The sequence below is a fragment of the Flavobacterium sp. LHD-80 genome (genome assembly GCF_030929605.1).
In the GTDB taxonomy this organism is placed as follows: domain Bacteria; phylum Bacteroidota; class Bacteroidia; order Flavobacteriales; family Flavobacteriaceae; genus Flavobacterium.
This window is the reverse complement of record NZ_JAVFVS010000004.1, coordinates 403,700-519,042: the sequence shown is the minus strand read 5'-3', so window position 1 is coordinate 519,042 and position 115,343 is coordinate 403,700. Positions and strand designations below refer to the sequence as shown.

The window sequence follows — 115,343 nt, the reverse complement described above, 5'->3', positions numbered from 1 at the left end:
GCGGAAACCATCAATTTTATATTCTTGAATCCATTGCTTCACAACTCTTTCAACATAATATTGCGTTTTTGCTGACTGATGATTAAAATCTTCACCTACACTATAAGTATGTTTAGCAACTGTATTAAAATATGGATTCTCTGAAGTTGGTGATCCAAAACCGTCTCCGTCAGGATCGTTCATCCACATTCTAATCATTGGATTTCTTCCAAAAGCATGATTTAGAGCCACGTCCAAAATAACTGCGATTCCGTTTTGATGACACAAATCGATAAATTCTTTTAATTTATCTGATGTACCATAAAATTTATCTAAAGCCATGTGAAATGAAGTATTATAACCCCAGCTTTCATTGCCTTCAAATTCCATTACCGGCATTAATTCGATAGCATTTATTTTAAGTGTTTTAAAATAATCTATCTTATCAATTAAAGTTTGATAATTTTTTTTAGCGTCAAAATCACGAACTAAAAGCTCACAAACAACTAGTTTATCTTTTTCTGGCTTCGTAAAATTTGTCACTTGCCAATTGTATGGCGTTTGTCCCGTTTTTAAAACTGTTACTTCAAAATTTTGTCCGACTGGATAAGCTGGCAAATTTGGATAAGAAGCTGCAGGAATTCCTGAATCATCATAAGGAGACAAAACCAAAGTTGAATAAGGGTCTGCCACTTTTACTAATGCAGGAGAATTTGCCAATGGCGTGCTCTCTCCTACCCAATATTGATAGGTATTATTTGCTCCCGAAACCAATCCAGTCAACTCCAACCAAAATTTATCAGAAGATGGATCTTTCTTCATGGCATAAGCCGTTGTTGGTTGCCAATTATTGAAACTTCCGGCAACGTAAACAAAATCTTTTAAAGGCGCATCTAAAACCAATGTTGCTTTTGTGGCATCAGTAGCATTATAATTTATTCCATCAACTAACCCAGCAGGAATAGCTGCTAAAACTGTATTTGGATTTACAACAACCGAAAACTTTTTAGAAATTGTAACAGTTCCTTGAACCACCACTAATTCATAACTTTGATTGTCTGTAACATTATTTGCAGTATAAGAATAACTTGCAGTACTTGCATTTGTATTAATCGTCGCTCCGTTTGCTTTTAATGTATAACTCGCTACTCCGTTTGTATTAGTTGCAGCAATATTAAAATTAGAACCTGATGCTAATATTGTCGTACTATTTTCTGTTGGAGAAGTCAAAGTCACTTGAAAAGAACCTACTTCAACTAAAATATCTTGTGATTTTTTGTCGCCCGTTCCGTTTTTAGCCTTAATTAAAAAACCAATTTTTCCAATTCCTGTTGTATTATAATAAGTAGTTGGTGTAATTGTTTTGGTATAAGTATCGGTTCCTGCGTTGTAAGTAAATTTACTTTCCTCGCTTGAAGCTTCCCAAGTACCATTGTTTGGTGTTCCTTTTTGAGTTGTATCATTTGTATCAAATGCCCAAGCCCACATATATAAAGCATTGCCAGTAACACCCCATGTACCTTCATTTATACTGCTTCCGTTTATCGTAATGGTAATAGAAGTAGTTTCCTCAAAAGTAGATGGACTAACTGAATAGCTTGCCGTTTGCACTTGTCCAAATGAAATTGCCGACAGCAAAAAGAAAAATAATAGTAAAGTTTTTTTCATAATTAATATGGTTATTAAAAAAAAGGCTATCCGTAGATAGCCTCTTTCTATGTTTCAACTTATTATTGTTTTACCATTGAATAAGTATAATTTCTTGGGTTGCTTAAATCCAAAGTAATTAAGTATTTTCCAGCAGTAGTCCCAATGTTTGTTCCTCCTTCTTCTAGAGAACCGTTAGCACCAGTATCTCCGTAGTTAAGATCCCAGTTTCCATTTGCTCTAAATTTCAAACCATTATCCGGAGCAGCCTGAGTAGTTAAAGTTGCAATAACTGTCCATTTTTTAGTTGCAGGATCATAGGTCATTGGAGTATCAGTATCCCATCCACCTGGAGTAGCATTACCAATAATTCCCCAAGTCGTTTTTAATGTAGAAATTGTTAATTTCTTAGGATCTGTATCTGCTTTGATTCTGTAGTAACCAGCTGCATCAATTTTAAGATTATCACTTCCATTATAAATGATAGTTCCAGCAGTAGCGCCTTTTGTATATTTATTATCAAAATTTGAAGCAGGAGTCAATAAATACTCAGCAGCAGCAGCAAAGTACACATAACCATCAAAAGCCGTTTTTCCGTAACCTTCAGCCATTAATGTAGGAGCAGAAGATGGCGTCCAATCATTTCCATATCCACTTGCTTTTTGATATCCACCAGGAATCCATAATTTTGGAGTTTCAGTAGTGTAAGGCGTTACAACAATTCCGCTAATATTTGAAAACTGAGTTTCAGTACCAACAGTTGATTTAACTCTTACTTCAAAATCTCCAGCAGCAAATGGAGTTGCACCTAAAGATAATACAGCACCATTTAATTTCTCTACAGAAACTGAAACTTGATTTTGAGATTTTACAGTTCCTAATTCTTTAGGAGTTTTGAATGTATTTCCTTTTTTATCAATTTCAACTACATAAGTTACTTCAACACTTCCGCCGAAATCTGCAGAAGCCCAAGTAAAACGTTCTGCCTGACTTGCAGCCGCATCTGGAGATAAAACATATGCTGTACCGCTTTGAGGAGCAGTTAATGCAGGGGCAGTAACTGCCTCGATTACTGGTCTGTCTTGTACATCTTCAACGTTGCATGATACTGCAACTAATGCTAATAAAGCTATTATTGATTTAGTTATATTTTTCATTTGTGGTATTTTTAATTTCGTTATTCAGTTAGTTAGTTACCTAGTATCCAGGATTTTGTTTTAAATTTTGATTAGCACCTAAAGCTCCAGCAGGAATTGGGAATAAATCTCTGAAAGATTGTGTTGAAGTACCTCCAGCCACATTTCCTTTCCATGGCCATAAATATGATCCACCTGTGAATTTTCCGAAACGGATCAAATCTGTTCTTCTGTGTCCTTCCCAGTGAAGTTCTCTTGCTCTTTCGTCTAAGATAAAGTTCAAAGTAAGATCACCTTGGTTAACTGTATTCGCTTTTGCTCTTGTTCTTAACGCATTTACGTAAGTAGTTGCAGTTGCTAAGCTTCCGCCTGCACCTCTAATAGCACACTCAGCATACATTAAGTAAGCATCTGCAAGTCTAAAAATTGGGAAATCAGTATCTGCAAAGTTTCCTGCTTTATCTGAACCCTGAACACCATTTACATCAACATTTTTAAATTTCTGAATAGCATATCCATCTGTAAAATTACCAATGTTAGCAATTTCTTTAGTTTGTCCGTCTGTGTAGAACTGACCACGAGTATCTGTAGTAGCAGCAGGAAATTTGTCCACAAAAGCCGAAGTTGTTCTAACACCTGCCCAACCTCCGTTGATACCAAATTGAGTTTTATCCATGCTTCCACCAACTGGAGCGTGAACTAAGAATGTTGTACCTCCGTAAGTTTGAGTACGAATACCGTCGAAAGCAATTGTGAAGATAAATTCTTTCTGAGCACCATTTTTATCATTATCAGCCAAGAATAATTGGTTGTAATTATTATGGATTGAATAACCTGAATTGATTACTTTGTCAATTAAAGGCAATGCCTCAGTATAATGATCTGTACCAATATAAACTTTAGCGTTCATGTATAATTTAGCATGCAACATCCAAGCAGCAGCCTGATCGATACGATATGCTTCATTCGTTTTTGGCGTTTTCAACAATGGCTCGATAGCAGTAAGTTCTTCATCGATAAATTTATAAATCTCAGCTCTTGAAGAGTATTCTGGGTAGTAGAATGTTGTTGGAGAATCTTCTGTTACTATTGATCCTGCTCCAAAAGTATCTACTAAATGCCAGTATGTCATTGCTCTTAAGAAACGAGCTTCTGCACGATATGCTTTTACATCTGCTAAAACAGCTGCATCTGTTACACCTCTTCCAGCTAATTTTGCATCTGTAGTTTGTCTTAAAAACTCATTACAGTTTACAATCTGAAAAGAAAAACGTGCAAATGTTGCTGCGATAAAAGTATCTGCTGATGACCAAGTTTGTGAATGGAAATCTTTAATTGTTCCGTCATTCCAAGCAATTACTGCTTCATCAGTTGTCAATTCCTGCATCATCCAAAAACCTCTGATGTATTGACTTGTTCCCTCATCAATTCCAGAAATATCAGGGCTTCCTGCAGGTCCTTGTTGACCAGTTGTAGCAAAACCTGCATATAATTTTGCTAAATTTTGTTTGTAAGCAGCCGGATCTTTAAAAAGCTCGTCACTACTTACAGAATCTCCGTTATCAGGTGATTGGTTAAGATCATCTGTACATGATGAAAACAACATCGTCATCATAAACAAAGAAATACCTAATAATTTTATTTGTATCTTTTTCATTTTTCTTGTTATTTGAATTAGAAGTTAGCGTTTAATCCTAACATGAAAGTAATTGGTCTTGGATAAAGATTATTATCAATACCATTTGAAATTTCAGGATTCAAACCTTCATACTTAGTGATTGTTAAAATATTTTGAGCTGATGCCGTTAATTTTAACATTGAAATACCTTTTATTTTTTGATTGAAAGTATATCCAACTGTAACGTTATCTAATTTAACAAAAGATGCATCCTGAATATAGTAATCAGATTTTAACTGAAAATTACTTCCTTGTTTGAAACCAGTTTCTAAAAGGTTCTCAACACCATTTGACAAATCATTTTGTCTGATTAAAACATTATTGTATGTACCATTACCAGAATCTACGTTGTTGTACATATAGTTACCCCAAGAACCTCTCCAGTTCATAGAGAAATCCCAGTTTTTGTAATTAAAAGTTGTATAGAAACCATAGAAAATATCAGCAGCTGGTTTGTGAAAACGATACATATCATCTTCATTTACAATTCCATCTTTATTACGGTCTACAAAAACGCCATCCATTGGTTTTCCTGCAGCATTGTAAGCCTGCTCAAATACATAAAATGAATTAGGTGCATAACCAACTTGGTTATTTTGAATTTTATTTCCTGTTCCACCTGCTATATTATCTCCAGCTTCTAATCCAGGAGTATTGTCCTGAGTTGTTGTTAATGCTGTAATTTTTGAATTTTGGAATGTAATATTTCCACCAATTCTCCATTCCATATTATCTTTTTGAACCGGAACTACTTCTCCAGATAACTCAATACCTTTATTTTTAAGACTACCAACATTGTAATTATCTCTATTAGAGAATCCGAAGAAAGGAGGATTCAACGTGTTTAATAATAAATCGTCTGTAGTTCTTTGGTAAACATCAGCAGTACCTGTTACTCTATTATTGAAAAGAGCAAAATCTAACCCAACGTTAATTGTTGTTGTTTCTTCCCATTTCAAATTACTGTTATACGGCTGTGGTCTGTAAGTAGTATAAAAAGTATTTCCTAATTGATATTGAGCTGCACTGTTTGATGCTAAATATAATGGAATAGAAGGATAAGCACTTCCAATATTTTGCTGTCCAGTAATACCCCATCCTCCTCTTAATTTAATAGAGTTGATGCTTGCAACATCTTTCAAGAAACTTTCTTCGTTTAATTTCCAAGCAACCGAAACTGCAGGGAAATTTGACCAGCGGTAATCTTCTGTAAATCTTGAAGTTCCGTCACGTCTGATAGAAACAGTCGCTAAATATTTATCTGCAACAGTAAAATTAGCTCTTCCAAAGAAAGACTGTAAATTGATATGTGTTGGAGTAAATAACTCTACAGTATTTACATCATTCTCAAAATTATAGTTTGATCTGTTTTTTTCTTCTCTAAAATCTTGATAAGTATAACCACCTGTTACGTCAACCTGTGTGCTGATACTTTCAATCATTTTATTATAGTTCAAATACAAGTCCATTAACTTGTTATTTCTCTTCTCTATATTTACATAAGAGTTATTGTATCCAGAACCTTTAAGACCAAATAAATAATCTGCATCTGTTCCACCAAAACCTCTACCGCTCATTTGATCATAACCTAAATTCACTGTAGCCTTTAATTCTGGCAAAAAGTGCATTTTATAATCCAATTGAATGTTTCCGATACTTCTATTAAAGGTACCTAAATTATCTTGTTGATTAATCATTGCAACTGGGTTTTTTCCAGCCAATTGATTAAATTCCGTTGGAGATGCCATCCATTGGAAATAAGTTCCATCAGCATTTCTAACAGACTGTGTTGGATCAAAACCTACAGCTGCACCAACTGCTCCAGTATTACTGTAGTTACTTTTAATTACAGAAGTATTGTTGTTTACTTGAACTTTTAAATGCTTGTCAAAAAAGTCTCCAGTTAACGAAACTCCTAAAGTTGTTCTTTCAAAATTATCTCTTAATAAAACACCATTTAAATTAGTATACCCTACAGAAGCTCTATAAGTAACATTATCAGCACCACCACTTGCAGAAACGTTTTGATCTGTACCCATTGCAGTTCTGTAAATTTCGTCTTGCCAATTTGTATTAGCCTGACCCATTGCTGCTATTTGAGATGCACTTCCGTTTGCATTTACAAAGTCTCTAAATTGTCCGCTTGATAAAGCATCAACTTTTTGAGTAATTTCTGAAACTTGGAAATTTCCATTGTAGCTAACTTTGATATCACCTGATTTACCTTTTTTAGTAGTAATGATGATTACACCATTCGAAGCTCTTGAACCGTAAATTGCAGTTGCAGAAGCATCTTTTAAAACAGTTTGTGATTCAATATCATTCGGATTGATTGTAGATAAAGGGTTTCTTCCTCCTTCAACTCCTCCATTTGCAACTGGAATACCATCAATTACATATAATGGATCGTTGTTTGCACTAAGAGAAGAGCCGCTACGGATTCTTACAATCGGGTCAGCTCCTGGAGAACCACCTCCGTTAATAATCTGCAAACCAGCTACTCTACCTTGAATCATTTGATCAGCAGATTGTACTGGTCCTTTATTAAAATCTTTTGCACCTAAAACTGTTACAGCTCCTGTTGCATCTTTTTTCTTAACAGTACCGTAACCTACTTGTACAACAACCTCTTTAAGTTGGTTTGTATCTTCTTCAAGTGTAACGCTTACGTTTTTTTGTCCAGAAAAAGTTACTGTACTGCTTACATATCCAATAAATGACACGACAATTTTATCACCATTTTTTAAATTTGGCAATTGAAATTTCCCATCAAAATCTGTAGAAGTACCTGCTTTTGAGCCTTGTACATTTACATTTACCCCCGGAATCGGCTGTCCTGTAGCCTTATCGACAACAGTTCCATTCAATGTGCTTTGAGCTAACACAGTAAACGGCAGCAGTAGGAATAAAAATAACAACTTTTTGTAAATTGTTTTCATACTTTTTGTTTAAATTAGTTTGAGTTTGTGATTGTTAGTTAAGTTTTTAATTTTACTTCGAATTTCAAAATTATGAATTTATTAACACGAACAACCGGTGGCAATTTTTATTGGTTTACGAAAACGTGGTAGTGTTGAAAACTTTCTATTTTTTGTAATCTTTTAAGTCAAAAATTGCCAATACCAAAAATATTATCCATCTTTATTATCAATTAGATTTTTTCCAAAAAACACTATGAAACGCAAAATAACCTTAAAACAGATAGCAAAAGAACTTGACGTATCTATTTCAACTGTCTCAAAATCACTTAGAAACAGTCTGGAAATAGGCGAAGAAACGCGTCTAAAAGTGCAAGCTTTTGCTAAGTTTTACAACTATAAGCCTAACAATATCGCTCTTAGCTTAAAAAACCGAAAAACCAAGAGTATTGGTATTATCATTCCGGAAATTGTACATTATTTTTTCTCTACTGTAATCAACGGAATTGAGCAGGTTGCCAATGAACACGGTTATAGCGTAGTAATCTGTTTGTCAGACGATTCTTTTGACAAAGAGGTTTTAAATATGGAAATGTTAGCCAACGGAAGTATCGATGGTTTTATCATGTCGCTCTCGAAAGAAACTCAGTTTAAAGGCGACTTTCATCACATCACAGAAGTCATCAATCAGGGAATGCCAGTCGTAATGTTTGATCGTGTTACCAATGATATTTTGTGCGATAAAGTAATTATTGATGATAAAGCTGCTGCATACGAAGCGGTTCAGAGTTTAATTGATAATGGCCGAAAAAAGATCGCCTTGGTTACTACTGTTGACTATGTAAGTGTTGGAAAATTAAGAACAGACGGTTACGAAAAAGCACTTTTAGACAACGGAATCCCTTTCAACGAAGATTTAATTATTAAAATTGAAGATGTTGATACTTGCGAAATCACTATTTCGGAACTTTTACACGCGAGAGCTTTTGATGCTGTTTTTGCTGTAAACGAGCTTTTTGCAGTAACAATTATCAAAACCGCATCAAAAATGGGATTAAAAGTTCCTGAAGATTTAGCAGTAATTGCGTTTACTGACGGAATTATATCAAAATACTCTACTCCAAGCATTACGACGGTCAGTCAGAGTGGTGAAAAAATGGGTAATAAAGCCGCCAAAATGCTTATTGAAAGGCTTGAAGCCGAACATGACGAAGATGAAGACGAAAACGAAAACTACACAACTGAGGTTATCGAAACCCATTTAATAAAAAGAGAATCTACTGACTAATTTTCTTAAAATCAACGCATTCTAGAGCCATAAAAAATATTTATGGCTTTTTTATTAGCTTAAATAAAAAAATAATTTATACTTTTACGCCCGTCAAGGCTTTTAGTTTTACTTCGAAAGAAACAAAGTTTTGATAAGCAAAGCGCTTATCGTATAATTTTTTCAAATTACGATAATGGAAAAGCGTAAATTAAGTTTCTGGAAAATTTGGAACATGAGTTTCGGTTTCTTAGGAATACAATTTGGTTTTGCACTGCAAAACGCAAATACTTCAAGAATTTTTGAAACCCTTGGTGCTAAAATAGATGAAATCCCAATTTTGTGGATTGCTGCGCCTGTTTCAGGTTTAATTATTCAGCCCGTTATTGGTTATTTTAGTGACAGAACCTGGACTCGTTTAGGAAGACGTCGCCCCTATTTTTTAATTGGAGCCATTTTGTCTTCAATTGCATTATTTATTATGCCCAACTCTCCTACTTTATGGATTGCTGCGGGAACTTTATGGATAATGGATGCCTCTATAAATGTTTCAATGGAACCGTTTCGCGCTTTTGTTGGCGATAATTTACCCGACGAACAACGCGCATTAGGTTTTGTTATGCAGAGTTTCTTTATTGGTACTGGTGCCGTTGTTGGTTCTGTCCTACCTTATCTTTTTACAAATGTTTTCGATGTAAGCAACGTTGCTCCTAAAGGGATTATTCCAGATGCAGTTAAATGGTCTTTCTACATTGGCGGAATTGTTTTTCTGCTTTCTGTTTTATGGACTGTTTTCAAAACTACCGAATATACTCCAGAAGAACTTCATGCATTCGAAGCTAACAGCAAAAAAGATTTAGAAAAAGAGGGGCAAAATTCAGAAATAGAATCTGGAGTTTCTACAAAAAAACAATTGCTTTTAGGAGTATTGTTTGCTGGTATTGGAGGATTAATTTCATTTTTAATTTTCGAAAATAGCCTTGCTAAAGAACTATATATTCTTTTTGTAGGCTTAATTTTCATGGGCGTTTTATTTGTAATTGCATCACAATTGCGAACTAAAAAAGTTCAGAATGGCTTTACCATAATCATGACCGATTTATTGAACATGCCAAGAACAATGCAAAAATTGGCTTGGGTTCAGTTTTTCTCTTGGTTTGCACTTTTCTCTATGTGGATCTATACCACACAAGCCGTTACACAACACATTTTTGGCACTACAGACACCACTTCAAAAGTATACAATGATGCTGCCGACTGGGTTTCTGTTTTATTCACAGTTTATAACGGAGTCGCTGCAGCTGTAGCTTTCTTATTACCAGTTATTGCAAAAAAAGTAGGCGTTAGAGCAACACATTTATTAGCATTATGCGCTGGAGGTGTTGGTTTAATTTCAATTTATTTTATTGGTGATAAACAGTTGCTGATCCTTCCAATGTTGGGAGTTGGTATCGCTTGGGCAAGTATTTTATCAATGCCTTATGCCATGTTATCTGGAGCTTTGCCTGCAGCTAAAATGGGATATTATATGGGCGTTTTTAATTTTTTCGTCGTAATTCCACAAATTGTAGCCGCTACAATACTAGGATTTGTAATCAAACAATTCTTCCATAATGAACCTATTTACGCTCTAATAATTGGAGGAATATCAATGATTTTCGCAGGATTATTGACTCTTAGGGTAAATAGTAAAACTAAAATTGAAATCCATGAATAATAAAAAAGCATTCATCTTCGATCTTGATGGAGTGATCGTTGATACCGCTAAATACCACTTTTTAGCTTGGCAGAAAATTGCCCAGTCATTAAACATAAATTTTACGCATGAAGATAATGAACTTCTTAAAGGCGTGAGCCGAGTTCGTTCGTTAGATATTATACTTGGATTAGGAAATGTTCAAGCTTCGCAGGAAGACAAAGACAAATGGCTGATTCAAAAAAACGAAGATTATTTATCTTATTTAGTTGACATGGATGAAAGTGAGATTCTTCCAGGAGTTTTAAAAATTCTAAAACTATTAAAAGATAAAAACCAAGGAATTGCATTAGGCTCTGCCAGTAAAAATGCAAGACCAATTCTAGAAAAAACAGGGATTCTATCTTACTTCGATGTTATTGTTGACGGAAATGATGTCAGCAATGCAAAACCAGATCCTGAAGTTTTCTTAAAAGCGGCTCAATTATTAGATATTGATCCAAAAAATTCAATTGTATTTGAAGATTCTGTTGCTGGAATTCAGGCAGCAAACATCGCAGAAATGGTAAGTGTGGGAATTGGTGAGGAAACAATTTTACATGAAGCTGACTATATTTTTAAAGATTTTACCCAAATCGAAACAAGCTTTATTGAGAAACTAATTGGTTAATGTGGCAATGTGTCAATTAGATAATGCAATGAAAAATCAATTATCTAATTTTCTGATTAACCCATTTTCTAATTAAAAAATGAAAACGTAGAACAACCAAGCAATTATAAGGATAAGAGTCGAAAAATAATTATCAAATCGACACATTATCTAATTATTTAATTGCCCAATTATCTAATTTAAAAGATGAACCAAGATTATATAAAACCAGACAATTGGTCTATTATTGAAGAAGGATTTGATGCGGAGAGAGTAAAATCTTCTGAAAGTCTTTTTAGTATCGGGAACGGCGCTATGGGACAACGCGCCAATTTTGAAGAATCTTATTCAGCAGAAACTTTCCAAGGAAGTTACATTGCTGGAATTTATTATCCAGACAAAACAAAAGTGGGCTGGTGGAAAAACGGTTATCCGAAATATTTTGCCAAAGTACTTAACGCTCCAAACTGGATTGGAATTGACATTGAAATCAACGAAGAAAATCTTGATTTAAATATGTGTACTGAAGTTAGAAACTTCCGCAGAGAATTGAATATGAAAGAAGGTTGGTACAATCGTTCTTTTGAAGCAATTCTAAAAAACGGAACAGAAATTTCTGTAAATGTTCGTCGTTTTCTTTCCTTAGATTTAGACGAAGCCGGAATCATTAAATACGATATTACACCTTTAAATAAAGATGCAAAAATCGTTTACAAACCTTATGTTGACGCTGGTGTAACCAATGAAGATGCGAACTGGGAAGAAAAATTCTGGGAACCGCTTGAGGTTAAAAAAGGTACAAATGAAGCTTTTGTAACGGCTCAAACGTTTAAAACGCATTTTAAAGTTACTACTTTCATGCACAATACGATTTTGGCAAACGGAGAAAACATCAATGTTTCGCCATCGACAATCGATTCAACAACAGATAAAGTTCAGTATACGTACGGAACTATTATTGCAAAAGGACAAACCTCATCAATCCAAAAAATTGGTGGATATACGGTTTCTCTAAACCACGAAAATACTTTGGCTGGAGCCGAAAAAGTAATTAAATCGGCTGTTGCTTTAGGATATGACGCACTTCTTCAAAATCAAATTGAAGCTTGGGCAAAAATCTGGGAAATGTCAGATATTACTATTGAAGGCGATGTAAAAGCACAACAAGGAATTCGTTTCAATATCTTCCAATTAAATCAAACGTATTCAGGAAAAGATTCTCGTTTAAATATTGGACCAAAAGGTTTCACCGGAGAAAAATACGGAGGATCTACTTATTGGGACACTGAAGCGTATTGTATTCCGTTTTACATGGCTACAAAAGATCAGCAAGTTGCGAGGAATTTATTGACTTATCGTTTCAATCAATTGGACAAAGCGATTGAAAACGCTAAGGATAATTTAGGTTTCAAAAACGGCGCTGCATTATACCCGATGGTTACCATGAATGGTGAAGAATGCCACAACGAATGGGAAATCACACACGAAGAAATCCACAGAAATGGTGCGATTGCTTTTGCGATTTACAACTATTACCGTTACACGGGAGATTACTCTTATATTCCAGAAAAAGGTTTAGAAGTTTTAATCGGAATTGCGCGTTTCTGGCACCAAAGAGCTTCTTTCTCAAAAGAGAAAAATCAATATGTGATTCTTGGAGTTACTGGTCCAAACGAATACGAAAACAACATCAACAATAATTTCTACACCAATTATATTGCAAAATGGTGTATCGATTTTGCTGCAGAACAAATTGAAAAAGTAGCTTTAGAATATCCTTCAGATCACAAACGCATTTTAGAAAAAGTGAGCCTTTCGGCGAATGAAATTCAGGAATGGAAAAAAGTAGCTGATGATATGTATTTCCCAATTTCAAAGGAACTTGGAATCTATTTACAGCAAGATGGCTTCTTAGACAAAGATTTAGTTCCTGTAAAAGATTTAGATCGTTCACAGCGTCCAATTAACCAAAAATGGTCTTGGGATCGCGTGTTGCGTTCGCCATACATCAAACAAGCTGACGTTTTACAAGGTTTTTATTTCTTCGAAGATCATTTTTCTAAAGAAGAATTAAAACTCAATTTCGAATTCTATGAATCATTTACGGTTCATGAAAGTTCACTTTCGCCTTGCGTGCACTCGATTCAGGCTGCTGTTTTAGATAAAATGGATATGGCATATACTTTTTATTTAAGAACTTCTCGTCTAGATTTAGATGATTATAATAAAGAAGTCGAAGAAGGTTGTCACATCACGTCAATGGCTGGAACTTGGATGAGTATCGTAGAAGGTTTTGGTGGAATGCGTGTGAAAAATGACCAGCTTCATTTCTCTCCAAAAATCCCGAAAGAATGGAAAGGGTATTCGTTTAAAATCAATTTCAGGAATCAAATTTTGAAAGTAGCTGTAAATCATAATGAAACAACATTTACTGTAGGCGGCGATCAAGATTTAACAATTGTGGTTAATGGAAATCCTGTAATTGCAAGTAAATTTGTACAAATAAATTAAATTACAATACAATTAAAAACTAAAAAAACATGAAAAACTTATTTTTCGCAAGTTTAATTTTGTTTGCGTTTAGCACAGTTGCAAAAGCGCAGCAGTTAAAATCACCCGAAGGCAAGTTCGTAATGGAATTTTCTCTTCAAAACGATGGGACTCCAACGTACAATTTAAAATACAAAAACAAAGAAGTTGTAAAAACCAGTAAACTAGGTCTTGAACTTAAAGATGATAAAAAATCTTTATTGAATGACTTTACGGTTGTTGATACTAAAACTTCGACTTTTGATGAAACTTGGAAACCAGTTTGGGGAGAAGTAGATCATATCAGAAATCATTATAATGAATTGGCTGTGACTTTAAATCAAAAAGGAACCGACAGACAAATCATTATCCGTTTCCGTTTATTCGAAGACGGACTTGGATTTAGATATGAATTCCCAGCGCAAAAGAATCTTACTTATTTTGTAATTAAAGAAGAAAGATCTCAATTTGCAATGACTGGAGATCATACTGCTTTCTGGATTCCAGGAGATTATGATACTCAGGAATACGATTATACAAAATCGAAATTATCTGAAATTAGAGGTTTATCTCAAAAAGCATACACTGCAAACGTTTCTCAAAAATCTTTTTCACCAACAGGAGTTCAGACTTCTTTGATGTTAAAAACTGCTGACGGAATCTACATCAACTTGCACGAAGCGGCTTTGATCAACTATTCTTGTATGCACTTGAATTTAGATGATAAAAACTTAGTTTTCGAATCTTGGTTAACGCCAGATGCAAAAGGTGATAAAGGTTACATGCAAGCGCCAAGCCACTCGCCTTGGAGAACGATTATGGTAAGCGACGACGCTAGAGAAATCTTGGCTTCAAAAATGACTTTAAACTTGAATGATCCATCAAAAATTGATGATACTTCTTGGATTAAGCCAGTAAAATATGTTGGTGTTTGGTGGGAAATGATCACAGGAAAAAGCTCTTGGTCATACACAAATGATTTCCCAACAGTTCAATTAGGAGTTTCTGATTTTTCAAAAGCAAAACCAAGCGGAACGCACGGTGCAAACAATGCTAACGTAAAAAAATACATTGATTTTGCTGCTGCAAATGGTTTCGATGCTGTTTTAGTAGAAGGATGGAACGAAGGCTGGGAAGATTGGTTTGGACACTCAAAAGATTATGTTTTTGATTTCTTGACGCCTTACCCGGATTTTGACGTAAAAGGTTTGCACGAATACGCAAAATCTAAAAATGTAAAAATCATCATGCACCATGAAACTTCAGGTTCTGTTCGCAACTACGAACGCCATATGGATGCTGCTTACAAATTCATGAAAGACAACGGATACGATGCTGTAAAAAGCGGTTACGTTGGAGATATTTTACCTCGCGGTGAAAACCATTACGATCAATGGATTGTAAATCATTACCAATACGCTATCGAAAAAGCAGCTGATTATAAAATTATGGTGAATGCTCACGAAGCAGTTCGTCCGACAGGAATCTGCAGAACGTACCCGAACTTAATTGGAAACGAAGCAGCAAGAGGAACAGAATACCAAGCTTTTGGAGGTTCTAAACCAAATCACGTTACGGTTTTACCATTTACACGTTTAATTGGTGGCCCAATGGATTACACGCCGGGAATCTTCGAAATGGATATCAGCAAGATGAATCCTGATAACAAATCGCATGTAAACAGTACAATCTGTAATCAATTAGCATTATACGTAACAATGTACAGTCCGTTGCAAATGGCTGCTGATACCCCAGAAAACTACAACCGTTTTCCAGATGCATTCCAATTCATTAAAGATGTGGCTGTAGATTGGTCAGAAAGTAAATATATTGAAGCTGAACCAGGAGATTTCATCACAGTTGCGCGTAAAGCAAAAGGAACAAACAACTGGTTCGTTGGAAATGTAAACGGAGAAACTTCTCGTACGTCAAACATCGATTTCAGCTTCCTTGAAAAAGGCAAAAAATACACTGCAACAATTTATGCTGATGCAAAAGATGCGCATTACAAAACAAATCCGCAAGCTTATACCATCAAGAAAATTGCTGTAACAAGCAAATCAAAATTATCTCAATTATCTGCTCCTGGCGGAGGTTATGCGATAAGCATTATTGAAACAAAATAATTTAATTAACCATATAAGAAATGTAAGTTCATTTAAAATTAAAATCTCCCCAGTTTTTTTCTTAATTGTTCTTACATTTCTTATATGGTTTAAATTCATCTTTACTATGAATAACCTAAAAATTAACCGCACATTCTACAAATTAGTTTTAATGGTTTTGTTGTTTTCCGCTTCCGCAAAAGCGCAAATCCAAAAAGTAGAACCGCCATTTTGGTACGCCGGAATGAAGAATCCGGAATTACAGATTATGTTCTACGGAAAAAACATTTCACAATATGAAGCTTCGGTTTCAAATAATGTTGTGATCAAAAATGTTGAAAAAACAGAAAACCCAAATTACCTTTTTGTTACAATTGATACGCAAAACATCAAAGCTTCTGAATTGGTTTTCTCTTTCAAAAACAACAATAAAGTAGCTTTTACTCAGAAATATTCGCTTAAAGAAAGAAGAGCAAATTCGGCAGACCGAAAAAGTTACGATGCATCGGATTTGATTTATTTAATCATGCCGGATCGTTTCGCAAATGGGAATCCTAAAAACGACACTGATGCCGTTTTAACTGAAAAAGGAAACCGCGCAGAACCGGGAGGACGCCATGGTGGAGACATAGAAGGAATTATTAAAAACCTAGATTATATTTCTTCTTTGGGCGCTACAACAATCTGGAGTACGCCTTTATGCGAAGACAACGACAAACAGCATTCGTACCACACTTACGGACAATCAGATGTTTACAAAATCGATCCGCGTTACGGAACCAATGACGATTATGCTCGTCTTTCTGCAGAAATGCACAAAAAGAACATGAAACTGGTTATGGATTATGTTACGAATCACTGGGGAATTACGCACTGGATGATGAAAGATATGCCAACAAAAACTTGGTTCAATCAATTTGAAAATTTCACGCAAACCAATCACAGACGTGAGGTAATTCCGGATACGCACGCTTCAAAATCTGATCAGGAAGTTTGTGTTGACGGCTGGTTTGTGCCTTCAATGCCGGATTTGAATTTAAGAAATCCTCTGGTTGCAAAATACTTAACTCAAAACGCTATCTGGTGGATAGAATTTGCGAATCTTGACGGTTTCAGAGTGGATACTTACAACTATTCTGATCCAACTGCAATGGCAAATTGGGCAAAATCAATTACAAATGAATATCCAAACTTTAATATTGTAGGCGAAATCTGGATGCACAATCAGGCAAGTTTGGCCTATTGGCAAAAAGACAGTAAAATTGGAGCCATCAAAAACTACAATTCGAATTTGCCAAGTGTAATGGATTTTACACTTCAAAGTCAAATTACTTCTGCTTTCAACGAAGATACACCAAACTGGGATAGCGGATTGATTAAATTCTACAACAATTTTGCGATGGATTATTTATATCCAAACACCAATAATATTTTAGTTTTTGCAGAAAATCATGACACAGATCGTATGAACGAAAAGTTCAAATATGATTTACCAAAATACAAACTGGCCATGACTTTACTAGCAACCATTCGCGGAATTCCGCAAGTGTATTATGGTACAGAAATTGGAATGGGCGGAGATAAAAGCAAAGGCGATGCCGATATTCGTCAAGATTTCCCTGGCGGATGGGCTGTCGACAAAAATAACGCTTTTACCGCAGCAGGAAGAACGGCTCAGCAAGCGCAATATTTTGATTTCACATCTAAATTATTCAATTGGAGAAAAACGAATGAAGCCGTTCATTTTGGAAAAATGACACATTATATTCCTGAAAACAATACGTATGTTTATTTCAGATATACCGATGCTAAAACCGTAATGGTGGTTTTCAATAACAATGCAAAGGAGCAAGTTGTAAAAACAAATCGTTTCAAAGAAAACATCAAAAACTTTAAATCAGGAAAAGATGTTATCACAGGAAAAACATTCGATTTAGCTACTGAAATTACTTTAGAACCAAAATCAGCTTTGGTTTTAGAATTGGAATAACAGTATTTTTTCTCTCGCAGATTTAGGAGATTGAGCAGATAATTAAAAAAGAAAATCTGCCGAATCTGCGAAATCTGCGAGAAACTATTTTTTCCGCCACGAATTCACGAATTTTTATTTTCAAACATTGTCAAAAAATAATTCGGGAATTCGTGGCTATTTTTTAAACACAATGCATCCTAAAATATTCTAAAATAATGAAAAAATACACTTTCCTTTTTTTATCTTTAGTATACTTAACAATGAGTTGTTCTGGCTCAAAATCAGTTACAATGAATAATACTTCGAAAACACCTTTCGTTTGGGAAGGAGCAAATGTTTATTTTTTACTTACAGATCGTTTTTATAACGGAGACACTTCTAACGATGTCAATTTCAACCGAACCAAAACTCCCGGAAAATTACGCGGATTTGAAGGCGGTGACATCATCGGAATCACTAAAAAAATCGAATCAGGCTATTTTGAAAAACTAGGAATAAATGCCATTTGGCTTACGCCGATTGTCGAACAAATTCACGATGGCGTTGACGAAGGAACCGGTCTTAGTTATGGTTTTCACGGTTATTGGGCAAAAGACTGGACGGCTTTAGATCCAAACTTTGGAACCAAAGAAGATTTAGCAAAACTCGTAAAAAAAGCACATGAAAAAGGCATCCGAATAATTCTTGACGGTGTAATAAATCATACAGGACCAGTAACTCCAGAAGATCCCGTTTGGCCTTCTGATTGGGTTAGAACTGGTGTTGTTTGCGATTATAAATCTTTCGAGAATACAACCATGTGTACTTTGGTTGACAATCTTCCAGACGTTAGAACTGAAAGTAATCAGGAAGTAGCACTCCCTCCTTTTTTAGTTGAAAAATGGAAAAAAGAAGGTCGTTACGAAAAAGAAATTGCTTCGCTTGACGAATTCTTCAAAAGAACAAACTATCCAAGAACACCAAAATATTACATCATAAAATGGCTTACAGATTATATTGTAGAATTTGGAATTGATGGTTACCGCGGAGATACCGTAAAACACACCGACGAAAACGTTTGGGCCGATTTTAAAAAAGAATGTGATTACGCTTTTGAAACTTGGAAAAAACATCATCCGTTGGAAGTTTTAGATCAAAATCCGTTTTATACGATTGCCGAAGTTTACGGCTACGGAATCAGCGGTGGTCAGGATTATGATTTTGGAGACCGAAAAGTAAATTATTTTCAAAATGGCTTCAACAGCATGATCAATTTTGAATTCAAATGGAACGCGGCTCAAAATGATTACGAGGGTTTGTTTTCAAAATATTCCAACCATTTAAATAATGACTTGAAAGGTTTTTCAGTTTTAAACTATATGTCTTCTCACGACGACGGTCAACCTTTTGATGCAAATAGAACAAAAGGTATCGAAGCCGGAACCAAATTGTTGCTTTCTCCCGGAATATCTCAAGTTTATTATGGTGATGAATCTAATCGTTCTTTAGTTGTTGAAGGCACTCAAGGCGATGCAACCTTACGTTCAAATATGAATTGGGATGCTATTCAGAATAATTCTGAAACGCAGAAAGTAGTTTTGCATTGGCAGAAATTAGGACAATTTAGACGTAATCATCCGGCAGTTGGAGCTGGTGTTCACCAATTAATTAATGCTAATCCTTATACTTTTTCTAGAATCTTCACCAAAGGCGCTTTTACAGATAAAGTAGTTATGGGAGTTGATTTACCAAGAGGCAGAAAAGAACTTCCTGTTGGCGACATCTTCCCAAACGGAACTAAATTAAAAGAGGCTTACTCCAATCAAAATATAGAAGTTATTGACGGAAAAGTGATTATCGACAGTGAGTTTGATATTGTTTTACTGGAATTAATTTAACCGCAAAGCACGCAAAGAAATACGCAAGGTTCGCAAAGGTTTATAAAATCTTTGCGAACCTTTTTAATTAAATTAAAAAACTTGTGACCTTTGCGTAAAACTTTGCGACCTTTGCGGTTAAATTCACAACAGATGCTCAAGATTGCCCATCGCGGTGCGAAAGCCTACGAACCTGAAAATACTTTGCAAGCCTTCCAAAAAGCTTTAGATTTAAATTCAGACGGAATTGAACTTGACGTTCACTTGAGTTCTGACGGGCATATAATCGTAATTCACGATGAAACCATCGACAAAATGACCAACGGAAAAGGTCTTGTAAATACCTTTACGTTATCGGAATTAAAATCATTTTTGATTGATGGAAAATATGAAATTCCAACTTTAAATGAGGTTTTTGATTTAGTCGATAAAAAATGTTTTATCAATATCGAATTGAAGTGTAGAGGCCCACAGCAGAGTGTCTATGAATTAATCGAAGAATATGTTTCAGATAAAAACTGGACTTACGATCATTTCATCGTTTCAAGTTTTGACTGGATTGCTTTGCAGGAAATTCACAACCTGAATCCAAAAATTCCAATTGGAGTTTTAACCGAAACTGATCTTAATTTGGCTTTGGCTTTCGCCGAAACTATAAAAGCAAAAGCAATTCATCCTTATTATCATTTATTAAGTGACGAAAATACTAAACAAATGCAGGAAAAAGGATTTCTAGTTTTGCCTTGGACAGTAAACATTGAAGAAGACATTCAAAAAATAAAAAGTTATAAAGTAAACGGAATCATCACTGATTTTCCAGATAAAATATGATCAAAAATTTCGACATTATCATCGTTGGCGGAGGCGCTGCAGGTTTTTTTACTGCGATTAATATTGCAGAGAAAAATCCGAAACTAAAAATTGCCATTTTAGAAAGAGGAAAAGAAGTACTTTCTAAAGTCCGCGTTTCTGGTGGCGGACGATGCAACGTTACGCACGCTTGTTTTGAACCCAACGAATTAGTAAAATTTTATCCGCGTGGTGAAAAAGAACTTCGTGGACCTTTTCATCAATTTTGTTCTGGTGATACAATCGAATGGTTCGAAAAACATGGCGTAGAATTAAAAATAGAAGATGACGGACGAATGTTTCCGGTTTCTAATTCTTCACAAACGATAATCGATTGTTTCTTAAAAGCAACCGAAAAACTTGGCATAAAAGTACTAACCGGACAAAGTGTACAATCCATTTTCAAAGCTGAAAATCATTGGAAAATTGATACACAAACTGATAATTATGCTGCCGGAAAATTAATTCTGGCAACGGGAAGCAATCCAAAAATTTGGGAAATGCTTCAGGAACATGGACACGCAATTGTAAGCCCTGTTCCTTCCCTATTTACTTTCAACATTAAAGATTTGAGAATTAAAGAATTACCCGGTGTTGTAGCACAGGTTACGGTAAATGTAAAAGATACCAAACTAGAATCTACCGGACCTTTGTTAATCACGCATTGGGGAATGAGCGGACCTGCAATCCTTAAACTTTCGGCTTGGGGCGCTCGTATTTTGCACGATAAAAATTATCAGTTTACGATTTTCGTTAATTGGTTAAATGATGTTGATACTGAAGATGCTGAAAAAATCCTAAAAGACTTAAAACAGGAACATGCTAAAAAAGCCGTTTCAAAAAAATCGCCTTTTGATTTTCCAAATCGTTTATGGGAAAGTTTGGTTTTGGCTTCGGAAATTGATTCTGAAACTAAATGGGCCGATTTATCTAAAAATCATTTACAGAATTTAGCCTCTCAGCTTACAAAAGCAAAATTTCAGGTAAACGGAAAAAGTACTTTTAAAGAAGAATTTGTAACCGCTGGCGGCATCGATTTAAAGGAAATCAACTTTAAAACAATGGAAAGCAAAATTCATGAAAACCTTTATTTTGCTGGAGAAATTGTCAATATCGATGCAATTACAGGAGGTTTTAATTTTCAAAATGCCTGGACAAGCGGGTTTATTTTAGCCAATAATATTTAATAAAATGAAATTTAAAGGAATTATTTTTGATTTAGACGGGACGTTAGTAGACTCATTACACGATATTTCAGATGCAATGAACACCATTCTTCAAAGTCTAAATTATCCAACCCATACTTACGAAACGTATCAATATTTTATTGGGAGCGGTTTACGAAATTTAGTCAGCAAAGCTTTGCCTTCTTCCAATAATAATGAAGAACAAATTGAAATCTGTTTCAATTTGATGGTCAATGAATATCGAAAAATCTGTACTTTAAAAACAAAACCATACACCGGAATTGTCGAATTATTAGACAGTTTGACTTCACAAAATATCAAATTAGCGGTTTTTTCCAACAAAGCTGATGAGTTGACTAAAAAAATAGCATCGGAAATATTTCCTGATTATTTTGACACTGCAGTTGGTTTAAGCACAGAAGCATTAAAAAAGCCAAATCCGTTTGAAGCCATTGAAATAAGTAAAAACTGGAATTTGAAACCTGAGGAAATTCTTTTTGTAGGCGATTCTGATATTGATATGCAAACAGCTGTAAATGCCAATATGTTTCCCGTAGGCGTTTCTTGGGGCTATAGAACCGAAGAAGAGTTGAAAAACAGCGGTGCAAAAGTCGTTGTCAATAAAGCTTCGGAATTAATCGAAATCTTGTAAAAGTTTTCAGTCGCAGTTTTTAGTCACAGTCCTGCAAACTGAAAACTGCGACCGAGACTACAAAACAAATTAACAAGAATTTACAGATTCCGTAAGTTTTCATTAAGACTATTCTAATAATTTTACTCTCAACTAATTAATCCTGTATGAGAGTAAAATTACTTACCACAATTTCTATTTTCACTTATCAACTTGGCATTTCCCAAACCGAAAAGTTATTGAATGGAAAAGTCCTTTCTCAAAACATTTCTATACCAAATGTTGAAGTAATTAATAAAACTGCAAAAACCAGTACCAGAACAAATGAATTGGGAGAATTTTCTATTCTAGTTCGTCCAAAAGACAGTTTGATTTTTTTCTCCAAAGATTATTTCTTCAAAAGATTAAGAGTTTCTCTGGAAATTATAAATCAAAACAATATTATTGTAAGTATGACTTTGAAACCAGAAGAACTGGATGAAGTTGTCATTAAAAACATAAAATTTCCTCATGTTGGTCCTGCTGACGAAAACTCGATCATCGTACCAAGACCTCCATTGTCTACTGGCGTCTACGACGGAACTATTGCAAATGGCGCCGATTTAATGGCTATTTTTAGTTTATTTAGAAAAAAAGACAAAAAAGCTAGATATAAATTCCAAGAATTAGACTTTAAAAAATTAGCAGAAGCAACTGTTCCGTTGGATTTTTTTACAAATGACTTAAAATTAAATCCTGACGAAAAAGAACTATTTCTACAATTCTGCGATGCCGATCCTAAGGCTAAAATTCTCGTAGAACAGAAAAACCTACTTTATACTATGGACTTTTTACACACTAAAAGCAAAGAATTTAAGATGTTAAACTCCGGAATAAAAAACTAAAAGTTCATTAAATGAAAGTAAAATTACTCACCACAATTTCCTTTTTCACTTACCAACTCTCTATTTCTCAAACCGAAAAAACACTTCACGGGAAAGTAGTTTCAAACAGCTTAATTCTCAAAGGTATTGAAGTCATTAACAAAACTGCTCAAACAAGTACAACAACAAATACTTTGGGCGAATTTTCGATTTCTGTGAAATTACAGGATAGCTTGTTGTTTTTCTCCAAAGATTATTTATTCACACGATTAAAAATTACAGCAAAAGAAATTGAAAACAACAATCTTATTGTAAACATGATCCCGAAGGCGGAAGAATTAAATGAAGTCGTGATTTTAGACAGGAAAACTACCTCAATTTCACTCAGTAAAGAAGATATAAAACAAATAAAACTAAACGATCATAAATCAAGACCAGGGTTAAAAATTGAAGGTTTTAATGAGGTAAAGGGAAGCCCCTTAGACATCGATTTCATTTATTTGGGCAAGCAAGTTTACAACTTATTCAAAAAAGACGAAGAGCCTAAAAAAGAAACTCCAAAAATTGATTTCAGAAAATTAATTACCACAACTTGTTCTGAAGATTTTTTTGTCAAAGATTTAAAATTGAATTCTGAGGAAAAAGAGCTCTTTATTCAATTTTGTGATGCCGATCCAAAATCTATTATACTTTTAGGAAATCCAAATATTCTGGCAACAATGGAATTTTTATATGCCAAAAATGATGAGTTTAGAAAGCTGAAAACCGAAATTAAAAACTAAAGTTTGATGAAAGTAAAACTACTTACCACAATTTCCTTCTTTACTTATCAGCTTGGTATTTCTCAAACGGAAAAAGTTTTAAACGGAAAAGTTCTTTCAGAGAATATACCACTTAACAAAGTGGAAGTAATTAATAAGACCACTAAAATCAGCACTACAACAAATGAATTGGGACAATTTTCAATTTTGGTAAAAGCGCAAGACAGTCTTATTTTTTTTTATAAGGATTCTTTTTTCTCAAGGTTGAAAATTTCACAGGAAAATATTAATCAGAATAATATAATCGTGAATACAATTCTGAAACCCGAAGAATTGAAGGAAGTTGTCATAACTAAAGTCAAATTTGATAAAGTTAAGTTCGATGCTGATGCTGTTGCAGATGTATTGATTAGTAAAAATGCCAAAGATTTATCCTGGAATACAGGAGTTAGTGATAATACTATTAGAGAAGCTCTTCGAGTTTCATTCCCCTTAAAAGGCAAACAAAACAAAAAAATTGAACTTGACGACGATCGTTTTAAGAAACTAATACTGGCTTATTGTCCACCCGATTTTTTTATCAAAAATCTAAAACTAAAACCCGAAGAAAAAGAACTCTTTATTGATTTTTGCGACTCAGATCCCAAATCGAAAATGCTTTTGGAAAATCCAAATGTTTTGGCTATTATGGATTTTCTTTATGCTAAAAATGAAGAATTTAAGAAGCTAAAATAGATTAAAAATTGAAAAAACTTATTTATTCAACCACCAAATACTAGCATTCAAAATAGCAGCAAATGCAACCCAAGCTAAATATGGAATCAATAAATAACCTGCCGTTTTATTGATTTTGACAAACTTTACATAAGTTTCATAAATAAACAACCATAAAAGTGCAATTTCTATCAAAGCCAACATCGGATTTTTTAATCCGAAGAATAAATATGACCAAATCGCATTTAACGTCAATTGAATTATAAAAAAGCCCAAAGCCTTTTTTACTTCTTCATTTTGCTCTTTGATTTTATCCCAAACTAATCCTGCAGCAACAGCCATAAAAATGTAAAGTAAGGTCCAAACTGGCATAAAAATCCAATTTGGCGGATTAAAAACGGGTTTTTCAAGTGTTACATACCATGTTTCAATACTTGGTTTTGTAACCATTCCTGCCGAATAGCCAACTGATAAACATACGATTAAAGCAATAACTATTTTTACGATCTTGTTCATTTTATCAAATTTTGTAGTCAAAAATAGTCAAAAGAAAAGTTTAAACCATATAAGTTATATAAGTTCATTTTAGTAAAGCCTGCTTATAATTTCTTATATAACTTATATGGTGAAAAAATTTAAAAACTATCTTTGCCAAAATTTTATAATTCATGTTTACAGCAGCTGATTTTATTCCAAATACATATACTTCAACAGTCGAAAACGGAAATTTTGAATGGAGCGCTCCCAGCAATATCGCATTAGTTAAATATTGGGGGAAAAAAGACAATCAAATTCCGGCAAATCCTTCGGTTAGTTTTACTTTGAATAATTGCAAAACGATTACTAAATTGGGTTTTGATAAAAGAGTCATTTCGACTTCGCTCAATGTGACAAATGGTTTTTCTTTTGATTTGCTTTTTGAAGGAAAACCAAAAGAAGATTTCAAACCAAAAATTCAGAAGTTTTTAGAAAGAGTTGAAGTTTATCTTCCATTTTTGAAAGACTATCATTTTACGATTGATACCCAAAATACTTTTCCGCACAGTTCTGGAATTGCTTCTTCGGCATCTGGAATGGCAGCTTTGGCAATGAATTTTATGAGTTTGGAGAAATTGCTAAATCCAGAAATGACGGAGGATTATTTTTACCAAAAAGCATCTTTTCTGGCTCGTTTAGGCTCAGGAAGTGCTTGCAGAAGTGTAAAAGGAAATGTTGTTGTTTGGGGAAGCCAAGCCAATATTAAAGGAAGTACCGATTTATTTGGAGTTGAATTTCCGTACACGATTCATGAAAATTTCAAGAATTATCAGGATACTATTTTATTAGTTGATAAAGGCGAAAAACAAGTTTCAAGCACAGTTGGACATGATTTAATGCACAATCATCCGTATGCCGAAAGACGTTTTGCTCAAGCACACGAAAACTTAGATAAATTAATTTCCATTTTTGAAAACGGAGATTTAGATGAATTCATTAAAGTTGTCGAAAGCGAAGCCTTGACTTTGCACGCGATGATGATGACTTCAATGCCATATTTTATTTTAATGAAACCTAATACATTGCAAATCATCAATGCGATCTGGAGATTTAGAGCAGAAACTAATATTCCCGTATGTTTTACGCTTGATGCCGGAGCAAATGTGCATGTGCTTTATCCCGAAAACGTTAGCGAAAAAGTATTACAATTTATTCAGGACGAATTAGTTGTATTTTGTCAGAATCGTCAGTACATTTGCGACAAAATTGGAGAAGGCGCAATTGCATTGTAATTTTGCGTATCTTTAATTAAAATTTAGATTATGGACATTCAATTAGAAAAACTTGAGCTGATAAAAAAATTAGTGGAAACTGAAGATCCAACCATTATCGATTCTATCAAGAAAATTTTTTCTAAAAAGAAAAAAGATTGGTGGGATGATTTAACTGATCAACAAAAAGAAGATATAACTCAAAGCGAATTAGAATTTGAAAGAGGAGAATTTAAAAGCTATGAGGATGTTATGAAAAAATACAGATAGTGAATCTTAAAGTAAGTTTTTCAAAAACAGCGGAGAAAAATTTAGATGCAGTTTTAAATTTTATTGAAGATAAATGGTCAAGAAAATCCAAAGAAATGTTTCTTGTAAAATTTGAGAAAGCAATTTCAATAATCAGCATGAATCCTGAGATTTTCCCTAAATCATCTGTAAATAAAAAATATCAAAAATGCGTTGTTACAAAGCAATCAAGTCTCTTGTATAGTTTTGGTTCAAATGAAATTAGAATTCACACCGTTTTTGACACACGACAAAACCCAAATAAAATAAAGAAAGACATAAAATAAACATGAAAGGACCATTATTTTACTCAAAAATATTACTCTTTGGAGAATACGGAATCATCCGCGACTCTAAAGGACTTTCTATTCCTTATAATTTTTACAATGGTGCATTGAAAAAATCTGAAGAACCTTCAGCTGAAGCTATTGCATCAAACAAAAGCTTAAGAAGCTTTGCATCTTATCTTGAAGTTTTGCAAGTTCAACAGCCAGATTTGGTTACGTTTGACTTAGAAACTTTAAAGAATGATGTCGAAACCGGAATGTATTTTGATTCTAGTATTCCGCAAGGATACGGAGTTGGAAGCAGCGGTGCGCTTGTAGCGGCGATTTATGACAAATATGCTAATAATAAAATCACGGTTTTAGAAAACTTAACTCGTGAAAAACTATTACAGCTTAAAAATATATTTTCTCAAATGGAAAGCTTTTTCCACGGAAAAAGTTCTGGTTTAGATCCTTTGAACAGCTATTTGAGCATTCCGATTTTGATTAATTCTAAAGATAATATTGAAGCAACCGGAATTCCGACTCAGAGTTTTGACGGAAAAGGTGCTGTGTTTTTATTGGACTCTGGAATTGTTGGCGAAACGGCTCCAATGGTTAATATTTTCATGGAAAACTTAAAAGACAAAGGTTTCCGCACGATGCTTAAAAATCAATTTGTTAAATATACTGACGCCTGCGTAGAAAACTTTTTACATGGCGATATGAAATCTTTGTTTACAAATACTAAAAAGCTTTCTAAAGTTGTTTTAAACAATTTTAAACCAATGATTCCTGAACAATTTCACGGAATCTGGCAACACGGAATTGACACTAACGATTATTACCTAAAACTTTGCGGTTCTGGCGGAGGCGGTTATATTCTTGGTTTCACCGAAGATTTAGAACGTGCAAAAGTATCTTTGAAAGATTACAAACTAGAAGTAGTTTATCAATTTTAAGTTCCAATCTCTTAAAAAAGTTACCGCTATTTGAATACATTTTCCTGAAATCTTAATCCTAAAAAGTTACTGAATATGAAAAGTATTTTAAAGATTATCAAAGCAACTTTTTTAGGAGGAATTCTCTTTTTAGTTCCATTAGTTTTAATATTGGTTCTTTTAGAAAAAGGATTTGGCATTATTCAAAAAGTCACGCTTCCGCTCGTTAATCTTTTGCCGAAAGTGCAAATTTTAGGAGTGGCACTTCAGGAACTTATTGGAATATTAATTATCATCATTATTTGTTTTGTGGCAGGATTACTGGCTAAAACTGTTTATGTTGCAAGATTGATTCAAAAATTAGAAGACAGCGTTTTGAGCTTTGTTCCCGGATATTCATTCATTAAAAATATGAATGAAAACATGCTGGGTTTTGAATCTAATGAAAATTTAAAAGTAATCTTGGTTCCTACTGATGCTGGCTTGCAATTTGCTTTTTTGATAGAACAAATAAGTGAAGAGAAATTTACAGTCTTTATTCCTGATGCACCAAATCCGTGGAGCGGATCTGTGGTTTTTGTAGAAAAAAAAGACATTCAGGATATTGATATTACGCAAAAACAAGCTTTGGCCTGCATTCGAAAATTAGGGTACGGATCTGGTGAATTGTTAAAAAACAAACTCTAAGCTTTCAGAATCAAAAAATATCTTTTAACTTCCCAAATCTAATCCATCATATTTTATAATTTATGTTAAGCAGACAGCACAAACTTGTAGTAATGAAAATTGTCAGTTTGTTTTCTGTGGTACGCGGTTACAATATTCCTATTATTGTTTTAGCACAATATTTATCGGCGATTTTTATTTTGGCTCCAGAGAAAAGAGCGCTTGATATTCTGTTGGATTTTTATTTGTTCCTGATTGTTTTCGCTTCGGCCATTACCATTGCTTCGGGATATATTATCAATAATTTTTACGATAGTCAAAAGGATTTGATCAACAGACCAAACAAATCAATGCTGGATCGTTTGGTAAGCCAAAAAACAAAGTTGACGGTTTATTTCTGTTTAAATTTTTTGGCGGTTTTAATGGCTTCAATCGTTTCTTGGCGCGCTTTTTTATTCTTTTCGGCTTATATTTTTCTGATTTGGTTCTACTCTCATAAAATTAAAAAATACCCAATTATTGGCAATTTAATGGCGTCTTTCATGGCTGTCATTCCGTTTTTTGCCATTTTACTGTATTTCTACAATAAGATTTCGTTTGAAGAAATTGAAGATCATATGAGTCATTTCATGGTCATTTCGGCACATGCGATGTTTTTGTTTTTATTGCTTTTGATTCGGGAAATGATAAAGGATTTGGAAAATCTGAAAGGCGATTTGGCCAATGATTATCGCACAATACCTATTATATATGGCGAAAAAGCGTCGAAACAGATTATTACGGTTTTGACTTTTTTAACTATAATTCCGGTTTATATTTTAGTCAATATTTATGATGTTGGTTATATGGATATTTACTTTTATGTCTGTTTTGGAGTGTTGCTTTTTTTCTTGATTTTTCTTTGGAGATCAAATTCGAAAGAGCAGTTTTTAATGCTTCATAATGTTTTGAAGTTTTTGATTGTTTCGGGCGTTTTCTGTATTGTTTTGATCAATCCTAGTGTTTTGTGGCACGGGCGTGAATTGATTTCTAAGTATTAGATTGACCACTGCTTTTACGGATTGAACGGGTTTTCGCGGATTATTTGATTTCTGCCGATTTTTCCCTGTGACTCTTGGTGTTGGTTTTGAAAAACTTTGCGAAATAACCCAAATATTTAAAAGAAGCCAATTGTTTTAATCCTAGCCCCGATTGAAGTGGAAATCCTTTTATTTTTTTCCTTTAAAAAAATAAAAGATTGAAACGGAAAGCGGGAATTACTGCCTGAAAAAAAGCCAATTGCGATGCTTCAAAATCCTTTTATTTTTTTTGCTATTAATCTAAGAACAATGAACTTAAGTTTATTTGGTCAGAAAAAACTATCTTTGCACAAATTACAGAATTTATGAACAACAAGGAAGGCAATAATAAAAGAGGCGGATCGAGACCAAACAGCTCAAGATCAAACTCAAGCAAGCCAAAACCTCCTATGGCTAAGCGCGCTCAAGGGCCAAAAAAAGTGAAGCCTGAAGTTAAAGCGGCGCAGGAAGCAGCAGCTGAAAAATTTAGAAAACAAAATCAGCCGGCAAAAAGACAAAAGGCTTCAGATGAAATTCGTTTGAATAAATACATCTCTAATTCTGGAGTGTGTTCGCGTCGTGATGCTGATATATATATTCAGTCTGGAAACGTTAAAGTAAATGGCGTTCCGGTTACTGAAATGGGTTATTTAGTAAAATTGAATGATGTTGTAAACTTTGATGGCGTGGTTTTGACTCCAGAAAAGAAAGAATACATTTTACTAAACAAGCCTAAAAACTTTACTACTGCACTTGATGAAGGACAGGAATATCGTAACGTTCTAGAACTTGTTCGCGGTTCTACTACTGCCAAAATTGCTCCAGTAGGAAGAATGGACAAGAACACAACTGGATTGCTTTTGTTTACTAACGATACCGATATGATTCGCAAGTTTACTTTGCCGAGTCAAAAATCGTCTAAAATATATCAGGTTTCTTTAGACAAAAACTTGAAATTTGAGGATTTGGAAAAAATCAGCAAAGGTCTTGTTCTTGACGGACACCGTGTGTTTGTTGAAGAGGTTAGTTATATTGAAAAAGAAGCAAAAAGTGAAGTTGGACTTAAACTGAAATCATCTAATGTAAAAGTAGTTCGTGCTATTTTCGAACATTTTGATTATGATGTTTTGCGTATTGACCGCGTTTCATTTGCTGGTTTAACTAAAAAGAATCTGCCTAGAGGAAACTGGCGTTTCTTGACAGACCAAGAGGTTATCAATTTGAAAAACGCATAAGTTTTTCAAATTAGATTAAATATCAATCCTGTTTTACTTTTTGTAAGACGGGATTTTTTTATTTAGAAACTGAAAAAGTTATGTCCGAAAAGTGTGAAAATTGATCTTCCAATGTTTTGATTTTTGTCTTCAACTGTTTCGTAACATGTGAATCCTAAGATGATTTTGATTCCTGGCTGAATGCTGTTCAGGATTTCTCTTTTTTGCTCTTCCAGAAGCAATTTTAAACTGTCTAAAAGCTGGATATTATTTTTAAGATAAGAGACAACAAGAAGTGCAGAGAAGTTTAATATTTCGCGGGCAGTTTCACTTTTGATTCCGACTTCGTTTGAAATCATTTCAGAAATTCTGCCTTTTTTATTGGTGAAGATTTCTTTTAAGATGGCGTTTCCTTCGATACGATAACAATCATCAACTGATAAAATTCGGCCTGAAGTAAAATCGACTTCCTGATAAAAAGTAGAATCGTCTTCGATTAATTTGATAATTTCTTTATAAAAGCCTAATTCTTCGGCTTTGTTGTATAGACCCATTAAAATTGTGCCTATAGAAACATCAATTCCCTTAATTAAAAGTGCATCATTTTCGAAATAAAACTTGTTTAACTTGGAAACAACATTAGAAGAAATAAAACGTCTAAGTTCAATTTGTAGGTTTGGGGTCATACTCATAACTTATAAAATAATTATTTATAATTGTTTAAAATAATCGATAAAGTGAGGCTTTTTATCGTTTATCAGGATAAAAATATAAAATATTTTAACATTTCCAAAAAATAAGTTAAGAATATACATACCCGATTAACAGCTTATTAACAGAAACTGTCATGAACGCCAGTAAACATAATGCTTTCGAAATCAAAAGAAAATGAAATTATTTTTTGAAAAATTTCAACATTTTGAAAAAACAAACAAATAATAAGACAAATCCTAAGTACTTTTACAGAATTAAAATAAAATGTTTCGATATTCCCATGTTAGATGCAAAAAAATGCCAAGAAAAATAATACAAAACATAAAGTTTATGAAGCTTGAAGCCAAAAAACCAAGCAACGACCCTGTTGCGGCCTTTAAAGCTCTTTGATGGTTTTTAGAATCATAAATAAGTTCTCCTAAAAACGCTCCAACAAAAGGCCCTATAATTACGCCAAAAGGTATTGGCGCTAGAATTCCAATGATTAAACCAATGTTTGTTCCCCAGACTCCATATGAACTTCCGCCAAATTTTTTAGTTCCTTTTGACGGAATTATGTAATCCAAAATTGTAATAATTATCGTGATCAACAATGTTATACCCAAAACCCAATAATTGTTTTCGACTGCTTTTGTGAGATACAAAAGCAATAATCCAACCCAACAACTTGACAATCCAGGTAAAACAGGCAAAAAACTGCCAAAAATACCGATAATCATACATATAAAACCGAGCAACAACAATACTAAATCCATATATTTTTTGTAAATTGTATTTGCAAATCTGATAAAAAATAAGCTATGTCAAAATTTTTGAAAATATTTGCATTCTGTTTTCTCGTGCTTTCAATTCCTTCGAATTTGCATGCACAGACTCAAAAACTTTCTTTAGATGATCTTCTTCTTCAAGACAGCATTTATAAAAGTAATAAGAAAAAAGTATTAAATTTTTCACTTAAAGAATTTGATACACTTTTTCTAGAGTTTTTTAACCGGAAAGAAGATCCTGAAGTTCTTTTTACAAAAGCTGAATTTTATACCTATACGGTTCAGATTGCCACATTTTCAGACAGGCTTGCTTCTCTGTATCCTGATCAAAAGGAAGTTGCGTCACAAAACAAACAGCAATGGCTATCAGAAAGCTATGAAGATTATTTAGAATACAAAGGTTCTCAAAAAAAATAATCGTATTTTTATACCACAATAATTACTTTATTCAACTCAACCTCAAAATCTTGAAGCAGTTTTTCATTTTTTTAGTTTTCTTATTTTTTAATTCTTGTCAATATTTTGAGAAGAAGGTTCCGTCTGAAAAAGAATTACTTCAAAAGGAACTGAAAGCCATTAATTGGAAAGAAGTTGACGAATATCCAAGCCTTGCAGAATGCGAAACGATTGCCGATGAAAAACAACGTCAAAAATGCTTTTTTGATGTTATGGCGCAACTTGTACAGCAAAAATTAGATATTGATAGTTTGTCTATTTTATATCCTGAACTCGATACAATCGAAGTAAAAGTAACTGTTTTCCCGAATGCAAAAATGAAATTTGAACCGCAGTTCCCTAAAGATTCTGTTGCTTACGACACGATTAAAGTTGACAGTATTTTGCATGCTCGCTTAGTTGATTTTCCAAAAGTTAGCCCGGCCATAAAACGTGGCATTCCGGTAAAAACGCAGTTTATTTTGCCGGTGATTATCAAGGCAAAAAATGAAAAGTAGTTTTTTTTCACCATATAAGTAATTTAAGTTCATTAAAAACTTGATGGAAAAACTAGACTTCATAAGACTCAGAAACTGAGCTAAAATTTCTTATATGACTTATATGGTTTTATTTTCGGAATTTTATTTACTAAATCTTCTCCCTTTCCATTCATAAGAACCAAACAAACTGTACAAAGCAACAGTTGAACTGAAAAAAGGATAAAGCAAACTGCTCAATAAAAGACTTTTGATTCTGATTTGTGTTAAGAATTTATTGGTGATTGAAAGCAAAATAAAATCAATTGCAAACTTAAAAAAGGCAAACAAAACAAAAAGCGGATAAGAAAGGATTCCGAAAAGAAGCAAGAAAAATCCAATTACAAAACTGAAATTCCCGAAGAAAACAATTAATCCTAAAAACTTTCCAAATGTACTTTTATACGAACTTGTTTTTGCGGCCCAACGAACTCTTTGATAAAATAAAGTCTTCCAATTTTCAGTTGGTTTTGTCACAACAATTGCTTCTTCTGCTTTTAAATACTGAACTTCATTTGGGAATTTTTCGATTGCTTTCTGGAGTAAAAAAACATCATCGCCACTTGCTATTTTGTCGTTTCCGCTAAAACCATTTAAGCTTTCAAACAATGTTTTTTTGTACGCAAAATTGGCGCCGTTACACATAAATCCTTTATTTATTCCAAAACTTCCAATTGTTGCGCCTTGTAAACTTGTTAAATCTAATTGCTGAAAATGATCTAAAAATGAGTTTTCACATTCGTATGTTACGGCACCCGCAAGCATCGAAACTTTATTTTCCTGAATGTAATTATCAAAAGTCAAAAGCCAATTTTCTGAAACAATACAATCAGCATCGGTTGTAATTACCCAATCTGTTTTTACGTGCTGCATTGCGGTTGTAATAGCATCTTTTTTGGGAGAATTTGAAACACGAATATTGTCTATAATTGACAATTGATAATTAACAATTGATGATTGAAACTTTTCACTTGAAGAATCATCTACCAAAATTACTTCGAACAAATTTGATGAATAATTTAGTTTTGAAAAGCTTTTTAATAGATTGGGAAGATTTTCTTCTTCATTTCTGAAAGGAACAATAATTGTAAAACTTGTCTTTGGTTCTACATCTGATTTCTGATATTTTTTGACTTTACAAAATCCATAAACAAGCAGACAAATGCTGAAAACATAAATTGCGAATATGGAGAATAGTGCCAATATCATTCTGCAGACTTTGTTTTAAAATTCAGCACAAAATAACTTCCTAAAACTACTGGAAGCACTACGTTTAAAAACCACATCAAAGTACTGATAAAAATAACAATCCATTCGTTTACGCCTAAAATTCCGAAGAAGTAAATCGCTACACTTCCTTTTACAGCAAAATCTAAAAACTGAAATGTTGGCAAAGAAGAAGCTAGAAAATAAACCGAAGTAATAGCGGCCATTAAAGTTAAATAAGGCAAATCGACATCAAAAGCTAAAAACAAAAAGTAATATTGATGCGAGAAAACCAAATAACGGCAAATGCCTAAAAAGATGTTTTTCTGATGAATTGATTTCGGAATTTCATTGATTTTATGAATCAGTTTTTCAATCGAATAGCCTTTGACTTTTATTTTTTTGATCGAAAACAAAACAATCAGAATCAGTATAAATCCGCCAAATAAAATCAAAACTGTTTTTGTCGTAATGACATTAAATTGGGCATTGAAATACAACAGACCGAAGATTCCAAAAATGATGGTCAAAATCATCTGAATCCCGTTGCAGATTAAGTTCAAGAAAACTACTCTCTTGGCTTCCGATTTTGGATAATATAATGCTTTTCCTGCGTACTCTCCTACTCCATTTGGCGTAAAAATTCCGGCAGTTAAAGCAGCTAAAACCTGTTTTGTAGATTCGTAAACCGAAATTTCGTGAATTACTTTCGCCAAATTCTGCCATTTCAAAATCTCAAAATAACGATTCAAAACACTCAAAAGCAGTATAAACGAAATCCCTAAAACCGACTGATTTTTTCGGAATAAAACAATGAACTTGTTCCAGTCCAATTTATCGTTGTTAGCCAGCTGATTGTAAATAAAATAAAATGCGCCGCCAACAATCAAAAGTTTGACTACAAGAACAAGGAATTGCTTAGCTTTGTGAGGAATTGAAATCATGCCGCAAAAGTAATTCAATTTAACAATGCGGCAATTTGAAAATGGGAAAATGAATCGTTTTGATTTTCAAAAAACTTGAAACTTGAAACCTCAAACTTGAAACAAAAAATTACTTGACAAAAGAACGCATCATATTAGGTATTGACCCCGGAACCACAATTATGGGTTTTGGATTAATCAAGGTAACCAACAAAAAAATGGAATTCCTGCAATTGAACGAACTGCAGCTTTCCAAATACGACAATCATTATCAAAAACTAAAAATCATTTTTGAAAGAACCATCGAATTAATTGAAACGCATCATCCAGATGAAATCGCGATTGAAGCGCCTTTCTTTGGAAAAAATGTTCAGTCGATGTTAAAGCTTGGACGCGCACAAGGCGTTGCAATGGCAGCAGGACTTTCAAGAGGAATTCCGATTACAGAATACGAACCAAAAAAGATAAAAATGGCGATTACCGGAAACGGAAATGCCAGTAAAGAACAAGTTGCGAAAATGCTCCAACAACTTTTAGGCTTAAAAGAATTACCAAAAAATCTCGATTCAACCGATGGTTTGGCGGCTGCAGTTTGCCATCATTTTAATTCAGGAAAAGTTGTTGCAGGAAAAAGCTATTCTGGTTGGGATGCTTTTGTGAAACAAAATGAAGATAAGATTCGAAAATAGTGGTCAGTGATCAGATTTTTAGTGATCACTTTATGAAAGTTGTCAGTAATCATTTGTTTGCATTCTTTATTAGGCAAACAAATAAATTGTCTTTATTTATATAATTTTCTTACATATTCTCGTTATGAATAAAAAAACAAAATGAGATTTCAAGATTTATTAGCTTACAAAAAAGTCTTTTTCTTTAGCAATGAAGATATTTGATATTACAAAACAGTTTCCAAAAGAAGAAACTTATTCATTAACGGATCAAATTAGACGTTCATCCAGAAGTGTAACAGTTACGATTGCCGAAGCTTACAGAAAACGCGTTTACCCAAAACATTTTACAGTAAATTAACGGACTCTGATGGTGAAAATTCTGAAACACAAACTTGGCTGGAATTTGCTCTTGCTTGTAAATATATCTCAAACGAATCCTATAATGAACTTTTATCCGAAAGTATTGAAATAGGTAAATTATTAAACTATATGCTTTTAAACCCTGAAAAGTTTGGAGTAAAGAAAGAGTGATCAGTATTCAGATTTTTAGTGTTCAGTTTGTAAACTCTCAACAGACTGAACACTAAAAATCTGAATACTGAATACTAAAATCTGAACACTAAAAACCTGAACACTGAACACTGACAAAATGAGCGGTATCTACATTCATATTCCTTTTTGCAAGCAGGCTTGTCATTATTGCGACTTTCATTTTTCGACTTCGATGAAAAAGAAAGACGAAATGGTTTTGGCTTTGTCCAAAGAAATCGCTGTGCGCAAAAATGAGTTTGAAAATGATCCCGAATTCTCGGGAGTAGAAACCATTTATTTTGGCGGAGGAACTCCTTCAGTTTTATCAAACGATGAAATCAACTTTTTAATTTCTGAAGTTTATAAGAATTATAAAGTTGTCGAAAATCCAGAAATTACGCTTGAAGCCAATCCAGATGATTTGTCTGTAGAGCGAATTTTGGAATTATCCAAAAGTCCGATAAATCGATTAAGCATTGGAATTCAATCTTTTTATGAAGAAGATTTGCAGCTGATGAATCGCGCTCATAATTCGGCGGAAGCCAAAAAATGTTTGGAAGAAGCAACCAAATACTTTGATAATATTTCCCTTGATTTGATTTACGGAATTCCGGGAATGAGCGACGAAATGTGGAAACAGAATATTCAAACGGCTTTAGATTTTGGTATTCCGCACATTTCTAGTTACGCTTTGACAGTCGAACCCAAAACAGCTTTAAGCAAATTAATTCAGACTGGAAAAATTGCAGAACCTCAAGACGAAGTAGCTTCAAACCATTTTATGATTTTGGTTGAAACGCTTCAAAAAAATGGTTTTATTCATTACGAATTATCCAATTTTGGAAAAGAAAATTATTTTTCCAAAAACAATTCGGCTTACTGGCTAGGCAAAAAATATATCGGAATCGGACCTTCGGCACACAGTTATGACGGCGAAAAAAGAGGCTGGAATATTGCGAATAATTCGCTGTATTTAAAAGCAATTCAAAATGATGAACTTCCTATTGAAACCGAAATATTAACTATTTCAGATCGTTATAACGAATATATTATGACGGGTTTACGAACTATTTGGGGCGTTTCTTTAGAAAGAATTAAAAATGAATTTGGTTTGGAATATTTAGATTATCTGAATAAACAATCTCAAAAATTCTTAAACGACGATTTGCTTTCCATCGAAAACAACATTTTAAAACCAACTCCAAAAGGAAAATTTTTAACGGATGGAATTGCTTCAGATTTATTTTATCTAAATTTGGAAGACTAAAATTAGCCACGAAGGCACAAAGACGCAAATTAATTAAACTTTGTGACTTGGCGTCTTTGCGGCATAAAACTCTAATTTGTGTTAGCAAAAATCAACAACTTCGAAATCGACTTATCAAAACCCATTGATATTTCTATTCCATTAACTAATACTGACGAAAATCCAATTGCTTGGTATATCGAAAAACCAGTAATTGAACCGGTAGTTTTTGGCGACTGGATTGGGAAAGTTTCGGAAGGAAAATCTTCTACGAATTTTAATAATATTTTCTTCAATCCGCATGGACATGGAACGCACACGGAATGTCTGGGACATATTACGAATGATTTTTACAGCATCAATCAATCGTTGAAACAGTTTTTCTTTTTTGCGAAATTGATTACGATTGAACCTGAGAAAATTGGTGATGATTTGGTTATTACTAAAGAAAGCATTTCGACTTCGCTCAATGTGACAAATGCATCGACTAAGCTCAACAAAACAGAGGCTTTAATTATAAGAACACTTCCAAATCAAAAGGAAAAAAAATCAAGAAAATATTCGAATACGAATCCGCCTTATTTATCTGAAGAAGCTGCGATTTTCATACGCGAAAGCGAAATTCAGCATTTATTGATTGATTTGCCAAGTGTCGACAAAGAACATGACGAAGGTAAATTATTGGCGCATAAAGCATTTTGGAATGTAAAAGACACGCACAATCTAAATCAAGATGCACGGTTCAATGCTACAATTACCGAAATGATTTATGCCTCAGACGAAATTGAAGATGGAAATTATATACTAAATCTTCAAATTGCTTCGTTTGAAAATGACGCAAGTCCAAGCAAACCTTTATTATATAAAATCTACAATTAAAAATGATAACCGTTTCTACAGATAAGACCAAACTTGACGTTCCGTTTATTCAAAATTTTTTGAAAGATATTTATTGGGCAGCGGGAAGAACGATTGAAGAAGTCCAAATCACAATTGATGCTTCGGTTTGTTTTGGAATTTATTTGGATGACAAACAAATTGGCTTTGCACGTGTTATTACTGATTATGTTGTTTTTGGTTATTTAATGGATGTTTTTATTACTGAAGAACATCGCGGAAAAGGCTATTCATCGATTTTAATTGAAACGATGATGAACGAACCACTTTTAAAAGACATTAAAATTTGGCGTTTGGCTACAACCGATGCGCACTTTTTATATGAGAAATTTGGTTTTACAAAACTAAACCATCCTGAAAAATTGATGGAAAAAATAGTATCATATTCACTAATTAAAACGGAAAAATCCAATTAGTGAAATTTGCGCAATTTGTGTTGAATCATAACTTTTTTATAATATGAATTTAGAAACGTATTACGAATATTGTCTTTCAAAAAAAGGTGTTAGCGAACATTTTCCTTTTGATGAAGATACTTTGGTTTTTAAGGTCGGTGGAAAAATGTTTGCTTTATCATCACTTTTACAATGGGAAAAAAATGAAGCTTCGGTTAATTTAAAATGCGATCCAGATCGCGCTGAAGAACTGAGAGCGGAATATGACGAAATAAAACCCGGATTTCATATGAGCAAAGTACACTGGAATACGATTGCTTTAAATGGAAATCTTCCCGACAAATTTGTCAAAGAATTGATCGATCATTCGTATGAATTGGTTTTCAAAAGTTTGACAAAGAAAATTCAAAATGAAATTATCGAATTAGAAAATTAGGCATTACATTTGCAGGGTAAGATCAAAACTTAAAACCCGAATCAGTTTGCAAATTAGCAATTTAAAGAATCATGAAAGAACAATTTAAAAAATTTCTGAACGAAGAACAAGATCCAAAAGCGATTGAAAAAATCACTTCTAAACTTACAGATTTATTGATGAAAGGTGAAGAAGTTGGCTATATCGCGGTACAAAAAAAACCTGCAATTACTGTTTTTCCTGACAGTATTGTATTAACTAATAAGCGTATCATTATCTGCAAGCCTAAAAATTTAGGTCTTTCTATGGATTTTACAGATTATACTTGGGATGATATTGCAAGTACTTTTGTAAAAGAAAACATTTTAGGTTCTGAATTTTCATTTGGAACAAAAACAGATTTAGCTGTTTCGATTGATTATATCCCGAAAATTCAAGCTAGAAAAATTTATACTTACGCTAAAGAGCAATTGGATTTATTGAAAAATCCCGTTTCTGCAGCAATTCCAGTTCAAGAAACTGCCGAACCCGTTTTTGAAGAAGAAACAGAAGAAGTTGACGAAATTGAAGAAGTAGAAACAGAAGAAGTAACAAGCTTTGCTGAAATTTTACCTTCGGCTCCAGTTTTCACTGAAACTTTTGAACCAATTCCAGCTCAAACTCCAACGGGAGATCGTAAATTAAGTGAGTTATCTAAAGAAGAACTTTTTGATAAATTACAGAATTACAAAAAACTTCTTGATAATGGATTGATTATGCAAGGAGAATATGATTCATATAAAAAAGAGATATTAAGTTATATGTAATAGCTTAACCGCAAAGGTCGCAAAGACTTACGCAAGGTTCGCAAAAGAAAAAACCCATCAGCATAACTGATGGGTTTTATTTTGTATATTAACTTTGCGAAAAAGCCTTGCGTTCTTTGCGGTTAAATATCTACAAAGTCGCCTTCTGCTTTTCTACAAATTTATGCGATTGCAGTTCAAGCAATTCTTTTGCGTTTTTTCTTTGCAGATCAAACAAGCCTTTATCTTCGGCAATATCAGCGTACACTCTATCATGCATTTCGGCACTTGTTTTCACTAATAAATCACGTTGGTATTTGTTTTGTGCCAAAGTCGCTTTCATCGCTGTTTCGGCTTCTTCTTGTTTGAAATCGAATTCCCCTTTTGGAGCTAATAATTTGGCAATAATTGGTGACGTTTCAATTGCTAAAAATAAAAGCATGATAAAAAATGATGGAAGCCAAGGTAGTTTATTCAACGCATTGATACGAGCCATTAATCCATCAAAACCTTCAATAATTGGTTGTGTCTGAGAAACTTTCTTGTCTAAATCGGCCTCAAGCTGTTTGCCAATTTTTTCTTTTTCAGCGATTTTAGCTTCGTTTGTTGCTTTTAAAGTTTCGTACTCTTTAAGAGAGGCATCGTGTTTTTCACGTTTCTCCTTATAAACTGGGCCTTTTCCTAATTTTTTGGTTCCAGCAGTTCCTTCAGCTTCTGTGATATAAGTTGAATATAAGGCATTTACTTCTTTTTCTTTCTTTACAATATCTGCTTTTAAAGCCGCAATTTCTGCTTTATTTTTATCTAAATCCGTTTTGAAATACGTGCCAATTTGTTTTTTATTGGCTAATTCCATTTCGTTTTTTTCTTTCAATAAAACGGTATTGATTTCTTTTTCAAAGATTTTAATTTCCAAAGGCTTCGAAATTACAATCGCAATAATAATCGCCAATGCAATACGAGGAGTCGCTTGCAGAAATTCATCCATAAAACGATCTCTTTTCTTGATAGTAGAAACAATAAATCGGTCCAGATTAAAAATCAGCAAACTCCATACAAATCCAAAAATTAAGGCGGGATAAATAGAATCGAAAACTGTAAAAAGCGCATAAGCACTAGCTAGAAAAGCCATAACCGCGGTGAAGAATACGGTGGCGCCAATACCAACATATTTGGTTTGTTCGCCTTCTGAACAATCTTTCAAGAGATCTCGGTCGGCTCCTGAACATAGGATAAAAAATTGTTTTAACATGATTGATGATTTTTGATTGTGATTGATAAGGCAAATTTAGCGCCAAAAATTTAATTCTGAGATAAATAGTTGATTTGTTTTTACTTGCACTTACATTTTTTAGATTTAAAAAGTGTTATTTTAACATTAATAACTTCAAGTTTTATAAGATTAATCATAACACTTTATTAATTTTTTTAAAGGGTTTTAGTAATAGTAAGGTTCTAGTTTCGCAGGAAATCAAACTAAAACACAATGAAAAAAATTTATTTATTAGTTACATTTATGCTTTTAGCCTTTTCCGGTTATGCTCAAAAAGCAATAATTTCTGGAAAAGTATTAGATATTGATGACAAACTTCCTTTGCCTGGAGCGATGATTCAAATCGTGGGCGAAAACAAATACACGGTATCCGACTACAACGGCCGTTTTGAACTTTTAAACATAAATGCAGGAACCTATAAACTTGAAGTAAAATATATAGGATACACCTCTATAACCAAAGAAATAACAGTAGAACAAGGAAAAAACAATGTAATTGATTTTGCTTTAAAAACTTCAGGAACTGAGCTGAATGAAGTTGTTGTTGGAGACATTTTAAAAGGTCAGGCAAAAGCTTTGAATCAGCAAAAAAACAACAAAAATATTGGAAACGTAATTTCATCTGATCAAGTGGGGCGTTTTCCTGATGCCAATGTTGGAGACGCTTTAAAACGTGTTCCAGGTATTACAATGCAAAATGATCAAGGTGAAGCTCGAAACATTATTATTAGAGGTTTGGCTCCGTCATTGAACTCGGTTACGTTAAATGGTGACCGAATTCCGTCTGCAGAAGGAGACAACAGAAACGTGCAAATGGACTTAATTCCGTCTGATATGATTTCGACTATCGAAGTAAACAAAACATTAACTTCTGACATGGATGCTGATGCGATTGGAGGTTCTGTAAACTTAATTACAAGAGCGACTCCAAATGGTGAAAGAATCTCTGCAACACTTGCGGGAGGTTATTTGCCAATTCGTGAGCACGCCTCGTACACTGCAGGTTTAGTTTACGGAAATCGTTTTTTCGATAATAAACTTGGAGCGGTTTTCAGCGGATCGTATAATAATGTGGATTACGGTTCTGACAACATCGAAAACGAATGGGTTAAAGATGATTTCGGAAATGAATATTTACAAGCTTCAGAAATTAGAAAATATGATGTGCAGCGTATTCGTCGCAGCGGATCTGTTGCTTTAGACTATAAATTTGACGAAAACAATACCATTTTTGCCAATGCAATTTATAACTGGAGAGATGACAGAGAAAACCGTTTTAGAACGACTTACGATGATATTGAACCAATTTACAACGGCGAACAAATTACTGGTTTTGAAGGTCGTGTAAAACGCCAGACAAAAGGCGGCGTTGACAGCAACCGAAATAAAAACAGAAGATTAGAAGATCAGCGCGTTCAGAATTATTCAATTCGCGGAGAGCATTTGATCAATTCTACTTTAGATTTAGACTGGTCTGCCAATTATGCAAAAGCTAGAGAATACCGTCCTCAAGAGCGTTATATTGAATATCGTCAGAAAGGATTGGAAATGATGGAAGATTTATCTGACCCAAGATTTCCTTTAATGACAACTGTTGGTGAATCTGTAGATGAATTTAAATTTGATTCGGTTACCGAAAATACAGATGAAACAAGTGAAAGTGAATTTGGAGCGAAAGTAAATATCCGTTTTCCTTTCTCAGTAATTGCAGGAGAAAAAGGAAGATTAAGAACCGGTTTAAGACTTCGTTTGAAAGAAAAAGAAAGAAACAACTCTTTTTATTCATATGAACCAATTAATGACGGAATGGAATTATTATCTGAAGTTCCAACAAGTTATTACGACGGAAAAAACTTTAATCCAGGAAGCAAATATGTACCAGGAACTTTTGCATCAGCTGCCTTTTTAGGAGGTTTGGATTTAAATAACCCAACATTATTTGACAAAGAAGCTGATCCAGCAGAATATTTAGCTGTAAACTATAACGCTAAAGAAAGAATTACCGCTGCTTACGTAAGATGGGATCAAGATTTTAATGATAAACTTTCAATGGTTTTAGGTTTCCGTATTGAAAACACTCATATTGATTATACAGGAAACCGAGTTTTAGATGAGGAAGAATTAGAAAGCCAAATCAACACGACAAACTCGTACACTAATTTATTGCCAAGCATTTCATTTCAGTATAATGTTACTAAAGATCTAGTTTTAAGAGCTGCTGCAACAACAGCTTTGGCGCGTCCAAACTATTATGCATTGGCACCTTACGTAAACAATATTGCTGCTGATAAAGAAATTACAGCTGGAAATCCAGATCTTGATGCTACTTATTCGTACAATTATGATTTTATGGCCGAGAATTATTTCAAATCTGTTGGTTTGATTTCTGGAGGTGTTTTCTACAAAAGATTAAATGACTTCATTTACAACTACAGCGACAATCAATATACAGATGCAAAATTTGCTGCTGATTTTCCAAATCAAATCAATCCAATTCCAGCTGGCGAAAACTGGTCATTTTTACAATCTAGAAACGGAGACAAAGTTGATGTTTACGGATTTGAGGTTGCTTTTCAACGTCAGTTAGATTTCTTGCCTGGTAAATTCCTTAAAGGATTTGGTATCTATTTGAACTATACTTACACGAAATCGAAAGCTCAAGGAATTGCTGATGAAGATGGAAATGAAAGAAACGATATCAGTCTTCCGGGCACAACGCCTCATATGTTCAACGGATCTTTATCTTGGGAAAACAAACGTTTTTCTGCTAGAATTTCGACCAACTTTACTTCTGATTATTTAGATGAATTAGGTTCAGAATCATACAAAGACAGTTATTATGACAAGCAGTTTTTCTTAGATGCGAATGCTTCTTATAAAATCACAAAACAACTTCGCGTTTTTGCTGAAGCCAATAACTTGACTAATCAGCCGTTGCGTTATTATCAAGGAGTTGAAGCGCATACAAAACAAGCTGAATATTATCAGGCACGTTACAATTTCGGATTGAAATTAGACTTGTAAAATCAATTATAAAAACGACTAAATTAGACAGGACTTTTCGGTTCTGTCTAATTCATTTAACATAAACATCAGAATGAAAAATAAATCGATACTATCATTTTTACTTTTAACTGCATTATTTACCGCTTGCAAAGACGATAAATTAGCGCCAATTCAGCCAAATGCAGTAAAACCAACAGCAGTTACTCAAGCTTTGCCTCACGATACAGATGATCCATCGATTTGGATTCACCCAACTGACACTTCAAAAAGTATTATTGTGGGAACTGATAAAGATACCGATGGCGCTTTGTATGCTTTTGATTTGAATGGAAAAATCCTTAAAAAATCAATTCCGTTAAAGCGCCCAAACAATGTTGATATCGCTTACGGATTAATTATCGACGGAAAAAAAGTTGATATTGCTGTTACCACAGAACGCGAAAGCAACAAAATCAGAATTTTTAGTTTACCTGATTTAGAACCAATTGACAATGGCGGAATTCCAGTTTTTGAAGGAGATGCAGAAAAAGATCCAATGGGAGTTGCTTTGTATACACGCCCAAGCGACAAGAAGATTTTTGCTATTGTGGGAAGAAAAACAGGACCTTCTGGAAATTATTTATGGCAGTATGAACTTTCAGGAAATGGAAAATTTATTGCTGCAAAAGTGGTTCGTAAATTTGGAACTTACAGCGGAAAAAAAGAAATCGAAGCTATTGCAGTTGACAACGAATTAGGCTTTGTTTACTATTGCGACGAACAAGTTGGAATTAGAAAATACAAAGCTGATCCTGCTTCAAATGATAATAAAGAATTGGCACTTTTCGGCCAAAAAGATTTTAAAGCTGATCATGAAGGAATTGCGATTTATAAAAAAACAGATTCTACGGGATATATTTTAGTGTCAAATCAACAAGCAAATTCTTTTATGGTTTACCCAAGAGAAGGTGCCAACGAAAATCCAAATAATCATCCTTTATTAGCCGAAGTTCCAACGTCAACAATTGAATGTGACGGTGCCGATGTTACAAATATAAACTTAGGTCCAAAATATAAAAACGGGCTTTTCGTAGCCATGAGCAACGGAATGACGTTTCATTATTATGCTTGGGATTTGATCCAGAAACGTATTGATTCGCAGACGAAATAAAGTGGTCAGTGGTTAGTTTTTTAGTGGTCAGTTTTTAAAATGATGTCAAATATTTTCACTTTGACTGAACACTAAAAACTGAACACTGCATACTAAAAAAAAAGCTGTTCATCACTGAACAGCTTTTTTAATTTTGAATTAGTAATTGCCCCTTTATTCTGTAATCGGTGCTCCTGCTAAAATTTCAGCATTCGCAAATTCTTCAAATTTGGCAAAATTAGCTTTGAATTTTTGAGCTAATTCTAACGCTTTTTTATCGTATAAATCTTTGTCTGCCCAAGTATTTCTCGGATTCAAAATTTCCTCTGGAACATTTGGACAAGATTGTGGTTTTGCAATTCCAAATACTGCGTGATCTTTGTACTCTACATTATCCAATTCACCGTTTAATGCAGCAGTAATCATAGCACGAGTATATTTTAATTTCATACGGCTTCCTGTTCCGTAAGGACCTCCAGTCCAACCTGTGTTGATCAACCAAACTTTTACATTCGCATCTTTCATTTTTTTGCTTAGCATTTCAGCATATTTTGTTGGATGCAAAGGCATAAATGGTGCTCCAAAACAAGCAGAGAAATTTGGCTGTGGCTCTGTTACACCAGCTTCAGTTCCAGCTACTTTTGCAGTATATCCAGAAATAAAATGGTACGCTGCCTGACCCGGAGTCAATCTTGAGATTGGAGGCAAAATTCCGAAAGAATCTGCCGTCAAGAAAAATATATTTTTAGGATTGTGGCCAATTGAACCTGGCTGAATATTATCAATATGTGTTATTGGGTAACTTACACGTGTATTTTGAGTGATCGAAACATCATCATAATCTACTTCATTAGTTCCTGTTTTGAAAACCACATTTTCTAAAAGCGCACCTTTTTTGATTGCTCTGTAAATGTCTGGTTCATTCTCTTCAGATAAGTTGATTACTTTTGCGTAGCATCCGCCTTCAAAATTGAAAACTGAATTCTCGCTTGTCCATCCGTGTTCATCGTCTCCAATTAATTTACGTTCTGGATCTGCAGATAAAGTAGTTTTTCCTGTTCCAGATAATCCGAAGAAAATTGCAGTATCTCCATTTTTACCAACATTAGCACTACAGTGCATTGGAAGTGTATTTTTAAAAACTGGCAAAATGAAATTCAAAGCAGAGAAAATCCCTTTTTTCATTTCTCCTGTATAACCAGTTCCACCAATAAGAGCGATTTTTTTAGTAAAATCTAAAATAGCAAAATTAGACTGACGCGTTCCGTCAACAGCAGGATCTGCCATGAAACTTGGTGCGCAAACTACTGTCCATTCTGGAGTAAAATTTGTTAATTCAGACTCTTCTGGTCTTAAGAACATATTGTAGCAAAACAAGTTTGACCAAGCCGTTTCAGTTACAACACGAACATTTAATCTGTACTTATCATCAGAACAAACGTATGAATCACGAACAAAAACTTCTTTGTCTGATAAAAACTTTGTTACCTTATTATATAGTTTTTCAAAAGCTTCTGGTGCAAAAGGAATATTTACATTTCCCCACCAAACTTTATCTTCTGTAATCGCATCTTTTACAATAAAACGATCTTGTGGAGAACGTCCTGTAAATTCACCCGTATTAATAGCCAATGCTCCTGTTGAGCTTTCGACACCCTGGCCTGATTGTAAAGTAATGGCATGCAATTCATCTGGGGATAATTGATAGCGAACTTTAGCATTTTCAATTCCTAATTCTTTTAACGAAATCGATTGCGAGAAAAGTGTGTTAGTGTCCATAAATTTTAAGTTGTGTGTGATGTTTGATAGAATGCAAAATTACAGATTTATTGTAAATCCTTTAAAAATATTTCAATTTCACTTTTATTTATATCAAAAAAGCAAAAAATGAAGTTTAAATTCAATAAAATAAAAAAATAAGAGCCTCTAATTTGTTATCTTATAACCTATTGCGCCAATTTGTTATATTTTTCTCTTTTTAAAGTGAAAAACAAAATAAATTCACACAAATACGATTATATGTTATTTATGAGACAAAATTAAATATTAATTTTTAGATAGAATTTTTTATTCGGGATTTTATGATTTTTGCCTTAAAATCGTAACGAATAATGTCAACCAAGCAACAATTAATAGCAATCCGCCTAAAGGTGTTGCGAATCCTATAAATTTAAAATCGAATAAAGTGAAGTTTTTTGTAGCTAATAAATAAATAGAACCACTAAAAAGAACTACACCGCCAACAACCAAATTATAAATTGTTTTTAATGTTTTTTCGGAGATATCTTTTCGGGTTGAAACAAAGAATAAAAAGAAAGCATGATACATTTGATAACGAACTCCAACTTCAAAAGTATTTAGTTCTTCAACTGATAAATATTTTTTTAGCAAATGAGCTCCAAAAGCGCCTAAAATAATAGCCAACATTCCGATAAAAGCTCCCGTCAAAACTATTCTTCTTTTCATGTTTTTGTTTTCTAATTACTATGCAAAAATACTCAATACAATTAGAAAAAGACACTAGCTTTTTGCCAAAAAATAGAACAGAAACTGAAAAATTTACATTTTAACTTATTTCAAAAATAAATTACATTTTTTCTTATTTCAGATTGTTATATTTATAACATTTTAATATATTTGTGTTATAAATATAAAACATGAGAAGCATATTAATTTTTGGAGCGGGTCGCTCAGCGTCGTCATTAATTCGTTATTTACTTTCAAAATCGGAGAGCGAGAACCTTCATTTGGTTGTTGCGGATCTCTCTTTGGCTTTAGCAGAAAAAAAGACTCAAAAACACCCAAATGCAACTCCAATTGCTTTAGATATTTTTAATGCTGAAGAAAGAAAATCGGCAATAGAAAAAGCTTCGATTGTAATTTCGATGCTTCCTGCTCATTTGCATATTGAAATTGCCAAAGATTGTCTTTATTTCAAAAAACATCTTGTTACAGCATCTTATATAAGTGACGCCATGCAAGCGCTTCACGAAGAAGCCAAGAAAAACAATTTGATTTTTATGAATGAAATTGGCCTTGATCCCGGAATTGATCATATGAGCGCCATGAAAGTAATTGATGAAATCAGATCAAAAGGTGGCAAAATGCTTTTGTTTGAATCTTTCTGTGGCGGACTTGTAGCACCAGAATCCGACAATAATTTGTGGAATTACAAATTTACTTGGGCACCTCGAAATGTCGTTTTAGCAGGTCAGGGTGGCGCAGCTAAATTTGTTCAGGAAGGCACTTATAAATATATCCCATACAGCGCTTTATTTCGCAGAACTGAATTTCTGGAAGTAGAGGGTTATGGGAAATTTGAAGCGTATTCAAACCGCGATTCACTTAAATACAGATCGGTTTACGGACTTGATGATGTTTTGACTTTATACAGAGGAACAATTCGAAGAGTTGGTTTTTCTAAAGCTTGGAACATGTTTGTTCAACTCGGAATGACGGATGACAGTTATGTTATAGAAGATTCTGAAAATATGAGCTACCGCCAATTTATGAATTCGTTTCTACCTTATCATCCAACAGATTCTGTTGAAATTAAAACCCGTTTTATTCTTAAAATTGATCAGGACGATATTATGTGGGATAAACTTTTGGAGCTGGATTTATTCAACCCAAATAAAAAAGTAAACTTGCCAAATGCGACTCCGGCTCAGATTTTAGAAAAAATATTGACCGACAGCTGGACTTTGGAAACTGAAGACAAAGACATGATTGTCATGTATCATAAATTCGGCTACGAATTAAACGGCGAAAAGAAACAAATTGACTCAAAAATGGTTTGCATTGGCGACGATCAGACGTATACTGCAATGGCAAAAACAGTTGGACTTCCGGTTGCAATGGCAACATTATTAATTTTAAACGGAAAAATCACAACTCCAGGCGTTCAGCTTCCGATAAAAAAGGAAGTTTACGAACCAATATTAAATGAATTAGAAGAGTACGGTGTTATTTTTAACGAACAGACTGTACCTTATTTTGGATACAACCCGGACTTGTTTTAGTCCAGTTTTTTGATTTTTATTTTTTAGAATTTTTTTTTAGTTTATTTTATCCGCTTCTGTGATGCAAAAGAAGCGGATTTTTTTTTGCAAGGGACAAAGTGGCAAAGGGACAGAGATTTTTTTTCCTTTGAGTTAGACGCACTGGAGTACATCACTACAAAAAACCTTTGAACCTTTGTCCCTTTGAAACTTTGTCTCTTTGAAACTTTGTCTCTTTGGACCTTTGCCCCTCTGAACCTAAAAAATTTACGGTGCCGATTGAACGGTTATTGGCAATTTATACAGAACACGAACTGGCTGTCCATTATGAGTTCCCGGACTCCATTTTGGCGAAAGTTTCAAAACACGGATTGCCTCATCGCCCATTCCGAACCCTAAATCTTTGACTATATTGAATTCTGAAAGCGAACCGTCTGTTTCAATCATAAATTCCATATATATTTTCCCTTGAATCTTAGTTGAACCCGCTTCTGCTGGTACTTTGAAATTTTTCCCTACAAATTTGTAGAACTCCAATATTCCACCTGGAAATTCTGGCTGTTTATCGATTTCGTTTACAATTGCTGTAGTTTCTTTTCCTGGCATTTTTTGAGTTTGTTCAGAAGCTACAGCAGTCTTCATCTCTTCAGCGTTTATTGGCCAGAAATCCATTTTGACTGAAATCGGCTTCCAATCGGCTTTTCCATAATTTTCTGAAGGCAGAAATTTTGGACTAGATTTCAAAATACGAAGTATTTCAGTTTCCGTTTCTTCTCCATTTCCATTGACAGCCTTTATATTTTCAAGGCTTCCGTCTTTTCCAAAAAGAAACGTTATACTAGCTATTTCATCCTTTTTATCAATTCCCTCCGGACTTTTATAATTATTTAAAATATAATTTGATAATTTCCCTATTGCACTTTGCAATGCTGGCTGATTTACTTTCATTCCTGCCAAATTATAACCCGAACTCATCATTATTTCAGGCCTTTTTGTCGCAACATTTTCATTTTTTCCTGCACCAACTTTCCATTTTGAGCCTGAACTACTACTGTTCTCTGCGATCTGATTACTTGCATAAACTTCATTGTCTGCTTTACTAGACTGTGCTACACTTTTTGTGCAAACAAAAAAAACAAGTCCAGAAAATAACGGCAAAAGCATCATTTTAGAAAGCAATATTTTTGTTTTTGAAACTGATTTTGTCATCATAATAAATCTTTTTTTAATTACTGAATAATTTAAGTTACTAGTCAATCCTGAAATAGGATTTGTATTTGCATGCGCAAGCAATAGATTTTGATAAAACGGAACATCATTAAAAGAAGTTACCACATTTTCATCGGCAAGAAATTCATGATTAAGCTGAATGGCTTTTTTATAGAAAATAAAAAGAGGATTGAACCAAAAAACAGTTTTTAAAACCTCAACAAATAAAATGTCTAAAGTGTGTTTTTGAGCAACGTGAATTAGTTCATGAGAGTATAATTCGGCTTCAATTTTTCTGTTTTGATAATCTGTTTTATTTAAAAAAATATAATTCAAAAAAGTATGCGGTTGCGTTGGCGCATCAACCAAAACCAAGTTCGCATTTTTATAAACAACAATCTCATTGGACTTTACTTTCGAAACAATCTTCAAAATATTTCTAACAAAACGAAAAATCAATACCAGCGTAACTAATCCATAAAAACCCCATAATAGCAGTGACACATAATCAATCGACTGAACTACAATTACCTTGCTCTGAATCGGAATATTTTGCACAAAATACTTATAAGTCTGTTGCGTTTCTGTCACAACTTCAATAGTTATAAATGGCAAAATCAACGAAAAAACAAAACTGAACAAAAGGTAAAACCTATTGAATTTGTGCATTTTTTGTCTTTCTAAAACCAAATGATACACAATCAAAAGCACAAATAAACTCAAAGAGGATTTATATAGAAAGTCCATCATTTTTTCTTTTTTTGAATTTCTGAATCAATTATTTTCTTTAGATCTTCCAATTCTGAAGCACTCAAATTCGTTTCAGTTGTAAAAAACGAAGCAAATTGCGATGCCGAATTATTGAAGAAATTACTGATCAATCCTTTTACGTGTTTCGAAAAATAGTCTGTTTTCTTTACCAAAGGATAGTATTCTCTTGAATTTCCAAATTCGTTATAAGCAACAAATTTCTTATCAATCATTCGTTTCAATAAAGTCGCAACGGTTGTTGTCGCCGGCTTTGGCTCTGGATACGCTTCAAGTAAATCTTTCATAAAAGCTTTTTCAAGCTTCCATAAATGTTCCATTAATTGTTCTTCTGAGTTTGATAATTGCATTTTTTTTAGGTTCTAAGGTTCTGATACTATCCCGAAGCATCGGGACTAAGGTTTTCTCTCTTGTTTATTTTTTTCTGAAGAATAAAATCTATTCTTTACTCTTTACTCTTTACTCTTTACTCTTTACTCTTTACTCTTTACTCTTTACTCTTTACTCTTTACTCTTTACTCTTTACTCTTTACTCTTTACTCTTTACTCTTTACTCTTTACTCTTTAATATTTAATATTTTCAAGTTTTTCCAATTCAGGTAATTCTTTTTTATAAGCCTCCACATTCCATTCTATATTCATTTTTGCCGCATATTCTGCTATAGGCCCAAGTCCAACTTCTGCGCGTCTTTTATCTACGTTATCTGGATCTATCAAAGGCGATATATGCCATTTATTAGTTATACGATTCTTTGCTGTTTGACTCCCGTAAATTTGATGTTTTCCTTCTCTTAAAGCTACTCTATCTTCCAAATAAGCAAGATTTATTGGGCTTGCATTACCATTTTTAACTGCCTGTCTCAACATTGGCAAATACTTTTGCTGATATTTTAAAGGAGAATGCTGAATTACCAAAAACAAAGTCTTATTTCCTTGAACACCAACAATGTTTTTCCCTAACCATCCTCTTTCATCCAGTATTTTCATAACCTTGATAAGATTAACACTGTCCTTTCTTATCATAATTTTACCAATACTGTCAATTTTCTTTTTATCCGATTTTGGGGATTTATAAACATTCATAAATTCTCCGCGAATTTCCTGATCTTCTGTATAAATCTCCGAAAGTTCTTTTTCAAGCGCCTTATCATAATTTGCCCCGATAATCTCTAACTTCTTTTGCAGTTTTTCAATTGTTTTTCCCCATTCTTTTTCTGAGTGCAACGATTTTAAATCCATTTCAATTTGAAGTTCATCCATGTTTTGAAATCCATTGTCAATGGCCAGATTCAGCCATTTAAATGCCTTTTTGTTTTCTTTTGCCATAGATGCAGAACAGCCTGCACTGTAAAAATTCTTCGCAGATTTTTGCTCCATTTTAAAAGCTTTATCATAATACGCAACAGACATTTTATAGTTTTCCTTTCCGTAGCAAGAATCTGCTTTACGAATCCATTCTTTGTAAGTCTGCGCTTTCGCGGAAAGACAAATCATGACAATAAAACTAAAAGCAATTATTTTTTTCATGGTTTGATGCTAGTGCTTTATTTGATTTTTTGTTCCGAGATTAATTCGCCTTTGTTGTAATTTCTAATGCTTTTTAATTTTCCTTTATCCGAATAGAATTTCCATTCTCCAAAATAAAACCAATGCGTTTCAACCGAATTCGATTCTAATTTTGTTTTTCCTTTTGATTCTAGTTTTCCGTTTTCGTAATAACTTTTTACGATACAAATCCCGTTTTTATATTTTTCGGTTTTATAAAGCTTTCCGTTTATATATGATTTCCACTTTTTTACTGGAACATCATGTTTGTAATATTCAAACGATTTGTAAACTGTGCTGTCTTGCTTATAATTATCAATCCAAACGCCTTCTTTCTTATGATCAATTTTCTGATTGACCAATTTGCTTTTACAGCTTAAAAACAATAATCCAGATAACAATAATAAAAAATAGCTTTTCATAAAAATAATTATTTCTACATCTATAGACATTGCTCTACAAATGTAGAAATAAAAATTATGCATGCAACTTTTATAGCAAAAATTTTATTCAATTAAAATTTTTGCTATTGTTTATCAGGTTCTTGAATAGAAATTGGAAGATGAAATTCAGCCGGTACCACTTTGCCATTTAGTTTGCCAGGTATCCATTTTTGGGATAATCGCAAAACTCTCAAAGCCTCTTCACCTGTACCGTAGCCAAGATCTTTTTCGACTTTCATATCGGTTAGTGATCCATCTTTTTGTACTATAAAAGTAACGCGTATGGTTCCTTTTATCACAATTCCTTCTGGTGTTGAGGGCACTTTAAAATGTTTACCAGCAAATTTATAAAACTCCGGCATACCGCCAGGATAAGTTGGTTTTTCAGTCAAATCTGCTGTTTGATAATAGCTAACTTTTGGCTTTGCTTCTTGCGCAGTGGTTCTGACATTGAAAAACAAAACAAAAGCAAAACACAAAACTATTTTTATCTTGAAAACCGAATTTAATTTTGGATACATAGCGGTATTTTTTTAAGTTATTCTCTTATAAAAATACTAATTTAATTTAAATGCGTTAATTACAACTCTAAAATATTAAGTATCAAAAAACTGAGTAGACAATGCGATTTAAAATTTAACCGCAAAGAACGCAAGTTTTTTTTCTTAAAGTCACGTTTATAAACACAAAGTTCGCAAAGCTTTATCCATATAGCTTTGCGAACTTTTATAAATCTTACTGAAGAATCTTAGCGCCCGATGGTTATCGGGATTGCGTAAATCTTAGCGTCCTTTGCGGTTAAAAAAACTACTTAGAAAGCTCTACGAAATACTTGTAAAACAACGGAATAGTTTCAATTCCTTTCAAGTAATTAAAGATTCCGAAATGTTCGTTTGGCGAGTGAATAGCATCAGAATCCAAACCAAATCCCATCAAAATCGTTTTACTTTTTAATTCTTTCTCAAACAAAGCCACAATTGGAATACTTCCTCCAGAACGAACCGGAATTGCAGGAACTCCAAACGTTTCTGTATACGCTTTATTTGCCGCTTGATAACCAATGCTGTCAATTGGCGTTACATAACCTTGACCACCGTGGTGCGGATTAACTTTTACCGTTACTCCGGCCGGAGCAATGCTTGTGAAATGTTTTGTGAAAAGTTCTGTGATCTCTTCCCAATCCTGATTTGGAACCAAACGCATTGAGATTTTAGCGAAAGCTTTACTCGCAATAACCGTTTTAGCACCTTCGCCAGTATAACCGCCCCAGATTCCGTTTACGTCTAATGTCGGACGGATTGAGTTGCGTTCGTTGGTTACATATCCTTTTTCACCGTAAACATCAGCAATGTTTAAAGCATTTTTATATTTTTCTAAACTAAAAGGCGCTTTTGCCATTTCAGCTCTTTCTTCTGCAGATAATTCCTGAACTTTATCATAGAATCCTGGAATCGTAATATGATTGTTTTCGTCGTGAAGCGAAGCAATCATTTTTGCCAAAATATTAATTGGGTTCGCCACAGCGCCACCGTACAATCCTGAATGCAAATCGCGGTTTGGACCTGTAACTTCAACCTCAACATAACTCAAACCTCTTAAACCTGTCGTGATTGACGGTTGTTGGTTTGAAATCATTCCTGTATCTGAAATCAAAATAACGTCGTTTTTCAGTTTTTCCTGATTGCGTTCTACGAACCAAGCCAAACTTGCCGAACCAACTTCTTCTTCACCTTCGATCATGAATTTTACGTTACAGGGCAACGTATTGCTTTGTACCATTAATTCAAGCGCTTTTACGTGCATGTACATTTGACCTTTGTCGTCACATGCTCCACGCGCGAAGATTGCTCCGTCAGGGTGAATATCTGTAGTTTTGATAACGGGTTCAAATGGTGGTGAAGTCCATAATTCTAATGGATCTGGCGGTTGAACATCATAGTGTCCGTAAACTAAAACCGTTGGAAGATTTGGATCGATTATTTTCTCTCCGTAGATAATTGGGTAACCTGGAGTGTCGCAAGTTTCGACAAAATCGCAGCCTGCTTTTGATAAACTTTCTTTTACAGCCTCTGCTGTATCAATAACATCTTGCGAGTATGCAGTGTCAGCACTTACCGACGGAATCTTTAATAATTCGATCAATTCATTGATAAACCGATCTTTATGTTGTTGAACGTAGGACTTAATATTTTCCATTTAAATTATTTTTATAGAAACCCAAAAGTACAAAAAAGAGAATTAATAATTTTTTTGAAATTTTTCTTTGAATATTCGAAAGTATGCTTATCTTTGCACCCACAATTACGCGGATATGGTGAAATTGGTAGACATGCCAGACTTAGGATCTGGTGCCGCAAGGCGTGTAGGTTCGAGTCCTATTATCCGCACTAAAAAAGCTTCTGAAGATATTTCAGAAGCTTTTTTGTTTTTTAGCACTTTCGTCTAAATACAAATATCCACAATCTTGTCATTCCGAGGAACGAGGAATCTCCGCAAGTAGCTCTACAAAGATTGTCGATTTAGATTGTGGAGTTTCTCGCGGAGATTCCTCGTTCCTCGGAATGACAAAAATGGCGATTCTGATTGCGAAGATGGATTAAAATCCATCCCTACAATATAGTCCGTTCCTTCGGAACTCTTTTGTAAATTTTCAAAACAAAAAACATCAACTATCTATTTTTTATATTAGTCGGTATCGTTATTTTTACTTTTTAATAAATCTTCAATCAAGTTAATCGGCTTTGTTTTAAACTTATAACTATGTTCCAAAAATCATCTTTTGCACTTCTTCTCGTTTTTATTCTAAGTTCCTGTGCTGTTCAGCAAAAAAGTTTAGAAATAAACGATTGGTATGCTTTTACAAAATCTAATACAGCACAACAAGAACCCTCAAAAGTATATGAGTTCGCAGACGGAATGATTCGTATGCACGGAGAAGATCCAAGTTGTTTGATGACCAAAAAAAGCTATAAAAACTTCGAACTTACGCTTGAATACAGATGGAATCTTGACGAGAAATACCAAATGAAAGGCACAAAAAACAGCGGTGTGATGTATAATATTCCGCTAGATGCTTCGGATAGAATCTGGCCAAAAGGAATTCAATTTCAAATAAAAGAAAAAACTACCGGAGATTTTATCTTTTTGGATCAAGTAACAGCAAAAGTAAACGGGAAATTAGTTGAAGCTGGCGCAAGTGTAGTTTCTCCTAAGTTTTTAGAAAATGAAAAACCGTATGGCGAATGGAATTTGGTTGTAATTAAATCTTTCAACGGAAAAATCACGCAATATTTGAACGGGAAATTGGTAAATGAATGTACGGAAGTTTCTTCTACTGAAGGTAAAATTTCTTTGAATTATGAGCGTTCGCCAATTGATTTCAAAAACATCAAAATAAAAAATATCTCGAAATAAATTTAAACAAAAAAATTCTTCCCAATTCTACGCAACCATTTTGATATTCAAACATCTATTAAAAAAAGATTGTTATGAAAAAAATGATTTGTTTCCTAATTCTGACTTTAGGAATTGTAGGTTGTTCTTCAGAAGAAAGTGCTCCCGCAACGGAAAGCACTGATGCGAAATTTTACAACAAGACCGGTGAGGATATTGATAACTTGATTATCGGAAAAACTTTTATTGGTTCTTTAAAAAACGGAAGCTCGACGGCTTTCCTTGATATAAAGCAATTCCAACCTGATGGAAATCAATCATATGGGGTATTAAGCGCGATCTCAAACACCACAAAATTAACGCCCTCACTTTTTTATGGACTACCTTGGAATTGGTGCGGTACAGGGAGAAGTGATGATTACAAAGACCCTAATGTTTTTGATATTATCAAAATAAAAAACGACAACGGAACTACTAGCCTATATTTAGTAATACATTACTAGAGAATATTTCATTAAGAAAAAAAAAAGACTTCTTTAAAAGACTTACCATTTAACCAACCATTTTGATATTCAACTAACCAACTCAAAAATTGCCATGAAAAAATTAATCTGTTTCCTGACTTTTACTTTAGGAATTCTTGGCTGTTCTTCTGACGGCGATACCATTACAAATTCATTTGAGAAAATTGATGCCTATACTACTCAAAGCTTAACCGACATTTCCTTTAGCAATAAAAACCAAGGAATAATTTGTGGGAGTTTCGGATTTTTAGCAAAAACCAATACCGGAGGAAAAACATGGAGCGTATTAAATGTAGGAGATAAGCAAACATTTATGAGCGCTTTTATGGTAAATGAACAAAAATTCTACACCGCAAGATTAGATATGTTTGTTACTACAAATTCTGGCACTACGTTTAACAAAATTGAAAGTGTTTCGGGTGCTTCAACTATTTTTGATATTAAATTTTTTAATCCTTCAAAAGGGTTGCTGGTAAGAGCTGGTTCGATATTAAAATCCAATGATTCTGGAAATACTTGGACAAAAAAATATGATGGTTATACTGTAGATAATTTAGTAATAACTTCAGATTTAGTTGCATATGCTTATGGTGGCTATACTAATAACAGTGTAGATAATGGAATAATTGTCAAAACTCTTGATGGCGGTGAAACCTGGACCCAAACATTAACTTCCGATTCAGATATTACCTCTCTTTCCTTTATATCAGATAATATTGGTTATTACATTAATTTTAAACGCGAATTATACAAAACTAGTAACGGATCAACCAGTTGGACAAAAATAGCAAACTTGCCAGGTTCCGGTTCTCCCACATCGATTTGTTTCACTAGCGAAAATATCGGATACTTTTCAACAGATGAAGGAAAAATTTTTGAAACTAAAAATGGTGGCTTAAATTGGAAAATAGTTTACAATAAAACCACTGACCTAATCTGGAAAATTATTGCAAAAGATGGTGCCGTATATGCAATAGGAAACAATGGATTATTTCTTAAGAAAAAATAAAAAACCTCATCTAAAACTGAAAGAAAGTCTAAACCCTTTTAAATCCTTTGTGTTTTTAATTGTTTAAAATATTAGTATTTTTGAAATTATAAAAATCTAATTACCAATACTTTAATTGTTTTAAATCTCAAACAAACTCAATTAAAAACAAATGAAGAAAAAGAAATTACTAGTTTTAATTTTAGGAATAATTTTCCTTTTCTTTTTTTCGAAAATGATAAGAAACTTTACCGTTGAGCAAGAAGTCCAAATTCTTAAATCGGAACATTTTGTTATTTCCTACAGCGGTATTTATAAAAGTGACGCTGAAAAAATCAGCAAAAATCTTGAAAATAAGTATTCGAAAATCAGAAGTGATTTGAAAGATTTGAAACACGAACAAATTGAAGTTTTTGTTTACGGTTCGCATCAAAAATTTAGCCTTGCCACTGGTTTAAACGGAAATGTAAACGGCACTAGTCGAGGGCCAAATGAATTTCATTTTGTTTGGACGAATTGGTTTAATTCCGTTTTTCCTGATGATCCTCTTAAAACTGCTGTTCATGAATTTACGCATTGTGTTCAGTTAAATATATTAATCGACAAAGCAAAAGAAACGATTATCACACAAGATCGACTGACTTTTGACAAGGAATTTGATAAAAAATTTGGAGCCGAATATCCGCGCTGGCTTTGGGAGTCGATCAGTATTTTTGAAGCTGGAGAAGTAAATTCGTTAAGCGTAAAATATGCCAAAAGCAAAAATCTAACTTTAGAAGATTTAAATCACAGCAATCAGATTTACAATATTGGTTATACAATAATCGAATATCTTACTCAAAAATGGGGAAATGATGTTTTGCCAAAATTGATTGCTTCATTCGGCAATATTGAAAAAACATTAAATATAACGACCAAAGAATTTGAGAAAGGCTGGATTGCTTTTTTGAATGAGAAGTATTAAAAAAATATTTCACGCAGATTTTCAAAAGATTTAAGCAGATAAACGCAGATAATTTTACTGTTACAATCAAAATTAAATCTGCTGAAATCTGCGTGAAACATAACTCTTTTTATACTATAAGCTATCAGGATTAAGAATTGGAATTTAACAATTCAATTATCTTATCCACATTAATTTCGCTGTAATCATTAATGTAAAAATCGCATACTGGAAGTTCTTCTTTTGTATGTGTGCTCAAAACGCCAACCACTTTCATCCCAGCATTTAGTCCCGCTGTAATACCTGAAAAAGAATCCTCAAAAACCACACAATCAGACGGAGAAACTCCAACACGGTCTGCCGATTTTAGATATACTTCAGGATTTGGTTTATGAAACGTAACATCTTCGCTTGCCATCATCGAATCCATTTTGCCTGCGATATTTAAGGCATTAATAATCAGATCCAAATTCGCACGCGGCGCCGATGTTGCAACGGCCGTTTTAAAACCACGTGATTTTAATTCGCTTAAAAAATCCAAATAATGCGGAATCGTATCGACTTTGTCTTTGTAAATTTCACGAAACATTCCTTCTTTTTCGTCTTCGAGTTTTAAAAGCTCTTCTCCTACGATCGGGCGTTTGAAGAAATGCGTCATGATATAACTGTTATGTTTTCCGTACATATGTTCTTCAAATTCTTCATTGGTATAAGGAACATTATATTTATCGAAAAACGCCTCAAAAGCCTTCACATGATGCGGATTGGTATGCGAAATCACGCCATCCATATCAAAAATTACACATTGCTGTTTCATTTTATGTTTTTGTTTTTAACGGTTGCAAGATACTGATAAGTGTGGTTTCTCGCAGAGTTTTTTTTAATCTCGCAAAGTCGCAAGGTCGCAAAGTTTTTGTTTCACGCAGATTTAAAAAAGATTTAAGCAGATAAACGCAGATAATTATCAAATTTAATCTGCTAAAATCTGCAAAATCTGCGTGAAAAAATCCTTTAAATCTTATTAAGCTATGACTTTAAAAATAAATCTTTGCGACTTTGCGAGATTAAACCCGTCAAAGATTGGCAAAAAAAAACTTTGCGAGATTAATTCTCTAGCCAATCCAAATTTTGCTTTTAACCAATGTCATAGTCTGTCTTAAATGCTGATTACATGCAATCAGAATAATCAAAACCACCAAACCATATCCCACAATCGTATAAATCTCCATATCGGCCAGTAAAGTGGCTTGTTTGGCAACTGTTCCGAAGACTTTTTTCAGAGCCAAAGTATTTGCGTTATCTGCAGAATATCCTTTTGCTATAAAACTTTGTGCGGTTGCAGTTATGGTTTGCTGGGCTTCGGGATTTTCGCCGGTTACGAATTGACTGAGTTTTAAGAAGTGTTTTTTATTCAAGAAAACCATTGCATTTTGCATCACGCAGAAACCAATTGTACTTCCCCAAAAACGCCCAGAAACTCCGACAATTCCCGAAGAAACTGCCATTTTTGCCGGAACCGATGATGTGGTAAATAAGATGAGCGGAACAAATAAAAAACCAACACCAATTCCTTGCAAAATATAGGGAATGATAATATCGCTCAACGCAACATCTGGTACAAAAAGAAACGTAAACCAGAAGTGGAAAATAGCAATGAGCGTAAAACCAATTATAAAAATAATTTTTGTAGAAACCGATTTCATCAGGAAATAAGCAGCTAAAATTAAACCGATTACATTTCCTAATCCGTTAATGTATTGCACGCCCGCAACGCGCGACGGATCCCAATTCCAAATCGAAAACATCGCCGAATGACAAAGACTCAGCGTCGCTCTGCTTATATAGAAAAGGAAAAACAATAAAAACCCGATTCTAAGATTGGCGTATTTAAAAACCTCAAAATCAAAAGTTGGTCTTTTTACCAAAAGTTCTTTAAAGATGAATAATCCGCCTGTAATCAAGGCAATCATCAACATCAGGATCATTTCAGAAGAATCAAACCAATATTTTTTCTCAGCATAAACAAAAAAGTAGGCACCGCAAAGAATGGCAGTTAAAACCAAAAAATAACTCATCCAGTCGATTTGATACAACGGAATTTTCTTTGTGATTCGGTGCCCACGAAAAGTAACTAAGATTAAAAAGACATTCAAAACCTGCAATCCGCCCGAAACATACAGCATGTATTTCCAATCGTAATGATCCAGAAACCAAACCGCAATATTCATAATAAAAGGCGTTGACAATAACAACGAGCCATAATAAAACGAAAAACCAATAATTATGGCATTTTTAGAATTAAACTGTTCAATCAATAATTGTCTGATTGTAATTACCGGAAGCGCCATTAGGATTCCCTCAGCGATTCTGAGCATTAAAAAAAGATAAAAATTGGTAATATATGCCGATGAAACAATCGTAATTCCAATTAAGGAATACACCGCCATCAAGTAATTTTTTGCAGGGAAAAAACTCGAAAATCGGCTTTCGATCAAAATCGTTGCCAGCAAAGTTCCGTATGTCACGCACATCGCAAACTGCAAATCTTCGGGCTCGATATCCAAAAAACTTGCTGCGTAGGTTACGTTTGAAGTATAAACTCCCAATAAAATCATGGAATGCAAAAGGCAGACAAACAAAATAATAATGATTGCCCATTTTGGAACCCAGGATTTAAAAATACTTTTATCTTCCATTTTAGTGTGCTGCGATCACAGTGATATTCATTCCCGCTCTTAAAAAATCGGTTTGTTTGTCGTTGCTTTTCAGCTGAATTCGAACCGGAATTCTTTGTTCGATTTTTACGAAGTTTCCCGTTGCATTATCAGGAGGAAGCAATGAAAATCTAGCACCACTCGCTGGCGATAAAGAAGCAATTGTACCAATAAATGTTTTGTCGCTCACAGCGTCTGCTTTTATTTCAACATCTTGTCCAACAGTTAAATATTGCAATTGCGTTTCTTTAAAATTGGCGGTAATCCATTTTTCTTTGCTTACAATAGAAAGCAATGATTGTCCTTCTTTTACCAATTGTCCCGGCTGTAAAGTTCGTTTTCCAACCCAGCCGTCGTAAGGCGCCGTAATGATCGTGTACGAAAGAAACAATGCCGCATTATCAGCCACCGCTTGTTTGGATGCAATATTGGTTTGTGTTGTTGGTACATTCGCTTCAGCAACAGAAGTGCTTAAAGTCGCAGAATGAATTCTATTTTTCATTTCCTCAAAATGCGCCTGCGCCGATTCATAATCGGCTTTTACTTTTTCTAATTGTTGCGAAGTTGCCGCCTCATCTTTTACCAAAGCTTTATATCTTTCGTATTCCAATTTAGTTTTCCAAAGATTCGATTTTGCACCTTCTAATTGCGATTCGTTAATTGCCGTTGCGCTTGCCGTTGTAACCGCATTTTTTTGCGCCACAACACTACTTTGCTGTGCGTTTTGAACATCGGCAAGAGCCACATTCAATTTTGATTTGTATTCGCGATTGTCAATCACCACCAAAGTATCTCCTTTATGCACAAACTGATTTTCGTTAAAACGAACTTCCTGTACATACCCCGTAATACGAGACATAATTGGCGTTACGTATTGCTCTACCTGTGCGTCATTGGTTTCTTCATGGTTTCTATTGAACACATAAAACCAAATTCCTAAAATGATTCCGCTCGCGACCAAAGCACAAGCAATAATTGTTATTAGTATATGAAACGTTCTGTTTCTTCTAGTTTCATTTTTTATCTTAACCATATCTTTTTCTATTCTCTTTATCTTAATTCTCTTTTCAAAATCTTACTTCTTGCCTCTTTCTTCTATCAAGTCTAACTCTGAGGCATTATTCCCGCCGTATGAAGCAACTCATAATGTTTTAAAACCGCATCCAATCGAGTAGAAATTTTGTTGTATTTCGCCTGAAGCAAAGCATTATCTGCGTCGACCATTTCGGTTATCAAAACCAATTGGTTTAAGTATTTCAGCTTTACGATTCTGTAATTTTCATTGGCTAAATCCAACGCTTTGTCAACAACCACAAACTTTTCGAGGATTTCCTGATACTGTGTATGTTCTTTATACAGTTTGTCCTGAATTTCATCTTTTACAATTTCAGACTGCATTTTCTGCCATTCGATTTTAGTATTCGCCTGATCCATTTTGGTTTTGTTTTTATACAAAGAAGAAAGGTCAAAAGTCGCTTCAATTCCCACTTGTCCTAAAGTGTACAAATACGGATTGGGCGGAAAAAATTTATAATTAGGATAATAAAAACCATAATTCCCGAAAAAGTGAACGCTTGGCAGATAATTCCCTTTAACCAATTTCAGTTCTGTTTTACTGATATCTAATTCCTGACTTGCAATTCGCATTTCTTCGTTCTGCAACGCTTTATTCATATAAAAGTCGTACGGATCTAAACCGTTCATTTCATCCAGATTTGAAGTTGTGTCAATCGCGATTTCCTCGTTTTCTGGAATCTGAATCAACGTTTTCAGATCGTGAAGCGCAATTTTTATGTTTTTGGAATTTGTAAGTGCATTCAATTCACGATCCGAAAGCTGTAATTCGGCTCTAATGACTTCGTTTTTGGTAATCGTTCCGTGTTTTTGAAGTGATTGTACTTCTTTCAGTCGGCTTTTTTCTTCTTTGATATTTTCCTCAAAAATCTTCTGAAGCTCCATCATTTTATAAATCGAAAGATAGTTTGCTACAACTTCAAGCTCAATGTCATTTTCGGTCTTTTCGGTTTTTATTTTGGCAATTTTACTTTCCTGATTCGCAATTTTGATGGCGTTATTAATCTTATTACCCGCATAAATTGGCATTTTAAAAGTCGAATTCACCTGATAGATTTCAGGAATTGCTTTTGTAACTTCTTTGCCGTTTAAGAAACCACTTCCTTTGAATTCGGTAATATTTGTAATTCTTGAATATTCTCCGTTTAAAGCGATGTCTGGCAAGCGAAGTTCTTTTCTTTCTTTGATGTTTTGCTCTGAGAGCGTGACCTCCAGTTGAGATCTAAGGATTTTTTTGTTGTTTTCTTTTGCAAGTTTCAAAGCTTCATTTAATGAAACCGTGTGAATTTCCTGAGCTTGTGCGCTATTAAATACTAACAGAATTAGAACTAATAGCAGGATTCTGGGGAAACAATCGTCTGTAGAATTTGTTGTTTTAAGGAACATGAGTGCATTAAATAATTTATGGTGCAAAGTTCCTTCATTTTTCTGTTGACTGATAATTCTAAAAAGCCAACAACATATTCATTTCGGACAAATGTTAAAATCGAATATTTCGAAAACGTTATATTAAAATACTGAAAAAGAATTTGTTACAAAATTGATTCACTTGTGCGGTTTCACGCAGATTTAAAAAGGATTTAAGCAGATGTACGCAGATTTTATTTTTTATCGTTTGCATCAAATAATTATCTGCCAAATCTGCTTAAATCTGCAGAATCTGCGTGAAACATTTTAAGCATCAATAAATCTGCGTGAAATAATTTATTTACTTCGTTCGAGAATCTCTTCTCCGTTTAAGTAATCAGAAGGTCTTTGGCCTAAAATCTTGAAAAAGGTGTTGCTGAAAGTTGGAACACTATTATAACCAACTTCTTGAGCTACCTCTTTTACGGAAAGTTTTCTTTCTAATAAAAGTTCGATCGCTTTTAAGATTCGGCGAATAGTATAATATTGAATGAAAGACATTTTGAGATCTTTTTGAAACAAGCGATACAAAGAGCGTTCGCTGAAACCAAATTCGTGAGCAACCTCAGAAAACAAAATCGTTTCGCCAAGATTATTCTCAACATGGCGAAGAATTTTTCCCAATCGTTTGTCTTTTGGCTGTGGTAATTCTAAAGGTAAATTATTGGTACAAATTTGAGGCAGAATCGCTTTTATGGCTTTTGCAATGGTAAAGCTTGGAGAGCCTTTCTTCAAATCGCCATTCCACTGATTGGTAAACATCATCATTTGGAGCAACAAATTATTAACGGGATAAATGCCTTCACTTTTGTAGAATTGATCCTCATCTTTCTCAACAGGAAAATACAAATTTCGCATCATCACATGTTCCGATTTTGGTTCGATGCTGTGTTCAAGTCCAGCCGGAATCCAGATAAAATGGCGTGCAGGAAGAAAGTAAGATTTCGTTTCCGTTGTCACAAAAACAACGTCTCCTTCGGCATATAACATTTGTGCTTTATCGTGTTTATGCCAAGGAACAAACAATTCACCCATTATATCATGATGACAGTAAATACTTTTTTTATCAGCATCTACTTTCTTGATGTAATATTTGTCGACTTTAAAGGTTGATTGTTCCATATTATAAAGATAGAAAGAAATTTAACCGCAAAGAGCGCAAGGTAAAAGCGCACAGTTCGCAAAGCTTTATATTCTTAAAAATTTAGCCACAGATTAAAAGATTAAAAGGATTTCAAAATCTGTGTAATCTGTGGCTAAAAATAACTTTGCGAACTTTGCGCTTTTACCTTGCGCTCTTTGCGGTTAAACCTCGAAAAGTTTATATAAAAAAAATGCCTATCATAATGATAGGCATTTTAAACAACTTAGGCGGTCTGGACGGGACTCGAACCCGCGACCCCATGCGTGACAGGCATGTATTCTAACCAACTGAACTACCAAACCCTGCGTTATTGCGAGTGCAAAAATACAACAGATCTTCGATTTCACAAGCTTTTTCGGGAATAAAATTTGAGAAATTTTTAATTGGTTAAATTCCAATATTTTAAAAATTGACAACAAAATCAAAAAAGAAGAAGTTTCTTTCTTTTTAACCGCAAAGGACGCAAGATTAAAAGCGCAAAGGTTCGCAAAGCCATATTAAAACTTTGCGAACCTTTGCGTAAATCTTAGCGTCCTTTGCGGTTAAAAACAAAAAACCAAAAGTGTCTTAAATCAAAAAAGCCATCCACAAAAGTGGAAAGCTTTTCATTGGTCTAACTACTAAACCAGCTACGAGTTACAAAGTCGTAGCAAAACAACACAACTAATCTTAGATACCGTATTTGGGCAAAAAAGCCTTTCTTAAAAGAAAGGCTTTCCCCAATATTGCGGTCTGGACGGGACTCGAACCCGCGACCCCATGCGTGACAGGCATGTATTCTAACCAACTGAACTACCAAACCTCTGCGTTATTGCGGTTGCAAAGATAGTACAGAATTTCATTTCTGCAAGTGTTTTTCCAAAAAAAATGAAATAAATTTTTAAATCTTTAGCCAAAGTTTTGTTTTTCAACCAAATAAGTAGTCAATATTTTTTCAAAATTATCGCCCACATTCACCGGAACGTACTTAATTTGGTTCTTCGCACAGGTTAAAGCCAGATTTTTAAAGTACGCTTCTACCCTTTTTTCATATTCCATTTTAACATTATCGGCAAAAATTGAAACCTCTTCACCTGATTCTAAGTCGATAAACTTTCTTGGCGCGTTGTCAAAATCAAACTTCAATTCGGTTTCATTATCAACTACGTGAAATAAAACTACTTTGTGTTTGTTGTGTTTAAGATGTTGTAATGCGTTAAAAAGCTTTTCGTCATCTTCGGTCTGAAACATATCAGTGAATAGAATAATCATCGAACGACGGTGCATTTTCTCTGCAATTTGATGCAAATAAGTAATTGTATCGGTCGTTTTTTTGACTTTTGGCTGAACCAATAATTCTTCCAGTTTGTTCAAAAGCATTCTGTGATGACGATCGCTTCCTTTTTCTGGTGCATAATATTCATATTTATCAGAAAAAACACTTAAACCAACGGCATCGCGCTGTTTCTTTAAAATATTCATTAAAACCGCCGAAGCCAAAACTGCAAAACCAATCTTCTTTTCATAAAAAGGTTGGTCCGATTTTAATTCCGGATAATGCATTGACGACGAATTATCGACAATCAAATGACAACGTAAATTGGTTTCTTCCTCAAAACGTTTCGTGTATAAACGGTCTGTTTTGGCAAATAATTTCCAATCGATATGTTTGGTGCTTTCACCCGAATTATACACTTTATGCTCAGCAAATTCAGCCGAAAATCCATGAAACGGACTCTTGTGCATTCCCGATATAAAACCTTCCACAACCTGATTCGCCAGCATTTCAAGGTGCTGAAAACTGGAGACTTTCTCTATTTCCGATTCAATTTTCATTCGGTTTCTTTTTTAATATTTTGCGCTTTATAAAGCAAATCTGTCGCCATGAATAGTTTACGTTTCAAGATTGGACTAAAATTAGGGTTTTCTTTTAAGAATCGCTGTACTTCATCAAAAGCAAATTTCGACGAATATCTTCCAACCGTATTATCCAACCAATCTTTCGGGAAGAAAATATCTCCTGTGCGCTGGATTTCTTCTACCAAATCTAGTGAAAATCTAATATATTTCTGCGCGCTTTCCTGACGAAGCGGATGATTTACATTGGCTAAACCAACAGAAACCCAAGATTCTTTTTCGCGATTGGCATCGTCTTTTAACGATTCCATAAAAGTATTTCGAACGGATTCCTCTTTTGATAATGACGGAAGCAAAAACTCAAATCGTTTCTTTTTATCCGGATTTGAGATTGTCGTTCTTGTTTTTTCCAAGATTTCATCAGCTTTTTCATGTTTGAAAATAGCCAGATTCATCGCCATATTTGTGTAATCATCTTCGTTTAATTTCAAATTCGGAATTACAATTTCCTTATTCCAGATCTGATATAATTTGGCTTTCGCCGAATCAGAATACGCAATCGAACTGAACAATCCGAATAATGTCTTTTTGATATTAGCTGATAAATTAACCTGCAAACGGCTGTACAGAATATCTTCAAGCTGTTTTTGAGCTTTATTTTGTTGTTTTTCAGTCAAAAATCTCCAATAAATTGTATTCAAATTATTGGAAACAATTCGTAAAACCAATTCATTTTCTTCTGTTTGGATTCCTTTAAAAAAACAATCAAAAGCTTTCTGTGGCGAAATATTTCCAATCAGCGTATTTTCATAAAGATTGCTGTAACTAGAAGCTCTAGCAACCTCATCTTTCAAATTCGAAATTAGATTTAAATTATTCCCGTCAAGCAGAAAAACACCGTATCCAAAACCATTATAATTATAAACGATCGAAAGCGGTTTTTCAAGTCCGATAGCTTCCTTTAAAATCAAACTTTTGTCTTTAATATTTGCCGTTAAAACCTTTACATTATCCTTATAAACTAAACCAACCTGAAAAATCTGAGACCAAACATTATTTGATTTATCTTCTGCTTTTTGAACAATTTCAAACTTCTTGATTCGGTTTTTAGTGTCGTATTCTATTTTATCTGAGAAAATGGCCCTTCCAAACTTATTTACCCAAACCTCGCTCCATTTCTTCATATCCAAAGGCGTTTCAGCATCCAGAATTTCTACGAGATTATTCCAATCAGCGTTGTCATTGGCATATTTCTGAATGTATTTTTGGATTCCTTTTTGAAAAGCATCTTTTCCCATCGAAGCTTCTAATTGGCGCATCATAATTGGGGCTTTGTTGTAAATCATAGCACCATAAAGCGATCCGGCATCTTTCAAATTCGCCAAATGCTGTCTTATAGGATGTGTTCCTAACGATCGATCTTCCGCGTAAGCGCTCGCATAATGTGCAGTGAAAAATTGTAGATTATGATTGACTTTCGGAAAAATCGGGTTCATAATTTTATCGGCCATGAAATTCGCAAAAACCTCTTTCATCCAGACATCATCAAACCATTTCATGGTTACCAAATCACCAAACCACATGTGTGAAGTTTCGTGTGCAATCAATTTTGCGCGATTTAGTTTTTCGCTGTCGGTTGCGCTGTTATCCAAAAACAAAGTCGATTCTCGGTACTGAATCGCGCCAACATGCTCCATTCCTCCATATTGAAAAACCGGAATTGAAGCAAAATCCAGTTTCTGAAATGGAAATTTATAATTGGTGTATTTTTCTAAAAAGTCTAACGATTGCTGATGCAGATTGAAAATTGTGTCGGTGCTTACTTTGATTTTCTCTTCATTATTTTCGCGATACAACATTGTCATTTCTAAACCTGGTTTCTGTGTAACGCTTTTGAATTTTCCAGCAACGAAAGAAAACAAATACGTACTCATTTTATCAGATTCGCCAAAAGTGTACGTTGTAAAATCTCCTTTTTCTAATTTCTCTTTCACATCGGCTCCAGCCAAAACCGACCAATCTTTTGGTACAGATAGACTCAGTTTATAAGTCGCTTTTAAATCAGGCTGATCAAAACATGGAAATAAAGTGCTTGCACGATCTGGAACTAATAAGGTATAAAGAAAATCGTCGTTTCTATTCAACGATAAATTTCCGGCGATGAAGGAAATTGAAATTGTATTTTTTCCTAAAATTAAAGCCGATGAAGCAATAACAACATGCCCATTTTCATGAACAATGGCAATATTTTTTCCGTTTGCTTGGACTGCTTTTATGTTCTCTGTTTTCTCTTTAAAATCCAATTGCAAAGGCTGACTCAAATCGGACAAAGTCGCATTTAAAACGAGATTGGAGTTGATACTTTCGCTTTTTTGATTCGGAATTTTAAAAGACAATTGGTATTGAACATCAGAAATCTGTTTTTTACGAAATTGAGCCAATTGCTCAGAAACGCCATTTTCTATAATAAAACTTTCTTTTGGTTTCGATTGAGAAAAACCAATCGTCGTCATTATAAAAAAGGCAAAAAAGCCGTGAAGAATTTTCATTTTTAAAGGAATATAAGATTCGTTAAAAATAAAAAAAAGGATCGGTTTTGACAGCCAATTGTATAAGCAAATCTAAAGGCGAAATTTTTTTCACGCAGATTTGGCGGATTTTAGCAGATTTAATTTTGACATTATTTATAAATAAATCTGCGTGCATCTGCTTAAATCTGCCAAATCTGCGTGAAAAAAATCATTTTAATCTGTGAAATCTGTGGCAAAAAAACTAAAATAAAAAAGGCTTGACTTTCGTCAAACCTTCTTTATATAAATCATAATCTTACGATTACAACAAAGCGTCTAAACTATCTGCGTAGGTTTGTTTTGGAGCAACTCCAACTTGTTTTCCTACTACTTCACCGTTATGAAAAACCAAAACGGTTGGTATGTTACGCACACCATATTTTGCAGCGAATTCTTGGTTAGCATCTACATCTACTTTACCAACAACTACTTTACCAGCGTACTCGTCGCTTAATTGGTCAATGATTGGACCAACCATTCTACAAGGACCGCACCATGCTGCCCAAAAATCTACCATTACTGGTTTATCTGACTTTAAAACTACTTCGTCAAAAGTAGCATCTGTTATTGCTAATGCCATAATAATTTGTCTTTAAATGTTATTTCAGCTTTAGTCTCGAGAGACTCGTTTTTTGTTATTTCCTAAACTGAGGTACAAAGTTAGAAATTAAAAACAAATCATACACCATTCATAAATTAGTTTTGATTATAAAAGTATTGTAAATAATTATATCATAAATTCAATTCAAAAACACAAACTTAACATTACAGCAATTTGAAAATCAGAAATTTAAATATGATTGTTTTTTATAGTATCTTTAATCAACCATTAAAATTTTCCAGATGAAAGAAACTTTACATCGAATAAAAGTCTTTTTACAGTCGGCTGGTTTTAGAAAATATGCCAAACGTTTTGGATTTTTTATTTTAGGATTAATTGCACTTCTCTTAATCGCTTGTGGTGGATTGTCGATTTATTTCAACAGAAACAAAACCGAAATCATTGCCAAAATTAACACTAAAATCAATGAAAACATCAACGGAAAATTTCATATTGGCGATTTCCAGTACAAATTCTTAGCCGGTTTTCCTAACTTCACTTTGGCCTTAAAAGATGTTGAGTTAAAAGACAATAAATGGAATACGCACAAACATACTTTACTAAAAGCGCAAGAAATTGAAGTTCGCTTGAACGTTTGGAGTTTGCTACAAAAGGAAATTGACATTCATAAAATACTCATTAACGACGCTCAGATTTATGTCTATAAAGCGGAAGACGGTTATTCTAATTCCGATATTTTTAAGAAGAAAAAGAAAAAAGCGCCCGAAAACAAAGAAAAACCCGAAACGACAATTGATCAGATTGACCTCAACAATGTTCGTTTTACAATAGACAATCACGTTGGGCATAAATTATTTGATTTTGCCGTTGCCAGTTTAAAATCAAAGGTAAATTATGAAGGAGACAACTGGCAGACTGATCTTTTTCTGGATACTCAAATTAATAGCTTAGCTTTTAATACCGTACACGGAAGTTTTGCTAAAGAAAAACGCCTCAAAGGAACTTTAAAAGTTTCGTATTCTTCTGAAAAAGAAAAAATTGACGTTAAAACAGATGGCTTAAAAATTGGAACCGATTCTTTTGATATTACTGCTTTTTTCAATTTAGGAAAAACCAATTCGCTTTTCGGAATCAATATTGGAACTACTATTTTATGGCAAAATGCGTCTAATTTATTATCTAATAATATTAGTTCAAAATTAAACCGCTTTAATTTAAAAAAGCCAATTGACGTTAATTGCGACATAAAAGGCGATTTGAGTGCCGCGGGAGATCCAAGAATTGTTGTTCAAGCCATTATTAAAGACAATGAACTGAGTATTCCTGACGGACAACTCAAAGATTGTAATTTTAAAGGAATTTTTACCAATAATTTCAAACCAAAAGAAGGTTTTTCAGATGCCAATTCTGCTGTGATTTTGACACGATTTTCGGCTACTTATCAAAATATTCCTTTGAAAATTCCGCAATTGTCTATCAATAATCTTGAAAAACCGCTTGCCACCGGAACAGTACATTCTGATTTCGATGTCAGCAAACTCAATGAAATCAGCAATGATAAATGGATTCAGTTTTCTGAAGGACATGCAACAGCTAATTTAGATTTTCAATTTGACATTGTTGATTTGTACATCAACAAACCAAAATTTATTGGAAATGTAAACGTGACAAATACGTCATTTTATTTTATTCCGAAGAATATTCATGCCGAAAAAGTAAACGTGCAGCTTGAATTTACACAAGAAGCTTTGCTGATTAAGAAAATTGCCTATAAACACAAGAAAAACACCATTTATATTGAAGGCAAAATTGATAATTTCCTCAACCTTTACTATGATGCGCCGGAACAAATGGTTGTGAATTGGAAAATTCATTGTCCAAATATTGATATCAAACAATTTCTGGGCGTTTTGGCAGCTTCTAAAAAACAGAAAGTCGTAGCAAAAACTACCAAACCAACAATTTCGCGTCATTTGAGAACCGTAATCGAAAAATGCTCAGTAGTAATTGATATTAAAGCTGATAATATAACGTACAACAAACTGACCGCTACAAATACAACGGCGAGAATCCAGATGCTGAATTCAAAATTGGTTATCAAAAACGGTTTTCTGCAGACTTCTGGAGGAAGTATTGCTTTTAACGCCGAAGTTTCGCCAAGCGGAAAAAACTTTGCTTTCGGCTCAAACGCTCAAGTCAACCGGGTGGATATTGCGAGTTTTTTAAAGTCTTTCAACAACTTCGGAATCAAATCGTTTTCTCCAAATAACATTCACGGAAGATTAACCAGTAATGCAAATGTTACCGGCTTGATGAACAGCAACGGCGAATTAATCACAAATTCAACACACGGAAGTTTAAATTTTAATGTCAGTCAAGGCGCGTTAGTCAACTTTGAACCGATTATGAAAGTGGGGAAATTTGCTTTTCCGTTTCGCGATGTCGAGAATATTACCTTCAGTGATTTGTCTGGAGATTTTAAATTGCGCGGAGAACTAGTCGATATTAATAAACTAACAATCAGTTCAAGCGTTTTAAATCTTGATGCAAAAGGTGTTTATTCTTTTGGTCGAGGCACAAATCTGGCACTTACGATTCCGCTTCGAAATTCTAAAAATGACGCCAAACTCGCCACAAAAGAAGAACGCAAAGCCGTTCGCGAAAAAGGTATTATACTGCGTTTGGTTGCTTATGATGATAATGGAAAGATGAAAATTAAGTTTGGGAAGAAGGAGAAAGAGAAGGAGAAGTAAAAAAGAATATTTTTCCATATAGTTTGTCATTCTGAAGAACGAAGACACGAACGATAGTGAACTGGCGAAGCAATCACACTAGAAACTCGACAAAGATTGGCGAATTTCTGTGCGGAAATACTTGTGTGATTTCTCCTTACGTAGAAATGACAAATCAGACTTATTTTTTTATTATTTATATTTACTGAAATAAATAATATTGTAATAATACAATTTTACCCCAACAAACCTATAACCAATTAAATACCACTAATTATTAAATTTCAAACCTTTAATAATTAAATTTCCATGGACTGTTTTACGCCAGAACAACGATCCAAAGTCATGAGCAGAATTCGTGGCACGAATACCAAAGATGAAGTTCGTTTGGCAAAAGCGTTATGGCATATTGGGTATCGTTATCGTAAAAACAACAAAAAGGTTTTTGGCACTCCAGATTTGACTTTTACAGCTTTAAAAATCGCCATTTTTGTTGATGGGGAATTCTTTCATGGAAAAAATTGGGAAACGAAAAAAAAACCACAAACCAATTCGGAATATTGGATCAAAAAAATCGAGCGCAACATGCAACGAGATCTAGAAGTCAATAGCTATTTAGAATCTCGCAATTGGAAAGTATTGCGTTTTTGGAGTAATGATATTAAGAAGAATTTGGGCGCTTGTATTTTGGAAATTCAGAATGAGGTAATTTTAAAATCGGAAATGTTGGCAAAGATTCCTTCCTCTTCAGAATCTTAAAATGGGGCTAAAAATTTCATAATCTTTCCTTAACTCGCTTGGCATTTTCCTCTAAAAAAGATAGCTTTGAGAGACAATCATAAAATTTAAATTATTATGAAGATTCAAATCAACACCGACAAAAACATTGAGGGACATGCAAGATTAGAAAGCTACTTTTCTGAAGAATTAGAAAAAGGTTTAGCGCGTTTTGAAGACAAAATTACCCGTATTGAAGTTCACTTTGGGGATGAAAATGGAGAGAAATTTGGCTTGCACGACAAAAAATGCTTAATCGAAGTGCGTCCGCAAAAATTACAGCCTATTACCGTTACAGAACACGCCGAAACATTAGAAAAAGCTTTTAGCGGTGCTTTGAGCAAAATCAAAAAATCACTAACGACAACTTTCGAAAAACAAAAAGCTTTTTAAAAATATATCGTTTAAAAAAATTAAACCATATAAGTAACATAAGAAATTTAAGTTTCGCCTTTAACGCAATACTTAATATGAACTTATATTACTTATATGGTTTTTTATTTTGACTTTCGGCCTTCGACTATTCTACGATTTCGGTAAAGGCGCTCCAACGGCAATATCACATCTGTGTCCTGCTTGTCCGTGTGGAGGATTCGTTCCTTCTGCTACTGGCTGCGCCGGTTCTGTACTTAATAAAGCCGGAACTGCATTATTTGTTGCAGGTGGCGTTACGGTAAATGATTGCGAAGTGCTGCCGTTTTGTGCAGCATTTGTTGCTGCCGTTTTTGCAACTGGCGAATTTAACGGCGCTCCAACTGGAATATCACATCTATGACCTGGCTGTCCGTGCGACGGATTCATTCCTTTTGCTACTTTTACCGGAGCAGCAGCCGTTGTTGTTACCACATTTTTTTGATTTGGATTCACTTGAACCACTTGTGGCGTTTGAGTTGCTGTAGCTTGACCTTGTTGTGGCGCAGCCGAATTTAATGGCGCACCAACGGCAATATCACAACGATGTCCCGGTTGTCCGTGAGCAGGATTTAACCCTTTTGTTTCTCCTAAAACTGTATTTGGATTTGCCGTCTGAGTTTGTACAACGGGCGTATTTGTTGCGGCTTTTGCAGTATCTTTTGCAAGTCCAAGTCTGACCAATTCTGATGTTGCTGTATTTTCTTGTGGCTCTAATTCTTTTTTGCAAGAAATAAAAAGCAATGAAAAAGCTAGCGAACTTATTAAGATTTTCGAATTCATAATTGTGGTATTTAAAGCTCTCAAATATAAAAATTTTAAACCATATAAGTAATGTAAGGGAATTTTAGTTTTACAGACATTTTACACCACCAAAACAAAGAATCTTAGATTTTTTTTCACGCAGATTTAGCAGATTAACGCAGATGATTTAATGTTTTGATCTGCTTAAATCTGCAAAATCTGCGTGAAACTTTTACTTGTTCAAAATCATTCTTACCTTTAAGGTCAAATAACCTAACTCATGAAAAAAACACTTCTACTTCTTTTATTCGTTGCTTCTTTTGCAAACGCTCAAACGTCTGATAAAGACAAAATCAATCAAACTTTAGATACTTGGCATAAAGCCGCAGCCGATGTTAAATTTGAACCTTATTTTGATTTAATGGCCGATGATGCGATTTTCATTGGAACAGATGCCACTGAAAACTGGACTAAAAAGAACTTCAAAATTTGGGCAAAACCTTATTTCGACAAAGGAAAAACATGGAATTTCACAGCGCTGGAACGCCATATCTTTTTTGACAAAACAGGAACTATTGCTTGGTTTGATGAATTACTGAATACGCAGATGAAAATTTGCCGCGGATCGGGTGTTTTGGTTAAAGTTGGAAAAGAATGGAAAATCCAACATTATGTTCTTTCCATGACAATTCCGAATGAGGAAGTTGATGCGATTACCAAAATAAAAGCGCCAATCGAAGATGCCTTGATTGCGAAACTTCAAAAAAAATAAACATTTTTCAGTTTTATTCTTATAATCCTAACTTTTAGAGTGTTTTACAAAGTGCATTATCAAAATAATTATAATACAATTGACAATTTTAGGCGTAAATTAGAACTTCAAAATAAAATACTCTCAAAAAATACACCCATAATTTACAAAATCAGCTAAAATAAAAACCGCACCACTATTTTAACAGCCCTTGAAATCAAAATATTTAATTTTTTTTAACTTTGACCCCAAAAAAAATAGGGTTCAATAAAGTATTTGAAAAATGAAAATAGAAAAACGCTGGATCATTTCCTTTATTATTATTAGCATTGTTTGCATCACGGGTGCATTTTGGCCAGCAATGACCGAAAATAGTTATGTTTTATCTGAATTTGGCACCACTGATCATATTGTTCCGGCAGATGTTGCCTGGATGCTGACTTCATCTTGTCTTGTTTTAATTATGACGCCTGGATTATCTTTTTTTTATGGCGGAATGGTTGGCAAAAAAAATGTGATTTCGACCATGCTTCAAAGTTTCATTTGCTTGGGAGTCGTTACACTTTTATGGGTTGTCGTTGCTTTTAGTCTTGCTTTTGGAGAACCGGTTGGTTTTGGTTCTGGAGATCATTTTTATAGTTTCTTCGGAAATCCTACCACTTTTGCATTTATGGATTATGTGGGCGTTTTGCCTCATAAACAATTAGCGAGTACGATTCCGTTTATGCTTTTTGCTTTGTTCCAAATGAAATTTGCCATTATTGCTCCTGCTATTATTACAGGTTCATTTGCAGAGCGTGTTCGTTTTATTTCTTATTTGATTTTCATTAGCTTATTTACAATTTTTATATATGCTCCTTTATGCCACGCGGTTTGGTATCCAACCGGTATTTTAGGAAGCTATTTTGGTGTTAAAGATTTCGCCGGTGGAACGGTAGTACACATGAGTTCTGGTTTTGCTGCTTTGGCCGGAGTTATTGTTTTAGGAAAAAGAAAAAACAGCCAGCATATTCCAACTAATATTCCGTTTGTATTATTAGGAACCGGAATGTTATGGTTTGGTTGGTTTGGGTTCAACGCAGGTTCTGCGCTTGCTGCAAACGGAACTGCCGCTATGGCTTTTGCAACTACAACAACTTCATCAGCCGCGGCAATGTTAACGTGGATTTTCTTTGACCGAATGAACGGAAGAAAAGTGTCAGCACTTGGAGCTTGTATTGGAGCTGTAGTTGGCTTAGTAGCCATTACGCCTGCCGCAGGATTTGTTTCTGTTCCTGAAAGTATGTTTTTCGGATTTGTAACGGCTTTGGTTTCAAACACAGCTGTAAACTGTAAATATTCAAAAAGATTTGATGATACACTTGACGTTTTTGCTTGTCATGGCGTTGGAGGAATCATGGGAATGATTTTAACTGCAATTTTCGCTCATGGTGAAAACGCAAGTTTATTACACGGCGGATGGAACGTTTTTGGACATCATATGATGGCGTTAGTTTTAGTTTCGATCTTTACTTTCTTTGGAGCTTATTTCTTGTTTAAAGTAACAAATTTCATTATTCCGCTTAGAGTTTCTGAAGAATCAGAACATATTGGGCTTGATTTGTCGCAACATGACGAAACACTTGATCCAAAAACAAAAGCAATTACAGAACCTCATTACGGTTAAAAGATAGGCCACAGATTTCACTGATTAAACAGATTAAAAAATCCTTAAAATCTGTGAAATCTGTGGCTAAAAAAATTTAAACCATAATTGCGTCTCGTCCATTCGTTTATATTCCTTAATTTTGCGGAAAATTTTTGTAAAAGTGGGAAGTAAAAATAAACTTAAGAGATTCAGAGAAAACGAAACATTTCAAAACGTTTTTCAACCAACCAGAGAAGAAGTTGTAGGCAACTTAATGCCTTTAAGAGGGAAATGGAATTCTGATTTCTTTAAAAATGACAATCCATTAGTTTTAGAATTAGGTTGTGGAAAAGGAGAATATTCTGTTGGATTAGCTGAAAAATATCCTAACAAAAATTTTATCGGAATTGATATTAAAGGTGCTCGTTTCTGGAGAGGCGCTAAAACTGCTGTTGAAGACGGACTTCATAATGTAGCTTTCGTTCGTACTCAAATCGAATTGATCAATCATATTTTTGCTGAAGGCGAAGTAGACGAAATCTGGATTACTTTCCCAGATCCGCAGATCAAATACAAAAGAACAAAACACAGAATGACGAATTCTGAGTTTCTTCAATTGTACAAAAAAATCCTTAAAAAAGACGGTGTCGTAAACTTAAAAACCGACAGCGAATTCATGCATGGCTATACACTTGGGTTGCTTCACGGAGAAGGACACGAGGTGCTTTACGCCAATCATAACGTATATAAAAACGAAGGAAGTCCTGAAGTCGTGACTTCAATTCAGACATTTTACGAAAAACAATATTTAGAAATTAACAAGGCAATTACGTATATTCGTTTCAAAATTAAAGACTAATTTAATTTTGAAAAACATATATTCTAACTGATCTAGTAACTGAATGGCAATATTTACTCCATTACTTTCGGGCTTTATTGCGGCTGCAATTGGGATTATTCCGCCAGGTTTACTCAATATGACAGCAGCCAAAATAAATATGAAAGAAGGAAAAAAGAATGCTTTATCCTTTGTTACCGGAGCAGTTTTAGTCATTTTCTTTCAGGTTTCGGTAGCTGTTTTATTTGCACGTGTGATCGACAATCGACCAGATGTTGTGACTTTATTGCGTGAAGTTGGTTTTGTAATTTTCTCTATTTTGACAATTTACTTTTTGTTTATTGCCAAAGAACCAAAATCAAAAAAGAAATCAAAAATCAAAAAAAGCAGTAAAAAGAGTCGTTTCTTTCTCGGAATGTTGCTTTCTGGATTAAACTTTTTCCCTATTCCGTATTACGTTGTTGTTAGCGTTACATTAGCGTCTTACAATCTTTTTGCATTTGAAAATAATATCATTTTCACTTTTGTTTTGGGTTCGGTTTTGGGTTCGTTCGCTGCTTTGTACAGTTACATTGCTTTCTTTGGAAGAATCGAAAAGAAAACGGATTACTTGATGCGCAATATGAATACCATTATCGGAAGCATTACTGGTTTAGTTGCAATTGTGACACTTTTTAATATTCTGAATTATTATTTCGGATAAGAATATAAGACACAGATTAAAATGATTTTATCTTTGTAGTAAAGATTTTTTCACGCAGATTCTGCAGATTTAGCAGATTAATTATTCTTATTTTTTATCCGCCTGATCTGCAAAATCTGCGTGAGACTAAAAAACACTTTTTTAACCACTTAATCTGTGGCAAAAAAATAAATTATGGCTGAAGAGAATTTTTTCGAAAGAGTTTATGCAGTTGCCAGACAAATTCCGTACGGCAGAGTAACTTCTTATGGCGCAATTGCAAAAGCTTTAGGAACCGCACGCTCCGCCCGAATGGTGGGCTGGGCAATGAATGCCTGTCATAATATGGATGATGTTCCAGCTCACCGAGTAGTAAACCGAAAAGGACTTTTGACAGGAAAACACCATTTTGATGGAACGAATTTAATGCAACAGCTTTTAGAAAATGAAGGCGTTAAAGTTGTGGATAATCAAATTGTAGATCTCGAAAAACATTTTTGGGAACCGGAAATTTACACCATATAAGTTATATAAGTTCATTTTATGCGTTGCGGATAAATCTCTCGCAAAGTCGCGAAGTCGCAAAGAAAACTTTAAAGAAAAAACTTTGCGACTTCGCGACTTTGCGAGATTAAATCACACAGTGACGCAGCACAAAAATTTAAAATGAACTTATATAACTTATATGGTTCATTTTTTTAAATCAGGCAAATCACAAAACTCGTTTTATCTTCATCGGTTTGGTAGCTTAAATAACCGCCGTGCGCTTCAATGATATTTTTAGAAAGCGTTAAACCAATTCCGGCGCCGTCTTTTCTGGTGGTGAAAAAAGGAAGGAAAACTTTGTCCTGAATTTCTGGATCGATTCCTTTTCCGTTGTCAGCTATTGAGATAAAAAAACGATTGTTTTCGGTATAACTTGAGACATACAATTTCTTTTCTGCTTTTTCTTTCAGTGCATAAATACTGTTTGTAATCAAATTAATAATCACTTGTTCCATCTGATTTTTATCAATTAAAATAGAACGCGAGCTATGAATTTCATTGATCAATTCAATATTCTCGGCTTTCAAAATCGGACTCATGATGCGAAGGCAATCGTCGAAAAGTGCATTTATTGACGTCATTTGTTTTGTTGGCGTTGGTAGCATGGCCAGTTTGCGGTAATTTTCAACAAAAGCCTGCAAGTGATCGCTTCTATTTATGATAGTTGAAATACTGCTTTTTATATCTTCAAAATCATCTTCTTCTAAATTTTCCTGATCGACAATGTGAAGTAAATTCTGCGAAAGCGCGCGAATTGGCGTCAAAGAATTCATTAACTCATGCGAAATAATTTTCATCAAATTGATCCAGGCTTCTTTTTCTTTTTTCTCGATAACGCGCTGAATACTATCTAATAAAATAATAAAATATTCTCTGTTGTAACTCTGAGTTCGCGAAGTCTGGAGCATAAAAGTCTGCAAATCCTGCTCTTCAATTTTTATAGAAATAGCCGATTTTAATTCGCTAAAATCTGTTTTTTCAATTTCAAAACAAAGTGAAGGAAGATAATTTTTAAGGTATTTCCAATGACTCACTTTTGGCACTTTAAATAAATCCGAAAAACAATCATTCATCAAAAAAATGTTCCAGTCGTCATCTTCTTTTTCCAAAATCAAAGCAGCACTCTCAATATTATTCAGAAGCGAACGATAAATCAATTCTTTCGAAATTTGTTCTTGTTGCTGCACTTTCAATGTTTCATACAACAAATACAAACTTTCAAAATTGTCTCGTTTATTCTCTTCAGGGAAATTTGTTGTGAAGTCATTCTGCAAAATCGAAAGCAACGTTCTGTCGTAAAACTGCAATTGATTTTTTACATAAAAGTACATTTCAGCCAGCATTATAAAAACGAAACAGCCAACTAAAATTGCGTTATAATAAAACATTTTATAAATCAGAAAAACGCAGAAGAAAAAGAGAATCATTACAAACAAAACTCTCACGAACAAAGCGTTATAAAATTTCCAGTTTTTCATTATATTTATTTTTTTTATGCTGATGAAAATCTAACCGCAAAGGTCGCAAGGATTTTACGCAAGGAACGTTACATATAGCTTTGCGAACTTAATAAAACAATTACAAACACTGCAAAAAATTACTTTGCGTACTTTGCGGTTAAATTAACGCTTTTACCTTAATTTTTTAGATCGTATTTTTCAATTCTCCTGTACAAAGCAGCTCTAGACAATCCTAATTCTTCGGCGGTTTTTGAGATATTTCCGTGGTGTTTAAAAAGTGCTTTTTCGATTGCTGCTTTTTCTAATTCGGATAATGGATTTTCATCATTTTCCTGAATTTCTTCAAAATCCAAAATATCAAGATCATGAACAGAAATTGTATTATTGTCTGCCAAAATTAATGCGCGCTCAATCTTATTTTCCATTTCGCGGACATTTCCTTTCCATGGATATTTTTCTAAATACGGCGCAACATTTTCCTCAAAATGCCAATTATCTTGATTGTATTTTTCAGCAATCTGGTCCAGAACAAAATGCGCCATTGGCACAATATCTTCTTTTCGTTCGCGTAGAGGCGGTAAATTGATTTCCATCGTATTGATTCGGTACAGCAAATCTTCTCTGAAAACTTTATTTTTTACCTCGGCTTTAATATCATTATTAGTTGCCGAAATAATTCGCACATTTAAAGGCCTTGCTTTGCTTTCGCCCAAACGTGTAACTGTTTTTGTCTGCAACACATGCAATAATTTAGATTGCAGATGAAGCGGAATATTTCCGATTTCATCCAGAAAAATAGTTCCATTTTGAGCCGACTCAAATCTTCCGGGCGTATCTATTTTAGCATCAGTAAAAGCGCCTTTTGCGTATCCAAAAAGTTCACTTTCGAACAAATTATCACTTAAAGATCCTAAATCAACATGAATAAAAGGTTCGTTTTTTCTTTCGGAATTTTGATGAATAAACTCGGCAAAAACATATTTTCCGGTTCCATTTTCGCCTAGAATTAAAACATTCGCATCTGTTCTGGCTACTTTTTCAGCAATTGAATACGCTTGTTTTATTTTTTGAGAAGTTCCTGTAAAATATCTTTTTTCTGTTTTTTCAACAACAGGTTTTTTGTTGTTTTTTCGGCTTTCGGTGACAGCTTTATCAATTATTTCGAGCAGTTTTTCATTGTTCCAAGGTTTCAAAACATAATCAAAAGCGCCAATTTTTATACCTTCAACCGCAGTGTCGATTTTTCCGAAAGCGGTCATTAAAATCACAATTGTATTTGGAGAAAGCGTTTTGATTTCTTTCAGCCAATGAATTCCTTCGCGTCCATCTTCAAACCCAATTCGGTAATTCATGTCCAATAAAACAACATTTATGTCATTTTCAGATAAAATAGCAATGATTTTTTTCGGACTATTTTCAGTAAAAATCGTTTCAAAATGTTTTTTGAGAATCATTTTGGCCGAAAAAAGAATTTCTTCCTGATCGTCAACAATTAATATTTGGGCTTGTTTTTTTCTCATCCTGTATTTTTTTGTCCGATTTTGAACGGTCAACTGTTCATTATCGAACACTCTGGTTTTGGGTTGTTTTGAAAAGCTTCTTTAAAATCAATGCTTTACAAATTATAAATTTTGTGGCACAGTATTTACCTATTGGTAATCAGTAAATTATTTAAAAAATGGACACCGTTATTCCTCGTAAAAATAGAAAATTTAGATATCTCACAATAGCAATTGGAGTTTTTTTAGTTTTGGCCACAATTGTCTTTTTTTCGTTTAACACCAAAAGAAGTTTAAATGTAAAAGCCGAAGAACTTTCAATTCAAAAAGTTGAAAAGGCTTTTTTTGAAGATTTTGTGGTTTTTCAGGCAAAAGTCGAGCCTTTAAACGTAATGCTTGTAAACGTTACTGAAGGCGGGTCTGTAAAAGAGATTTTTGTTGAAAACGGTGCCATGGTTACAAAAGGTCAATCGTTGGCAAGACTTTACAATCCAAATACAGAACTGAATTACTTAACTCAGGAAACCGCTATTATTGAGCAAATCAACAATTTAAATACAGGAAAACTGAACATTAGAAATCAGGAATTGAATTTAAACAAAGATTTGGTTTTAATCGAACACGATTATAATGACGCCAAAAGATTGTACGATATGAACTCGAAATTGTATGATAAAGAGGTTATTTCGAAAAACGACTGGAATACTTTTAAAGAAAGTTTGCGTTTTCAGGAAGAAAGAAAAAGAACGATTCAGCAGAGTATTCAAAAAGAAAAACAATCGAATCAAGTTCAAATTTCGCAGATAAATCATTCCATTCAAACCATGGAAAAAAGTTTGGATATTTTAAGAAACAACAAAAAGAATTTCTTGATCACCGCTCCAGAATCTGGCCGATTAACATCATTTGAAGCTGTCTTAGGACAAAATTTTCAGGCAGGTCAAAGCATTGGAAAAATCGATTCAAAACGTGGTTATAAACTTGCTGCCGATGTTGATGAATTTTATTTGGAGAAAGTTCGCGAAGGCTTGAAAGGCCAAGTAGAATTTAAAGGGAAAGCGCTTGAAGTTATTGTTACCAAAGTTATTCCGGAAGTAAAAAACGGTCATTTTACAGTAGAATTGGCTTTTACCTCTAAAGAAAATATTGTTTTGCAAGACGGACTTAGTTTTGGAGTAAAACTGATTTTATCTGAAAGAAATAAAATTTTAGTGTTGCCGAAAGGAAGCTTTAATCAAGAAACTGCAGGAAAATGGATTTTTGTCGTAAAAGGCAACAAAGCTGAAAGAAGAAATATAAAATTAGGAAGAGAAAATCCTTCTTATTATGAAGTTCTTGAAGGTTTAAAAGAAGGCGAATCGGTGATTACTTCATCGTATTCAGATTACAAGGATATTGAGGAGCTTTCTATTAGTAGTGATCAGTAATCAAGCATTTAGTGATCAGTCTTGATTTAGTATACAGTTTCAGTTTTCAGCAGTCAATTCACAATTTACAATTAATAATTCACAATTATAAATCATCAATCATCAATCAAAAAACGTAATTAACAACATTTAACACCTTTACAAAAATGATAACAATTCAAAATTTAACCAAAGTTTTTAGAACAGAAGAAGTAGAAACATCAGCATTGAGCGGTATTTCTTTAGAAATTAAAAAAGGTGACTTTTTAACTATCATGGGACCTTCAGGTTGTGGAAAATCGACTTTATTAAACATCATCGGGCTTTTAGACAGTGCCAATGATGGTAGTTATAAATTATTAGATCAAGAAATGATTGGTCTTAAAGAAAAAGGAAGAGCGCAGGTTCGTAAAGAAAATATTGGATTCATTTTTCAGAATTTCAACTTGATCGACGAACTTTCGGTTTATGACAATATCGAGTTGCCTTTGCTGTACAACAATGTGAAAGCATCGGAAAGAAAACAAAAAATTGAAGCTATTGCCGAGAAATTAAATATTTCGCACCGATTGAAACATTTTCCGCAACAACTTTCTGGAGGTCAACAGCAAAGAGTTGCCGTTGCAAGAGCTTTGGTAAATGACCCGAAAATTATTCTTGCCGATGAGCCAACTGGAAACTTAGACAGTAAAAACGGTAATGAAGTAATGGAACTTTTAACCGATTTACACGCAAAAGGCGCAACAATTTTGATGGTAACCCACTCTGATTATGATGCTTCGTTCTCACAAAGAACCATTCATATGAAAGACGGCGTGATATTCTCTGAAAAATTAAACCAGAGAAATGTAGATGTTTTTATGGACGCTAAATAAAAAAAAGATGGTAAAATTTATCGTAGCAGCAATCGTAATTCTGGTAGAATTTGTCTGCAAAATATGGGCTATTATTTAAAAAACGTATCGGGTTATAAAGAACCCAAATAACTACAAAACACAAATACCATGATTTCTAACTGGTTTAAAATATTTATTTATCATTTGAAGCAAAACAAAATGTTTTCGTTTTTGAATGTTTTAGGATTAAGCATTGGGGTTGCCAGTGTAATCTTTGCAATATTATATTGGAACAATGAACATTCATATGATCAATGGAATCCGAACAAAGAAAACGCTTATATGGTGCTTAACAAAATTGGCGCAACAGGCGATACTTGGGGATCAAACTCGATTCCGTTTGGAGAAACTTGCAAAGCAACAATTCCTGAGATTGAAAAAATCTGCTTCTTTAACACTTGGTATGACGAGGATATCATCAAATATCAAGGCCAAAAATTGATGGCGAAAAAGATTACTGTAAGCGACGAAAATTTCTTTGATTTTTTCCCTTTCGAAATCCTAAAAGGCGCTAAAACCAATATTTTAAAAGAAAAAAACAGCGTTGCACTCTCTGAAGAACAAGCAAAATTGATTTTTAAAGACGTGGATCCAATTGGAAAAGCGATCACATACAATACCGGAACCTATACTGTAAAAGCTGTTTATCGTATTATTTCGCCTTCGTCAATGGAGCCAAACTATGTTTTTAGCGGTGTAAAACGTGAAAACGACATCAACAGTTGGGGGAATTTCAATTACGGTTTACTTGTAAAAATCAAAAAAAGTGCTAATCCGGTTGCTGTTTTGAAGAAAATGCAAAACGTAAATTATGTAAACCGAACTTTAAAAGACGCCAAAGAAAATGGTCAAACGCCAGAACAATATGTAAAAGAAAACGGCGAAGTAACTGTTATTTTAGATCAGTTGCAAATGTCTCGTTTGCATGGAACAAAAAGCTCGGCAGGACAAAACTTCCCGGAAGGTGTTGGGAATTTAAAACTGCTTTATATTATGGCTGGTTTGTCTATTTTGATTTTAGTTTTATCATTGGTAAACTACATCAATTTAGCAACTGCATCGGCAATCAAACGCGCAAAAGAAGTTGGTGTTCGCAAAATTGTGGGCGCTACCAAAAACCAAATTATTTCTCAATTTATATTTGAAACTGCAATAATTGTTATACTTGCGATTGTGTTTGCACTGGCAATTGTAGAGCTTTCATTGCCTTATTACAATACATTTTTGAAGAAGACTTTAACCATGAATGGGAGCGAATTTTACCTGCAACTTATTATGATTTTTGGATTAGTAATCATTCTTGCAGGTATCTTCCCAGCCATTTATATTTCAAATTTTGAGACTTTAAAAGTACTTAAAGGCAATTTTTCGAGAAGCAAAAGCGGTATCTGGATTCGAAATTCGATGCTTATTTTTCAATTCGGGATTGCAGCGTTTTTCATTATTGGCGCCTTGATTGTCAATTCGCAGGTGAATTATATGATGAACAAAGATCTTGGTTTTAACGGCGATCAGGTAATTTCGATTCCGTACAACAAACCGGACAGACAAAAAAGAACGCAACAATATGGCGTTGATAAACCAGAAATCAAAAAAATTCCAGGAGTTGTCGACGTAACTACATTTGCAGGAAGTTTTGGCGGAAGCACCAATTCAAGTTCTGGATTTACGCATAACGGAATTTTTGTTCAGCCAAGAAATGCAGAAATCGATTTTGGATTCCTTGAAATGATGAAAATCAAAATTGTTGAAGGGCGTGATTTATCTCCAAAATTTGCTTCTGACACCGTGAGCAGTATGTTGATTAATGAAACACTTGCTAAAACTTTGAATTTAAAAAACCCAATAAATACCATAATTACTTCGGGCTGGTCTAAAAACGATAGTGGGAATTTGAAATTTAAAATCGTAGGTGTTGTTAAGGATTTTCATATTACAGGTTTACAAAATAAAGTTCCTCCAATGGTTTTTATAAACATCAAAACCTTGGGATGGAACAACTTCAATAATATTTTTGTAAAAGTATCACCAAATAATTTAACAGAAACGTTAGAAAATTTGAAATCATACTGGGCAAAAAATGTAAATCCTGATTATCCTTTTGAATATGAATTTGTTAACAAAGGTTTTGCAAGAACATATCAAGAACAAATCAAGCAGAAAAACCTATTTTTCATTTTAAATTTAGTCGTTATTATAATTGCTGTGTTTGGATTGTTCGCTTTGGCATCATTTTCGATGGAGAGAAGACTGAAAGAAATCGCAATTAGAAAAACGCTGGGTGCAGAAACTGATATTTTGTTGAAAGAATTATCAAAACAATATGTCTTATTCTGTTTACTTGGATTTGGAATCGGAATCGTTCCGGCTTATGTTTTATTACAAAAATGGCTTGAAGATTATGCATTCAGAATAAACATTTCAACGTTGCCATTTTCGATCGCATTAGTTTCATTATTGATCCTTACGTTGCTGATCGTGTTGACAAAAGCATATCAAGTAACTAAAATAGATGTTTTGAAATATCTAAAATACGAATAACTTGTAGACCATTTTTTTTAAGAAACCCGCCAAATCAGAATCTTGGCGGGTTTCTTTTTGTCTTTTTTCAACTTAAATTTTCTTTTTTTTTGCCAAAAAATCACTTTTCGCTACTTTACTTTTTAAAACCACTTCAAAAAAAATGCAACGTTATCATTTTGAATAATTTCGATATCAATAAATACGATTCAAAAAAAGTAAGAATCCGAACTTAATCTGTTATCTTTGCAATCTGAAACAAGTTTAAATAAATACAGTATTTAAACAAGTTTCATCATTAGAAAACACCTACATTAAAAATGAAATTAGATAGAAAAGAAATTCTTAAAGCTTTAGAAACTATCACTATAGCTGGAGAAGGAAAAAATATGGTTGAAAGCGGTGCAGTTGCCAACGTTATTACATTTGGTGATGAAGTTGTAGTCGATTTAGTGCTTCATACACCTGCAATGCACATCAAGAAAAGAGCAGAAGATGATATCAAAAAAACAATTCATGATTTGATATCGGCAGATGCTAAAGTTAAAGTTAACATTAAAGTTGAAGCCAAGGAAAATCCTAATGAAATAAAAGGAAAAGCAATTCCTGGCATCAAAAATATTATTGCCGTTGCTTCTGGAAAAGGAGGAGTTGGAAAATCAACTGTTACTGCAAATCTTGCTGTAACACTTGCAAAAATGGGATTCAAAGTTGGGATTTTAGATGCTGATATCTACGGACCTTCGATGCCGATTATGTTTGATGTTGAAAACGAAAAACCAATTTCGATTACCGTTGACGGAAAATCAAAAATGAAACCAATTGAAAGTTATGAAATCAAAATACTTTCTATCGGTTTCTTTACAGCGCCTAGCCAAGCTGTAATTTGGAGAGGTCCAATGGCTGCAAAAGCATTAAATCAAATGATTTTTGATGCAGACTGGGGAGAACTAGATTTTATGCTTCTAGATTTGCCTCCAGGAACTGGAGATATCCACCTTTCTATCATGCAATCACTGCCAATCACAGGAGCAGTTGTAGTAAGTACACCTCAGGCAGTTGCTCTTGCAGATGCTAAAAAAGGAGTTGCAATGTTCATGCAAGACAACATCAATGTTCCGGTTTTAGGAATTATTGAAAACATGGCTTACTTTACACCAGAAGAATTACCAGAAAACAAATATTATATCTTTGGTCAAGAAGGTGCAAAAAACCTTGCTCAAGATTTAGATGTTCCATTTTTAGGTGAAGTTCCAATTGTACAATCTATTCGTGAAGCAGGAGATTACGGTCGTCCAGCAGCTTTACAAACAGCCTCAGTAATTGAAACTGTTTTTGAAGAAATCACTCGAAATGTTGTACAGGAAACAGTAAACAGAAACGAAAATCTGCCAGCAACTGAAGCCATTAAAATTACAACAATGGCAGGATGCTCTGCAGTGAAAAAATAATTAGATAATGAGATAATGTGCCAATTAGATAATGAATTAAATTTTCTAATTGACACATTCTCTAATTGACACATTAATATTATGACAACAGAAGAATTAACAAATAACGTTTTATTAGCTTTAGACGAAATAAGGCCATTTTTAAAATCTGACGGAGGCGATATTACGCTAATTTCTATTGATGAAGATAAGCACGTAAAAGTTCGTCTTGAAGGCGCATGCATTAGCTGCAGCGTAAATCAAATGACACTAAAAGCAGGAGTAGAAACTACTATTAAAAAGTATGCACCACAAATTGAAACTGTGGTAAATATCATGTAGTAAATTGTTTTTCTTAGCATTTGCGATTTTTGATTATTAACAAGAATAGTATTTCTTTTGAGTCTTTTTCTTGGTTTTTATAATAAAAACAATCAAAATCAAATAAATTATTGCAGATTTTACAAAAAACAACATAAAGATTTAAGAGTTTTAGTTACGGTATTTTTACTTATTTAACTTAAATTTGTAAAATAACCCTAAATCTTAAAATTTATGAAACACTACTACACTTTATTTTTATTGTTGTTTTTTGTATCTGTAAATTATGCGCAGCAAGCACAAACTCTAGTTGTTGACAAGGCATGGGTAAATGAAGCAGAAGAATGGTCGGATTTTCAATATTCAGGACAAATTGTTTTTAATACTATTCCTGGTAGTGAAGAAGGAAGTTTGAGAATTGGCAATTATGATTTTTTATATGATTTTGCTGAAGGAAAAGCAAAATTTGCAAATAAAGCAACTTACAGCACAGCTGAATTTTCGCACCCTAGAAAAGTCTCTGTAACAACAGATAAACAAGGAGTTGTAAATTCAACATATGAAGGAACACTAGTTTTTCAGGGCGGTAAGGATTACTATTCTGTAATTGTAATAGTTACATTGCTTGATAAAAGCGGCAATATGCTAGGTGTAAAAATGCATCTTAAAGACAGCACCAGAAAAGAATATGCATTCAGCCTAAAACCAACAAGTTAAATTGAACATAGGATTTTTTCACGTTATAAAATCCTGACCCTTAAAATTCCAAATAATAAAAATGGATGTATTAATTAAGATTAAAGATCGAGAAGGAGTTATACACGAATTACAAGCTCCAACTGATATGGCAATGAACATAATGGAGTTATGCAAAGCATACGAACTTCCTGTTGAAGGAACCTGCGGAGGAATGGCAATGTGCGCTTCCTGCCAGTGTTATGTTCTAAATGATGTTGCGTTGCCAGAAATGGGAGACGAAGAAGAAGCCATGCTGTCGGAAGCATTTTATGTTAAGTCTAACAGCCGTTTGGGTTGTCAAATACCAATCACTACAGATTTAGAAGGTCTGGAACTAGAACTGGCTCCAGAATATTAAAAAATAAAATTCCAATATTAAAATTCCAAATCCCAATAAAATAAGTTGTTTATTGGGATTTGGAATTTTTTAATTTTTCTCAAACCCGACAGGTTCTGAAAACCTTTCGGGTTTTCTGTTTATTGATAAATCAAAAAAGCCGTAATTACATTGCTGTGATTACGGCTTTTTCTTTATAACAATTTAATTTAATCTCTCAGATTATACCAATCCAGCCTGGATTAAATACTCTGCAATCTGAATTGTGTTTGTTGCTGCACCTTTTCTTAAGTTATCAGCAACGATCCACATGTTTAATGTGTTAGGTTGGCTTTCGTCACGACGAATTCTTCCAACAAAAACATCATTTTTACCTTCAGCATATAATGGCATTGGGTATGTGAATGTATCTAAATTATCCTGCACTACTACTCCATCAGTATTGTGCAAAATTTCGCGAACTTCGTTTACTTCAAAATCATTTGTAAACTCAACGTTTACTGCTTCACTATGCCCACCAACCACCGGTACACGAACGGCAGTAGCTGTAACTCTGATGGTGTTATCACCAAGAATTTTTTGAGTCTCACGAACCAATTTCATTTCTTCTTTAGTATATCCGTTATCTTCAAAACTGTCGCAATGTGGAATCGCATTTCTATGAATTGGATATTTGTAAGCCATATCACCTTGAATTCCTGCGTACTCATTCTCTAACTGTTTAACCGCTTTTACGCCAGTTCCAGTGATTGATTGGTAAGTAGAAACAATAATTCTTTTAATGTTGTATTTTCTGTGCAAAGGCGCTAAAGCCAAAACCATTTGAATTGTAGAACAGTTTGGGTTTGCAATAATTTTATCTTCTTTAGTTAAAGTAGAAGCATTGATTTCTGGAACAACTAACTTTTTAGTCGGATCCATTCTCCATGCAGATGAGTTGTCAATAACTGTTGTTCCTGCAGCAGCAAATTTTGGAGCCCACTCTAATGAAGTATCGCCTCCAGCAGAGAAAACTGCGATATCAGCTTTCATATCAACTGCAGTCTGCATTCCAACCACTTTATATTTTGTTCCTTTATATTCAATTTCTTTTCCTACTGATCTTTCTGATGCAACAGGAATTAATTCTGTAACAGGAAAATTTCTTTCCGCTAAAACTTTAAGCATTACTTCGCCAACCATTCCGGTAGCACCTACAACTGCAATTCTCATTTTTATATCTTTAAATAATTCTATAATCAAATTTGTACTGCAAAAATAAGTATAATAAAAGTCTCCGCAAGCCACTTCACAAAAAATAACAAAATGTTATAAAATAAACATTTTGTAAAAAAACCGCCTCTTTAGAAGGCGGTTAAGTTAGACTTAGTGTAGCGGTATTATATTTTTATTTATTTTTTAATAAATCTCTAATTTGTGTAAGCAATTCTTCTTGAGTTGGGCCAGCTGGTGGAGCTGGAGCTTCTTCTTTTTTAAGTTTGTTTACTCCTTTAATAACTAAGAATAAAACAAAAGCAACAATAACAAAGTTAATTACTGCCGACAGAAAAAGACCATATTTTACACCGCCAAAAGCCGTAAGATCTTGAATTTTTTCTAAATGTGCTGCTTCTAAAGCTGGTTTTAATACTAGTGGCGTAATTACATCTTCAATAAATGAACTTACAATTTTACCAAATGCTGCTCCAATAATTACTGCAACAGCAAGATCAACTACGTTGCCTTTTATTGCAAATGCCTTAAATTCTGAAAAAAATCCCATATCGTATCTATTTACATTTATAATTAATGAATACCGAAAATACGCAATTTTCTTGAAAAAACCACACTCTTTTCTCTTTTGCACCATATAAGTCATATAAGAAATATAAGCTTGATGCAGTCTAAATGATATAATTCAGTAAAAAAAGAAAAGCAGTTCAACTAAAATGAACTTATTAACTTATATGATTTAAAAATTCTATCTAAAAAATACACGTTTTACGCGCTGCGAGATGCTCGTCATAATTTCATATGGAATTGTTTTTAAAGCTTCGGCCATTTCGATAACGGTTGGGCTTTCGCCAAAAATAATTACCGAATCACCTTCTTTGCAATCAATATGACTCACATCAACCATCAACATGTCCATACACACACTTCCTACGATTTTGGCTTTTTGATTTTTGATGGTGACAAAACCAACTTCATTTCCCCACAATCTTGAAATCCCGTCAGCATAACCAATTGGGATTGTCGCGATTTTTGTTTCTTTTTCGGCCATAAAACGACGCCCGTAGCCTACGCTGTCGCCACTCGGAATGGTACGAACTTGAGAAATAATCGATTTCAATGTTCCAACATTCTCCAAATATTTTTGTTCCAAAGAATCATTTGAAACGCCGTACAAACCAATTCCTAAACGAACCATATTATATTGGGCATTTGGAAAATTGCTAATTCCGGAAGTATTTAAAATATGGCGAATTGGATTTATCTGCAATTCCGACATTAATTTTAAAGACAATTTCTCGAATAAAGCGATTTGTTTTGCCACAAAATCAAAATGTTTTGGATCATCGCTTGTTGCCAAATGCGATAAAATACTTTGAACACGAACGCTCGAATTATTTTTTAAAGTTTCTATTAATTCATCAATTGTGTTTTCTTCAAAACCCAATCGATGCATTCCAGTATCCACTTTAATATGAATCGGAAAATCTTTTAAATTCTTTTCTTTGGCAATTTTCAAAAACGCATTCAAACCTTTTAAACTGTAAATTTCAGGCTCTAATTTGTATTGAATGATCGACGGAAAACTTGTTGATTCTGGATTTAAAACCATAATTGGCAATTTGATGCCACCGTTTTTCAGCGAAATTCCTTCATCGGCGAAAGCCACACCTAAATAATCTACTTTATGATGTTCCAGTAATTTTGCGATTTCCAATCCTCCGTTTCCATAACCAAAAGCTTTTACCATTACCATGATTTTTACGTCATCGTCAAGTTTTGATTTATAGTAATTTAAGTTATGACTTATAGAATCCAAGTTTATTTCTAAAACCGTTTCATGTGTTTTTTCTTCAAGCAACGAAACAATTTCTTCAAATTGAAAAGATCTTGCACCTTTAATCAAAATGGTTTCATTGCTAAAATTTAGGCTTTCAAATGCTTCAATAAATGATGCTGTATTTTGAAATGCAATACAATTTGCAAATTTGGCTGCAAAAGATGAAATTGTTGGGCCAATGCCAATTACACGATTGATTTTATTATCAGAAATAAGCTGAGAAACTTTAGAATACAAATCTTCATTTGAAAAGCCACTTTGAAATATATCCGACAGAATTACTGTTTTTGTAGCATTCTTTTTTTGCTGACTTTCCAGAAAATCTAAAGCTATTTTAAGTGATTGAAAATCGGAACTATAACTATCGTCAATGATACTGCAATTGTTGATTCCGTTTTTAACTTCCAGGCGCATTTGTACCGGATACAGCATTTGCACGCGGTTTTGAATCGTTTTAGAATCGTATTTAAAATAAAGCAAAACCAATAAACAAGAAATAGTATTTTCTATAGAAGCCGAATCACTAAATGGAATTTCTAAATCGAAAATTTCGTTTTTATATTGGTATTGAATGTGGGTAATTTCGTTTTTAGTTTCTTTCTTCAGAATAAAAACATCAGCAGAATCATCCTTAAAACTCCACGAAAACAGTGTTCTCGGGTGCATCATATATTCAGCTGTAAATTGCGAAAGACAGGAATCTACAATTTCATTTTTTTGATAAATAATAATAGGGCAATCTTTAAACAAAAGCAGTTTTTCATCTATCTTTTGTACTAAATTTAAAAATCCTTCATCATGTGCAGACCCAATGCTTGTTAAAACACCAATATTTGGTTTAATGATTTTTTCGAGATTTTCCATTTCATTCACGGTTGAAATACCAGCTTCAAAAATGCCTAAATTGTGTTTTTCATTTATCGCAATAACCGACAGTGGTACGCCAACTTGAGAGTTATAGCTTTTCGGGCTTCTGATAATATTATAATCTGGACTTAGTAAGAAATTTAGCCATTCTTTTACAATGGTTTTTCCGTTGCTTCCGGTTAACCCGATAACAGGAAAATCAAATAAATTACGGTAATAAGCCGCAAATTGCTGCAAAGCTTTTAAAGTGTTTTTAACGACCAAAAAATTAGCTTTGCCGGCAACATTTTCAGGAATATACTTAACAACAAAATTTTGAACACCTTTTTCAATAAGTTCCGGAATATATAAATGAGCGTCATTGTTAACGCCAGACAAGGCAATAAACAATGTTTTTGAACCGTTTTGCAATGAACGGCTGTCGATTGAAATATGATCAATGAAAATATCCGATTCTGGCGCACTGTTTTGAGCGTTAAGAACCTGAATTATGTTTTTTAAGTTGATGCTCATTTAGAAATTCTTTTTGTCAAATTTAAAAAAAGGTTTGCTACTAATTTCCCAAATTTTCGACAATTATTATTTAGTTTTTTGCCACAGATTAGAACAATTAAAAGGATTTTAATCTGTGAAAATCTTTTAATCTGTGGCTAAAAACTTTATTTCATTATATTTGTTCAACACCACAAATTACAACGTTTTGAAAAAAATACTTCCACTATTCTCCTATATTTTACATCCGATTTTCATCTCGATGTATGCTACTTTATTTTATCTTTTTTGCAAAGAAGACGCATTTACAAATCAAGAAAAATACTTTGTTTTATTCCAAATTCTAATCATCACGATTTTAGTTCCGGTTTTGTTTTTTCTTTTGCTAAAATCAACTGGGCATGTTGATTCTATTATGGTTCATGAAACTTCACAGCGTAAAATCCCGTTGTTGTTGCAATGTTTTTTATATATTTTATTGGTAAAACGAAGCATTATCATTACGCGTTATCCAGAATTACATTTCTTTTTTCTAGGCGCTTTGTTTACATCAATTTTGGCCTTGGTGTGTTCTTTATTCAAAATGAAACCTAGCCTTCATGTGGCTGCAATAAGCGGATTTGCCATTTTTGTAATTGGCTTGAACATACATTTGCAGATGCAGAATCCGTACTGGCCTGCTTTATTGATCTTATTGACTGGTGTTGTAGCCTCTTCCCGAATGGAAATGCAGGCACACACTTCTAGAGAAATTTTAATTGGATTACTTATTGGCACATTGCCACAAGTTCTTTTTATTTATTTGTGGCTATAAAATGTAGAAAATCAATCCAATATTCATTGCCTTCATATTGACTTTTTCGCCAGAAACTGTAGCAACCGAATTGAATAAAGGATTTAAACCGTAGTACGCATAAACATTCCAGGTGTTGTAGCCGGTTGCCAGATAAATTCCGTATTGAAATGTATTTACATCTGGATTATTAACAATTTTATAGGTAGTTTCTCCATCGTCTAAAATAGATTTGCTGGAGAAAATATAACTCATTTTTACACCTCCGTAAATTCTCCAGAATTTTGTGCTTTCATAAGTCGAATTTCTCCATCTGAATTCAATAGGAAGATCGACAGAATATTGTCTGTATCGATTTGAAACAAATTCGCCATAATCATTTACGCCATATATTGGAGCGCCATTTGTATCTTCAGAAACTGTAAAATTCTGATAGAAGTTTTGATAACTTAATCCAAGTCCAGCAGCAATTGCAACGGTTCTGCTTTTATTGATTGGCATATCGCGTAAAAAACCCGCAGAAATTCCGGCAGAAAATTTATCCTGCTTTAATTTTTCTGGAGTATTTACCAAAAGATTATAGGCTATCGAAAAATAAAACTGATCCTCACGATACAATGAATCGATTTTTATTACGGGCTTGATTTCAGGCTTCACTTCTTCTTGTGAAAAAACATTCAGAAATGAAACAAAAAACAAACAAGTAAAAAATAATCGCATATCGAATTTTGGTTTTAAAGAGGTTTTCAAGTTTTAACGTTTTTTGCAGTGCATTTATTTCACTTACAAATATAATATAATGCCACTTTGAAGATGCTTTTTAAAAACAATTATTCTCTTTTTGTGTAAGAATAAAAGTATTTGTTGCATTTTTTTCAATAAATCTGCAACAAGAACTAAAAAATGAATCATTTTTTCATTGTGCTTTTATACCTTTGCCTTGCATGAAAAGAAAACAGCTCATATTAAGTGTTTCAATGACGCTGACAATATTGTTCACAATATTGTTTCAGTCCATACACAGTTTTGAGCATATTGTAAAACAGCTTTCAGAAAAGCAGTGTCATCACGATTATAACGATCCAAGTGGTGAAATTACACACCAACACCATAATTACGACTTATGTTATGTTTGTAGTTTTGCTTTTGGAACTTACACTGTTGCTGAAATCTTCTCGTTTCAGTTTCGTACTTTTCATAAAGAAATCCCTTATTTCTTTTCGTTTTCAGAAAATATCAGTTCATTTTCAGAAAGCGCTTATTTACTTCGGGGACCGCCGACAGCTATAGTTTCTTAAATTTCGATCATTCGAAAAAATTCACATTTCTTTTAATTTAAATTCAAATAACATTGAGTTTCCTAATCCTATTTAAATATTTGGGATTAGAATGCTTTACTGTTCGTTTTTGTTTTTTTATTCAAAAGAAAAAATCAATTAACTATAGCATCATTGCCAAATGAAAAAATTTATACTAGCCCTAATTTTGGGTTTTTCGAGCGTACTTTCTGCTCAAAATTCGGTTTCAGGAATTGTAACCGACAATCAAAATCAGCCAATGCCAGGCGTTTCAGTTTATGCGCCCGAATTACATAAAGGAACAACTACAGATGTAAACGGGAAATATGAATTGAATAATCTTCCGAACGGAAGTTTAAGACTTGCTTTTAATTTTGTTGGATATGCCAATCAAAATCAGACAATTGCCAAATTAACAAAAGAAAACACACTGAATATTACGCTTTTAGAGTCCATTATGGAAATGGATGAAGTAGTTGTTTCTACGCCATTCAATAAATTACAGTCACAAAATGTAATGAAAATTGAACACGAAAGCATCAAAACTTTACAACAAAAAGGAACTTCAACTTTAATTGAAGGTTTAGCGACAATTCCTGGAGTTTCGCAGATTTCTACTGGAACTTCGATAGGAAAACCAGTAATTCGCGGACTTAGCGGCAATCGTGTTTTAGTGTATTCACAAGGCGTTCGTATCGAAAATCAACAATTTGGAGACGAGCACGGTTTAGGTTTAAATGACGCCGGAATCGAAAGTGTTGAAGTTATAAAAGGGCCAGCTTCATTATTATATGGTTCAGATGCTTTAGGTGGGGTTTTATACTTCAATCCAGAAAAATTTGCTGATGCAGGTGATTTCAAAGCCAATTTTAGTCAAAAATATTTTACGAATACGCAAGGAAGCAATTCATCTATTGGATTAAAAACTTCTACCGATAATTGGAAATTTTTAGCACGCGGAAGCTACAACACACATTCAGATTATAAAATTGCCGATGGCGATCGCGTAACAAATTCACGATACAATGAAACCGATTTTAAAACCGGAATTGGGTACAGCAACTCAACCTTTTCAAGTGTTTTAAGATACAATTACAACAAACTGGATATTGGAATTCCAGAAGACGGAATTGCTGAACAATCGTCAAGCAAAGACACTCAGTTTCCGAGACAAGGAATTTTCAACCATTTATTGAGTTTGAACAATGTTGTGTTTTTTGAAAACTCAAAATTAGATGTTGATTTAGGATACATTGCTAATGACAGAAGTGAATTTGAAGATAGTAACGAAGCTTCATTGCACATGAAATTGAATACTTTCAATTATAATGCAAAATATCATTTTCCGAAATTTGGTAAAATCGAAACCATTTTAGGCGTTCAGGGAATGCATCAGACGAATACAAATTCAGGGGAAGAATACTTGATTCCAGATGCTACAACAAATGATTTTGGTGTTTTTGGAACTGCAAATTACGAATGGGATAATAGCGTTTTACAAGCTGGATTGCGTTTTGACAACCGAAATATAAATTCTATCGCGCATGGAATTGAAGGAGAAGAAGGTTATTTTCAAGCTTTAGACCGTTCTTTTGACAGCTTCAATGCTTCTCTTGGTTACAAAACAAAATTAGCCGAACCGTTGACGCTTCGTTTAAATGTTGCAACTGGTTTTAGAGCGCCAAACTTAGCGGAGTTAACTTCAAACGGTGTTCACGAAGGGACAAACCGTTATGAAATTGGAAATGCAAATTTAAAAACAGAACAAAACGTTCAAACCGATTTAAACTTAGAATATAAAAATTCACATTTTGAGTTTTTCATCAATGGATTTTACAACCACGTGAACAATTATATTTATACTTCGCCAACTGGGGATATTTTAGACAATAACGATGTGTTTGCGTATGTTCAGGATAATGCAAAATTATTTGGAGGCGAGGCAGGCTTGCATATTCACCCGCATCCGTTAGACTGGTTGCATTTTGAAACGAGTTTTGAAACGGTAACGGGCAAAAAAGACAATGATGATTATTTGCCTTTAATTCCGGCAAACAACTGGAATAATACACTTAGAACGGAATTCAATATCAAAAACTGGCTAAGTGAAGGTTTTGCTTCTTTGAATGTTTCTTCGACTTTTAACCAAGACAATGTGAGCGGTTTTGAAACGGCTTCTAAAGGTTATACTTTGGTAAATTTAGGCTTTGGAGGAACTGTGAAATTTGGAAAAACAGCTTTCGACATCAACTTAAACGGAAACAATTTATTTGATAAAAAATACATTGCGCACCTTTCAAGATTAAAAACAGACGGCATTCCTAATATTGGAAGAAACATCGTTTTGGGAATTAATTTCAATTTATAATTTTTGATTTAACCGCAAAGTACGCTAAGAATTACGCGATGTTCGCAAAGTTATATTTAGCTTAGCATTTAAAAAATCTCGCAAAGTCGCAGAGACGCAAAGTTTTAAAATTCTTTGCGACTTGACGCCTTTGCGAGATTAATATTGCGTGCTTTGCGTAATTCTTAGCGTGCTTTGCGGTTAAATATCTTCAACTCTCACAAAAAGTGCTATTTTTGTTAAAACCGACAAACTTAAATATGAAAAAAACATTTTTACTAATGGCAATTACAACTGCAGGAATTTCATTTGGACAAAATAAAATTCAATATCCGCAAACTAAAAAAGGTGAAACTGTCGATGTTTATTTTGACACTAAAGTAAGCGATCCGTATCGTTGGCTTGAAGATGACAAATCGGCTGAAACTGGAGCTTGGGTTAAAGCTGAGAATGAAGTTACCTATGGTTATTTAGATAAAATTCCGTTTCGTGAACAACTAAAAAAACGAATGGAAAAATTGTGGAACTATGAAAAAATTGGCGCTCCATCACAAGAAGGAAAATTTACTTATTTTTCTAAAAACAACGGGCTTCAAAACCAATCTGTTGTTTACAGAAAAGATCAGAATGGAAAAGAAGAAGTTTTTCTTGATCCAAATACTTTTTCTAAAGATGGAACAACTTCTCTTGGCGGATTAGATTTTTCTAAAGATGGCTCAAAAGCTGCTTATTCAATTTCTGAAGGCGGAAGTGACTGGAGAAAAGTTATTATTATTGATGCTATTTCTAAAAAAGTTTTGGAAGATACTTTAGTTGATGTAAAATTCAGTGGTATCTCTTGGCATGGGAATGAAGGTTTCTACTATTCTAGTTATGACAAACCTAAAGGAAGCGAATTATCTGCAAAAACAGATCAGCATAAATTGTATTTTCATAAACTTGGAACTTCTCAAAAAGAGGATAAAGTAATTTTTGGTGCCGATCAAAAAAGAAGATACGTTGGAGGTTATCTAACTGAAGACAATCATTATTTAGTAATTTCTGCGGCCAATTCAACTTACGGAAATGAATTATATATTAAGGATTTGACCAAACCAAATAGCCCTATTGTAACTATCGTAGACAACTTCAACAGTGACAATAGCGTAATAGAAAGTGAAGGAAGCAAATTGTTTATTGATACCGATTTAAATGCTCCTAACAAACGTATCGTTACGGTTGACGCAAATAATCCAAAACCTGAAAACTGGAAAGATTTTATTAAAGAGACTGAAAACGTACTTACAACTTCAACTGGCGCAGGATACTTTTTTGCCAACTATACAAAAGACGCCGTTTCATTTGTACAGCAATATGATTATAGCGGAAAATTAGTTCGTGAAATCAAACTTCCTGCAATTGGAACTGCTGGAGGATTTGGCGGAAAAAAGAATGAGAAAATCTTGTATTATAGTTTTACCAATTACACAACGCCAACGAGCATTTACTCATTTGAACCAAAATCTGGAAAATCTGAAATTTATCAGAAACCAAAAGTAGATTTCAAAAGCGAAGATTACGAATCAAAACAAGTTTTTTACACTTCAAAAGATGGCACAAAAGTTCCGATGATTATTACCTATAAAAAAGGAACAAAATTAGACGGCAAAAATCCAACAATTCTTTACGGTTACGGTGGGTTCAACATTAGTTTGACGCCAAGTTTCAGTATTTCAAATGCAGTTTGGATGGAAAACGGAGGTGTTTATGCAGTTGCCAACTTAAGAGGTGGTGGTGAATACGGTAAAAAATGGCATAACGCTGGAACAAAGCAGCAAAAACAAAATGTATTTGATGATTTTATCGCAGCAGCTGAATATTTAATTGCTCAAAAATATACCTCATCAAATTATTTAGCTATCCGCGGAGGATCTAACGGAGGATTATTAGTGGGTGCAACCATGACACAGCGTCCTGATTTAATGAAAGTAGCTTTGCCAGCTGTTGGCGTTATGGATATGTTGCGTTACAACGCTTTTACAGCGGGCGCAGGATGGGCTTTTGATTACGGAACTTCGCAAGACAGCAAAGAAATGTTTGAATACTTAAAAGGGTATTCGCCTGTTCATAACGTCAAACAAGGCACACATTATCCAGCAACTATGGTTACAACTGGAGATCATGATGATCGTGTAGTTCCAGCGCATAGTTTCAAATTTGCATCTGAATTACAGGAAAAACAAGCAGGAGAAAATCCTGTTTTAATTAGAATTGACGTTAAAGCTGGCCACGGTGCAGGAAAATCTGTTGCCGCTACAATTCAGGAAAACGTAGATATCCAGGCGTTCACACTTTACAATATGGGTTTTAAAGCTTTGCCTTCAAAGTAAGACTTTAAACTGATTTTTTTTTAGCCACGACCCGAGCGATAGCGAACAGGCGAAGCAATTCACGAATTAATTTTGTGAATTTGTGGCTTTTTTTGTTTCACGCAGATTTTGCAGATTTAAGCCGATTTAATTAAAAAAATCTGTGTGTATCTGCTCAAATATTTTTAAATCTGCGTGAAAAAATAATTCGTGAATTGCTTCGCCTGTTCGCTATCGCTCGGGTCGTGGCTAACTTTTTTTAATAAACCATTTGCACTAAATTTGAATAACTAAAAAACCAAAAGATGAAAATTATAAAATGGGGAATTATTGGCTGCGGGAATGTCACCGAAGTAAAAAGCGGTCCGGCTTTTCAAAAAGCTCCAAATTCAGCTTTAGTTGCTGTTATGCGAAGAGATGCAGCACTTGCCGAAGATTACGCTAAACGTCATAATGTTCCAAAATGGTATTCGAATGCAGCAGATTTAATAAATGATCCAGAAGTTGATGCGGTTTATATTGCAACCCCTCCTTCTTCTCATAAAGAATATACGATTTTATGTGCCAAAGCAGGAAAACCGGTTTATGTAGAAAAACCAATGGCGCTGACCTTTGAAGAATGCAATGAAATGATAAGCGTTTGCAAAGAACATAATGTGCCTTTATTTGTCGCTTATTACCGAAGAGCTTTGCCTCGATTTTTAAAAATAAAAGAAATAATCGATCAAGGGAAATTAGGAAACATCAGACATGTAAACTGTGTTTTATATCATCCTTTCGAAGAACGTTATGATGATGAAATCAATCTTCCGTGGACCGTTTTACCTCATATTTCTGGTGGCGGTATTTTTGTTGATTTGGCTTGCCATACTTTAGATTTTCTGGATTTTGTTTTAGGGCCAATCAAATCAGTTCGTGGGCATGCGACTTCCCAACTTCTTGCTTATCCTGCAGAAGATGCAGTTTCAATGTCGTTTTTATTTGAAAACGGAATTCACGGATCTGGAATATGGAATTTTGGCAGTTTTGAACGTTACGATACTACTGAAATTGTAGGCGATAAAGGAAAAATTTCGTTTTCGACTTTTGGAAATGATCCAATCCATATTCAATATACAAATGGAGAGAAAGAAAGTATTACTATAGAAAATCCATTACACATTCAACAACCTTTTATAGAAACTGTAATTACTGAACTTTTAGGAAAAGAAAATGCTTCTCCATCAAAAGGAATTTCTGGTGCAAGAACAACTTGGGTTATTGATGAAATTTTGAAGGAGTTTAGAGGTTTGAAATCTTAATTATTGTCATTTAAAAAATTAGAGACAGCACCGGAAAAATCATAATTTACATACAGTATTGTCATTCCGAGGAACGAGGAATCTCCACAAGTAGCTCGACAAAGATTGGTGATTTTCTGTATGGAGTTACTTGTGGAGATTCCTCGTTCCTCGGAATGACAAACAATACTAAAAATTCAAAAAATACAAGCACAAAAAAAAAGGATATTCTCACGAATATCCTTTTTTCAAAAAACTATAAAACTTCTATAAAAATTATAGACTGTATTTAAGACCTAAAGTTAAACCTAGACCAGAAATTCCAACGTAAGAACTTAACTCGTCCATTGGTTTAGTTTGATCAACTCCATTTGGATTTGTTAAAAGGTTATTAGAATTTGTGTCTAAATGATCAACATAATGTGTATGGTTTGAAGCTGTAGAGCCAACTCTAAAGTTTGTATTAGTATTTAATTTATCAACACCATTTTCAGTATAGATAGTTGTTTCTTTAGATTTTCCGTGAACTGTAAAGTTACGGTACTCTAATTCAGCAAAAGCAGAAATATGTTTTCCTAATTTATAAGAAGTTCCTAAAGCAGCCATGAAACCAAGAGTTGGATTTGGTTTAACTACATCTTTAGAATATGCATCAGTTTTAGCAACTTGATTTGCTCCTACATAGCTAATATATTCTCTGTTTGTTTTAATATCTAAAGTACCATGAACTGGAACAATAACTCCTACTTTAGTGTAAGGCTCAAAACCGTGAGCTTCACCTAAAAACATTACGATCGCTGGAGCTAAATCAAAAGCTTTGATTTGTCCTTCAGCAGTAAAGTTAACGTATGTAGCAACAGTTGTAGTTGGATTATAAGATGCCAATCTATTTGTAGTTTGAGCCATCGTTTTCTCATTACTAGAATAATAGTTAGCTGACATTTCAACTCCTAAACGAGTAGAAAAACGGTATCCTGCAGTAATTCCACTTCTGAAACCTTGTCCAAAAGATCCTGTAATACTTTCTCTTGAAACCAATTTATTATTAGTTAAAGTACCTGCGTACACATCTCTATTTGGTAATTGTCCTCCAACAACTGGAAATTCTGTAGAAGCAGTTTGGTTGAAGTAAGATCCACCCAATTTAAAATACCAGCTTTCTGGTTTATCTGCTTTTTCTGTTGTCTGCGCTACTGAAACCATAGAGCAAACTAATAATCCTAATAAAAATAGGTTCTTTTTCATAATTCTGTTTTAATTAATTTATACAAACTTAGAATATTTTAACATATTCTTTCAGCCTGTATTGTTAGACTTGGAACGAAATCGTTGTAATTTCGGGCAATATTACTAAAAAAGTATTATGCATGCATATTTTTAACATTAAAATTTTACATTCCATTAAATTTTAACTGTTAAATTTTTAGTTCAGCTTAAAATTGATCTGCATTTTTTCTAATTCCTGTAATAACTCAGCCGAAATTTTCACTTTCAATCGACGACTTGGCATCGTTAATTTAGTTACTACTTTTACTTCTTCAATCTCTTTCATTTCTTGCATTTTAGCCTCTCCAGAAACTGTTTCATTATCATCATTGTCATCGTCAAAAACAGCATCATCACTGTCTTCAAATTCACTTGTGGTTTCGACTTCGACTAAACGTTTAACATTTTCGATTTCCATGATGTCAAAACTCACCGTATTATCACCTTTATTTTCATTAAATAAATGACTTAATTTATGAATAAAGTCAGGCTGAAGATCTTTGATGTTTAACAACAGAATCAGTTTTTTAGCAAACGCTTCTAAAATATCCTGCAGCTGTCGAATCTCAACAAACTGCATTCTCGGATCTGATTTTTTCCCTGTATCATGGTTTACCCAACCATCTTTTATCAAAATTTTCAGATAAGCAAAGTTATTCTGAATCAAGAAATGACGGAACTTTAAGTATTCTTCTCCAAAAATCTTAAACTCGTAACTTTCATCATAACCTTCCAGATTAAATACCGCCCAGCCTTTTCCGTTTTTAGCGACACGATGCTGTACGTTATTGATGATTCCTGCAAAGTTTAAATTTTTACCCACATATTCATTCATGCTTTTCAACGATTCTAGTCGAGCATTACAGAAATACTTCATTTCAAATCTAAAATCATCAAGCGGATGTCCTGAAATATAAATCCCGACAACTTCTTTTTCTTTTGCCAGTTTTTCCATTGTACTCCAATCTTCACATGCAGGAATAATTGGCTCTGCAATCTGCACTTCGCTTGCTTCTCCAAACAAACTTACTTGTGATGAATTTTCATTTTCCTGAAACTTTGATCCATACCGAATTGCTTTTTCATAAAATGTAATTCCGTCGCCATCATCATGAAAATATTGTGCTCTGGTTGTTCCTTCAAAAGAGTCGAAACCACCAGCAAGTACTAAGTTTTCAATCGCTTTTTTATTGGCTGCACGCAAATCAATTCGCTGCGCTAAATCAAAGATTGATTTATATCTTCCATCTTTTCTATTTTCAACAATCGTTTCTACAGCTCCAGAACCTACTCCTTTAATCGCGCCCATTCCGAAACGAACGGCATAATCATCGTTTACCGTAAATTTATAGTACGATTCATTTACGTCTGGACCCAAAACCTGTAATCCCATACGTTTACATTCTTCCATGAAGAACGAAACTTGTTTGATATCGTTCATGTTATTCGAAAGTACCGCAGCCATATATTCGGCCGGATAATGCGCTTTTAAATAAGCCGTTTGATACGCAATCCAAGCATAACAAGTTGAGTGGGATTTGTTGAAGGCGTAACTCGCAAAGGCTTCCCAGTCTTTCCAGATTTTTTCTAAAACCTTTGCATCGTGACCTTTTGCCGCCGCTTGTTCAACAAACTTCGGCTTCATTTTATCTAGTACGTCTTTTTGTTTTTTACCCATCGCTTTACGCAAAACGTCAGCCTCACCCTTTGTAAATCCTGCCAAAGACTGAGACAAAAGCATTACCTGCTCTTGGTAAACTGTAATTCCATAGGTTTCAGATAAATATTCGGCACAGGCATCTAAATCGTATTTGATTTCTTCGTCGCCGTTTTTTCTTCGAACGAAAGACGGGATATACTCCAAAGGTCCCGGACGATAAAGTGCATTCATGGCAATTAAATCTCCAAAAACCGTTGGCTTCAGATCTTTCATGTATTTCTGCATCCCGGGCGACTCATATTGGAAGATTCCAACGGTTTCACCTCTCTGGAAAAGCGCATACGTTTCTTCATCATCAATCGGAAATGCATCTGGATCAAGATCAATATTGGTTCTATATTTTACCAGTTTTACGGTATCTTTTATCAGTGTAAGGGTCTTCAGACCCAAGAAGTCCATTTTCAGCAATCCGGCACTTTCTGCAACCGAGTTATCAAACTGTGTTACATATAAATCCGAATCTTTTGCGGTTGTTACAGGAACGTAATTCGTAATATCCGACGGCGTAATGATAACCCCACAGGCGTGAATTCCTGTGTTACGCATCGATCCTTCAAGGATTTTCGCCTGCTGAATGGTTTCTCCTGCCAAATCATCTTCATTGGCAATCGCGATTAACTCTTTTACATTATCAAACTCGTCAGAACGAAGTGCTTTTTTAACCTCATCTTCACTTTCTGAAATAAAACGCGCCAAATTCCATTTTGACGGCATCATTCCGGGAATCAGTTTTGCGATTCTATCGGCTTCAAACAATGGTAAATCCAGTACACGCGCCGTATCACGAATTGCCGATTTGGTTGCCATTTTACCATACGTGATAATCTGCGCCACCTGTTTTTGTCCGTATTTATTGATTACGTAATCCATTACACGTCCACGACCCTCGTCATCAAAGTCGATATCAATATCGGGCATCGATACACGGTCAGGATTTAGGAAACGCTCAAAAAGTAAGTCGTATTTAATTGGGTCAATATTCGTAATTCCGAGACAATACGCAACGGCAGAACCCGCTGCAGATCCACGTCCAGGACCTACCGAAACATCCATTTTTCTGGCTTCGGCAATGAAATCCTGTACAATCAAAAAGTAACCCGGATATCCTGAATTCGAAATCGTTAATAATTCAAAATCCAAACGTTCCTGAATCGATTCGGTTATTACGCCGTATCTTCTTTCAGCTCCTCGCATTGTGAGGTCGCGCAGATAAGCATTTTCACCGCGAACACCATTGTCTTTTTCATCTTCAGGATCAACAAATTCTTCCGGAATATCAAACTTCGGAAGCAATACATCACGATAAAGCGAATATCCTTCGACCTTATCAATAATTTCCTGAATGTTGATAATCGCTTCGGGTAAATCGGCGAAGAGTTTTTTCATCTCTGCTTCCGACTTGAAATAATATTCCTGATTTGGAAGTCCGTAGCGGTAACCACGTCCGCGTCCAATAGGTGTTGCCTGCTTTTCACCATCTTTTACACAAAGTAAAATATCGTGTGCATTGGCATCTTCTTTATTTAAATAATAAGTATTGTTTGTCGCAATTAATTTGACATTGTGTTTTTGTGAAAATTCAATCAGGGTTTTGTTGACACGATTTTCATCTTCCTGATTGTGGCGCATCACTTCAAGATAGAAATCTTCGCCAAATTGTTCTTTCCACCAAATTAAAGCTTCTTCGGCTTGGTTTTCACCAATATTCAAGATTTTACTCGGAATTTCTCCGTATAAATTCCCAGACAAAACCATGATATCGCCTTTATATTGCTCGACAATCTTTCGGTCAATCCTCGGAACATAATAAAATCCATCAGTATACGCAATCGAAGCCATTTTGGCCAAGTTGTGATAACCGGCTTTATTTTTAGCCATCAAAACAACCTGATAACCGTTGTCTTTTTTGCTTTTGTCTAAGTGATTTTCACAGATATTAAATTCACAACCTACAATTGGTTTTACTTCGGTTTCTGTTGGCTCTTCTCCAGCTTCAACCAAAGCTTTGTTTTTTCCAGAAGCGGCTTTGTTATGATTCATAACGGCGCTCACAAAATGGAAAGCTCCCATCATGTTTCCTGTATCCGTCATGGCAACGGCCGGCATTCCGTTTTTGGCTGCAGCTGCAACAATATTTCCAATTCCGATAGTTGATTGAAGAACCGAAAACTGTGTATGATTGTGCAAATGCGCAAATTTTGCCGCTTTAAAATCAGCCTTATCTTCTTCTGAAACGACTGTCTCTTTTCCTTCTCCAGCTAAAGCTTTAAGCTGTTCTCTGATTTTGTCAGAAGCCGCTTTTAAATTGATGTGTTTTAAACCAATCAGCTTAAATGGCTCAGCATTTCTTTCCTGAAATTCTTTAAAATATTCCTTCGGAACGTCTAATTCTTCTTTGGTAAAAACTTCTCTTCTAACCAATTCCAAGAAACAACGCGTAGTTGCCTCAACGTCGGCAGTTGCGTTGTGCGCTTCTGCGAAAGGTTTATCAAAAAGATAGCTATGTAATTCGGTCAGCGTTGGCAATTTGAATTTTCCTCCACGACCTCCAGGAAGTTGTAATAATGAAGCTGTAACTTCGGTACAAGTGTCCAAAACCGGCATTGAACTCATTTGAGACTCCACTCCCAATCTATGGAATTCCGCTCCCATAATATTGACGTCGAAACCTAAATTCTGTCCAACGATGAATTTGGTTTTGCTTAAAGCGATATTGAATTTCTCTAAAACTTCGGCCAGAGAGATTCCATCGGCTTCAGCCAATTCAGTTGAAATTCCGTGAATACGCTCGGCATCGTACGGAATATTGAATCCTTCTGGTTTTACCAAATAATCCTGATGCTCTATAAGCTGTCCCATTTCATCATGAAGCTGCCACGCAATTTGTATACAGCGAGGCCAGTTATCAGAATCGGTAATTGGGGCATCCCAGCGTTTTGGTAATCCGGTTGTTTCGGTATCGAATATTAAATACATAGAGTTGTAAAATGTCAAATTTTAAAATCCCAAATTCCAAACTTTTCATATTGCAAAACATTGACAACATGAAGCATACCAAAATGCGGAATAGAAAATGGAAGAAGTTCAAATTTACGTTTTTTTTGGAGATAGAAAACGGATAATTCTTTAAAAAGACATTCTTATTTATTCATCAGATTTTCTCTTAAAATTCATAAAATTTCATAAAAATACACATCTTGGATGTCGTAGTATTTTGCCTCTTTATTGAATCTAAATAATAGCCAAAAAAGTCCTTTAAAAGGCTCAAAAAACTAAAAAAGAATTTTTTTTGATCCGAATTCAAAACTAACAATTATTACTATTTTTATTCAATTTGTTACATTTTTTAGATTAAATTCTTATATTTTATAGTGATTATGAGATAAATTTGCAAACTATTAAAACAAAAAACAATCAAAGAAAATTAAAGCTAAAAAAGAAAAAGCAAATCTATTTCTTAATCATTTTTCTTTCAAATTTTAAGTTGCAAAAGCAGTTTCGCAATTTGTAAATTAGTTTGGGTATCGTATATAATGAAATATCGAAATTGACGCTTTTGTATCTTTTTTTACTTTTGTTTTGCTATTATAATGAACAGGAAATTGCTGTGGTTATAGAAATTACAATTAAAAAAAATAAAAAATGAGTAAGACATTATTTGACAAAGTATGGGATTCACATGTAGTGCGTAAAATTGAAGATGGACCAGATGTGTTTTTTATTGACCGCCATTTCATTCATGAAGTTACGAGTCCTGTTGCTTTTTTAGGATTAAAATCAAGAGGCGTTAATGTGTTATACCCACAACGTACTTTTGCAACTGCCGACCACAATACACCAACCATAAACCAACATTTACCAGTTCAAGATCCGCTTTCTGCTAACCAGCTTCAAGCTCTTGAAGACAATGCTAACGAATACGGAATTTCACACTGGGGATTAGGTCACCAAAAAAATGGAATTGTACACGTAGTTGGTCCTGAAAACGGAATTACTTTGCCAGGTGCTACTATTGTATGCGGAGATTCTCACACGTCTACTCACGGTGCTTTTGGAGCTATCGCTTTTGGTATCGGAACTTCTGAGGTTGAAATGGTGCTTTCTACGCAATGTATTATGCAACCTAAGCCAAAGAAAATGCGTATCAACGTAAACGGACAATTAAGCAAAGGTGTTGGTCCAAAAGACGTTGCACTTTATATTATTGCACAATTAACTACTTCTGGAGGAACAGGATATTTTGTTGAATATGCTGGTGATGTTTTTGAAAACATGACTATGGAAGGCCGTATGACAGTTTGTAACTTAAGTATCGAAATGGGTGCTCGTGGAGGTATGATTGCTCCTGACCAAACTACTTTCGATTTCCTTGAAGGAAGACTTTACGCTCCAAAAGGAGAAGCTTGGACTAAAGCTGTTGAATATTGGAAAACTTTGAAAACTGATGCTGATGCTGTTTTTGATGCTGAATTAAACATCAAAGCGGAAGATATCGAACCAATGATTACTTATGGTACAAACCCTGGAATGGGAATTGGTATCACAAAACATATCCCAAGTGCAAATCAAGTTGAAGGTGGCGAGGAAACTTACAAAAAATCTTTGGCTTATATGGGCTTCCACGAAGATGACGTAATGATCGGAAAACAAATCGATTATGTTTTCTTGGGAAGTTGTACAAACGGACGTATTGAAGATTTTAGAGCTTTCGCTGAAATTGTAAAAGGAAGAAAAAAAGCAGATAATGTTACCGCTTGGTTAGTTCCGGGTTCTCACGTTGTTGAAGCGCAGATTAAAGAAGAAGGTATTTTAGATATTCTAACTGAAGCTGGTTTCGTATTACGTCAGCCGGGTTGTTCTGCTTGTTTAGCTATGAACGATGATAAAGTTCCTGCCGGAAAATATGCAGTAAGTACTTCAAACAGAAACTTTGAAGGTCGTCAAGGTCCTGGCTCAAGAACGCTTCTTGCAAGTCCAATTATGGCTGCTGCTGCTGCTGTAACAGGAAAACTAACAGATCCGAGAGAGTTATTTTAATTCTCGCTGTAAGCTTTAAGCAATAGGCTTTAAGCTAAAAATTCAATACAAAAATAACGCTGTGCAAAAAGCTTAAAGCCTATTGCTTACAGCCTAAAGCAAAAAACAAAAATGGCATACGATAAATTTACTATACTTACCAGCAGTGCAGTGCCACTGCCAATTGAAAACGTCGATACAGATCAAATCATCCCAGCTCGTTTCTTAAAAGCTACAAAACGTGAAGGTTTTGGAGACAACCTTTTTAGAGATTGGAGATACAATGGAGACGATACTCCAAAAGCTGATTTCGTTTTAAACGATTCAACTTACTCTGGACAAATTCTTGTTGGAGGAAAAAACTTTGGTTCTGGATCTTCAAGAGAGCACGCTGCTTGGGCAGTGTACGATTACGGTTTTAGAGCAGTTGTTTCTAGTTTCTTCGCAGATATCTTTAAAGGAAACTGTTTAAATATTGGTGTTTTACCAGTTCAAATTAGCCCTGAATTTGCTGAAACGATTTTCAAAGCAATTGAAGCTGATCCTAAAACAGAATTAGAAATCAACTTGCCAAACCAAACAATTACTTTATTGGCAACTGGTCAGCAAGAGTCTTTTGCTATCAACGGATACAAAAAAAACAATATGATTAATGGTTTTGACGACATTGATTATTTACAAGATATGAAGGAAGATATTAAAGCTTTTGCTGATAAACTTCCTTACTAAACACAACCAACTCAAACGCAGTTACGCAAGTTTCAACCTTAAAGTTGGACTTCGTAACTGCTTTTAATTTAATTCTGATAAAAACTTCTAAGATGAATGACAACAGCATTGTTTTACCAAAATTTTATTCGGAAATCAAAACTGATTCTGAGAAAATTTCGTTTTCAATGCCGTCTGATTTACAAACAGGAAGTTTTCTTAGAACATTAATTGCAACAAAAAAAGATGGTCATTTTTTAGAATTAGGAACTGGAACCGGATTATCACTTGCGTGGATGATTGAAGGAATGAGCGAAAATTCGAATTTGATTTCGATTGACAATTCTTCAGAATATCAAAACATTGCAAAAAAGTATTTTCAAAAATCAAATGTTTCATTTATCTGTGAAGATGCTGAAAAATGGATTTTAAATTATAAAGACAAAAAGTTCGATTTAATTTTTGCTGATGCCTGGCCTGGCAAATATGTGATTTTAGAAGAAACATTACAATTATTAAACCCAGGTGGCATTTATTTAATTGATGATATGCTTCCGCAACGAAACTGGCCTGCAAACCACGATAAAAATGTCGAAAAACTTGTTCAGGAATTAGAAAACAGAAAAGACATTCAATTAACAAAAATGTGCTGGTCAACAGGTTTAATTCTAATCACAAAAAAATAAGATTTTAAGCATCTGGCTTATATTCAAAAGCTAACAATATAATAATGGAAAAAAGAAAAATTGAAATAATGGATACAACGCTTCGTGATGGTGAACAAACCTCAGGAGTATCTTTTTCTGCTGCAGAAAAATTAACCATTGCACAATTGTTGTTGGAGGAATTAAATATTGACAGAATCGAAATTGCTTCGGCGCGTGTGAGCGAAGGAGAATTTCAAGCCGTAAAAGGCATTACTTCTTGGGCTGAAGAAAGAGGCTACATTAACAGAATCGAAGTTTTATCTTTTGTTGATGGAGGAGTTTCCATTGAATGGATGAAAAAAGCAGGTGCAAAAGTGCAGAATTTATTGACCAAAGGTTCAATGAATCACTTAACACATCAATTAAAAAAAACTCCGGAACAGCATTTTTCTGAAATCGCTCAAATTATTGCTTTAGCAAAAGAAAACAACATTGAAACCAATGTTTACTTAGAAGACTGGAGCAACGGAATGCGAAATTCTCAAGACTATGTTTTTGAATTTCTAGATTTCTTGTCGACACAGCCAATTAAAAGGATTTTACTTCCTGATACTTTAGGCGTTTTGATTCCGTCGCAGGCTTTTGAATTTATTTCTAAAATCAGAGCAAAATATCCAAATATTCATTTTGATTTCCATGCACATAACGATTACGACTTAAGTGTAGCCAATGTTATGGAAGCCATAAAAGCCGGTATAAACGGGCTTCACGTAACGGTAAACGGAATGGGAGAACGTGCTGGAAATGCACCGCTTGAAAGTACCGTTGCTGTTATAAATGATTATCTGCCAGAAGTTAGCATCAATATCAAAGAAACTTCTTTGTATTCTGTAAGCAAACTGGTTGAAACTTTTACGGGATATAGAATTCCGGCAAACAAACCAATCGTTGGTGATAATGTTTTTACACAAACCGCAGGAATCCATGCTGACGGAGACAATAAAAACAATTTATATTTTAATGATTTGCTTCCGGAACGTTTTGGAAGAAAAAGAAAATACGCTTTAGGAAAAACTTCCGGAAAAGCCAATATCGAGAAGAATCTTCAAGAATTAGGATTAAAATTAAATCAGGAAGATTTGAAATTGGTTACCCAAAGAATCATCGAATTGGGCGACAAAAAAGAAACCGTTACCAAAGAAGATCTTCCATACATTATTTCTGATGTTTTGGACAGTCATACTTACGAAGAAAAAATAAAAATTGAGTCCTATATATTAGTACACTCAAAAGGAATGCGTCCGTCGACAACTTTATGCCTAAAATTTGGCGATGAAATCATCGAAGAAAATGCACAAGGCGACGGTCAGTTTGATGCTTTTATGAACGCTTTATCCAAAATTTACAAAAGCAAAAAATTAACGCTTCCAAAATTAATTGATTACGCCGTTAGAATCCCACCCGGAAGTAGTTCTGATGCGTTGTGCGAAACCATTATTACGTGGACAAACAACGAAAAAGAATTTAAAACAAGAGGATTGGATTCTGATCAAACCGTTGCAGCAATTATTGCAACACAGAAAATGTTGAATGTAATTGCTTAAGGTGCTAAGTTGCTAAGATTTTTTCTTTGAACTTAAAATCTTAGCAACTCAAAACCTTTAAAATAAAAAATAAGGCACTAAGAATAAAAAACTTAGAACCTTAGAATCTCAGAACCTTAGAACCTTAAAAAATATAGAATGAAATTAAACATAGCCCTTTTAGCCGGAGACGGAATCGGACCAGAAGTAATAAATGAAGCTGTAAAAGTATCCGATGCTATTGCAAAAAAATTCAATCACGAAATCACTTGGACTCCTGCTTTGACTGGAGCTTGCGCAATCGACGCAGTTGGAGTTCCTTATCCAGATGAAACACACGAAATCTGTATGAAAGCTGATGCCGTTTTATTTGGAGCAATTGGACACCCAAAATATGATAATGATCCAAGCGCGCCAGTTCGCCCTGAACAAGGTTTATTGTTGATGCGTAAAAAATTAGGATTGTTCGCAAACGTTCGTCCAACTTTTACTTTTCCTTCTTTAATTGATAATTCTCCACTAAAAAGAGAAAGAATCGAAGGAACTGATTTAGTTTTCTTAAGAGAATTAACTGGCGGAATTTACTTCGGAGAAAAAGGAAGAAAAGACGGCGGAGAAACTGCTTTTGATAATTGCGTTTACACACGTGCAGAAGTACAGCGTTTAGCAAAAAAAGGTTTCGAATTAGCAATGACAAGAAGTAAAAAATTATGTTGCGTTGATAAAGCAAACGTTCTTGAAACTTCACGTTTATGGAGAGAAACAGTTCAGGCAATGGAAAAAGATTATCCAGAAGTTACCGTTTCTTATGAATTTGTTGATGCTGTTGCAATGCGTTTGGTTCAGTGGCCAAACTCTTATGATGTCTTAATTACAGAAAATTTATTTGGAGATATCTTAACTGACGAAGCTTCTGTAATTTCAGGTTCAATGGGATTAATGCCTTCTGCTTCTGTTGGAGAACACACTTCATTATACGAACCAATCCACGGATCTTATCCTCAGGCAACTGGATTAAATATTGCTAATCCATTGGCAACGATTTTATCGGCAGCAATGATGTTCGAAGATGCTTTCGGATTAAAAGACGAGGCTGAAGCGATTCGTGCAGTTGTGAACAAATCTCTAGAACAAGCTGTTGTTACAGAAGATTTAGCTCCAAAAGGTTCAAAAGCGTACAAAACAAGCGAAGTTGGTGACTGGTTAGTTGCTAATTTGTAATAGTTAATTTTTGTTTCAGGTTTCAAGTTTCAGGTTGTTGGAACGTGAAACCTGAAACTTGAAGCAAAAAAAGGGACCAACTTTCGTTGATCCCTTTTATATTTTAGAAAAAAAATATTAATATCCTCCTCTGTTACCACCACGGTCATTTCCACCACGGTTGTTTCCGTAACCTCCGCGAGAATCACCTCCACGGTTGTTATTGAAACTTCTTCTTTCGCCTTCTGGTTTTGGTTCAGATTTATTAACCACAATTGAACGACCTTGAACAGTAGCTCCGTTCAACTCATCAATTGCTTTTTGAGCTTCCGCATCGTTTGGC

General features: G+C 34.1%; 96 protein-coding genes, 3 tRNA genes and 1 pseudogene (2 of these 100 running past the window's edge). 62 read left to right on the top strand and 38 right to left on the bottom strand.

What is annotated here, in order from left to right; genetic code table 11:
- The 4 genes from RB619_RS06820 to RB619_RS06805 all read right to left on the bottom strand — a co-directional run.
- On the bottom strand, positions 1–1,647 hold the 5' portion of the coding sequence (locus tag RB619_RS06820) for an alpha-amylase family glycosyl hydrolase (RefSeq protein ID WP_308095713.1). The gene continues 1,227 nt to the left of window position 1, outside the view; only the first 1,647 of its 2,874 coding nucleotides appear in the window; the start codon lies at positions 1,645–1,647; its stop codon lies beyond the left edge, outside the window.
- A 62-nt stretch (positions 1,648–1,709) separates the two neighbouring features.
- A complete protein-coding gene (locus tag RB619_RS06815; RefSeq protein ID WP_308095712.1) occupies positions 1,710–2,783 on the bottom strand; it encodes a SusE domain-containing protein in 1,074 nt (357 codons plus the stop codon).
- Positions 2,784–2,823: 40 nt separating this feature from the next.
- On the bottom strand, positions 2,824–4,419 hold the full coding sequence (locus RB619_RS06810) for a RagB/SusD family nutrient uptake outer membrane protein (RefSeq protein ID WP_308095711.1): 1,596 nt from the start codon (positions 4,417–4,419) through the stop codon (positions 2,824–2,826).
- A 17-nt stretch (positions 4,420–4,436) separates the two neighbouring features.
- Positions 4,437–7,379, bottom strand: a complete 2,943-nt coding sequence (locus RB619_RS06805; RefSeq protein ID WP_308095710.1) for a TonB-dependent receptor — start codon at positions 7,377–7,379, stop codon at positions 4,437–4,439.
- Between the two features lie 235 nt (positions 7,380–7,614).
- On the opposite strand from RB619_RS06805, the gene RB619_RS06800 reads away from it, so the two are divergent.
- The 13 genes from RB619_RS06800 (at position 7,615) to RB619_RS06740 (ending at position 24,458) form a co-directional block, all read left to right on the top strand.
- The gene (locus RB619_RS06800; RefSeq protein ID WP_308095708.1) at positions 7,615–8,646 is read left to right on the top strand and encodes a LacI family DNA-binding transcriptional regulator; all 1,032 of its coding nucleotides are present in this window, start codon (positions 7,615–7,617) and stop codon (positions 8,644–8,646) included.
- A 175-nt stretch (positions 8,647–8,821) separates the two neighbouring features.
- Entirely contained in the window at positions 8,822–10,342 is a 1,521-nt protein-coding gene (locus tag RB619_RS06795; protein WP_308095706.1) for an MFS transporter, read from the top strand.
- Positions 10,335–10,991: a beta-phosphoglucomutase gene (pgmB, locus tag RB619_RS06790; protein WP_308095704.1), complete on the top strand. Its 657-nt coding sequence runs from the start codon at positions 10,335–10,337 to the stop codon at positions 10,989–10,991. Before RB619_RS06795 ends, pgmB begins: the two co-directional genes overlap by 8 nt.
- 186 nt (positions 10,992–11,177) lie before the next feature.
- Positions 11,178–13,481 carry a glycoside hydrolase family 65 protein gene (locus tag RB619_RS06785; RefSeq protein WP_308095702.1) on the top strand — a complete coding sequence of 768 codons (2,304 nt, stop codon included), beginning with the start codon at positions 11,178–11,180 and terminating at the stop codon, positions 13,479–13,481.
- A gap of 29 nt (positions 13,482–13,510) precedes the next feature.
- Positions 13,511–15,625 carry a glycoside hydrolase family 97 protein gene (locus RB619_RS06780; RefSeq protein WP_308095700.1) on the top strand — a complete coding sequence of 705 codons (2,115 nt, stop codon included), beginning with the start codon at positions 13,511–13,513 and terminating at the stop codon, positions 15,623–15,625.
- Between the two features lie 106 nt (positions 15,626–15,731).
- Positions 15,732–17,594, top strand: coding sequence for a glycoside hydrolase family 13 protein (locus tag RB619_RS06775; protein WP_308095698.1), 1,863 nt, complete (start codon positions 15,732–15,734; stop codon positions 17,592–17,594).
- A gap of 197 nt (positions 17,595–17,791) precedes the next feature.
- The gene (locus tag RB619_RS06770; RefSeq protein ID WP_308095696.1) at positions 17,792–19,453 is read left to right on the top strand and encodes an alpha-amylase family glycosyl hydrolase; all 1,662 of its coding nucleotides are present in this window, start codon (positions 17,792–17,794) and stop codon (positions 19,451–19,453) included.
- Positions 19,454–19,585: 132 nt separating this feature from the next.
- Positions 19,586–20,263: a glycerophosphodiester phosphodiesterase family protein gene (locus tag RB619_RS06765; protein WP_308095694.1), complete on the top strand. Its 678-nt coding sequence runs from the start codon at positions 19,586–19,588 to the stop codon at positions 20,261–20,263.
- On the top strand, positions 20,260–21,468 hold the full coding sequence (locus RB619_RS06760) for an NAD(P)/FAD-dependent oxidoreductase (RefSeq protein WP_308095692.1): 1,209 nt from the start codon (positions 20,260–20,262) through the stop codon (positions 21,466–21,468). Before RB619_RS06765 ends, RB619_RS06760 begins: the two co-directional genes overlap by 4 nt.
- Before the next feature lie 4 nt (positions 21,469–21,472).
- Complete coding sequence (locus RB619_RS06755) at positions 21,473–22,120, top strand: HAD family hydrolase (protein WP_308095690.1); 648 nt, start codon at positions 21,473–21,475, stop codon at positions 22,118–22,120.
- Between the two features lie 146 nt (positions 22,121–22,266).
- Positions 22,267–22,983 (top strand): hypothetical protein, encoded by a 717-nt coding sequence (locus RB619_RS06750; protein WP_308095688.1) that lies wholly within the window; start codon positions 22,267–22,269, stop codon positions 22,981–22,983.
- Between the two features lie 11 nt (positions 22,984–22,994).
- Positions 22,995–23,744: a hypothetical protein gene (locus tag RB619_RS06745; protein WP_308095686.1), complete on the top strand. Its 750-nt coding sequence runs from the start codon at positions 22,995–22,997 to the stop codon at positions 23,742–23,744.
- A 6-nt stretch (positions 23,745–23,750) separates the two neighbouring features.
- A complete protein-coding gene (locus RB619_RS06740) occupies positions 23,751–24,458 on the top strand; it encodes a hypothetical protein (RefSeq protein ID WP_308095684.1) in 708 nt (235 codons plus the stop codon).
- An 18-nt stretch (positions 24,459–24,476) separates the two neighbouring features.
- Here the strand turns inward: RB619_RS06740 and RB619_RS06735 are convergent, their stop codons facing one another.
- Positions 24,477–24,953 (bottom strand): TspO/MBR family protein, encoded by a 477-nt coding sequence (locus RB619_RS06735; RefSeq protein WP_308095681.1) that lies wholly within the window; start codon positions 24,951–24,953, stop codon positions 24,477–24,479.
- A gap of 152 nt (positions 24,954–25,105) precedes the next feature.
- On the opposite strand from RB619_RS06735, the gene RB619_RS06730 reads away from it, so the two are divergent.
- The 7 genes from RB619_RS06730 to RB619_RS06700 all read left to right on the top strand — a co-directional run bounded on the left by RB619_RS06730 (position 25,106) and on the right by RB619_RS06700 (position 30,639).
- Positions 25,106–26,206: a diphosphomevalonate decarboxylase gene (locus RB619_RS06730; protein ID WP_308095680.1), complete on the top strand. Its 1,101-nt coding sequence runs from the start codon at positions 25,106–25,108 to the stop codon at positions 26,204–26,206.
- A gap of 30 nt (positions 26,207–26,236) precedes the next feature.
- The gene (locus RB619_RS06725) at positions 26,237–26,455 is read left to right on the top strand and encodes a hypothetical protein (RefSeq protein WP_089052482.1); all 219 of its coding nucleotides are present in this window, start codon (positions 26,237–26,239) and stop codon (positions 26,453–26,455) included.
- The gene (locus tag RB619_RS06720) at positions 26,455–26,760 is read left to right on the top strand and encodes a type II toxin-antitoxin system RelE/ParE family toxin (RefSeq protein ID WP_308095676.1); all 306 of its coding nucleotides are present in this window, start codon (positions 26,455–26,457) and stop codon (positions 26,758–26,760) included. Before RB619_RS06725 ends, RB619_RS06720 begins: the two co-directional genes overlap by 1 nt.
- A 2-nt stretch (positions 26,761–26,762) precedes the next feature.
- Positions 26,763–27,701: a mevalonate kinase gene (locus RB619_RS06715; RefSeq protein ID WP_308095674.1), complete on the top strand. Its 939-nt coding sequence runs from the start codon at positions 26,763–26,765 to the stop codon at positions 27,699–27,701.
- A gap of 75 nt (positions 27,702–27,776) precedes the next feature.
- Positions 27,777–28,367, top strand: coding sequence for a DUF502 domain-containing protein (locus tag RB619_RS06710; RefSeq protein ID WP_308095672.1), 591 nt, complete (start codon positions 27,777–27,779; stop codon positions 28,365–28,367).
- Positions 28,368–28,429: 62 nt separating this feature from the next.
- Positions 28,430–29,386 (top strand): geranylgeranylglycerol-phosphate geranylgeranyltransferase, encoded by a 957-nt coding sequence (locus RB619_RS06705; protein ID WP_308095670.1) that lies wholly within the window; start codon positions 28,430–28,432, stop codon positions 29,384–29,386.
- Positions 29,387–29,730: 344 nt separating this feature from the next.
- Entirely contained in the window at positions 29,731–30,639 is a 909-nt protein-coding gene (locus RB619_RS06700) for a pseudouridine synthase (RefSeq protein ID WP_308095667.1), read from the top strand.
- Positions 30,640–30,701: 62 nt separating this feature from the next.
- Here the strand turns inward: RB619_RS06700 and RB619_RS06695 are convergent, their stop codons facing one another.
- A complete protein-coding gene (locus RB619_RS06695; RefSeq protein ID WP_308095665.1) occupies positions 30,702–31,304 on the bottom strand; it encodes a DUF937 domain-containing protein in 603 nt (200 codons plus the stop codon).
- Between the two features lie 282 nt (positions 31,305–31,586).
- Positions 31,587–32,087, bottom strand: a complete 501-nt coding sequence (locus RB619_RS06690; RefSeq protein ID WP_308095663.1) for a DUF456 domain-containing protein — start codon at positions 32,085–32,087, stop codon at positions 31,587–31,589.
- Positions 32,088–32,132: 45 nt separating this feature from the next.
- Between RB619_RS06690 and RB619_RS06685 the strand changes: the two genes are divergently transcribed.
- Positions 32,133–32,516: a hypothetical protein gene (locus RB619_RS06685; protein ID WP_308095660.1), complete on the top strand. Its 384-nt coding sequence runs from the start codon at positions 32,133–32,135 to the stop codon at positions 32,514–32,516.
- Positions 32,517–32,566: 50 nt separating this feature from the next.
- On the top strand, positions 32,567–33,052 hold the full coding sequence (locus tag RB619_RS06680; protein WP_308095657.1) for a hypothetical protein: 486 nt from the start codon (positions 32,567–32,569) through the stop codon (positions 33,050–33,052).
- Between the two features lie 123 nt (positions 33,053–33,175).
- On the opposite strand, the gene RB619_RS06675 is transcribed toward RB619_RS06680, so the two are convergent.
- Positions 33,176–34,279, bottom strand: coding sequence for a glycosyltransferase (locus tag RB619_RS06675; RefSeq protein WP_308095655.1), 1,104 nt, complete (start codon positions 34,277–34,279; stop codon positions 33,176–33,178).
- Positions 34,276–35,220 carry a lysylphosphatidylglycerol synthase domain-containing protein gene (locus RB619_RS06670; protein WP_308095652.1) on the bottom strand — a complete coding sequence of 315 codons (945 nt, stop codon included), beginning with the start codon at positions 35,218–35,220 and terminating at the stop codon, positions 34,276–34,278. Before RB619_RS06670 ends, RB619_RS06675 begins: the two co-directional genes overlap by 4 nt.
- A gap of 113 nt (positions 35,221–35,333) precedes the next feature.
- Here RB619_RS06670 and ruvC point away from each other — a divergent pair, with 113 nt between their 5' ends.
- From ruvC to RB619_RS06635, 7 genes and pseudogenes are all read left to right on the top strand, one after another.
- The gene (ruvC, locus tag RB619_RS06665) at positions 35,334–35,888 is read left to right on the top strand and encodes a crossover junction endodeoxyribonuclease RuvC (RefSeq protein ID WP_308095649.1); all 555 of its coding nucleotides are present in this window, start codon (positions 35,334–35,336) and stop codon (positions 35,886–35,888) included.
- Between the two features lie 141 nt (positions 35,889–36,029).
- Positions 36,030–36,401: pseudogene (locus RB619_RS06660) on the top strand (four helix bundle protein).
- Between the two features lie 118 nt (positions 36,402–36,519).
- Positions 36,520–37,668 (top strand): radical SAM family heme chaperone HemW, encoded by a 1,149-nt coding sequence (hemW, locus tag RB619_RS06655; protein ID WP_308095645.1) that lies wholly within the window; start codon positions 36,520–36,522, stop codon positions 37,666–37,668.
- Between the two features lie 78 nt (positions 37,669–37,746).
- Entirely contained in the window at positions 37,747–38,526 is a 780-nt protein-coding gene (locus tag RB619_RS06650) for a cyclase family protein (RefSeq protein WP_308095643.1), read from the top strand.
- A gap of 2 nt (positions 38,527–38,528) precedes the next feature.
- Complete coding sequence (locus RB619_RS06645; protein WP_308095642.1) at positions 38,529–38,960, top strand: GNAT family N-acetyltransferase; 432 nt, start codon at positions 38,529–38,531, stop codon at positions 38,958–38,960.
- 43 nt (positions 38,961–39,003) lie between these two features.
- Positions 39,004–39,375 (top strand): MmcQ/YjbR family DNA-binding protein, encoded by a 372-nt coding sequence (locus tag RB619_RS06640; RefSeq protein WP_308095639.1) that lies wholly within the window; start codon positions 39,004–39,006, stop codon positions 39,373–39,375.
- A gap of 71 nt (positions 39,376–39,446) precedes the next feature.
- Entirely contained in the window at positions 39,447–40,160 is a 714-nt protein-coding gene (locus RB619_RS06635) for a PH domain-containing protein (RefSeq protein ID WP_308095637.1), read from the top strand.
- A 130-nt stretch (positions 40,161–40,290) separates the two neighbouring features.
- Here RB619_RS06635 and RB619_RS06630 read toward each other — a convergent pair whose 3' ends face one another.
- Positions 40,291–41,391, bottom strand: a complete 1,101-nt coding sequence (locus RB619_RS06630; RefSeq protein WP_308095634.1) for a DUF4407 domain-containing protein — start codon at positions 41,389–41,391, stop codon at positions 40,291–40,293.
- Between the two features lie 234 nt (positions 41,392–41,625).
- Between RB619_RS06630 and RB619_RS06625 the strand changes: the two genes are divergently transcribed.
- Positions 41,626–44,436 carry a TonB-dependent receptor gene (locus RB619_RS06625; RefSeq protein ID WP_308095632.1) on the top strand — a complete coding sequence of 937 codons (2,811 nt, stop codon included), beginning with the start codon at positions 41,626–41,628 and terminating at the stop codon, positions 44,434–44,436.
- 73 nt (positions 44,437–44,509) lie between these two features.
- Complete coding sequence (locus RB619_RS06620) at positions 44,510–45,568, top strand: phytase (RefSeq protein WP_308095629.1); 1,059 nt, start codon at positions 44,510–44,512, stop codon at positions 45,566–45,568.
- Between the two features lie 153 nt (positions 45,569–45,721).
- On the opposite strand, the gene pckA is transcribed toward RB619_RS06620, so the two are convergent.
- Both pckA and RB619_RS06610 read right to left on the bottom strand, forming a co-directional pair.
- Positions 45,722–47,326 carry a phosphoenolpyruvate carboxykinase (ATP) gene (gene pckA / locus RB619_RS06615; RefSeq protein WP_308095627.1) on the bottom strand — a complete coding sequence of 535 codons (1,605 nt, stop codon included), beginning with the start codon at positions 47,324–47,326 and terminating at the stop codon, positions 45,722–45,724.
- Positions 47,327–47,626: 300 nt separating this feature from the next.
- Positions 47,627–48,013, bottom strand: coding sequence for a DUF423 domain-containing protein (locus RB619_RS06610; protein ID WP_308095624.1), 387 nt, complete (start codon positions 48,011–48,013; stop codon positions 47,627–47,629).
- Between the two features lie 191 nt (positions 48,014–48,204).
- Between RB619_RS06610 and RB619_RS06605 the strand changes: the two genes are divergently transcribed.
- A complete protein-coding gene (locus tag RB619_RS06605) occupies positions 48,205–49,569 on the top strand; it encodes a saccharopine dehydrogenase C-terminal domain-containing protein (protein ID WP_308095621.1) in 1,365 nt (454 codons plus the stop codon).
- Between the two features lie 246 nt (positions 49,570–49,815).
- Here the strand turns inward: RB619_RS06605 and RB619_RS06600 are convergent, their stop codons facing one another.
- From RB619_RS06600 to RB619_RS06575, 6 genes are all read right to left on the bottom strand, one after another.
- Positions 49,816–51,507 (bottom strand): M56 family metallopeptidase, encoded by a 1,692-nt coding sequence (locus RB619_RS06600; RefSeq protein WP_308095618.1) that lies wholly within the window; start codon positions 51,505–51,507, stop codon positions 49,816–49,818.
- A complete protein-coding gene (locus tag RB619_RS06595; protein WP_035645929.1) occupies positions 51,504–51,875 on the bottom strand; it encodes a BlaI/MecI/CopY family transcriptional regulator in 372 nt (123 codons plus the stop codon). The genes RB619_RS06600 and RB619_RS06595 overlap by 4 nt, the downstream gene beginning before the upstream one ends.
- Before the next feature lie 214 nt (positions 51,876–52,089).
- Positions 52,090–53,052, bottom strand: a complete 963-nt coding sequence (locus tag RB619_RS06590; RefSeq protein WP_308095616.1) for a DUF6624 domain-containing protein — start codon at positions 53,050–53,052, stop codon at positions 52,090–52,092.
- Between the two features lie 17 nt (positions 53,053–53,069).
- Positions 53,070–53,492, bottom strand: coding sequence for a hypothetical protein (locus tag RB619_RS06585; RefSeq protein WP_308095614.1), 423 nt, complete (start codon positions 53,490–53,492; stop codon positions 53,070–53,072).
- A 104-nt stretch (positions 53,493–53,596) separates the two neighbouring features.
- Complete coding sequence (locus RB619_RS06580; RefSeq protein ID WP_308095612.1) at positions 53,597–54,034, bottom strand: energy transducer TonB; 438 nt, start codon at positions 54,032–54,034, stop codon at positions 53,597–53,599.
- A 286-nt stretch (positions 54,035–54,320) separates the two neighbouring features.
- Positions 54,321–55,709 carry a dipeptidase gene (locus RB619_RS06575; protein WP_308095610.1) on the bottom strand — a complete coding sequence of 463 codons (1,389 nt, stop codon included), beginning with the start codon at positions 55,707–55,709 and terminating at the stop codon, positions 54,321–54,323.
- 109 nt (positions 55,710–55,818) lie between these two features.
- Between RB619_RS06575 and RB619_RS06570 the strand changes: the two genes are divergently transcribed.
- The 5 genes from RB619_RS06570 to RB619_RS06550 all read left to right on the top strand — a co-directional run bounded on the left by RB619_RS06570 (position 55,819) and on the right by RB619_RS06550 (position 59,382).
- Positions 55,819–55,900: transfer RNA gene (locus tag RB619_RS06570), tRNA-Leu, on the top strand.
- A gap of 373 nt (positions 55,901–56,273) precedes the next feature.
- Positions 56,274–56,927 (top strand): DUF1080 domain-containing protein, encoded by a 654-nt coding sequence (locus tag RB619_RS06565; protein ID WP_308095608.1) that lies wholly within the window; start codon positions 56,274–56,276, stop codon positions 56,925–56,927.
- 74 nt (positions 56,928–57,001) lie between these two features.
- Positions 57,002–57,409: a hypothetical protein gene (locus tag RB619_RS06560; RefSeq protein ID WP_308095606.1), complete on the top strand. Its 408-nt coding sequence runs from the start codon at positions 57,002–57,004 to the stop codon at positions 57,407–57,409.
- Positions 57,410–57,503: 94 nt separating this feature from the next.
- Complete coding sequence (locus RB619_RS06555; RefSeq protein ID WP_308095604.1) at positions 57,504–58,439, top strand: YCF48-related protein; 936 nt, start codon at positions 57,504–57,506, stop codon at positions 58,437–58,439.
- A 214-nt stretch (positions 58,440–58,653) separates the two neighbouring features.
- Positions 58,654–59,382, top strand: a complete 729-nt coding sequence (locus tag RB619_RS06550) for a DUF6055 domain-containing protein (protein WP_308095602.1) — start codon at positions 58,654–58,656, stop codon at positions 59,380–59,382.
- A 130-nt stretch (positions 59,383–59,512) separates the two neighbouring features.
- On the opposite strand, the gene RB619_RS06545 is transcribed toward RB619_RS06550, so the two are convergent.
- The 10 genes from RB619_RS06545 to trxA form a co-directional block, all read right to left on the bottom strand.
- Positions 59,513–60,178, bottom strand: a complete 666-nt coding sequence (locus RB619_RS06545; RefSeq protein WP_308095600.1) for an HAD family phosphatase — start codon at positions 60,176–60,178, stop codon at positions 59,513–59,515.
- 295 nt (positions 60,179–60,473) lie between these two features.
- Entirely contained in the window at positions 60,474–62,057 is a 1,584-nt protein-coding gene (locus RB619_RS06540) for an MFS transporter (RefSeq protein WP_308095598.1), read from the bottom strand.
- A 1-nt stretch (position 62,058) separates the two neighbouring features.
- Positions 62,059–63,108 carry an HlyD family secretion protein gene (locus RB619_RS06535; RefSeq protein WP_308095596.1) on the bottom strand — a complete coding sequence of 350 codons (1,050 nt, stop codon included), beginning with the start codon at positions 63,106–63,108 and terminating at the stop codon, positions 62,059–62,061.
- Positions 63,109–63,179: 71 nt separating this feature from the next.
- Positions 63,180–64,535: a TolC family protein gene (locus tag RB619_RS06530; protein WP_308095595.1), complete on the bottom strand. Its 1,356-nt coding sequence runs from the start codon at positions 64,533–64,535 to the stop codon at positions 63,180–63,182.
- Between the two features lie 318 nt (positions 64,536–64,853).
- Positions 64,854–65,678 carry an AraC family transcriptional regulator gene (locus RB619_RS06525; protein WP_308095594.1) on the bottom strand — a complete coding sequence of 275 codons (825 nt, stop codon included), beginning with the start codon at positions 65,676–65,678 and terminating at the stop codon, positions 64,854–64,856.
- A gap of 250 nt (positions 65,679–65,928) precedes the next feature.
- Positions 65,929–66,002 (bottom strand) — tRNA-Asp (locus RB619_RS06520).
- Between the two features lie 426 nt (positions 66,003–66,428).
- Positions 66,429–66,502 (bottom strand) — tRNA-Asp (locus RB619_RS06515).
- Positions 66,503–66,588: 86 nt separating this feature from the next.
- Positions 66,589–67,515 (bottom strand): DUF58 domain-containing protein, encoded by a 927-nt coding sequence (locus RB619_RS06510; protein WP_308095593.1) that lies wholly within the window; start codon positions 67,513–67,515, stop codon positions 66,589–66,591.
- Positions 67,512–70,085 (bottom strand): M1 family aminopeptidase, encoded by a 2,574-nt coding sequence (locus tag RB619_RS06505; protein WP_308095591.1) that lies wholly within the window; start codon positions 70,083–70,085, stop codon positions 67,512–67,514. The genes RB619_RS06510 and RB619_RS06505 overlap by 4 nt, the downstream gene beginning before the upstream one ends.
- Positions 70,086–70,368: 283 nt before the next feature.
- The gene (gene trxA, locus RB619_RS06500) at positions 70,369–70,686 is read right to left on the bottom strand and encodes a thioredoxin (RefSeq protein ID WP_012023423.1); all 318 of its coding nucleotides are present in this window, start codon (positions 70,684–70,686) and stop codon (positions 70,369–70,371) included.
- 263 nt (positions 70,687–70,949) lie between these two features.
- On the opposite strand from trxA, the gene RB619_RS06495 reads away from it, so the two are divergent.
- From RB619_RS06495 to RB619_RS06485, 3 genes are all read left to right on the top strand, one after another.
- Positions 70,950–73,421: an AsmA family protein gene (locus RB619_RS06495; protein ID WP_308095588.1), complete on the top strand. Its 2,472-nt coding sequence runs from the start codon at positions 70,950–70,952 to the stop codon at positions 73,419–73,421.
- Between the two features lie 288 nt (positions 73,422–73,709).
- Entirely contained in the window at positions 73,710–74,159 is a 450-nt protein-coding gene (locus RB619_RS06490; RefSeq protein WP_308095586.1) for a very short patch repair endonuclease, read from the top strand.
- 96 nt (positions 74,160–74,255) lie between these two features.
- On the top strand, positions 74,256–74,570 hold the full coding sequence (locus tag RB619_RS06485; protein ID WP_308095584.1) for an HPF/RaiA family ribosome-associated protein: 315 nt from the start codon (positions 74,256–74,258) through the stop codon (positions 74,568–74,570).
- Positions 74,571–74,702: 132 nt separating this feature from the next.
- On the opposite strand, the gene RB619_RS06480 is transcribed toward RB619_RS06485, so the two are convergent.
- A complete protein-coding gene (locus RB619_RS06480; RefSeq protein WP_308095582.1) occupies positions 74,703–75,371 on the bottom strand; it encodes a hypothetical protein in 669 nt (222 codons plus the stop codon).
- A gap of 241 nt (positions 75,372–75,612) precedes the next feature.
- On the opposite strand from RB619_RS06480, the gene RB619_RS06475 reads away from it, so the two are divergent.
- The 5 genes from RB619_RS06475 (at position 75,613) to RB619_RS06455 (ending at position 79,755) form a co-directional block, all read left to right on the top strand.
- Positions 75,613–76,104, top strand: a complete 492-nt coding sequence (locus tag RB619_RS06475; RefSeq protein ID WP_308095580.1) for a nuclear transport factor 2 family protein — start codon at positions 75,613–75,615, stop codon at positions 76,102–76,104.
- Positions 76,105–76,366: 262 nt separating this feature from the next.
- Complete coding sequence (locus tag RB619_RS06470; protein WP_308095578.1) at positions 76,367–77,749, top strand: ammonium transporter; 1,383 nt, start codon at positions 76,367–76,369, stop codon at positions 77,747–77,749.
- Positions 77,750–77,891: 142 nt separating this feature from the next.
- The gene (gene trmB / locus RB619_RS06465) at positions 77,892–78,569 is read left to right on the top strand and encodes a tRNA (guanosine(46)-N7)-methyltransferase TrmB (RefSeq protein WP_308095576.1); all 678 of its coding nucleotides are present in this window, start codon (positions 77,892–77,894) and stop codon (positions 78,567–78,569) included.
- A gap of 43 nt (positions 78,570–78,612) precedes the next feature.
- A complete protein-coding gene (locus RB619_RS06460) occupies positions 78,613–79,251 on the top strand; it encodes a LysE family transporter (protein WP_308095574.1) in 639 nt (212 codons plus the stop codon).
- A gap of 174 nt (positions 79,252–79,425) precedes the next feature.
- Positions 79,426–79,755, top strand: a complete 330-nt coding sequence (locus RB619_RS06455) for an MGMT family protein (RefSeq protein ID WP_308095572.1) — start codon at positions 79,426–79,428, stop codon at positions 79,753–79,755.
- Positions 79,756–79,928: 173 nt separating this feature from the next.
- Here the strand turns inward: RB619_RS06455 and RB619_RS06450 are convergent, their stop codons facing one another.
- On the bottom strand, positions 79,929–81,254 hold the full coding sequence (locus RB619_RS06450; protein WP_308095569.1) for a HAMP domain-containing sensor histidine kinase: 1,326 nt from the start codon (positions 81,252–81,254) through the stop codon (positions 79,929–79,931).
- Positions 81,255–81,412: 158 nt separating this feature from the next.
- Positions 81,413–82,756, bottom strand: coding sequence for a sigma-54 dependent transcriptional regulator (locus RB619_RS06445; protein WP_308095567.1), 1,344 nt, complete (start codon positions 82,754–82,756; stop codon positions 81,413–81,415).
- A 158-nt stretch (positions 82,757–82,914) separates the two neighbouring features.
- Here RB619_RS06445 and RB619_RS06440 point away from each other — a divergent pair, with 158 nt between their 5' ends.
- The 7 genes from RB619_RS06440 (at position 82,915) to RB619_RS06410 (ending at position 90,404) form a co-directional block, all read left to right on the top strand.
- Entirely contained in the window at positions 82,915–84,162 is a 1,248-nt protein-coding gene (locus tag RB619_RS06440; RefSeq protein WP_308095565.1) for an efflux RND transporter periplasmic adaptor subunit, read from the top strand.
- A 146-nt stretch (positions 84,163–84,308) separates the two neighbouring features.
- On the top strand, positions 84,309–85,016 hold the full coding sequence (locus RB619_RS06435; RefSeq protein ID WP_144336429.1) for an ABC transporter ATP-binding protein: 708 nt from the start codon (positions 84,309–84,311) through the stop codon (positions 85,014–85,016).
- Between the two features lie 129 nt (positions 85,017–85,145).
- A complete protein-coding gene (locus RB619_RS06430; protein ID WP_308095562.1) occupies positions 85,146–87,578 on the top strand; it encodes an ABC transporter permease in 2,433 nt (810 codons plus the stop codon).
- 299 nt (positions 87,579–87,877) lie between these two features.
- Entirely contained in the window at positions 87,878–89,008 is a 1,131-nt protein-coding gene (locus RB619_RS06425) for an Mrp/NBP35 family ATP-binding protein (protein WP_308095560.1), read from the top strand.
- A gap of 81 nt (positions 89,009–89,089) precedes the next feature.
- Positions 89,090–89,329, top strand: coding sequence for a NifU family protein (locus RB619_RS06420; protein WP_026727037.1), 240 nt, complete (start codon positions 89,090–89,092; stop codon positions 89,327–89,329).
- A 213-nt stretch (positions 89,330–89,542) separates the two neighbouring features.
- The gene (locus RB619_RS06415) at positions 89,543–90,025 is read left to right on the top strand and encodes a hypothetical protein (protein WP_308095557.1); all 483 of its coding nucleotides are present in this window, start codon (positions 89,543–89,545) and stop codon (positions 90,023–90,025) included.
- Between the two features lie 61 nt (positions 90,026–90,086).
- Positions 90,087–90,404: a 2Fe-2S iron-sulfur cluster-binding protein gene (locus tag RB619_RS06410; protein WP_047777672.1), complete on the top strand. Its 318-nt coding sequence runs from the start codon at positions 90,087–90,089 to the stop codon at positions 90,402–90,404.
- A gap of 201 nt (positions 90,405–90,605) precedes the next feature.
- Here the strand turns inward: RB619_RS06410 and RB619_RS06405 are convergent, their stop codons facing one another.
- From RB619_RS06405 to RB619_RS06395, 3 genes are all read right to left on the bottom strand, one after another.
- Positions 90,606–91,595, bottom strand: coding sequence for an aspartate-semialdehyde dehydrogenase (locus tag RB619_RS06405; RefSeq protein WP_308095554.1), 990 nt, complete (start codon positions 91,593–91,595; stop codon positions 90,606–90,608).
- A 175-nt stretch (positions 91,596–91,770) separates the two neighbouring features.
- Entirely contained in the window at positions 91,771–92,145 is a 375-nt protein-coding gene (gene mscL / locus RB619_RS06400) for a large conductance mechanosensitive channel protein MscL (protein ID WP_035646047.1), read from the bottom strand.
- A 198-nt stretch (positions 92,146–92,343) separates the two neighbouring features.
- Entirely contained in the window at positions 92,344–94,815 is a 2,472-nt protein-coding gene (locus RB619_RS06395; protein ID WP_308095551.1) for a bifunctional UDP-N-acetylmuramoyl-tripeptide:D-alanyl-D-alanine ligase/alanine racemase, read from the bottom strand.
- 187 nt (positions 94,816–95,002) lie between these two features.
- On the opposite strand from RB619_RS06395, the gene RB619_RS06390 reads away from it, so the two are divergent.
- Positions 95,003–95,608, top strand: a complete 606-nt coding sequence (locus RB619_RS06390; protein WP_308095548.1) for a hypothetical protein — start codon at positions 95,003–95,005, stop codon at positions 95,606–95,608.
- On the opposite strand, the gene RB619_RS06385 is transcribed toward RB619_RS06390, so the two are convergent.
- Complete coding sequence (locus tag RB619_RS06385; protein ID WP_308095546.1) at positions 95,603–96,307, bottom strand: porin family protein; 705 nt, start codon at positions 96,305–96,307, stop codon at positions 95,603–95,605. The genes RB619_RS06390 and RB619_RS06385 overlap by 6 nt on opposite strands.
- A gap of 224 nt (positions 96,308–96,531) precedes the next feature.
- Between RB619_RS06385 and RB619_RS06380 the strand changes: the two genes are divergently transcribed.
- The 4 genes from RB619_RS06380 to RB619_RS06365 all read left to right on the top strand — a co-directional run bounded on the left by RB619_RS06380 (position 96,532) and on the right by RB619_RS06365 (position 102,881).
- Positions 96,532–96,885: a hypothetical protein gene (locus RB619_RS06380; RefSeq protein ID WP_308095544.1), complete on the top strand. Its 354-nt coding sequence runs from the start codon at positions 96,532–96,534 to the stop codon at positions 96,883–96,885.
- Between the two features lie 160 nt (positions 96,886–97,045).
- Complete coding sequence (locus RB619_RS06375; protein ID WP_308095541.1) at positions 97,046–99,253, top strand: TonB-dependent receptor domain-containing protein; 2,208 nt, start codon at positions 97,046–97,048, stop codon at positions 99,251–99,253.
- Between the two features lie 239 nt (positions 99,254–99,492).
- The gene (locus RB619_RS06370; RefSeq protein WP_308095538.1) at positions 99,493–101,601 is read left to right on the top strand and encodes a prolyl oligopeptidase family serine peptidase; all 2,109 of its coding nucleotides are present in this window, start codon (positions 99,493–99,495) and stop codon (positions 101,599–101,601) included.
- 284 nt (positions 101,602–101,885) lie between these two features.
- Complete coding sequence (locus RB619_RS06365) at positions 101,886–102,881, top strand: Gfo/Idh/MocA family oxidoreductase (protein WP_308095535.1); 996 nt, start codon at positions 101,886–101,888, stop codon at positions 102,879–102,881.
- A 255-nt stretch (positions 102,882–103,136) separates the two neighbouring features.
- Here RB619_RS06365 and RB619_RS06360 read toward each other — a convergent pair whose 3' ends face one another.
- Both RB619_RS06360 and dnaE read right to left on the bottom strand, forming a co-directional pair.
- Positions 103,137–104,105, bottom strand: a complete 969-nt coding sequence (locus tag RB619_RS06360; protein WP_308095533.1) for an outer membrane beta-barrel protein — start codon at positions 104,103–104,105, stop codon at positions 103,137–103,139.
- A gap of 178 nt (positions 104,106–104,283) precedes the next feature.
- A complete protein-coding gene (dnaE, locus tag RB619_RS06355; RefSeq protein WP_308095530.1) occupies positions 104,284–108,822 on the bottom strand; it encodes a DNA polymerase III subunit alpha in 4,539 nt (1,512 codons plus the stop codon).
- Positions 108,823–109,488: 666 nt separating this feature from the next.
- Here dnaE and leuC point away from each other — a divergent pair.
- The 5 genes from leuC (at position 109,489) to leuB (ending at position 115,021) form a co-directional block, all read left to right on the top strand.
- On the top strand, positions 109,489–110,883 hold the full coding sequence (gene leuC, locus RB619_RS06350) for a 3-isopropylmalate dehydratase large subunit (RefSeq protein WP_035646080.1): 1,395 nt from the start codon (positions 109,489–109,491) through the stop codon (positions 110,881–110,883).
- A gap of 111 nt (positions 110,884–110,994) precedes the next feature.
- Positions 110,995–111,591, top strand: a complete 597-nt coding sequence (leuD, locus tag RB619_RS06345; RefSeq protein WP_308095522.1) for a 3-isopropylmalate dehydratase small subunit — start codon at positions 110,995–110,997, stop codon at positions 111,589–111,591.
- Between the two features lie 92 nt (positions 111,592–111,683).
- Positions 111,684–112,256 (top strand): methyltransferase domain-containing protein, encoded by a 573-nt coding sequence (locus RB619_RS06340; RefSeq protein WP_308095520.1) that lies wholly within the window; start codon positions 111,684–111,686, stop codon positions 112,254–112,256.
- Positions 112,257–112,300: 44 nt separating this feature from the next.
- Complete coding sequence (locus RB619_RS06335; protein ID WP_308095517.1) at positions 112,301–113,821, top strand: alpha-isopropylmalate synthase regulatory domain-containing protein; 1,521 nt, start codon at positions 112,301–112,303, stop codon at positions 113,819–113,821.
- Positions 113,822–113,959: 138 nt separating this feature from the next.
- Positions 113,960–115,021: a 3-isopropylmalate dehydrogenase gene (gene leuB / locus RB619_RS06330; protein WP_308095514.1), complete on the top strand. Its 1,062-nt coding sequence runs from the start codon at positions 113,960–113,962 to the stop codon at positions 115,019–115,021.
- A 117-nt stretch (positions 115,022–115,138) separates the two neighbouring features.
- On the opposite strand, the gene RB619_RS06325 is transcribed toward leuB, so the two are convergent.
- Positions 115,139–115,343: the 3' portion of an RNA-binding protein gene (locus RB619_RS06325; RefSeq protein ID WP_035646091.1), read on the bottom strand. Its footprint extends 146 nt past the window's final position; the window shows 205 of its 351 coding nt (coding positions 147–351); the start codon falls outside the window, past its right edge; its stop codon occupies positions 115,139–115,141.

Excerpts from the sequence above, each read along its gene's own strand:
- RB619_RS06385 (WP_308095546.1), bottom strand. The coding sequence starts at position 96,307 with ATGCGATTATTTTTTACTTGTTTGTTTTTTGTTTCATTTCTGAATGTT.
- RB619_RS06550 (WP_308095602.1), top strand. The coding sequence starts at position 58,654 with ATGATAAGAAACTTTACCGTTGAGCAAGAAGTCCAAATTCTTAAATCG.
- RB619_RS06780 (WP_308095700.1), top strand. The coding sequence starts at position 13,511 with ATGAAAAACTTATTTTTCGCAAGTTTAATTTTGTTTGCGTTTAGCACA.
- RB619_RS06555 (WP_308095604.1), top strand. The coding sequence starts at position 57,504 with ATGAAAAAATTAATCTGTTTCCTGACTTTTACTTTAGGAATTCTTGGC.
- RB619_RS06610 (WP_308095624.1), bottom strand. The coding sequence starts at position 48,013 with ATGAAAAGAAGAATAGTTTTGACGGGAGCTTTTATCGGAATGTTGGCT.
- RB619_RS06405 (WP_308095554.1), bottom strand. The coding sequence starts at position 91,595 with ATGAGAATTGCAGTTGTAGGTGCTACCGGAATGGTTGGCGAAGTAATG.
- RB619_RS06805 (WP_308095710.1), bottom strand. The coding sequence starts at position 7,379 with ATGAAAACAATTTACAAAAAGTTGTTATTTTTATTCCTACTGCTGCCG.
- RB619_RS06545 (WP_308095600.1), bottom strand. The coding sequence starts at position 60,178 with ATGAAACAGCAATGTGTAATTTTTGATATGGATGGCGTGATTTCGCAT.
- pgmB (WP_308095704.1), top strand. The coding sequence starts at position 10,335 with ATGAATAATAAAAAAGCATTCATCTTCGATCTTGATGGAGTGATCGTT.
- RB619_RS06800 (WP_308095708.1), top strand. The coding sequence starts at position 7,615 with ATGAAACGCAAAATAACCTTAAAACAGATAGCAAAAGAACTTGACGTA.
- RB619_RS06635 (WP_308095637.1), top strand. The coding sequence starts at position 39,447 with ATGAAAGAACAATTTAAAAAATTTCTGAACGAAGAACAAGATCCAAAA.
- RB619_RS06565 (WP_308095608.1), top strand. The coding sequence starts at position 56,274 with ATGTTCCAAAAATCATCTTTTGCACTTCTTCTCGTTTTTATTCTAAGT.
- RB619_RS06510 (WP_308095593.1), bottom strand. The coding sequence starts at position 67,515 with ATGAAAATTGAATCGGAAATAGAGAAAGTCTCCAGTTTTCAGCACCTT.
- RB619_RS06640 (WP_308095639.1), top strand. The coding sequence starts at position 39,004 with ATGAATTTAGAAACGTATTACGAATATTGTCTTTCAAAAAAAGGTGTT.
- RB619_RS06340 (WP_308095520.1), top strand. The coding sequence starts at position 111,684 with ATGAATGACAACAGCATTGTTTTACCAAAATTTTATTCGGAAATCAAA.
- RB619_RS06675 (WP_308095655.1), bottom strand. The coding sequence starts at position 34,279 with ATGATATTGGCACTATTCTCCATATTCGCAATTTATGTTTTCAGCATT.
- trxA (WP_012023423.1), bottom strand. The coding sequence starts at position 70,686 with ATGGCATTAGCAATAACAGATGCTACTTTTGACGAAGTAGTTTTAAAG.
- RB619_RS06365 (WP_308095535.1), top strand. The coding sequence starts at position 101,886 with ATGAAAATTATAAAATGGGGAATTATTGGCTGCGGGAATGTCACCGAA.
- RB619_RS06375 (WP_308095541.1), top strand. The coding sequence starts at position 97,046 with ATGAAAAAATTTATACTAGCCCTAATTTTGGGTTTTTCGAGCGTACTT.
- RB619_RS06670 (WP_308095652.1), bottom strand. The coding sequence starts at position 35,220 with ATGATTTCAATTCCTCACAAAGCTAAGCAATTCCTTGTTCTTGTAGTC.
- RB619_RS06595 (WP_035645929.1), bottom strand. The coding sequence starts at position 51,875 with ATGCAATTATCAAACTCAGAAGAACAATTAATGGAACATTTATGGAAG.
- RB619_RS06335 (WP_308095517.1), top strand. The coding sequence starts at position 112,301 with ATGGAAAAAAGAAAAATTGAAATAATGGATACAACGCTTCGTGATGGT.
- RB619_RS06590 (WP_308095616.1), bottom strand. The coding sequence starts at position 53,052 with ATGAAAAAAATAATTGCTTTTAGTTTTATTGTCATGATTTGTCTTTCC.
- RB619_RS06580 (WP_308095612.1), bottom strand. The coding sequence starts at position 54,034 with ATGTATCCAAAATTAAATTCGGTTTTCAAGATAAAAATAGTTTTGTGT.
- RB619_RS06735 (WP_308095681.1), bottom strand. The coding sequence starts at position 24,953 with ATGAACAAGATCGTAAAAATAGTTATTGCTTTAATCGTATGTTTATCA.
- RB619_RS06575 (WP_308095610.1), bottom strand. The coding sequence starts at position 55,709 with ATGGAAAATATTAAGTCCTACGTTCAACAACATAAAGATCGGTTTATC.
- RB619_RS06495 (WP_308095588.1), top strand. The coding sequence starts at position 70,950 with ATGAAAGAAACTTTACATCGAATAAAAGTCTTTTTACAGTCGGCTGGT.
- RB619_RS06360 (WP_308095533.1), bottom strand. The coding sequence starts at position 104,105 with ATGAAAAAGAACCTATTTTTATTAGGATTATTAGTTTGCTCTATGGTT.
- RB619_RS06765 (WP_308095694.1), top strand. The coding sequence starts at position 19,586 with ATGCTCAAGATTGCCCATCGCGGTGCGAAAGCCTACGAACCTGAAAAT.
- RB619_RS06685 (WP_308095660.1), top strand. The coding sequence starts at position 32,133 with ATGTCAAAATTTTTGAAAATATTTGCATTCTGTTTTCTCGTGCTTTCA.
- RB619_RS06730 (WP_308095680.1), top strand. The coding sequence starts at position 25,106 with ATGTTTACAGCAGCTGATTTTATTCCAAATACATATACTTCAACAGTC.
- RB619_RS06715 (WP_308095674.1), top strand. The coding sequence starts at position 26,763 with ATGAAAGGACCATTATTTTACTCAAAAATATTACTCTTTGGAGAATAC.
- RB619_RS06440 (WP_308095565.1), top strand. The coding sequence starts at position 82,915 with ATGGACACCGTTATTCCTCGTAAAAATAGAAAATTTAGATATCTCACA.
- RB619_RS06605 (WP_308095621.1), top strand. The coding sequence starts at position 48,205 with ATGAGAAGCATATTAATTTTTGGAGCGGGTCGCTCAGCGTCGTCATTA.
- RB619_RS06410 (WP_047777672.1), top strand. The coding sequence starts at position 90,087 with ATGGATGTATTAATTAAGATTAAAGATCGAGAAGGAGTTATACACGAA.
- RB619_RS06560 (WP_308095606.1), top strand. The coding sequence starts at position 57,002 with ATGAAAAAAATGATTTGTTTCCTAATTCTGACTTTAGGAATTGTAGGT.
- RB619_RS06710 (WP_308095672.1), top strand. The coding sequence starts at position 27,777 with ATGAAAAGTATTTTAAAGATTATCAAAGCAACTTTTTTAGGAGGAATT.
- RB619_RS06475 (WP_308095580.1), top strand. The coding sequence starts at position 75,613 with ATGAAAAAAACACTTCTACTTCTTTTATTCGTTGCTTCTTTTGCAAAC.
- RB619_RS06600 (WP_308095618.1), bottom strand. The coding sequence starts at position 51,507 with ATGATGGACTTTCTATATAAATCCTCTTTGAGTTTATTTGTGCTTTTG.
- RB619_RS06705 (WP_308095670.1), top strand. The coding sequence starts at position 28,430 with ATGTTAAGCAGACAGCACAAACTTGTAGTAATGAAAATTGTCAGTTTG.
- RB619_RS06480 (WP_308095582.1), bottom strand. The coding sequence starts at position 75,371 with ATGAATTCGAAAATCTTAATAAGTTCGCTAGCTTTTTCATTGCTTTTT.
- leuC (WP_035646080.1), top strand. The coding sequence starts at position 109,489 with ATGAGTAAGACATTATTTGACAAAGTATGGGATTCACATGTAGTGCGT.
- dnaE (WP_308095530.1), bottom strand. The coding sequence starts at position 108,822 with ATGTATTTAATATTCGATACCGAAACAACCGGATTACCAAAACGCTGG.
- RB619_RS06450 (WP_308095569.1), bottom strand. The coding sequence starts at position 81,254 with ATGAAAAACTGGAAATTTTATAACGCTTTGTTCGTGAGAGTTTTGTTT.
- mscL (WP_035646047.1), bottom strand. The coding sequence starts at position 92,145 with ATGGGATTTTTTTCAGAATTTAAGGCATTTGCAATAAAAGGCAACGTA.
- RB619_RS06760 (WP_308095692.1), top strand. The coding sequence starts at position 20,260 with ATGATCAAAAATTTCGACATTATCATCGTTGGCGGAGGCGCTGCAGGT.
- RB619_RS06455 (WP_308095572.1), top strand. The coding sequence starts at position 79,426 with ATGGCTGAAGAGAATTTTTTCGAAAGAGTTTATGCAGTTGCCAGACAA.
- RB619_RS06425 (WP_308095560.1), top strand. The coding sequence starts at position 87,878 with ATGAAATTAGATAGAAAAGAAATTCTTAAAGCTTTAGAAACTATCACT.
- leuB (WP_308095514.1), top strand. The coding sequence starts at position 113,960 with ATGAAATTAAACATAGCCCTTTTAGCCGGAGACGGAATCGGACCAGAA.
- RB619_RS06630 (WP_308095634.1), bottom strand. The coding sequence starts at position 41,391 with ATGTTAAAACAATTTTTTATCCTATGTTCAGGAGCCGACCGAGATCTC.
- RB619_RS06645 (WP_308095642.1), top strand. The coding sequence starts at position 38,529 with ATGATAACCGTTTCTACAGATAAGACCAAACTTGACGTTCCGTTTATT.
- RB619_RS06420 (WP_026727037.1), top strand. The coding sequence starts at position 89,090 with ATGACAACAGAAGAATTAACAAATAACGTTTTATTAGCTTTAGACGAA.
- RB619_RS06460 (WP_308095574.1), top strand. The coding sequence starts at position 78,613 with ATGGCAATATTTACTCCATTACTTTCGGGCTTTATTGCGGCTGCAATT.
- RB619_RS06540 (WP_308095598.1), bottom strand. The coding sequence starts at position 62,057 with ATGGAAGATAAAAGTATTTTTAAATCCTGGGTTCCAAAATGGGCAATC.
- leuD (WP_308095522.1), top strand. The coding sequence starts at position 110,995 with ATGGCATACGATAAATTTACTATACTTACCAGCAGTGCAGTGCCACTG.
- RB619_RS06770 (WP_308095696.1), top strand. The coding sequence starts at position 17,792 with ATGAAAAAATACACTTTCCTTTTTTTATCTTTAGTATACTTAACAATG.
- RB619_RS06700 (WP_308095667.1), top strand. The coding sequence starts at position 29,731 with ATGAACAACAAGGAAGGCAATAATAAAAGAGGCGGATCGAGACCAAAC.
- RB619_RS06785 (WP_308095702.1), top strand. The coding sequence starts at position 11,178 with ATGAACCAAGATTATATAAAACCAGACAATTGGTCTATTATTGAAGAA.
- hemW (WP_308095645.1), top strand. The coding sequence starts at position 36,520 with ATGAGCGGTATCTACATTCATATTCCTTTTTGCAAGCAGGCTTGTCAT.
- RB619_RS06505 (WP_308095591.1), bottom strand. The coding sequence starts at position 70,085 with ATGAAAATTCTTCACGGCTTTTTTGCCTTTTTTATAATGACGACGATT.
- RB619_RS06620 (WP_308095629.1), top strand. The coding sequence starts at position 44,510 with ATGAAAAATAAATCGATACTATCATTTTTACTTTTAACTGCATTATTT.
- RB619_RS06775 (WP_308095698.1), top strand. The coding sequence starts at position 15,732 with ATGAATAACCTAAAAATTAACCGCACATTCTACAAATTAGTTTTAATG.
- RB619_RS06470 (WP_308095578.1), top strand. The coding sequence starts at position 76,367 with ATGAAAATAGAAAAACGCTGGATCATTTCCTTTATTATTATTAGCATT.
- RB619_RS06690 (WP_308095663.1), bottom strand. The coding sequence starts at position 32,087 with ATGGATTTAGTATTGTTGTTGCTCGGTTTTATATGTATGATTATCGGT.
- RB619_RS06795 (WP_308095706.1), top strand. The coding sequence starts at position 8,822 with ATGGAAAAGCGTAAATTAAGTTTCTGGAAAATTTGGAACATGAGTTTC.
- RB619_RS06750 (WP_308095688.1), top strand. The coding sequence starts at position 22,267 with ATGAGAGTAAAATTACTTACCACAATTTCTATTTTCACTTATCAACTT.
- RB619_RS06535 (WP_308095596.1), bottom strand. The coding sequence starts at position 63,108 with ATGGTTAAGATAAAAAATGAAACTAGAAGAAACAGAACGTTTCATATA.
- RB619_RS06485 (WP_308095584.1), top strand. The coding sequence starts at position 74,256 with ATGAAGATTCAAATCAACACCGACAAAAACATTGAGGGACATGCAAGA.
- RB619_RS06810 (WP_308095711.1), bottom strand. The coding sequence starts at position 4,419 with ATGAAAAAGATACAAATAAAATTATTAGGTATTTCTTTGTTTATGATG.
- RB619_RS06695 (WP_308095665.1), bottom strand. The coding sequence starts at position 31,304 with ATGACCCCAAACCTACAAATTGAACTTAGACGTTTTATTTCTTCTAAT.
- RB619_RS06745 (WP_308095686.1), top strand. The coding sequence starts at position 22,995 with ATGAAAGTAAAATTACTCACCACAATTTCCTTTTTCACTTACCAACTC.
- RB619_RS06490 (WP_308095586.1), top strand. The coding sequence starts at position 73,710 with ATGGACTGTTTTACGCCAGAACAACGATCCAAAGTCATGAGCAGAATT.
- RB619_RS06740 (WP_308095684.1), top strand. The coding sequence starts at position 23,751 with ATGAAAGTAAAACTACTTACCACAATTTCCTTCTTTACTTATCAGCTT.
- RB619_RS06380 (WP_308095544.1), top strand. The coding sequence starts at position 96,532 with ATGAAAAGAAAACAGCTCATATTAAGTGTTTCAATGACGCTGACAATA.
- RB619_RS06755 (WP_308095690.1), top strand. The coding sequence starts at position 21,473 with ATGAAATTTAAAGGAATTATTTTTGATTTAGACGGGACGTTAGTAGAC.
- RB619_RS06435 (WP_144336429.1), top strand. The coding sequence starts at position 84,309 with ATGATAACAATTCAAAATTTAACCAAAGTTTTTAGAACAGAAGAAGTA.
- RB619_RS06625 (WP_308095632.1), top strand. The coding sequence starts at position 41,626 with ATGAAAAAAATTTATTTATTAGTTACATTTATGCTTTTAGCCTTTTCC.
- RB619_RS06530 (WP_308095595.1), bottom strand. The coding sequence starts at position 64,535 with ATGTTCCTTAAAACAACAAATTCTACAGACGATTGTTTCCCCAGAATC.
- pckA (WP_308095627.1), bottom strand. The coding sequence starts at position 47,326 with ATGGACACTAACACACTTTTCTCGCAATCGATTTCGTTAAAAGAATTA.
- RB619_RS06415 (WP_308095557.1), top strand. The coding sequence starts at position 89,543 with ATGAAACACTACTACACTTTATTTTTATTGTTGTTTTTTGTATCTGTA.
- RB619_RS06585 (WP_308095614.1), bottom strand. The coding sequence starts at position 53,492 with ATGAAAAGCTATTTTTTATTATTGTTATCTGGATTATTGTTTTTAAGC.
- RB619_RS06430 (WP_308095562.1), top strand. The coding sequence starts at position 85,146 with ATGATTTCTAACTGGTTTAAAATATTTATTTATCATTTGAAGCAAAAC.
- RB619_RS06395 (WP_308095551.1), bottom strand. The coding sequence starts at position 94,815 with ATGAGCATCAACTTAAAAAACATAATTCAGGTTCTTAACGCTCAAAAC.
- RB619_RS06725 (WP_089052482.1), top strand. The coding sequence starts at position 26,237 with ATGGACATTCAATTAGAAAAACTTGAGCTGATAAAAAAATTAGTGGAA.
- RB619_RS06445 (WP_308095567.1), bottom strand. The coding sequence starts at position 82,756 with ATGAGAAAAAAACAAGCCCAAATATTAATTGTTGACGATCAGGAAGAA.
- RB619_RS06370 (WP_308095538.1), top strand. The coding sequence starts at position 99,493 with ATGAAAAAAACATTTTTACTAATGGCAATTACAACTGCAGGAATTTCA.
- RB619_RS06525 (WP_308095594.1), bottom strand. The coding sequence starts at position 65,678 with ATGGAACAATCAACCTTTAAAGTCGACAAATATTACATCAAGAAAGTA.
- RB619_RS06815 (WP_308095712.1), bottom strand. The coding sequence starts at position 2,783 with ATGAAAAATATAACTAAATCAATAATAGCTTTATTAGCATTAGTTGCA.